Origin of the sequence: Shimia sp. R9_3 (assembly GCF_017743755.1) — a bacterium.
Classification (GTDB): domain Bacteria; phylum Pseudomonadota; class Alphaproteobacteria; order Rhodobacterales; family Rhodobacteraceae; genus Shimia.
Genome location: NZ_JAGHRP010000006.1, coordinates 57,672 through 168,222, shown reverse-complemented (window position 1 = coordinate 168,222; position 110,551 = coordinate 57,672). Strand labels below are relative to the sequence as shown.

Genomic DNA, 110,551 nt, shown 5'->3' with positions numbered 1-110,551 from the left:
CACGGGCACGACATTGGCCACGGCACCGCCCGAGCCGGGTCGGATCACCGGGCGCAAAGACCGGTCCGGCGCAAAGCTTGGCAGCGCCACCGGAAACACCATCAACCGCGTCACAGGGCGCAAACTGCGCTCGGGCGCATTGGCCTGCGCAATGGGTGTGGCCGCTGTCAAAACTGCGCCCAAGCTCAGGACACCCAGCAGATATCCTGAAACGCGCCTCATGCGCTTGGCGCACCCCGGCCAAAGTTCGGCTCTGCCGTGTCCTGCCCGGCTTCAATAATGCCGCGCCGAATGGCGCGTGTACGGGTGAAGTAATCGTGCAGATGATCGCCGTCGCCGGTGCGGATCGCCCGTTGCAGCGCAAACAGCTCTTCGGTGAAGCGCCCCAGAATCTCCAGCGTCGCGTCTTTGTTGGTCAGGAAGACATCGCGCCACATGGTTGGATCAGAGGCCGCAATCCGCGTGAAGTCCCGGAAACCGGCGGCGGAGTATTTGATCACTTCGCTGTCTGTGACGCGGCGCAGATCATCGGCAACACCCACCATGGTGTAGGCAATCAGGTGCGGCGCGTGACTGGTGACAGCCAGCACCAGATCATGGTGATCTGCATCCATCTCATCCACATTGGCGCCCATGCCTTCCCACAACGCGCGCAGCTTGGCGACCGCCTCAGGCGCGCTGCCCTCCACCGGCACCAGCAGAGACCAGCGGTTGTCAAATAGCTCGGCAAAGCCGCTTTCTGGGCCGGAATGCTCGGTGCCGGCGAGCGGGTGCGCCGGAACAAAATGCACGCCCTCGGGCAAATGCGGGGCCACGGCGTCAATCACATGGCGCTTCACGGAGCCCACATCCGTCACGGTGGCGCCCTGTGCCAATGCCGGCGCAATCTCGGCGGCCACAGCCCCCATCGCGCCCACCGGCACACAGAGCACCACAAGGTCTGCGCCCTCTACCGCCTCTTTGGCGCTGTCACACACCCGGTCACACAGGCCGATCCGCCGCGCGGTCTCGCGGGTTTCCTCGGAACGGGCAAAGCCTGTGACCTCGCCCGCAAGTCCCGCGCGTTTGATCGCCCAGAACATCGACGAGGCGATCAGCCCCAGGCCAATCAGAGCCACACGGTTATAAACCGGCGCGGACACCACGTCGCTCATCGTGCACCGGCCTTGAACTGACCGATGGCATGGGCCACACGGCGGCAGCTTGGCTCATCCCCCACGGTGATCCGCAGGCAGTTGGGCAAGCCATAGCCCGCCACCTGCCGCACAATCAGCCCCTGGGAGGCGAGGTAAGCGTTGCAGCCTTCCGCCTCTTCCTGATCGGCAAACCGCGCCAGAATGAAGTTGGTGCAGGAGGTGTCAGACGGCACGCCGATCTCCATCAGAGCCTCTGCCAGCCACGCCCGCAGGCGCGTGTTCTCCGCCCGGCATTTGGCCACCCATTCCTGATCACGCACGGCAGCTTCCGCCAGCTTCATCTGGATGTTTGACAGGTTGAACGGCTGACGCACACGGTTGAGCACATCAATGATCTCTTTGGAGGCATAGCCCCAGCCCACACGCAATCCGCCCAGACCGTAAATCTTGGAGAAGGTGCGGGTCATCACCACGTTGCTGCGCGCTTCCACAAGCCCGGCCGCACCGTCAAACCCCTGTACATATTCGGTGTAGGCACCGTCATGCACCAGAATACAGCCCTTGGGCAGACCATCGGCCAGACGTGCCATATCATTGCCGCCAATCATCGTGCCGGTCGGGTTGGCCGGATTGGCGATAAAGACGATCTTGGTGCGCTTGGTGCAGGCCGCCAGAATAGCATCCACATCCACAACCCGCTCACGTTCTGCCACCGGCACAGGCTTTGCGCCCACCATCTTGGCAAGGATCGGATACATGGAGAAGCCGTGCTCCGGATACACCACCTCGTCCCCAACACCGGCATAGGCCTGCGCGATGAACTGCAGCACCTCGTCGCTGCCCACACCACAGATGATGCGGTTCACATCCAGCCCGTGCACCTCGGCAATGGCCTGGCGCAGCTCCGCATGATCGGTCGAAGGATAGCGATGCAGGTTGAACCCGGTCTTGGCATGAAACTCGGTGACCGCGTCACTGCATCCCAATGGGTTCTCATTGGAGGACAGTTTCACAACGTCTTTCACGCCCTCAACTGTGGCCTTCCCGCCAACATACAACTCGATGTCCAACACACCCGGCTGCGGCTGAATTTCTGACATGCGTTTCACTCCTTCGCTGGCTTGCTGTTTAGCCCCGCCCTGCCCGCTTGGAAAGGCATCACAACCGCAAGGGGCGCTTTTGCCTCAACGGAACGCCCGCCTGTTGCCCAGCCACCCCACGTGCCTTGCCAGAACATGCATAAGAACCCGAGACCAAATACCCACAAAAGAAAAGCGGCACCCAAAGATGCCGCCTCATCACACGCGCCCTCAAACGTAGCGCCTGCCTATTCTGTCAGTGTCAGTTGCCGCGCGCGGCCAACCCGCAATCAGGTGTAATAATCCACCACCGATTTGCTGGTATCAATCCCCGCCGCATCCAGCTTGTCTTTCAGGATGGTGGCAAAGTTGCCGTTCTGCGCGTTCTGATAGCTCGACACCGCCGAACGGATCGCACTCATCACGGCACCGTCAACGGCCCGGTTGCGCTGTGTCTCATGCGCCGGCCGTTGTGTTTGCGCCGCCTGCTGCACAGGTTGAACCACTTCTGTCTTAGGACTTTCCACCGGCACCTGCGGTGCCTGCCCACTGTATTTGGCCAGTGCCGCGTGCAGCATTGCATTCTGCGTCGCGCTCAATCCATGCCAACCTGTGGTCTCGCCCAATATTCCGACCGCTTCGACCATGCCTTTACTCCTTTGCACCAATGTCGATCCGGCGCAGCCCCCGATGCTGCCTCGTTAATACTGTTGATACGCTTGCACTTTTTTAAGATTCTGGCAACCGAACCGCTAAAATTGTAAATAGAAATCAGGGCGTTAAGCAGGTTTATCGCTGGACAAATCACCGATTTTACGACCCATCGCCCACGCGCAACCCAAGCCTGCACTGCGAACATAGAAAAACCCGCCACAAGGGCGGGTTCTCCAGAATTTCCAAATGTCGCGGCGAAGATTAGTTCTTCGCGTAGAATTCCACGACCAGGTTTGGTTCCATGATGACCGGGTAAGGCACGTCGGACAGGCCAGGCGCGCGCACAAAAGTTGCGGTCATTTTGGAGTGATCTGCTTCGATGTAGTCAGGCACATCACGCTCTGCCAGCTGAACAGCTTCCAGCAGCACTGCGAGTTGCTTGGACTTCTCGCGCACTTCGATCACGTCGCCTTCTTTCACGCGGTAAGACGCGATGTTCACGCGCTTGCCGTTCACCAGCACGTGGCCGTGGTTCACGAACTGACGTGCAGCAAAGACGGTTGGAACGAATTTCGCGCGGTATACAACGGCGTCCAGACGGCGCTCCAGCAGACCGATCAGGTTTTCACCGGTGTCGCCTTTTACACGTTCCGCTTCTGCGTAGATGCGACGGAACTGCTTCTCGGTCAGGTCGCCGTAGTAGCCTTTCAGCTTCTGCTTTGCGCGCAGCTGGGTGCCGAAGTCGGACAGTTTGCCTTTGCGGCGCTGACCGTGCTGGCCCGGGCCATAGTCACGACGGTTGACTGGGGATTTAGGACGACCCCAGATGTTTTCGCCCATCCGGCGGTCAATTTTGTACTTGGCAGCAGTTCTTTTTGTCATCTGCTGATCTCCTTCGTTCAGGTTTTCGAAGGGCGTTGTCCTCTCGCCGGATTTTGCCGACGTGACAGGGTTCCTCTTGCGAGGGCCACCAACACCAATGAATGCGCGCTTATACGGGGGATTCTTGGGGAGTCAAGCGGGGAGTGCCCTATCAGTGGCAGCGCCGCTTAAGCTGCCATAAAGTCGATAAGCCTGCGCATGCGATCTGGCAAGAGCCGACGGCTGGGATAGACCGCATACATGTCACGTGACACCGGCGGCACATCCGAAACCTCCAACGGAACCAAACCGTCCCTCACCAGATCTTCAGGCAGCAGCGCCACGCCAAAGTCCATCCGCGCCGCGTCAGCCACCAGATTGAGATCATCGAGCACATGCGTAACGTTGGAAGGCTGCAACCGCTCCCCATTGCTCAAAATCCACGCCTGCTGCGTGCACACCGCTGGCAGGCCCAGCAGCACCTCGCGTGACACCACACCCGACACTCCATGCCCCTCGCAAAATCCAGCGGCCGCGCAGAACCGATAAGGCACAGACCAGAGCCGCCGGGCAATCAGATTGGAATCCTCCAACGGCCCCAGCCGAAAGGCGAGATCAATATTGTCGCGGAAGAAATCGAGATTGGCATTTGCCGCTATCAGGTCAAACCGGACCGTGGGATTATCTGCGGCAAAGGCCAGGAGCCGCGGCCCTATGGAGACTCGCGCCGCCAAAGGCGATGCCGTCACGCGAATGGTCTGCTGTGCCGGTAGCTCCAGAATTCCAGCCACATTCTGAAGTGCCTCAACCGCGCCTTGGCTCTGATCAAACAGCCGGCGCCCCTCCTCCGTGAGCCGCACTTGTCTTGTGGTCCGCTCAAAAAGCCGCACCCCCAGCTGGGTCTCCAGCCCTGCGATCCGGCGGCTCACCCGACTGAGGGGTATGCCAAGACTTTCTGCCGCCTCAGAAAAACTGAGATGGCGCGCGACAGCGACAAATAAGGCAAGGTCGTTGTAGATCATTATCTCATTTTTGAGATTATAACTCTTATTTTCAACCATTATCTTCTCAGATGCGGTCACCTAACTGCTCCTCCAGACACAGGAGAAAACACATGCCTTATGCTATTGAGATCCCCCACACCGGAGCCGCTGACGTTCTCACAAAGGTGGCCCGCGCGCCTCAGTCCCCAAAACCAAGCGAAGTGCTGATCCGCAACCACGCCGCCGCTGTGAATTTCATCGACACCATTATCCGGCGCGGTGAGATGCCTGAGGGTATGATGCCCGACCTACCCCATGTCCCGGGCGTGGAAAGCGCGGGTGTGGTAGAAGCCGTTGGCGCGGATGTCACCCAATTCGCTGTGGGCGACCGCGTTGCCTGGATGGGCCCGATTGGCGCGGGCGGCTATGGCACCCACTCTATTGTGTCAGCGCCCTACGTCACCAAAATTGCAGACAGCATCCCGTTCGCCAAGGCCGCTGCGCTGCCGGTGAACGCCATGACCGCATATCACATGCTGGTCAACTTGGGCGGTGCGGCGGCAGGAAAATCGGTTCTCGTACATGCGGCCGCAGGTGGTGTTGGCACCATGATCCAGCACATCGCCAAGCACCTCGGCATGACAGTCATCGCTTCGGTCAGCACGGACAAGATGGACTATGCCCGCGCTCAGGGGGCCGACCATGTGATCGACTACCGCACGGAAAACGTCTCTGAACGGGTCAAAGAAATCACCAACGGTCGCGGTGTCGACCTCAGCCTGAACCCGATCTCTGGCGCCACACTGGCCACGGATTTGGACGCCCTCGCCCCCTTGGGCACTGTGGTTCTGTTTGGCTTCCTCGCAGGCCTGCCCACAGGGACATTTGCCGAAGATCTCTCCAAACACTTCCAAAAGTCCGTCGCCGTGCGTGTCAGCGACATCTATACCTATTTCCTCAACGCGCCCGAAGCATTCCAGGCCGACCTAACCCGCGTCTTTGCGCTTCTGGAGAATGACATCCTGCGCCCGCAAATCTCCACTTTGCCAATCTCCGAAGCATCAGAGGCGCACCGACAATTGGAAAGGGGCGCCACCACTGGGAAACTGGTGCTCACAATCGACTGACATCAAGCCGCCCCGCCGAAATGGCGGGGCCAATTCAGCAAGAGCCCAATGGAAATACATGTTAGGCTTCGAAACCAAGCGTAGTTTGCAATCCCGTCACGGCGCACTTCGCCAAAACCAATCAGTCCACTCAGCACCTTTACCGGCTGGTCACCCGCTATTTTGGATCAAAACTGCGTCCAGCAAGCCTAAATTTCTGCTTTCCACGGTTGCCATCAACAGTGCCGTCTCCTCTCCATCCCCAAGCATCAAGCGCAATGCGCCCGCCAAACAAAAACGCCCCGCTCTCGTCATATTCCTTGAAGGCGAGGCCATTTTTCGTGGCTTCGGTCACACGTGTACGCTTCTTGCGCCTCCCGTCGGAGTGAACTTCTTTATAGGTGCATTGTCCCAACGTGCGCGTGCAATCATGCGGCCGATATTTGATCTCGAACCCATCCGCGCGCACCCATTTCCGGTAGTTTCCGTCTTTGTCCAGATAAGTGACAAAGACAGGCTCTCCTGCGGGTTGCGCGCCACGATAACTCTTAAGGACAAAATCCTTACCCTTGCGACCAGCATAAACATGGTGGATCAGTCCACCCTTCGACTGCTCGACTGAAACATAGTCCCCCGGCGTCGCTTTCTCAGATTTCCAGCGGATGTCTTGAGCACTCGCGGATGTTGCCATCAGGGAAAACGCGACCAAAAGAAGCTTTGATTTGAACAAGGATCTAACTCTTCGACTTAGGGAAAACACCCTCAGATTGCATTGAGACACTCACAAACTCAACCAAAACATCACGCTCCGAAAACTCGCACACTTAAGGATGATGAGGAACAAACTGAGCCCCCAAAATCGCCGCAATTGCTCCCTATTCCCGCCGCAGTACACCTCCAGAACAAGACCGCATAGGTTGAATGGTACACGTTATGAAGCGTCTTATTGCTGCAGCCCTCATTGGCTACGTCACCTTCCTGATGGCGCTTGCGGTATTTCGTCCTGCCAACCCAAGCTACGCGGAGCTTGCGCAGGAATTTTGCCCGGTTGAGTGGGCCGCGCTGGAGGCCTTTGTTCCGCCGCTCTATCTCCAACACTATCACGATCAGGAAGCCGCACGCGAACGAGGCACGTCGCTTGCGGTCAACGCCGTGCTGCACCGCCCCTTCGTTCTTGCGCTGGCCAATGCTGATTTCGTGTCCCATTTCGTGAGCTTTGACAGGGCCGAGAACCACAGCCCCTACACCATCGCGCACACGCAGGCGCGTCTCAACTTTGTGAAATGCCTCAACCTCTCAGAAGAGGGCCGCGCCGTGACGCATCAGATGTACGAGGAGGTTTATCCGGAGGAAGAACACGGCCGCCATGATGGCATCCAGCACATCTTTGACATGACCGACAATCTGTTCTGCATGGGTTTTGATCAGGCCTTTGAGGCGTTCAAAAAACTCGACCCCGACAGCCCCTACTATTACCACGCCCACTTCAACGTCACGACGCAAAAGATGAAGATCTGCCCCGCGCCCGAAGTCACGCCGCCATCGCCACAATCCGGCTGATCTCACCACCGGCGTTCACCGCCTGATAGACCGGAAACGGCACCCGCTGCGAGAGATCAATCTCCCGCGTCACCCAGTTCTGTGCCTCCAGCCGCTGCAACGACGCGGAAAGCGCCCGATCTGTGATCGTACCCAGCCCGGCCCGCAGCCCTGAAAACCGCTGAGGCTGCTGCGCCAAGGCCAGCACCGGCACCGTCCAGCTCTTGCGCAGCACCCCCAGTTGCCCACCATCAGGCACCGCCTGCAACACACGATGCGCCAGCGCCGCCGCCGCCGCGCCTTCCTGCGTGAGCCGAAATTCAGGCCGGATCGGATGCCCATGCCCCGGATTGCGCTCCACCAGCCCCAGCCCCATCAGATGCTGCAGACTTGCGGCAAATGCCGTGCGCCCCGCTCCGGTGGCGGCCAGCAAAGCCGCCTGTCGCCCCGGCACCCCCGCATGCATATGCGCCAGAATGTCCAACGCCCAGGCCCGGGAGGTCAGCTTGACAAGAGAATGAATGTCCATAAAGTATAGTTACTTTATTTTTTATTTCACACAAGACATAAGGACCCGCCCATGGCTCTCGCCCCCGTCGACAACCGCATCACCCTTGCCCTTTCGGTCAAAGATCGTCACGCCAGCGCCGCGTGGTATCAGGAAAAGCTTGGATTTGAGCTGCGCTATCACATTGATGAGGCAGGCTGGAGTGAAATGGCCACCAACACCGAAGGAGTCACACTGGGGTTTGGCGAGCAGGCAGAGCCCAATCCCGGCAACTGTGTGCCGGTCTTTGGCGTTGCAGACATCGACGCGGCCCGCAGTGCTCTGGAAGGGGCCAATGTGCGGTTTGACGGACCCACGCAGGAAGTCCCGGGCATGGTCAAACTCGCCACATTCTATGATCCGGACGAAAACGCCCTGATGCTCGCACAAGATCTCAGCCAGACCGGCTGAGACAGAGGTCAGGCGGCGTCATGCAGCAGAATGGCCGCCTCGCTGGTGGTCAGATTGCGTCGCGCATAGGCGCCATAGCTGTGCGGATCATCCGCCACATCCGGCAGATGCGCGGCCAGACGCGCGCGGTCTTGCGGCGCAAGGCTGTCCATCTCCGCACTGGCAGGGTGAAAGCTCTCGGTTTCCACGCCATTGGCCCAGATCACCTCATGGCTTGGCAACAGCAGATGCACATAGGCGACTTCCTTCAGCGCGCTGTCCACCGCAACCGTGCGTCCGTTCACCAGATCGCGCGCGGTCACCAAAACCTCAGGCACATTGAAAAGCGCCCGTGCCGCCGCGCCGCGCACCAGCATCCGGTGCTCCGGGCTGACAATCAGCTCCTGATCGGGCCGCTCAATGCCCAGCGCACCAGGCCGAATACGGATCGGGCGCAGCTTGGGCATCGCAAAAAGGCGCGCGCCGGTCATGCGGCGGCTGCCAATCCACTGAACTTCCTGCGCGCCATTGTCCCGGGTCTGCACCCGGTCGCCTTCGCGCAGCTCCTCAATCAGGCGCGGGCCTTCCGGCGTGGCAATGCGCGTGCCCGGCGTGAAACAGATCACACCGCTGCTGGCCTCCGCTTTGGGGCGCTGCAGCGCGCTCATCGCGTGATGCACCACCCAGAGCTGCCGGTTCTTCGGCGGCAGCTCATCCAAAAACATCAACAGCGGGACACTGCCCGCAACCTCGATCACCGTCGCCGTATAGCTGTCGGTGCCGTCGGTCACCACGAACCCGCCCTCCATGAGCGGATCCTCAACCTCGATTTCATCCAAAGATGTCACATGGGTCTGCGTATTCACCGCAGCCCCAACCAGCCGACGCACCATATGCGCCGCCCGCTTGCGGATGTTTGCCCCTTCTTCGCCTCGGTCCAGACGCAATAGCCCCGTGGGGCCGTCCACACGGACGGCTTCCTGTGACCAGGACCACACCACGCCCGTGTCCAGCGCTTGTAGCGGTGCGGCCTTCTGACCGTCTATTTCTGTCTGTGACCAGGAGATGACAAACGTGCCACGAAAGCCCGTCTTCATTGCCCGATAACCTGCCATGTCTTTTTTTATTAACGGCAGGTTAACAAAATCGGACAGAATTGCCTACCCGATTCTCCGCAAAATCCGGCGGAGGGCGCCGCGCGGCCGTGCGGCGCCAGCTCATTTTAGAATTTGAAATCGAGCTTGATGGCCCCGACAACCTGCGCCTCATCCTGCGCTTCGAACTCTTCAGAAAGCCACGTCAGGCCATAAAAAACATGGTGTTTCTGGCCGCGCCAATGCACACCGGCACGCACCCGGCTGCGCATCTCCTCAAGCGCGATGCCGCGGTCTTCCGGCAGGAACACGCTGTCAAAAACATGTGCCACATCTGCACCAGCCACAAAGCTCCAACCCGGCTGATGGTTGCGAATCGTGCGGTAGCGATGACCGGTCACCCAGTCCCGCACCAAGAGCTCACCTTCGCCAAATTTGCCGATGGTCAGGTCAAATCCGGCGCGCACAAGGCTTTCGTCACCGGCACGCGCCTCAACGAAGGGACGCAAGCGGGACTGCCCGCCCATCTGCACTTCACGGCCAACCTCGGCCACACCACGCAGACGCCATGTATTGGGGATTTGAGCAGCTCGCACTTCAGGTGAAGATTGGGACACATTGATCAGGTCGTGAATGGCGTTTTGCAGCTCATCCAGATGGGTCATAGGGCCAATGGCCACCAAGTCACCGCCCAATGCGAATTCCGTACCGCTGCGCTGAAAATGCGTGTGCACACCAGCGCTCAACATCCCTGCAAACGGACGATCAGAGGGGCTTGGGTTCACAAGCGATCTGGGCGCAATCACCTCGCCCCCCAAACGCAGCTCCAAAATGTCGCCCGCCGCTTCCGGCAACGCGCCGTCCCAGTCATATCCCCAGACGCGGCTGGTCCCATAGGAGCCGGTGCGCCAGCGGTCAAACCCGTCGCCAATCACATCATTCACAAGAAGGTTGCCAAACCCAAGATAGCTGCGCCCCTCTGCCATCGCAGAATGCGCAGTGATTCCGGCAGTGACTCCAATTGCAACAACAGTCGCAAAAATGCGCGCCAACATGATCTATCTCCAGCGGTAGTTTCCTTGGCGCTGCATAAAGCACACGAGCGCTTAAAGAACCTTTGAGCGCCGCAGTCAGGTGAAGATAAGGAAACTTTGCGGCAAAATAGCATCAAAGCCGCGGGGTATCCGCAATGCGGCTCAGAACAGCTCCGCCTCGCGCGCAATCAGCGCCGCTTGCGTCCGGTTCGCGGCCCCAATCTTGCGGTAGAGATTTTTCACATGCAGCTTGATGGTCGGCTCTGACAGATCAAGATCACGTGCGATCTCTTTGTTGGCTTTGCCTTCGGCAAGCCCTTGCAGAACTTCCATCTCCCGTTTGGTGAGCTTTTGCGCAATCGGATGACGCTCTGTGCTTATCGCCTCTTCGGTCAGCAGGTCCGCAGGCACAAATTGCTCCCCTGCAGCCATAAACCGAATGGCATTGACCAGAGATTTGGCTGGCAGGGTTTTGGGGACAAATCCGGCAGCGCCCGCCGCCATGGCCCGATGCACCACGTCACGTGAGGCCTCTCCGGAAATCAGCGCCACCCGCGGGGCCACCTTATGCGCTAGCACCTGCTTCAACCCGTCCAGACCGCGCATGCCCGGCATATTGTAATCCAGAAGCACAAGATCAAAATCAGCCGTCTGATCCAATGCGGCAAGCGCACCATCCAGATCGGAAACCCCGACGGTCGACATCGCACCGGCCGCTTCCACAAACGCCACCACAGTATCTCTCAAGAGATCATGATCATCAGCGATTAGTATCTTCAACAACTCACTCCGCGCTTCGTACTGGACATATCTCGCCCAGCCCCGGAAACTGCAAGGGTTTGATATCCCCATTTAAGCCGAGAAAAGTGAAGCATTTACTTCCGCGAAACACCACCACTGTTCTTCAACCTTAGCGAATATGTGACCATCCCTCGCCACCTTACGCGAGGTTAAATCGAAAACCTACCCCTTTGTATAGGAGGTTTATCCTCATGCTCACGTGCACCATCGAATCCAAGCAGTTAACACTAACGTCAAGCAAACGAGGCGGCAGAAAAATGCGACCAAAAACATCCGCGACTTTCGCGCTTGCACTCAGCTTGTTGCTACCACTCACGACAGCCCTTCGGGCTGCCGACGCCATGGACACGCCATCCGGAAGCGTCATCCTGACTGTGTCGGGCACGATCGACAAAACCAATGTCGACGACACAGCTCAGTTCGATTTGGAGATGCTGCGCGAATTACCGGCAGCCTCCATTTCAACTTCGACCATATGGACCGAAGGGGTTCTTATGTTCACGGGTGTACCGATAGCGTTGTTGCTTGAAGAATTGGGGAATTCTGGCAACACGCTTCGGGCCTCCGCGATTAACGACTACACCATCGAGATCCCAGTTGCTTCGCTTGAAGGCGACGCGCCCATACTGGCCTATGAAATGAACGGTGACACCATGCACCGCCGTGAAAAAGGCCCGCTCTGGGTGATCTACCCGTTTGATTCCGATGAGAAATACCGCACATCGCAAATCTACTCGCGCAGCATTTGGCAACTCGACAGAATTGAAGTCATCGACTAGCTTTTGCGCATGTCGCAAAGCTTGTCACACGTCTTTCCACGAGCCCAAGGGCTCCTCAGCGCGCCGCAAGCGTATGTCTAGGTATGTGGGTTGGTTTTGGTATATTCGCGCGAACGCAGCATGACGGGTCTCTGTCCGGCACCGGAGGCAAAGCCGTGAGCGCGCGCTCCGGACAAACCGCGCAGGATCACGCCACGCAACGCCGCCACGCGACGCGGGCGTCCCTTTCCCCAGATCGCTCTCCCTGGCGCCGCCGCCTCAGCATCGGCCTCATCGTGCTTGTCTGCGTGCTGACGGTCTTCTCCGCATATGCCGCCTATGAGGTCACCTCTAACTTCCGAGAGGTGCGCGCCAAAGCCTCTGATGACGTGGACTGGTCCCTAAATCAGGTCGAGCTGGAGAGCCGCGATTTCACCACCGCTCTGGAAACCGCCATTCTGGATCCGGAAGGCGGCCTCGCCCGCCTGCGGCTGCGCTATGACATTCTCTACAGCCGCGTCACCACGCTGGCGACCTCTCCCGTCTATCTGCGCCTGACCTCCGTGCCGGAGTTCGATGCGGCGCTGGAGCGCGTGCACAGCTTTGTCATCGACACGGTGCCGATCATTGACGCGCCCGACGCCGAACTGCGCGCCGCCCTGCCGCAGCTCACCGAAGACTCAGCGCATTTGCGCAACGACACCCGCACCCTATCCCTGAAAGGGCTGACCTTCTTTGCCGAACAGGCAGACCGCCAGCGCGCGCAAGTGGCAGACACGCTGCTGCGCCTGACCGGCCTGATCGCCCTGCTCCTCGTCGCCCTGCTGGCGCTGGTCATCCACGCCTTCAACAACTACCGGCTCGCGCGCCAGCACGGCCAGGCCCTGACCGAAGCCAACAACCGCATGAGCACCATCCTCACCACCTCGCTGGACGGCGTGCTGGTGACCGACGGCGAAGGCCGCCTGCTCGAGTTCAACAAGGCCTGCGAAGACATGTTCCAATACAAGTTTGAGGACATTCGCGGCCAGAATGTGATCGACCTGATCGCCCCGCCGGGGACCGACGCCATCCATAAGGCCGCGATGGAGCGCATCCGCAACGGTCAATCCGACCACTTCGCGGGCCGTGGCCGCATCCGCTCTGATTTGCGGCGCGCCGACGGCACCCTCTTCCCCGGCGAAATCTCCGTGGAAGTTGCCGAAGAAGACGGCCGCCCGATCCTTTTGGGCTTCATGCATGACATCTCGGATCGCGTCGCCGCCGAGCAGGAGCTGGTCAAAACCCGCGATCAGGCGCTGGCTGGCGAGCGCGCCAAGGCAGAGTTCCTCACCGTGATGAGCCACGAAATCCGCACGCCACTCAACGGCATGCTCGGCAATCTCAGCCTGCTCAACGACACCGCCCTGACCACCGCGCAAACCCGCTACATCCGCAATATGGAAATCTCAGGCCGCGTGCTCATGCGCCATGTGGACACGGTGCTTGACATCGCCCGCCATGAGGCCGGTGTGCTCAATATCTCTTTGGCCTGCACCGATCTCTCGGTTCTGCTTCAGGAGCTAGTCGACAGCCAACTGAGTGCGGCCTCCGCCCGTGGCAACGCCCTCAGCTGGCGCTGGGAAGGGACGCCGCGCGCCTGGGTGCGCACCGACCGCGCCGCGCTGGAGCAGGTGCTGCTCAATCTGATCGGCAATGCCATCAAATTCACCAACAAAGGTGCCATCACGGTTGAAGTCGAGGCGCTGCCCGAAACCATCGACGACACGCCGGTAATCGAGCTGCGCGTCTGCGACACCGGCATCGGCATCGCCGAGGACCGCCTGGACAAGGTGTTTGAGGATTTTGTCACCAATGACACCGGCCTTGGGCAAGTGCCCGGCGGCACCGGTCTCGGCCTTGGCATCGCCCGCCGCATCGTCACCGCCATGGGCGGCACCCTTGGCGTTGAAAGCACCGAAGGCCAAGGCAGCGTGTTCTGGGTACGCCTGCCCATGGCACCGGGCCGCCGCCCGCCCCAGCACGCCGAGGAAAGCGTACCCGCCACCGCCATCAAACGCCGCGTTCTGGTGGTCGAGGACAACGCCATCAACCGCGAATTGGCCGAGGAAGTGCTGCGCAATGCCGGCCATGAGGTGATCGTTGCCGCTGATGGCGAGCAAGGTCTGGAACAGGCCAGCGTGGCCGCCTTTGATGTGATCCTGATGGACATCGCCATGCCGGTGATGGACGGGTTGATGGCCACCCTTGCTATTCGCGGCGGCAACGGTCCCAACAAACACACGCCGATCATTGCGGTCTCCGCCAACATCCTGCCAACCGAACGCCTGCGCCTGAAAGAAGCTGGCATGAACGGCTTCCTCGCCAAACCTCTGGATCGGGCGGCCCTGCAGGACACATTGCACACCCTGAGCACCGCCAAAACCTCGGGCGAAGAAGATGGCGCAAAAACAGCCTCCGTGGTTGTCGACATCAAAACCCTGACCAACAACCGGTCCGGCCTGCCAACCGACACGTTCGCCCGGCTGCTCACCCGCTTCCTCAACGAAGGGGACACACTGCGCGACGCGATCGCCGCGCCCGACAGTGACCCCGCCACCGTCGCCAAAATGTGCCACAATCTGGCAGGGGCCGCAGCGGTCTTTGGCGCGCGCAGCCTGCATGCACAGCTGGTCGAAGCCGACACCGCCGCCAAAATGCAGGACAGCAGCGGGTTTGACCGCGCCTTGGCCGCCTTCCCTGCGATCTGGAGCGAAACCCGCGCCGCGCTGATGGATCACCTGCCCTCTGACGCCGCTGAGTGAGACCGCGCTAAGGCATCGTCCTGAAAATATAAAACGCTTGATCTCCACCAACGCGTAGGAGGCGCAGCCGACCAGCCCCACCCCATCTTTACGAGCCCTCCCCCAAGGGAGGGGGCTTCACCCCAACCCAGGGTCGGGGGCCGGTCTATGAGACCCGCTACTGTCGTTACAGATGTGTTGGACCGCGCTAAGGCATCTCCGCACCCGTTGTGGGTGGAAAGCTCTGCAGCGCTTCCAGAAACCAGCCCAGCGCCTGTCCGCGTCGCGGACCGCTGCGAAACACCACAGCCATCGAGACAGGGCCTTGGTCTGGAAAATCCAACACGTCAAAACGGGCGCGGAAATGGCGGCTCTCCGCATAACTGGCCGCCACCATTCCCACCGCATCGCTGCGCTTCACAACGCCTGCGGCCATCGCGAAGTTCTGCATGATGTGCAGCCGCCTTAGCAGGTCGCCCTCCATCTGCGGCATCACATTTTGCATCTGTTCCGCATAAGGCCCGCTGGTCTCAGGCACGATCAGCGGCAAGCCCACCAAATCCTGCGCCGTGACTTGCCGACCAAGCAGGGGATGCCCGTGGCGCACAAACAGCCGCACTTGCAGCGGCGCCAAAGCCTCAGCACGCGCCCCCGGCTCCGCCATCAGCGGGCGCGAAGGCCCGATAAACGCATCCAGATCCCCCTGACGAAAGAGCTGCAGCCCCGCTTCAAACGAGGTGCCCCGCACATGCACGCGCACATCCGGATGCGCATTCACCAGAGACCACACGGCGCGGCTCATCAACCCTTCCATGGAGCTTGGCGCAATACCGATCCGCAGCACCTGCTCGCGCGTCTGCCGCGCCGCATCCACATCTGAGGTGAGCTGATCCACATCCGCCAGAATGCGGGCCGCTCGATCCACAAACTGTCGACCCTGCGCGGTGGCCGCAACCCCGCGCGCATGGCGGTAAAACAGAGCGGTTCCAACCTCTTGCTCGACATCGGCCACCGCCTTTGTCACCGCCGACTGGGTCACATTCAGCGCCCGCGCCGCAGCCGAGATTGCCCCCTGCCGATCCACCGCCACCACATAGCGCAATTTGGTCAGGTTCATGGCCTCTCCCTGCCATTCCAAAAACGAATAGCTTGCGACAACATTGAATTTGCCAGATATCTACGTCAACCCGATACTGGCGCAGGATCCGGCGCCGCTGAGGCTGGCTAGAGACCGGATTGGAGGAGACTACCATGAGCGCAGCCGCCATCGTGGCGGGTGTTGGCATGATCAAATTTGCCAAACCCGGTGCATCAGAAAGCTATGATCAAATGGGCGCCGCCGCCGTGCGGGCTGCGCTGAAAGATGCGGGTCTCAGCTACGCGGATATTCGGCAGGCCTTTGCGGGCTACGTCTACGGCGACAGCACATGCGGGCAGAAGGCGCTTTATCAGGTTGGCATGTCCGGCATCCCGATCATCAACGTCAACAACAACTGCTCCACAGGCTCCACCGCGCTCTATATGGCGCGGCAGGCCGTGGAGAGCGGCATGGCAGACTGCGTGCTCGCTGTGGGCTTTGAGCAGATGCGTCCTGGCGCTCTGGGCAGCCATTGGACCGACCGGCCCACGCCCTTTGATGACTTTGACGCAGCCTGCGACACGCTGGTCGGCCACGCCGAAGTGCCGCTGGCGCTGCGCTATTTTGGCGGCGCGGGGCAATCGCACATGCAGAAATATGGCACCGAGCTGGCTGACTTTGCCAAGATCCGCGCCAAGGCCTCCCGCCACGCGGCGCGCAACCCGCTTGCCTTGTTCTCACAGGAACTTTCTGAGGAAGAGGTGCTCGCCGCGCCCGTGATGTGGGATGGGGTCATGACCCGTCTTATGGCCTGCCCGCCAACCTGCGGCGGTGCTGCCGCCATTCTCTGTTCGGAGCGCTTCGCCGCCAAACGCGGTCTGGACACCACCGTCCGGATAAAGGCGCAGGCCTTGACAACCGATTACGCCTCCACCTTTGAGGCACAGGACATGATGCAGGTGGTGGGCTACGACATGACCGCCGCGGCGACGCAGCAGGTGCAGGAAGCCTCCGGCATCGCGATCGAGGATGTGGATGTGGTCGAGCTGCATGACTGCTTCGCCCACAACGAACTCATCACCTACGAAGGGCTCGGCCTCACGCCGGAAGGCTCCGCGCAGAAATTCATCGCAGATGGCGACAACACCTATGGCGGCAAATATGTCACCAACCCCTCCGGCGGCCTGCTGTCCAAGGGCCACCCGCTGGGGGCCACCGGTCTGGCGCAATGTTATGAGCTGACCCACCAGCTGCGCGGCACCGCAGAGGCGCGGCAGGTCGAAGGCGCCCGCACCGCGCTTCAGCACAACCTTGGCCTTGGCGGCGCCTGCGTGGTCACGCTCTATCAGGCGGCGTGAGGCAGGGCGGATGGGCATCTTTGATCGCAGCGCCAAGGGTCACATCACCCCCGTCATCGAGATCACCATCGAACGCGGGGCGCTGATCTTCTTTGCCGAAACCATCGGCGAGACCAATCCCGTGCACCTCGACACCCGTGCCGCCCGCGCCGCCGATCACCCCGACATTCTCGCCCCTGCCACCTACGCCGTGGTGGTGGGCACATTGGCCGGACAAAAGGCCAAACGCCGCGGGCAGCCAGACATTCTGGAGTTGATCAACGGCGATCTGCGCGTGCTCCTGCATGGCGCAGAAGACTACACCTACCACGGGCCGCTCTACGCCGGAGATACGGTGCAGGTCGAAAACGAGATCACCGGCTTCAGCGACCCCAAAGGCGGCAAACTTGAGATCGCCCATATCACCACCCGCATCAGCCACCCCGAACGTGGCCTGCTGGTTGAGGCCAATCGCGCTCTGATCCACCGCCTGAGCTAAGGGAGAGACATCATGACCACGACAATCACAATCGCCCGCACCCCCGCCACCGCTCAGGTCGGCGATCACCTGCCCCCACTCACATTCGGCCCGATCAGCCGCAAAACCCTCGCGCTCTATGCCGGAGCCTCAGCGGATCACAACCCGATCCACATCGATCTGGATTTTGCCCGCGAGGCTGGCATGGACGATGTCTTTGCCCATGGCATGCTCTCCATGGCCCAGCTCGGCCGCCTCGTGACCGGCTGGGCAGGCCAAAGCCGCCTGCGCGGACTCTCCAGCCGCTTCACCGCGATCACCCCGGTGGGCGCCACCGTCACCTGCACAGGCACCGTCAGCGACCGGCTTGAGCAACACGGCCGCGTTCTGCTGACCCTCGCGCTCGCCGCGCATATTGATGACGGCACCAGAACCCTGCGCGGCGAAGCCAAGGTCTGCGGCACCCCCTGATCCCCGCGCGCACAGCATACCAAGCGCCCCCTCCTGACAGACAGCAAGGACCTCAAATGCCCAACCACATGTGGATGACGGCGGACCACACCGCCTTTGCAGATAGCGTCAGCCGTTTCATGGCCGAAGAGGTCATCCCCAACAACGCCGCATGGTCCGAGGCCGGCGTGGTGCCCAAAGAGCTCTGGCGCAAAGCCGGTGACCTTGGCATCCTCGGGGCCACCTTCCCCGAAGCCCACGGCGGCCTTGGCCTGTCACGCCACTTTGACGCCATCACCTTTCTGGAACAGACCAAAGCCGGAGACAGCGGCTGGGGCGTCTCGGTCCACAACATCGCCGCGCATTACATCACCGCCTTTGGCTCTGAAGAGCAGCAGGCCCGCTGGCTGCCCGACCTTGCCGCGGGGCGCAAAGTCGCCGCCATCGCCATGACCGAACCGGGCACCGGCTCCGACCTGCAGGCGGTGAAAACCACTGCCATCCGGGACGGCAATGAATATCTGATCAATGGCTCCAAGACCTTCATCACCAATGGCGCCACCGCCGATCTGATCGTGCTGGTCGCCAAGACCGACCCATCCGCCAAAGGCCGGGGCGTGTCGCTGATCATTGTCGAAACCGAAGGGCTTGAGGGCTTCACCGTCGGCCGCCGCCTCAAGAAGATGGGCATGAAGCGCAACGACACCGCCGAGCTTTCCTTTCAGGATGTGCGCGTCCCGCTGACCAACCTGCTTGGCTCCGAGGAAGGCCAGGGGTTCATCCAGCTTATGAAACAGCTCCCATGGGAGCGCCTGATCCTTGGCTATATGGCGCTGGGGGCCTCCCAATGCGCGCTCGACCACACGCTGGCTTATGTGAAAGAGCGCAAAGCCTTTGGCCAGCGCGTCATGGATTTCCAGAACACCCGCTTCAAGCTTGCTGAATGCGCCACCAAGATCGAACTGCTCGCCGCCTTCTGCGATCAATGCCTGACCGAGCTCGACGCAGGCCAGCTCACTGCTGAAAAAGCCGCCATGGCCAAATGGTGGGGCACACAGACCCAATGTGAAATCGTCGATGAATGCCTGCAGCTCTACGGTGGCTACGGCTATATGTCAGAGTATCCGATCAGCGAACTCTACACCGATGCACGCGTGCAAAAGATTTATGGTGGCACCAATGAAATCATGAAAGAGGTGATCGCCCGATCTCTGGATCTCGACTAAGGACCACCCAAATGAGCAAACTCACAGGAAAGCTGACAGGCAAAACCGCCTATATCACTGGCGCAGGCAATGGCATCGGCCGCGCCGTCGCCCTGAAACTCGCCCGCGAAGGCGCCAATATCGTGGTCAATGATCTCGAAGAGGCCCCCGCCCAAGCCGTGGTCGATGAAATCACCGCAGCCGGTGGCAAGGCCATTGCCGTGCCCGGCTCCGTCACTGAGGACGGCTTTGCAGAACGCTTCATCGGCACAGGTGTCTCTGAGTGGAACGCAATCGACATCATCGTCAACAACGCGGGCTACACATGGGACAGCCTCATTGGCCATATGACCGACGATCAGTTTGACGCCATGATGGATGTGCACGTCAAAGCGCCCTTCCGCATCCTGCGCGCCGCTTCCGGCTTCATCAAAGGCGCGGCCACCCAAGAGGCTGAGGCCGGACAGGAAGTGTTCCGCAAGGTGGTGAACATCTCCTCCATCGCGGGCACCGGCGGCAATGTCGGTCAGGCCAACTATTCTTCAGCCAAATCCGCCGTGCTGGGCCTCACCAAAACGCTGGCCAAAGAATGGGGCCGCTTTAAGGTGAATGTGAACTGCGTCGCCTTTGGCTACATCGAAACCCGCCTCACCGAGGCCACCAACGAGAAGAAATCCATCACCGTGGATGGCAACACCGTCGGCATCGGCATCCCCGAGAAAGTCGCCACAGGTTTTGCCGCCATGGTGCCGCTAGGCCGCCCCGGCACACCTGAAGAAGCAGCCGATGGCGTCTATCTCTTCTGCTGCCCCGAAAGCAACTACGTCAGCGGCCAGACCCTGACGGTTGGCGGTGGTCTGAACGGCACCTAACCCTCCTTCCGCCCGGCAACGCCGGGCCGCGCCCGACCCTCCCCACGGGAGGGCGCATTCGCTTCCTCCCAGGGTCAGGCGCGTCCCTACTCACCAGTCTCAGTCCGCACCTCAGAAGGTGAAATCATGCTCCAAGGCACCCGCATCATCGAAATCGAAGGCCTCGGCCCCGGCCCCTTCGCCGCCATGCTGCTCGCTGACCTCGGCGCAGATGTCATCACCATCCACCGCAAAACCGCCGCCGCGATCACCGCGGATCAATCCGTGCTCGATAGGGGCAAACGCTCCATCGCGCTTGATCTGAAAGATCCCGAGGATCTCGCCACCGCCAAGCGCCTCATCGCCTCAGCGGACGCGCTCATCGAAGGCTTCCGCCCCGGCGTGATGGAGCGCTTGGGCCTTGGCCCCTCCGAATGCCACGCCGACAATCCCGCGCTGGTCTATGGCCGCATGACCGGCTGGGGCCAGACCGGCCCACGCGCCCAGAGTGCCGGGCATGATCTCAACTACATCGCCCAATCCGGCGCGCTCTGGTATGCCTCTGAGCCGGGCGCCCCGCCCATCACCCCCGCCACGCTGGTGGGGGATATTGGCGGCGGCGCGCTTTATCTGGTGATCGGCATCCTTTCCAGCATTCTGAACGCACGCACCACCGGACAGGGCACCGTGGTGGACGCCGCCATTGTGGACGGCTCCGCCCACATGATGACCCTGCTCATGGCGCTGCGTCAGGGTGGCGGCCTGTCAATGGAGCGTGGCCACAGCCTGCTGGACGGCCCGCATTGGTCGCGCAGCTATCTCTGCGCCGATGGCGGCCACATCTCCGTGCAATGTCTGGAGCCCCAGTTCTACGCCGACTTTCTAGAAAAGATGGGTCTGAGTGACGATCCGGAATTTGCCCGCCAGCACGACGCCACCCTCTGGCCCACACTCACCGCGCGCCTCTCGAACCTCTTCCTGTCAGAGCCGCGCCTGCATTGGGACAGCCTGTTCTCCGGCTCCGACGCCTGCGTCGCCGTGGTGCTCTCGCCAGAGGAAAGCGCGCAGTCTCCGCATATGTCCGCGCGTCAGGTCTGGCATCATCCGGACGGCAATCTGCAAGCCGCCCCTGCCCCGCGGTTTGACGGGAAGGTGGCACAGATCAACCCCGCCCCCAAACGTGGGGAACACACGGCGGAAATTCTTGCCGAATTGGCACAATCCCCGCGTCTAGAGCGCTGATCGGCCTGCCACAACGCGCGGTCCGGTCAAAAAAAAAGAGGCGCGCAAAAACGCACCTCCGCAATACAGTCGCGATACAGACGCAATACCGACGGTTAACGCGGGCTCAGCGCCCACGCAACGTGTCGATCATCAACTGTACATTCTCAGGGTCTGCATCCGGTGTGATGCCATGGCCCAGATTGAAGATATGTGGCCCTTTGCTGAAGGCATCGACAATCTTGCGGGTCTCATCCACCAGCGACTGTCCGCCTGTAACCATATGGGAAGACTTGAGATTCCCCTGCACACAGCCGTCAACCTGCACGTGCTCTGCAGCCCACTCCGGCGTCACACCATCATCCAGCGCCACACAATCCGCGCCCGTCGCCTTGGCAAAGCCCACATAGCGCTCACCCGCCCCACGTGGGAAGGCAATGATCGGCACATCCGGATGCTTCGCCTTCAGCTCGGCAATGATTTTCTTAGCAGGTTCAAGGGCATAGCGGTCAAAATCCGCCCCCTTAAGAGAGCCCGCCCAGCTGTCAAACAGCTTCACAACCTCCGCCCCAGCCTCAATCTGCTTTGACAGATAATCGATGGTCCCTTCGGTCAAACGATCGATAATCGCTTGAAACAACTCAGGATTTTCATCCTTCAGCTTATGCGCAGGCCCCTGATCCGGCGTCCCCCGCCCGGCAACCATATAGGTCGCCACCGTCCAAGGCGCCCCGGCAAAGCCAATCAGCGTGGTTTCCTTGGGCAGTTCACGACGCAGGATTCGAACAGTTTCATAAACAGGATCAAGGGTTTCGTGGATTTCACTGGCCGGTTTCAGCCGGTCAAAATCCGCCTGATTTTCAATGGTCGACAGCCGTGGACCTTCCCCTGTCACAAACCACAAATCCGCCCCCAACGCCTGCGGCAGAAGCAGGATATCCGCAAACAGGATAGAGGCATCAAAGCCATAGCGCCGGATCGGCTGCAGCGTCACTTCAGCGGCCAATTTGCTGTTATAACAAAGGGATAGAAAGTCACCCGCCTGCGCCCGCGTGGCGCGATACTCCGGCAGATAGCGCCCCGCCTGCCGCATCATCCAGATCGGCGGCGTGTCCAGCGTCTCACCCGCCAATGCGCGCAGGATCGTCTTCTCGGCCATGGTTTCCCCTTTCCTATGTGTCGCCTTCGTCGTCTGGCACCAGCGTCAAGATGTCAAGGCCAGAGCGCTTGTCAGGACACCCTGTCGCGGCTATCCCTGCGCCATGACCGTGACATTGCCCTCCCCCGACTCGACGCTGAAAATCGGCACCCGTGGCTCCCCCCTCGCCTTGGCGCAAGCCTATGAAACTAGGCGCAGATTGATGGCTGCCTTTGATCTGCCAGAGACCGCGTTTGAGATTGTCGTGATCACCACATCCGGTGACAACGCACAGCTGATTGCCAAAGACAAACCGCTCAAAGAGCTGGGTGGCAAAGGGCTTTTCACCAAAGAAATCGAAGAGGCCATGCTTGCGGGCAGCATCGACATCGCGGTCCACTCGATGAAAGACATGCCAGTTCTGCAGCCGGAGGGCCTGCTGCTTGACACCTACCTGCCCCGCGAAGACACCCGCGACGCATTTGTCTCACCCAATCACGCCTCTCTGGCAGATCTGCCCGAGGGCGCAACGGTCGGCACCTCCAGCCTGCGCCGCCGCGCACAGCTCTTGAATTACCGCAATGATCTCAAGGTGGTAGAGTTTCGCGGCAACGTTCAGACCCGCCTGAAAAAGCTCTCAGACAACGTCGCTGATTGCACTTTCTTGGCCATGGCAGGCCTCAACCGCTTGGAGATGTCCCACGTCGCCACCAGCGCCATTGAGCCCGAAGACATGCTGCCCGCCGTCGCCCAAGGCGCCATCGGCATCGAGCGCCGCGCCGAAGATATGAACACCGCCGCGATGCTGGAGGCGATCCACGACACGCCAACCGGCCAACGCCTCGCCGCGGAGCGCTCTTTCCTCGCAGCGCTCGATGGCTCTTGTGAAACCCCAATCGCGGCGCTTGCCGAGCTTGATGGCAACACGCTCCGCCTGCGCGGTGAAGTCTTGCGGCCTGATGGCTCTGAAAGCCTCAGCGACGATCAGACCGCCTCCATTGAAGATGGTACAGAGCTCGGAAAAACCATGGCAGCTCAATTACTTGAACGCGGCGGGCCCGGTTTCTTTGACTGGCGCTGATCGTCAATATCCACCTGAGCAAACAAAAAAGCGCCGGTACTCACCGGCGCTTTTCTTATGTCAGACCCACTTTGCCAGCGGCGGCAAGCTCATCAAAACCGCGTTGGCATCATGGCCGGTCTCAAGCCCGAACTTGGTCCCGCGATCATAGACGAGATTATACTCAGCATAGAGCCCCCGGTGCACAAGCTGCGCGTCTTTCTCAGCATCACCAAATGCCTGCACGCGGCGCTTTTCGATCAACGGCAGGAAGGCTGGCAGAAACGCACGACCAATGTCCTGAATAAACGCAAAATCCTTGGCCCAATCACCGGTGTTGTGGTCATCCAGAAAAATGCCGCCAACCCCGCGCGCGCGATTGCGGTGCGGAATGTAAAAATACTCGTCGGCCCAAGCCTTTAGCCGTGGATACTCTGCCTCGCCGTGCTTATCACAATGCGCCTTTTGAACAGCATGGAAATGCGCCGTGTCCTCATCATATTCAAGACATGGATTAAGATCGGATCCGCCGCCAAACCACCAGCCATGCGGGGTCCAGAACATCCGCGTGTTCATATGCACTGCCGGGCAATGCGGGTTCTGCATATGCGCCACAAGACTGATGCCAGAGGCCCAGAAACGCGGGTCGGTCTTCATTTCGGGGAAGCCTTTGCGCGCCGCCATTGCTGCCTGCGCACGCTCTCCCAATTCGCCATAAACAGTGGAAATGTTGACGCCGACTTTCTCAAACACGCGCCCGCCGCGCATCACCGACATCAGGCCGCCACCCGCATCAGATCCATCCGCACTTGCGCGTTGGGTCTCAGTCACCTCAAAGCGCCCCGCCGTTTGATCGGCAAAGGGACCTTCGGCATGGGTATCTTCAAGCCCTTCAAAAGCCGCGACAATTTCATCACGCAACGAGCGGAACCACGCGCTCGCGGTTTGCTTTTCAGTCTCCATCGATGCGCTCATGCTCGCCTCTTTGCCTGTTCAAATACCGCCTCGGACCAATGCCGACCGGCGTCAATTTTGTTTAATGTGCCGGTGTACTGACCGTATCAAGAAGCGAGCGGCCACCATCAACTGTCACGATTTGGCCGGTCATGAAACCCGAAGCCTCTGAGGACAGGAACTGCACCGCATCCGCCAGCTCCCCCGGTGCCGCGATCCGGCCAAGGGGGGTGTGCTGCTCAATCTCATTGCGGCAATCGCGATTGTCTTTCAATGCGGTCTGCAGGCTTGCCGACATCACCGAACCAATCGCAACCGCATTCACGCGAATCCGTTCCGGTGCCAGCGCCACAGCCATTGCCCGCGTCATCTGATCCAGCGCCGCTGTCGCAATGGAATAACCGAGCAGATCAGGCTGTGACCGTTGCGCCGCAATCGAGGAGAGGTTCACGATCGCCCCGGCAGAGCCCTCTTCCTTGCCTTCTGCCTGTTTGATCATCCGCTTGGCCACGATCTGGCTGAGCTTCAGCGAGGTCATCAGGTTTTGCTGAAGCATCAGCTCAACAGACGCATCATCCGGATTGAGCGGGTCACTGGTTGTCACCTGCCGACAGCCATTGATCAAAATATCAATCTGATCAAAGGCATCAATGGTGGCAGAGATCAGATTGTTGATCGTCAGCTTCTCGCGCAGATCGCCTGCGAAGGTGCGCACATTGCCCTCCTCAGGGCGCGTGCCAAACTCTGTGCAGAGCCGCTCTTCGTCCATATCGGCAAACATGACATTGGCGCCGTGCTCCACAAAATGCCGCCCCACCGCCAGCCCGATCCCGTTGGCCGAGCCGGTGATAATCGCGGTCTTACCTGCAATTGAAAATGACATCTACGATCCCCATCACGCTGCCATGTTGTCGGCTCAAAAGCCTGCCTCAGCCGCGTGTGCGGCTGGGACGCTGCGCCTTTAGTACCTTGAAACGCGTATCTCCGGCAACGTCTTCGACCTCTTTGAAGGCCTCTCGCAGCGTTGCTTCGTACGGCAGATGCCGATTTGCCACCATCCAAAGCTGGCCGGACGGCGCAAGCATCTTGGCAGCCGCATGTATGAAAGACTTGCCGAGATCCGGTTCCGCTTTCCGCCCGGTGTGAAACGGCGGGTTCATCACCACCGTATCCACGCGATGTCCGGGTTTGAAATTTGTGGCATCGGCCCAATGAAACTGCGCCCGCGCGTCGGCCACATTGGCTTTCGCACAGTCCAGCGCCGTGTGATCCGCTTCGACAAGATGCAAAACCTCAACACCATCACGGCGCAGAATATGTGACGACAGGAAGCCCCAGCCCGCCCCAAGATCGGCGACAACACGGCCAAGTTTGGCTGGCAGCGCCTCAACCAGCATGGCCGAGGCCGGATCCACGGCATCTGCGCTGAAAACCCCGGGGCGCGTGGTGAACCCACCTGCGATCTCGGTGGCATCACCGGCCCTCCAGTCCACAAATTCTCCGCCTTCAAACCAGAACAGCCGACCATGGGCTTTGGTGAAGGCTCCTTGCATATCCGCCCGTTTGCGACACTCTTTATATAGGCTGTCGACACCATCGGTTTTCTGCCCGTCCACAATAACAAGCGGCGCAACCGCACAGGCGCGGGCAATCAGATCGCGGGCCAACGCTTTGGCGCGCGGCAGCACAACCAGAGCTGCGGCATAGGAACCTTGCTCCACCACCTCGGCGCTATAGCCGACCTGCGCAAAGGCATCATGATCCGGCTTCAGCGGCTGAATGATGATGCTGCGATCGCGCGGCAGCGCGCTGAGATCATAGCCAACGCGCGGCGCAAAAACGGCAATATGCCCTTCCGACGGAAGGGCGAGGCCGTGTTCATCAACGGCCAGGGGCAATCTGCTGTGAGACATTGCTCTTTGGTGACACGGCGCGGGCCGGTCACTCCTTCTCCATGGTGCATTGCAACGGATGCTGGTGGCGTTGCGCCAGATCCATCACTTGGGTGACTTTGGTCTCGGCAATTTCGTGGCTGAACACACCAACCACCGCCACACCCTTCTTATGCACGGTCAACATGATTTCAAACGCCTGCGCATGGGTCATCGCAAAAAAGCGCTCCAGCACATGCACCACAAATTCCATCGGCGTGTAGTCGTCATTCAGCAGCAACACTTTGTAAAGCGGCGGCTTTTTTGTGCGCACGCGCGTGTCCAGCGCGACCCCGAGGTCACCGCCGTCATCGTCGCCCATGCTCATGAGTACGTTCGGAAAGGTCATTTTCACAAGAATCCGGTCTGTGGTTAGCTGTTTATATAGCCTGTCGATGGTGTAAGAAAAGAGGTCTCACTCAATCGGACTGAATTCATGCCCCGGACGCTCACCACCATCGGCTTTGACGCTGACGACACCCTTTGGCACACAGAGCGGCTCTTTCGTTTGACGCAGGAGCGGTTTGCCGAATTGCTGGCTGATTTCACCGAGCCTGCGCACCTGCATGAGCGCCTGCTTGAGGCCGAGCGGCGCAATGTGGGTCACTATGGGTTTGGGGTGAAAGGCTTTGTGCTGTCGATGATAGAGACAGCCATTGAAGTCACCGATGAAACAGTGCCCGCCTCCGTGATCGCAGAGCTGATGGCTTGCGGGCGCGACATGCTGTCCCATCCAATTGATCTTCTGCCCGATGTGGCAGCCGTGGTTGGCGGCCTGTCAGACACGCACCGGCTCATCCTGATCACAAAGGGCGATCTGCTCGATCAGGAGCGCAAACTGGCGCAATCCGGTCTGGGCGAGCTGTTCTCCTGGGTCGAGATCGTCAGCCACAAGACCGAGCAGGTCTATGCAGAGACATTTGCGCGCCATGCGGACGGTCCTGCGCAGGCGATGATGGTGGGCGACTCGATGAAATCCGATATCCTGCCCGCACTGGCGGCCGGAAGCTGGGCTGTGCACGTGCCAAACGGCCCCGCCTGGGCGCTGGAGCAGGCTGAAATGCCCAAAAACAACGCACGCTTTGTGGCGCTTTCACAACTCTCCGACCTTCCGGAAGTTATAAATAACATCAAATGATACCGAATCTGTGCAGGTGTTGGGGTGGATGCTGATGCGGCCACAACATCTTCGAGAGATCGCCTCTATAGCTGAAAACCTCAATAAACATTCACTTTCCTCAATCCGATGCCTGTGTTAGCCTCTTCTCAACAATAAAGGTCAGACCGGAAAACCGGCGATCAGAGGCAGTAAAGGGCAGTTCTCGTGAAGGCGCGGCGTTTTGAGTCGGCCCGTTTTGGGCTATTTTCGGCAGCACTTGTGGTGTGTGTTGCTCTGACCACTTTGGCGGCCTCTGCGGCGCCATATGCAGCCATGGTGATTGATGCACGCGACGGCAAAGTCCTGCACAGCCGCAACGCAGACACCCGTCTGCACCCAGCCTCTCTGACCAAGATGATGACGCTCTACATCGCCTTTGAGGCGGTGGAGAATGGCGAAATCAGCCTCGATACAAAGGTCAAGATTTCCCGGAATGCAGCGGCAGAGCCGCCCTCCAAGCTGGGCCTGCTATCCGGTCAGAGAATCGCGCTCCGCTATCTGATCCGTGCGGCGGCTGTGAAATCCGCCAATGACGCGGCCACCGCGATTGGCGAGGCCATCGAAGGCTCAGAGGCGGCGTTTGCCCGCCGCATGAACCGCACCGCCAAGGCGCTTGGCATGTCCAACACCACATTCAAAAATGCACATGGTCTGACAGAGAGCGGCCACATGTCCACTGCGCGGGATATGACCACGCTGGGTCGCCACGTGCTCTATGACTATCCGGAGTACTACAACCTCTTCTCCCGCCGCTCCACAAGCGCGGGCATCAAGACCGTGAACAACACCAACCGTCGCCTGCTGAACGCCTATCGCGGCGCGGATGGGATCAAGACCGGCTATACCCGCGCGGCGGGCTTTAACCTCGTGGCATCCGCAGAGCGCGGCAGCAAGCGCATAATTGCCACCGTGTTTGGCGGCCGTTCCACAGCCACCCGCAACGCGAAGGTGGCTGAACTGCTCGACCTTGGCTTCACCCGCTCCGCCAGCCGCGTTGCCCTGAGAAAGCCGGGACGCCCGGATTACATCGGCTCCTCCAAAGGCGCGGGCAAAACCATCCGCGTGGCAACCGCTGTGAAAAAATCGCTGCGCCCCAAGCTGCGCCCGACGGCCGCGACACCGGAAGAGGCGCCAGCCGTGGTTGCAAAGGCCGCAACGCCGGATCCGACCATCGTGGCTGCGGCCAATGTGATCGAGCATGACATTCAATCTGCGCTTTTACAGGCGCAGGAAACAACCGGCGCAACCTTAGCAAGCGTTGAACCAGAGCCGACACCACCGCCTCAGCCCAAGGTCGTCACCCGTATCTCAACCGCAGGCGGCAGACATTGGGGCATCAACGTGGGCCGTTACGGCAGCCGCTATGCCGCAGAGAAAATGCTGCTCAAAACCGCGCTGGCAGAAATGGCCACACTGGATGGCAGCCTCCGCAAAGTTGTCAAAAACACCCGTGGGTTTGAGGCCAACTTTATGGGGCTGTCCAAAGAAACCGCAGACCTCGCCTGCCGCCGTCTTCAGGCCCGCCAGATCACCTGCTACACGCTTGGCCCCAGCTAACGCGCGGAACCATCCCACACAAGAAAACGCCTTCCATTGAGCATGATGGAAGGCGTTTTCTTTTGTGGAAAGCTTTCGGGCAGCGCTCAGCCCTTGGGCTTGTCGTCATATTGCCCGGACAGGATGCGCTGAGCATTGCCTTCCGGATCGTCATATTGATCAGAGCGCACGGTATAGAGAAAGGCGACAAGGCCAACGCCGCCCAACAACAGCGAGATTGGGATCAGGTAAGACAGAACTTGCATTTTATTACCTCAGGCGCAGCGCATTGAGCGACACTGTAATGGAAGAGGAAGACATCGCCAATGCGGCAATCAATGGGGTCGCCAACCCGGCAACCGCCAAGGGCACTGCGATGATATTGTAAACCGTCGCAATACGGAAATTCTCCCGAATGCGCCGTGTCGCGGATTGTGCTGTTTCAATGGCCAGTGGGATCGGCGCCAGATCACCGCCCAGCAGCACGATGTCAGAGGCCACACGCGCCGCATCCAGCGCCGTGGCCGGAGAGATCGACACATGCGCCGCCGCCAAAGCTGCGGTGTCGTTCAGGCCATCGCCAACCATCAGGACATTCTTGCCGCCCGAGGCCAAGGCCTGCACACGCTTTGCCTTATCCTCCGGCAAAGCTTCTGCCACCCAGTCGGAAATACCCAATCGCTGCGCAAGGCTCTCCACCGCGCCGGAGGAGTCACCCGACAGCAGAATGATCTCTTTGCCAGCGTTCTTCAGCGCGGCGACGGCCTCCTCGGCCCCCTCTCGCAAGGTATCCGCAAAGACAAACGCGCGGGCATCGCATGTGCCAAGGCTCAGATAGGCCGCTGTTTGCGCCCCCGCTTCTGCGCCAACCCAGCTTGCACGGCCAAGGCGCACCAACTGGCCATCGTGGGTCCCTTGCGTGCCATAGCCAGGCACCTCTTCGATATCGCGCACGTCCGCCGGGCCAACACCAGCTGCCTGCGCCGCTTTGGTCAGCGCGACACTCAGCGGATGGGCAGACCCCCGCGCCAGTGCCAAAGCAACCGACAGCTCATCTGCTTGGAATGCGTTCAGATTTGTCAGCTCGGGTGTTCCGGCGGTCAGTGTGCCGGTCTTGTCAAAAACCACCGTGTCCACCTGCGCCAGACGTTCCAAGGCAGTGCTGTGTTTGATCAGCATACCTTTGCGGAACAAGCGGCCGGAGGCGGCGGTTGTCACGGCAGGCACCGCGAGCCCCAAAGCGCAGGGACAGGTGATGATCAGCACCGCCGCCGCGATATTGAGCGCTGTGCGCATATCAAAGGTGTAAAGATACCAGCCCAGAAAGCTCAGAGCCGAAAGGATATGAACGCCGGGCGCATAAAGCTTCGCCGCTTTATCCGCCAGTGAGGTGTAGTTGGACCGTCCTGCCTCAGCGACAGCCACCAGATCCGCCATGCGATGCAGGCTGGTCTGATCCCCCACCGCGCTGGCGCGGATCATCAGCGGCCCTGTCAGGTTCACTTCCCCAGCGCTGACACCCAGCCCAGGTTCCGCAAAGACCGGCACGGTTTCGCCCGTCAGCAAAGAACGGTCCAACTCTGAACGCCCTTCAACAATCTCGCCGTCCACAGGCATGCGCCCGCCGGGCCGCACCAATATCAGATCGCCAACGCGCAACTCCTGCACCGCGACGGTCTCTTCCTGCCCATCCTGCACACGAATGGCACGCGGCACTTCGAGTGCTGCCAGTTCCTCAGCGGCCGAGCGTGCCACGGCCCGTGTGCGGTGATCCAGATAGCGCCCCGCCAGCAGGAAAAACACCAGCGTCAGCGCCGCATCAAAATAGGCGTGCTCGCCAGACAAAGACGTCTCCCAAAGCGAGGTCACAACCGCCAGAAGGATCGCCAGAACAATCGGCACATCCATATTGAGGCGGCGGTGCTTCAAAGCGCTCCATGCATGGACAAAAAACGGCTTGCCGGAAAACACGATGGTCGGCAGCGCAATGGCTGCTGAAATCCAGTGGAACAGATCGCGCGTTGCCGCCTCGGCCCCTGACCATACGGACACAGACAGCAGCATCACATTCATGGAGGCAAAGCCCGCCACAGCAAGCCGCATCAGCAGGTCACGCCCTGCCTTGTCGGTCTGGGTCGCACTTAAGGTGCCTGCATCGAGCTCGTGCGCTTCATAGCCCACGCGCTCCAAAACGTCTGTCAGCATTTCCGGCGTGACGTCAGCCTCAGCCTCGATAGAGGCGCGCTTGAGCGTGAGGTTCACCCGCGCAGAGGTGACACCGGCCACCTTGGAAAGAGCCCCTTCGACCGTTGCGATGCAGGCCGCGCAGTGCACCCCGGGAACAGACAAGGCAATGCGCGCGCCTTCCTCCGCCATGGCCCCTTCGGCCAGGGCTTCCGCCGCCGGGGCTGCATCGCAGGCCGGACAGGCAGAGAGATGGGGGCGCGCAACTGCGGTCATCAGATCAGCTCTTCTCGACGATCAGCACCACGCGTTGCTCAAACGCGGTGCCATCCAGGGCGTTGGCTTTCATACGGATGTTCCAGTTGCCGGGAGCCAGCTCTTCGCGCGCCACATAAGCGGTGCCATCAAACTGAAACTCCGGCTCGCGGTCATCCTTCACATGGGTCGCCCGCCCAAGCACCGCCTGCAGGTTGCTGACCTGCACAGGGCGCCCGCTTTCGTCAGTGACGGTCAGGATCAGCAGACCACCTGTTGCCCGCGCGGTGACGTCCCAGCCAAGCGCTTCCTGCGCTGTGCGGCGTTCGTCAAACTCCTGACTGGCCACATAGGAGTTCTTCACCTCCAGACCGGGAAAGGTCTTAACCGCGCTGAAAGCCAGCACAAGATTGACCGCAATGATCACACCGAATGCGCCGACAAAAACCAATGCCGCATGGCGTCCGGTGAATTTCTTCTCAGCCATCACTGGCCCTTTCCATTAAAGATCGTGTCTTTGTAAACCCGATCGCCATTGCCCGTATCCTCAAACCAGAAGCGGAATGGTGTGCTTTCGCCATCCGCTGGCACGGACCCTTTTGGAGCCACAACATACACACGTTGGATGCGCATTTCATCCGCTTCGACCTGAACCGCCTCATAAGGCGTGCCTTCGAGCTGCACGCGCAGCGCCGGATCGCCCTTCAGAGAAATACGGAACATGCGCGGCTCATGGTGTTTGTTGCGCAGCCGCACCTCATAGGTGTTGCGGATAGACCCGTCAGAGAGGGTCACATAGGTCGGATTGCGCACAGGCGCCACCGTGGCTTCAATATCGGAGCGCAGGAACAGCGCCACAATCAGGGCGATGCCAACTGCCGCCCACATGGTGGTATACATAATCGTCCGTGGACGCAGCGCATGCTGCCACACAGGCTTCGGTGCCTCACCTGCGCGTTCACGGCCTTCATCTGACAGCGCCAGATAGTCGATCAGCCCGCGAGGCTTGCCAATCTTGTCCATGATGTCGTCACAAGCATCAATGCACAGCGCGCAGGTGATGCACTCCATCTGCTGGCCGTCACGAATATCGATCCCCACAGGGCATACGTTTACGCAGGCCATGCAATCGATGCAGTCCCCCTGCTCGCTTCCGGCATCCCGCTTGCCCTTGCCACGCGGCTCTCCGCGCCATTCACGATAACCCACGGTGAGGGTATCCTCATCCATCATCGCCGCCTGAATACGCGGCCATGGGCAGGCGTAGATACAGATCTGCTCACGCGCGAAGCCACCAAAGGCAAAGGTTGTCGCCGTCAGGATCGCCACCGTTGTGTAGGCCACTGGGTGCGCTGCGCCGGTCACCAGATCCACTGCCAGCGTGGGCGCATCTGCGAAGTAGAAAACCCAGGCCCCGCCTGTTGCCAACGCAATCAACAGCCACGCCAGCCATTTGGTCAAACGCAAACGGATCTTGCGCGCATCCAGTTTCTCTTGCCGATGCAGACGCAGACGGGCGTTGCGATCCCCTTCGATCCAGCGCTCTACAAGTATGAACAGATCCGTCCAAACCGTTTGCGGACAGGCATAGCCACACCACACACGACCAAGCGCGGAGGTGAACAGAAACAGGCCAAGCCCGGCCATAATCAACAGCCCCGCCACGAAGTAAAACTCGTGCGGCCAGATCTCGATCATGAAGAAAAAGAAGCGGCGGTTCGCGATGTCCACCAGCACCGCCTGATCCGGCAGGCTCGGCCCACGGTCCCAACGCAGGAACGGCGTGAGGTAGTAGATGCCAAGCGTCACCGCCATGATCCACCACTTAAGATTACGGAACATACCATGGACGCGCTTGGGGAAAATCGGTTCGCGTTTGGCGTAAAGTGACGGTGCAGGACTGTTGCTCACGGAATCACTCTCTGGCTATTGGAGGCAAAATCAGTCTTCACCTATCATAGCACTTCAGGACATTGACCTGTGTCAAATGGCGCATTTGATAGACATATTTTTCAGGGACTTAAGCCATTTCATGCCGCATCTGCGCAGGTGTCGCACCGGTCCAGGTGTGAAAGGCACGATAGAAGGAATTGGGGTCCTGATAGGCCAGCAAATAGGAGATTTCTTCAACGCTCATAGCCTGATCGCGCAGATAGTGCAGCGACAAATCAGAGCGTGTTTTGTCCAGAACCTGCTGGAACGTCATGCCTTCTGCCTTCAGGTGCCGCTGCAGGCTGCGACGGCTTGTCACAAGCTTCTCACTCACCGCATCCACAGATGCCCGACCGGCTGGCAACAGCTCCAAAAGTGCGCTGCGCACCCGCGCAGACATCGCCGTATTGCGGCGTTGCTCGGCAAGCTGGCGCGTCAGTTCACGCTCAAATCCGGCCCAGAGCTGCGGGCTTTCCGAAATCAAAGGGCGGTAGGCATCCGTTTTTGTCATCACCAAACGCGGACGGCGGCTCAGCACAGCTTTGCGCCCGAAAAAGCGGTCAAACTCCTCCTGATCGCTCACAAACGCGGGCATGCCAACTTCGACCGGCAGGAAATCCACCCCCGTAAAGGTCCGCCCCAGCTCCAGAAAATAGACCATCTCAAAGGCGGCCATCCCATCCGGCATGCGCAATTTGGGATCAGCCACTTCGATCTCCAGCGTCACCGTGCGCTCGGTCTCGCTGGTAATCAGTCGCACAGGCGCAACAAGGGGCTTGAAGACCGCAAGCCGCTCAAGCCCCGTGGCGATGTTGGGGCTGCAGGAAAACGCAAAAACGGCCGGCACAATGGGCCCCTGCGCCATGGCGCGTGCCATCTCAAGGATCATACGCGGCTCATTGGCCTGCGCCAGCATGGCCTCCCACAAGTCAAACACCTGCTTGGCCGACAGCGCACGCCCATCAAGGGCGAACAGATCCTCGGGCAGCCCGCAAGCGTGAAGCATCTCAGAGGTCGAAATGCCAGCCGCCTCTAAAAAGGCAGGTACAGATTTCTGGACGGGATAGCGGGTGTGCTTGTTCATCGTGACCTCCTGCAGTCTCTCCAAATTTAGGAGACGCCATCGCTTGAACCAAGCATGTGGCGCGATCTGCAAGAATTTTCTTGGAAGATTTGGGGTGCCAGTCTCTTCAGGAAACGCGCGAACAGGACGAAAAGACTGGCACCCGATGCCCGGACCTCAGCCGTACCGGGCGAATGAGGCGGCGCTGGATGCAGCGCGCTGCCTACAACCCTAAGGTAGCACCGCTTTGCCCGGTAAAATTTGATCTTAGTCAAATAGCGAAAAAATTCGTCAAAGAATAAGCCGCCCCGATTGCTCGGGGCGGCTCACTAAAGTTCTATCGGAAGCGGGTGATTACTCACCACCACCCAGCTGGTGCACATAAGCAGACACCGCGCGGATCTCCGCTTCGCTCAGACGGTCCCGGAAGGACCAGGATGGCATCACACCATAGCGGCTGTAGGTGACCGTCTCCTTGATGGAGGCATAATCCCCACCATAGAGCCAGATCGCATCCGCAAGGTTAGGAGCACCCTGATCGCGGTCACCGGTGCCATCTTCCATGTGACAGGCAGAGCAGTTGTCTTCAAAGACCACCGCACCCGCATCCACCATGGATGCATCAACCGGATCACCGGACAGCGACATCACGTAGTTCACAACCTGTTCGACTTCTTCTTTTTCAAGAATTTCGCCGAAGGCAGGCATTTCAGAATAGCGCGCATCGTCGTCGTCTTCGTTGCGAATGCCGTGTTTGATGGTGAGATAGATGTTCTCGATGTCACCGCCCCACAGCCAGTCGTTGTCCAGCAGGTTCGGATAGCCAACGCCGCCCGCCGCACCAGAGCCGTGGCACTGGGCACAGAAGGTTTTGAACACGGCAGAACCCGCAGAGGTCGCATAGCTGTTCAGCTCGTCATCCGCCGCAATCTGGGTCAGCTCAGCCGCCTCCAGCTTTGCGTTGATCGGCGCCAGCTTGTCCTGAGCCACCTGGATCTCTTCAACCACGTCCCCACGGGAGGACCAACCCATCACACCTGCGGTCGCGCCGCTGATGCCCGGCCAGGCCGGATAAGCGATGGTATAGCCCACACCCCAGATGATGGTGGCGTAGAAAACCCACAGCCACCAGCGCGGCATCGGATTGTCGAATTCTTCGATCCCATCCCAGGAGTGGCCTGTGGTGTTCGGATCGCCCTCAAACTTTTTGGATTGCTTGGTCATGGCCGCGCCTCCTTGTGCGTGGCGGGTTTATCTGCGTGGCGAAATGGGATGTTGGCGTTGTCGCGATACTCTTTGCTTGCGCCGGGACGGAACACCCAAAAGATGATCCCGACGAAGAAGAGGAACAGGCCCAGCAACATCCAGCTGTCAGCGAACTCGCGAAGGAATGAATATGTTTCCATGTTTTCCTCCTTAGCGGGACGCGTCAGGCGTGAAGGCTGAGAAATCAACCAACGTGCCCAGCATCTGCAGATAAGCGATCAGCGCATCGGCCTCAGACACACCCGGCTGCCCGTCGAAGTTGCGCACATTCACGCTGTCTTCGCCGTAGCGTTCGAGAAGACCGTCATAGTCACTGTCCGGATCCGCTTGCGCGAGGAAGTCGGACTGCGCGTTTTCGATCATCTCTTCGGTGTAAGGCACGCCCACAACAGCATTGGCTGCCATGATATCGCCCATGTACTCGCCTTCGATCATACGGTTCTCAAGGAAGCCGTATTTCGGCATCACCGACTCTGGCACCACGGCCTGCGGGTCACGCAGGTGATCCACGTGCCAATCGTCGGAGTAACGGCCGCCCACACGTGCCAGATCAGGACCGGTACGCTTGGAGCCCCACTGGAACGGGTGGTCGTATTTGGACTCCGCCGCCAGTGAGTAGTGACCATAACGCTCAACCTCGTCGCGCATCGGACGGATCATCTGGCTGTGGCAGACGTAGCACCCTTCGCGGATGTAGATTTCACGTCCAGCCATTTCCAGCGGGGTGTAGGGGCGTACGCCCTCTACATCCTCAATGGTGTTTTCCAGCCAGAACAGCGGTGCAATCTGCACGATGCCGCCAATGGTTACGACCAGGAAGCTGCAAATAAGCAGGAGGGTCGCGTTGGTCTCGAGGATCTTATGTTTGTCGAGAATAGCCATAGCTGCCGGCCCTCCTTATTCAGCCGGGACTGCGACGGACAGGCTGGCCTCTTTGGCCGGTGCCTTACGCACAGTCATCCACAGGTTGTAGCACATGATGAGGGCACCAGCGAGGAACATGACCCCACCCAGACCGCGCACCACATACATCGGGAACTTCGCAGCCACAGTGTCGGCAAAGGAGTTCACGAGGAAGCCGTTTGCGTCCACTTCACGCCACATCAGGCCTTCCATGATACCGGTCACCCACATGGACGCCGCGTAGAGCACGATGCCGATGGTGGCGAGCCAGAAGTGCCAGCTCACGAGGCTGAGGGAGTACAGACGATCACGTTTCCACAGTGCAGGCACCAGATAGTAGAGCGCGCCGAAGGTGATCATGCCGTTCCAACCCAGAGCACCGGAGTGCACGTGACCAATGGTCCAGTCAGTGTAGTGGCTCAGCGAGTTCACCGCACGGATCGACATCATCGGACCTTCAAAGGTGGACATGCCGTAAAAACCAACCGAGATCACCATCATACGGATCACAGGGTCTGTGCGCAGCTTGTCCCAGGCACCAGACAGGGTCATCAGACCGTTGATCATACCACCCCAGCTCGGCATCCACAGGATGACGGAGAACACCATGCCAAGGGTCGACGCCCAGTCAGGCAGCGCGGTGTAGTGCAGGTGGTGTGGACCCGCCCAGATATACAGGAAGATCAGCGCCCAAAAGTGGATGATAGACAGTTTGTAGGAGAACACCGGACGTTCGGCCTGCTTCGGAATGAAGTAGTACATCATGCCCAGGAAGCCTGCAGTCAGGAAGAAGCCCACAGCGTTGTGACCATACCACCACTGCACCATTGCGTCTTGAACACCGGCCCAGACGATCACGGATTTGGAGCCAAAGATCGACACAGGGATGGTCAGGTTGTTGATCACGTGCAGCATCGCGATGGTCACGATAAACGCGAGATAGAACCAGTTCGCCACATAGATGTGGGGTTCCTTGCGCTTGATGATCGTGCCCAGATAGATCGCCAGATAGCAAACCCAGACAATGGTCAGCCACAGGTCAACATACCATTCCGGCTCGGCATATTCCTTGGACTGTGTGCCGCCCAGAACATAGCCGGTGGCCGCCAGTACGATGAACAGCTGATAGCCCCAGAACACAAACCATGCCAGGTTGCCGCCCCAGAGGCGCGCGGCGCTGGTGCGCTGCACAACATAGAAGGAGGTCGCAAGCAGGGCGTTGCCGCCAAATGCGAAGATCACAGCAGATGTGTGCAGCGGACGCAGGCGGCCAAAGTTGGCGTAGCCCTGTGCCCAATCAAAGTTCAGGACCGGGAAGGCCAGCTGAAAGGCGATAAATACGCCTGCCAGGAAACCAACAACGCCCCAGAATGCGGTTGCAATGACCCCGTAGCGGATCACGTCGTCCATATATTCGTCCTGCGCGATCACCGTTTTTGTGCCGGTACCGCGCAAAACCCAAATAAACAGCCCAAAGGACACGCCCGCGATGATGAGGGCGTGTACCATATAAGCCAGATCACGCGCATAGTTGGCCGCAATCATCGCAAAAAATGTGATGAGGCCAAGCGCGATCAGCTTGAAGTAATTTACCATTTCGCGTCCCTTCGTCTTGCTTGGCCCGAGTCTCCAGAGCCTTAGCGGATTTAGACAGTCCATGTTTTGCGGGTGCAGCGTTAATGCCGCCTTGATCTGCATCAAGGAAAGTCGCGCGGCGTGTAGGACTTAATCATATCCAAGGCCAGCATCTTTCTCGCCGACACATTGGAAAGCCCTCACGGTCCAGACTTCATTTTCAAACAACGGTAGGTTCGAATGGACTACAAAACACTTCTCTGCGTCATGACCGACGCTGACATTGCCCGCGCGGCACTTGAGCAATCCATCGCCCTGACCGAGGCGCAAGACGCCCATCTGGACGTGCTTGCCCTTGGTGTAGACCGCTCTCAGACCGGTTATTTTTATGCCGGAGCAGACGCGATCCTGATGCAGGAAATGCTCGCCCGCGCCCACGGCGAAGCCAAAGAAATTCAGGACAAAGCAGAGGCGAAACTCAACAACAGCACCGTGCGTTGGGCCAGTGATATGGGCGTTGCTCAGATCGCGGACCTGGGACGCCATGTCGCATCACGTGCCCGGTTTGCGGATCTTGTTGTACTCCCGAAACCTTACGGCAAAAACCACGGCAACGAGCTGGAACCTACGCTGGAGGCCGCGCTCTTTGAGGGGCAGGCTCCGGTTTTGATGGTGCCAGAATCAGCGACACCCATCAAAACCCCCAAAACCGTCTGCATCGGCTGGAACGAAAGCGCCGAAGCGCTGGTGGCCACACGCGCGGCGCTGCCGTTCCTCAAATCCGCAGATGTGGTGCATGTGGTGGTGATCGATCCTCCCACCCATGGTCCAAACCGCTCTGATCCGGGTGGTCTGCTGTCACAGTTCCTGGCCCGTCACGGCGTGAATGCGCAGGTGGATGTGCTCTCCAGAACGCAGCCCCGCGTCTCCGATGTGCTGCTGCGCCACGCCACGGACAACAACGCCGATCTGATGGTCATGGGTGCCTATGGGCACTCCCGTTTCCGCGAAGCCATCTTGGGCGGCGCGACACGCAACATGCTGGAACACGCCCATCTGCCTGTCTTCCTTGCCCACTAACGTGCTCAGGCTAGTCCCAAAAAACACAAAAGGCGCCCAAACTGGCGCCTTTTTCTTTGCTGATAGGATTGGCTCTTAGGCCATCATCCCGCCGTCGCTGTCATCTCCGGCCTCATCCAGAAGTCGCTGAAAGTCCGGCACAGTGACATGGCGTTTGCCGTCCAGCACAATCACGCCGTCCTTTTTGAGCGCGGAAATCTGTCGGCTCACCGTTTCAAGCGTCAGGCCCAGATAATCCGCCATCGCCTCGCGGGTCAGCGGCAGGTCAAACACCATTTCTTCGTGGCCGTTCACCAGCTTCAGCGCCGCATCGCGACGCCCGATGATCGACAGAAGGCTGGCGATTTTTTCACGCGCGGTCTTACGACCCAGCACAAGCATCCATTCGCGCGCGGCATCCAATTCGTCGAGCGTCATTTCCAAAAGCCGCTGCGCAACATGCGGCGTCTCCACCATCATGGTCTCAAAGGGCTTGCGGCGGAAACAGCACATGACAACATCTGTGGTTGCCACAACATCATAGGTCGCAGCTTCGCGACCCGGACGCCCCACAAAATCGCTGGGTAGCAAAAGCCCAACCATCTGCGTGCGCCCATCTTCCATGGTCTGCGTGAGGGACGCAATCCCGGACACCACAGAGCCCACAAACTCCATCCGGTCACCGGACCAGATGATGGTCTGCCCCGCTTCAAAACTCCGGTAGTATTTCATCTCCTCGAGCCGATCGAGCTCGTCTGCGTCACAGCGCGCGCAAACAGCGCGGTGCTGGATCGGGCAGTTCTCGCAACCGCCAACAAACTTCGTAAGATCAGTCATTTTATAAGCCATACCTGGAATTGATCTGGGTCAAGGATAGTGAGTCGTGTTTTGAGGTACCCCCTACGCCCATGGAAACGGGAAAACAATTGGCGAAACTGGGGCTGTTTGACGCAAAAGTACCGCGTTATACCAGCTACCCCACCGCCCCGCATTTTGAAAATAACGTAAACCCAGACACTTACAAGGAGTGGATTCAGTCTATTCCGTCAGGTTCTGAGGTCTCTCTATACGTGCATGTGCCTTTTTGCCGCCGCCTCTGCTGGTTTTGCGCCTGTCGGACACAGGGCACCTCCACGCTTTCGCCGGTGGCGTCTTACGTCGAGACCCTAAAGCAAGAATTGTTGATTCTCAAATCTATCTTACCGGAGGGCGTGCGCCTGTCGCGCCTGCACTGGGGTGGCGGCACGCCAACTCTGCTTGACCCCGGCATGATGGAAGATCTCGCGGGTGCCATTTTCGACGTGGCCCCGATGGCACAGGACGGCGAGTTCTCTGTCGAGATTGACCCCAATGAGATTGATGAAGCCCGTCTGGCCGTTCTGGCAAAGGCCGGGATGAACCGCGCCTCCATTGGCGTGCAAGACTTTGACGACGATATCCAGAAAACCATCGGCCGCATTCAAGGCTATGACATCACCCGCGAAGCGGTCGACATGATCCGCGCGCACGGCGTCAAAAGCGTGAATGCCGACATTCTCTTTGGACTGCCCCATCAGACACAAGCGCGTATCACCGAAAGCGTGCAGAAGCTGCTGTCGCTGTCTCCTGATCGCGTCGCGCTTTATGGCTATGCCCATGTGCCATGGATGGCGAAACGCCAGCAGATGATCCCATCTGACGCGCTACCCACGCCACAGGAACGCCTTGCGCTGTTTGAAACAGCCCGTCAGCTCTTCCTCTGGGACAACTACGACGAAATTGGCATCGACCACTTCGCGACCAAGACCGACGGTCTTTCCGTGGCACAGCGCAACGGCACCCTGCGCCGTAACTTCCAAGGCTACACCGACGACATGGCCGATGTTCTGCTGGCGGTCGGCGCCTCTTCGATCGCACGTTTCCCGCAAGGCTACGCGCAGAACGCTCCGGCCACCTCGGCTTACACCGCAGGCATCCGCGAAGGGCGTTTCACAACCTCGCGCGGCCACAAGTTCACCGGGGATGATCTCCTACGCGGCCGGATGATCGAAGCGTTGATGTGTGATTTCCGCATTGAGTCAGATGAAATCGTTGAGCGGTTTGACATCTCCCGCGCCGCGCTGAACGAGATGTTCTCCAAGGTGATGGCGCAATTCCCGAACATGCTTGCCTTGGAAAGCAACGCCTTGGTGATCCCGCCTCAGGCACGGCCGCTCACCCGGATGATTGCCCGCGCCTTTGACGCTTATGATATGAGCAAAGCACAACACAGCGCCGCGATCTGATCGCGGCGTTGCCGTTTTCGGCCTACCCGTGCGCTGCGGCCAGCAGCTCGCGGGTATAGTCGGTCTGTGGGTTTTCAAACAGGGCCTCGGCAGTGCCCTGCTCCACCACATCACCCGCGCGCATCACCATGATCTTGTGACTCATGGCGCGCACCACATGCAGGTCGTGGCTGATAAACAGATAGGCCAGCCCGTATTTTTCCTGAAGGTTGCGCAGCAGCTCCACGATCTGAACCTGCACCGTCATATCCAGCGCTGATGTCGGCTCGTCCAACACCACCAGCTTGGGGCGCAGGATCATGGCGCGGGCGATGGCGATCCGCTGGCGCTGCCCACCAGAGAATTCATGCGGATAGCGATCCATGGTTGCGGGGTTCAGACCCACCTCTTCCATGACTTCGGCAACAAGCGTGCGCGTGTCCCGTCCATCCGGATTGCCATGCACGCCAAGCCCTTCTGAAATGATCTGCTCACAGGTCATCCGCGGGCTCAGGCTGCCAAACGGATCCTGAAACACAATCTGCATGTCTTTGCGCAGCGCACGCAGCTGCCGCGTGTTCCATTTACGCACATCATTGCCGACAAAGCCGATTTTGCCGTCGCTGGAAATCAGCCGCATCATCGCCAGTGCCAGCGTCGTTTTTCCCGATCCACTTTCGCCCACGATGCCAAGCGTCTCTCCGGCGCGCACCGTCAGGCTCGCGTCATTCACCGCTTTCACATGGCCCACCGTGCGCTTCAGCAATCCCTTTTGGATGGGGAACCAAACCCGCAGGTTTTGCGCTTCGCTCACCACATCCGCCCCGTCCGGAACCGGCGCAGGATGGCCGCTCGCTTGCGCACTCAGCAAAAGCTGCGTGTAGGGATGCTGCGGATTTTCAAAGATCTCCGCGACCGGACCGGCCTCGACGATCTCGCCATCCTTCATGACACAGACCTTATCCGCGATGCGACGCACCACGCCCAAATCATGGGTGATGAACAACAGCCCCATGCCTTCGGATTTCTTCAGCTCGGCAAGCAACTCCAGAATCTGCGCCTGAATGGTCACGTCAAGCGCGGTTGTCGGCTCATCAGCAATCAGAATGTCAGGCTTGTTGGCCAGCGCCATGGCAATCATCACACGCTGCCGCTGTCCGCCAGACAGCTCGTGCGGATAGGCCGTCAGGCGCTGTTCCGCATCGCGCAATCCCACTTTGTTGAGCAGATCCAAAATCCGGCCACGCGCCGCATCCCCCGTCACGCCCTGGTGCAGGGCAAGGCTCTCGCCAAGCTGCTTTTCAAGCGTATGCAAGGGATTGAGGCTGGTCATCGGCTCCTGAAAGATAAAGCTGATGTCATTGCCGCGCACCTGCCGCAGCAGATTTTCAGGCGCACCAACCATCTCTTGCCCATCATACTGCACCGAACCCTGCACCTCGGCACTACCGGGCAGCAGCGACACCGTGGACAGAGCCGTCACCGACTTGCCCGACCCGGACTCCCCGACCAGCGCCACGGTTTCCCCGCGATCCACGCTGAACGACACACCTTTCACGGCCTCATGAAGCTGCCCGTCTTGGCGAAACCCCACCCGCAGGTCTTTGACGTCCAGAATGCTCATGAAAAGGTCTTTCTCGGATCAAACGCATCGCGCACGCCTTCAAAAATGAAGACCAGGAGCGAGAGCATGATGGCAAATGTGAAGAAGGCGGTGAAGCCAAGCCACGGCGCCTGCAGGTTCTGCTTGGCCTGAAGGGTCAGCTCGCCAAGGCTCGGTGCCGAAGATGGCAGACCAAAGCCGAGGAAATCCAACCCCGCCAGCGTGCTGATCGTGCCGGTCACAATGAAGGGCAGCATGGTCACGGTCGCGACCATCGCATTGGGCAGCATATGGCGGAACATGATCACACGGTTGCTCACGCCCAGCGCCTTGGCCGCGCGCACATACTCAAGGTTCCGCGCCCGCAGGAATTCTGCGCGCACCACGCCCACCAGCGCCGTCCAGCTGAACAACACCGTCAAGAGCACAAGCAGCCAGAAACTGCGCCCCACAATCGCAAACATGATGATGATGATATAGAGGCTTGGCGTGGCGCCCCAGATCTCGATCACCCGTTGGAAAATCAAATCCAACCAACCGCCAAAATAGCCCTGTACCGCCCCGGCCACGATGCCAATCAGGCTTGCCGCCGCTGTCACGAGAAGGGTGAAGAAAATCGACAGGCGGAAGCCATAAAGCACACGCGCAACCACATCCCGTTTGCGGTCATCTGTTCCCAGCCAGTTCTGCCCATCCGGCGGCAATGGTGCCGCACCGGAACGATCCACCGGCGTGTCATAGCTGTATGGGATGAGCGGCCAGAGCGCCCAGCCTTTGTCAAACCCGTCCGCGCTGTAGGTGCCCGCATCCAGCTCTTCGAGGATGTCTTCGGGCACATCAAAACAATCCTCAACACCCCCGGTGGAGATCAGGCATTGCACGACCGGGTCTTTATAGTCGGCTTCGGTTTTGAAATCCCCACCAAAGGTCGTTTCAGGGTAGAAACTAAAAACAGGCGTAAAGAACTCACCGCGATAGTTCACAAGGATCGGCTTGTCGTTGGCAATCAGCTCCGCAAACAGGGAAATGCCAAAGGCCACGCAAAAGATAATCAGCGACCAGAAGGCGCGGCGATTGCGTTTGAAGTTGCTCCAGCGGCGCTGGTTCAGTGGAGACAGCGCCATCAGCCTTCCCTCTTCTCAAAGTCGATGCGCGGATCGACCAGCACATACATCAGGTCCGACAGGATACCGACCACAAGACCGATCAAGCCAAACACAAAGAGCGTGCCAAAGATCACGGGGTAATCTCGCGCCACCGCTGCCTCAAAGCCAAGCCTCCCCAGCCCATCAAGTGAGAAGATCGTCTCGATCAGAACAGAGCCGCCAAAGAACACACCGATAAACACCGCTGGGAAACCCGCGATCACAATCAGCATCGCATTGCGAAACACATGCCCATAAAGCACACGCCGCTCTGTCAGCCCTTTGGCCCGCGCCGTCATCACATAGTGTTTCTTGATTTCATCCAGAAAGCTGTTCTTGGTCAAAAGCGTCAGCGTCGCAAAGGCCGAGATGGTGGAGGCGATCACCGGCAACGCGATGTGCCAGGCATAATCCAGGATCTTGCCCAAGGTTGTCAGGTCTTGGAAGTTGTCAGAGGTCAGCCCCCTGAGCGGGAATATCTTGAAGTAAGACCCGCCAGCAAACAGCACCAGCAACATGATCGCAAACAGAAAGCCCGGAATGGCATAGGCAATAATGATCGCCCCGGATGTCCAGGTATCAAAGGCCGTGCCGTCCTTCACCGCCTTCCGGATGCCTAAAGGAATGGACACCAGATAGGCAATCAGCGTTGACCAAAGCCCAAGCGTGATCGAGACCGGCATCTTCTCCAGCACCAGATCAATCACCGTGATCTTGCGGAAATAACTCTCCCCGAAATCCAGCGTCAGATAGTTCCCCATCATATTGAGAAACCGCTCCAGCGGCGGCTTATCAAAACCGAACTCCCGCTCAAGCTCCTCGATGAATTCCTTGGGGAGCCCGCGCGCCCCAAGATACTCGCTGTCAGAGCCAAAGGTCTCTTCCCCGCCGACATCTTCATTGCCACCAGCAAAGCCTGAGAACACATCGCCCTCGCCCTGCATTCGGGCAATAACTTGTTCCACCGGGCCACCGGGGACAAATTGAACCAGAGAGAAATTGATAATCATAATCCCAAGCAACGTCGGGATTATGAGCAACAGTCTGCGGAGAATATAGGCGCCCAAAGCTTACTTCCTTAGCGCACCCGAGGCGATCAGCACCTCGTGTTTCTCTTTGTTGTACCACCAAAAATCAAGCACACCGACCGCATAGGGCGGCAGCTCTTCGGGCCGCTCATACATGTCAAAGTAAGACACCCAGGTCTCCGGAACATATCCGGCGTGGGCAATCACACGCTCATAGCGCAACGCGCGATCCAGCGCCGTCAGCGCGACAACCTCATCCTCCCGCGATGTGGTCGCAAGCGCCGCATCGATGATGGCATCCACCATCGGGCTGCGCAGGGCAGAGGGATTGTAGGAGGAAACTTCCGCGGTTTGCGACCCAAACAGCTGTTTCAGGCCGGTGCCAGCGGAGGAGAAGGTCAAAATCCGCGTATGGATCAGGTCATAGTCCTTATCGAGGAAACGCTGCTGTCCCTGCGCGCTGTCGACTTTGTCAGCTTTGACCTTGATGCCCCAATTCGCCAGCGTCTTCACGTAGGCCTCAATGGTGGCAAGCCGGGTTTCATCCCAGCTGGAGATCACGAGGAAATCAAGCGACATCTGCGTGCCGCTGGCATCCACCATCTCGCCGTTGTCATTCACTGTCCAACCGGCTTTTTCAAACAGCTTGAGCGCCGCGCGCTTGTTGCGACGGTCAATCGGGTTGGACGCTTTGGAGGTGTGCGGCACCACCGCAGTCTCTGTCAGCATCTCAGGCGGCACAACATCGCCCAGTGATTTCAGAAACGCCAGCTCTGCCCCTTCGGGCACGCCTTTGGCCTCCCATTCCTGCCCTTCCACAAAGGACGAGCGCTGGGTGGTGAGGTCAAACTGCAGCGATTCCCGCGTCCACTCGAAATTGAACGCCAGCGAAAGCGCGTGGCGCACATCGCGGTTGTCAAGCGGCGCGCGCAATGTGTTGAAAATCACGCCGCTGTTGTTTGGCGCGGTGCCATCAGGCAGCGCCACTTTCTTCACCGAGCCGTCATTCACACCGGGGAAATCATATCCCGTGGCCCAACGCTTGGTCGATCCTTCGGTGCGGAAGGTATATTCGCCCGCCTTAAAGGCCTCAAACTCCGCAGTCGCATCGGAGAAATACTCGATCCGTACGCGATCAAAATTGAACCGGCCAACATTGGCGGGGTGGTCCCAGCCCCAGTAGTTGGGGTTTTTCTCATAAACCACATAGCGGTTAAACTCATAGTCACCGACCTGATAGGGACCGGACGCCATTGGCGACAGCACCGAAGGCTCATCCAGCCGCTCACCCGTCTCCTGGTACCAGGCTTCAGAAAAAATCGGCGTGCCACCAACCTGACTGATCAGAGAGCGGCGCGAAATGCCGTCGGCAAAAGTATATTTGATCGTGTGGTCATCAATGACCTCCACACCTGTGATGCGTTCACTCACCGAGCGCGCGTAAGAACGGATGCCCTGCTCAAGGAACAGATTGTGCGTAAACGCGGCGTCCTGAGCGCGCAGCGGCGTCCCATCGCGGAAGACCACATCGTCGCGCATGTGGAACACGCACCACGTCTTGCTTTTGGGGTATTCGACCTCTTTTGCGATCAGACAGTAGCTGTCGGTAATCGAATCCGCAGGCGCACCACCGCCCCACGGCATCTCCGCAAACATCGCTTCGGCCACAACACCTGAGGCCGTCTCGGGATTTCCGCGCCACGCAAACCGGTTGAAACCATCAAAAGTGCCGCGCGCACTCAGCGTGATCTGACCACCTTTGGGGGCGTTCGGGTTCACATAATCAAAATGCGGATAATCCGCCGGGTACTTCAGGTCGCCAAAGAACGAATAGCCATGCGAGCGGATGATCTCGTCCTCGTTGGCAAAGGCCATCCCGCTGCCAAGCCCTGCGCCAATCGACAACGCGCCCCCGCCCATCAGGCGCAGCGCACCGCGTCGGTCAAACATAGGTCCAGCAATTCTTATGGTTTTTTCGGTCATTTGGCCTCTCCTGCACCCACATGTTCACTGTGTTTACGTGTTAGATAAGCTAAAGGTTTCAACCAACAAACTTCAAGTTCTCAATGACTCAATATGGCGTGAATGTTTGCGCATCAAATGCCGGCAAAGCTGCACCACGGCGCATTCATGCGGCCAAGGCGCTTTTTAACGCCAAAACAAAGGCATAACCTCTGTTAGACGCCCTCTGCAAAAAGGCGATTTTCCACAGCAAACGGTCTGAAACATTTGTGGGGAGAAGTAAGGTGAGAGGCTGGACAACGACCCAAGCGGGGCTCGTTACGGCTGCTTCCTTCCGGATCTGACCGGGTTGGCGAGGCGCTTACCCGCGCCAACCTCTCAAGATCCGATATAGGGCGCACGCGCGGCAGATGCAAGCGCCTCTGGCCAACTCTGCCGCCGGAGCAGGCACCCCTGCCCGCCTCCCGCATAGGCACCACCAGACAAAGCTGTGATCTCAAACGCCTTTCCATTGCAGCGACGGCACGATCATGCCACTCATCTGCGACAAGAGGAGCCAGGCATGAGACACGCAGAAACCGTCACCTTTGGAGGCTCAGGCCTCAACCGCGCCGCCGAACTGCGCGGAGAGAAAGCCAACGCGCTGGCCAAGCTGCCGAGCAGCCGCACCATTGTTGTCTGGCGCGGCAAATCCCTGCTGTCTGGCTCAGACACTGACAGTTTGGTGCAGCTCCCTATGGATCACCTGCTGCTTAACGAAGCGGCAAACCCGCCGGTCCCGCCGATATTCCTCGGCCTGTCAGAGGACGGCAGCGCGCTCTTTGCCCATGACATTTCCGCCTGGGAGCCTGAGGCGCAGGATCTCACAACCATCAATCAGTTCTTTGATCCCTCCGAACAGCACCACCCCGCCCTGCCGGAAGACCATCGTTTTGTAGAGCTGCGCGCGGCAATGGCGCGTCTGTCAGCGCGCGATGCCGAGCTTGCGGCCACCACGCGGGCGATTTTTGGCTGGCACCGGTCACATCGCTTCTGCGCGGCCTGCGGCGTGGAAAGCCGCATGGCCATGTCCGGCTGGCAACGGGATTGCCCGTCCTGCGGCACCTCGCATTTCCCTCGCACGGACCCGGTGGTGATCATGCTCATCACCCATGGCAACAAAGTGCTGATGGGCCGCTCCCCCGGCTGGCCCGACGGGATGTACTCGCTTTTGGCGGGCTTCGTGGAACCCGGCGAAACGCTTGAAGCGGCTGTACGGCGCGAGGTTGTCGAAGAATCAGGCATCAAAGTGGGCGCGGTCTCTTACCTCGCCAGCCAGCCCTGGCCCTTCCCTTCCTCGTTAATGTTTGGCTGCCGGGGCGAGGCCCTGACCCAAGACATCACCGTGGACCCAAATGAACTTGAGGACGCCCTCTGGGTCAGCCGCGAAGACATGCTGGATGTCTTTGCTGGCAACCACCCAAAACTCAAGCCCGCTCGGATAGGTGCAATTGCACATTTTCTTCTTCGGAACTGGCTTGCAGACAGATTGGATTGACGCGAAACTTGCGCCGAACAGCGCGACAACCATCCTGACCCAAAGCAGAGGCCCAATGGAACTTACCGGAAGAGAAGACATCGACGTTCCCATCGAACAAGCATTCATCATGCTCACGGACGTTGAAGTCTACGAACGGTCAGCCCTGCGTCGCGGCGCCGATGTCACGCGCCTTGACACCCTGCATCACGCAGGCGTTGGGGCGGAATGGCAGATCTCCTTTATCTTTCGCGGCAAAGCACGCGAGGTACATCTGGAGATGACGGGCTATGACCGGCCCAATGAAATCGCCATGAAGGCCAAGATCGGCGGGCTGGAAACCGACGTGAAAATCGAACTGGTGGCCCTGTCGCGCACCAAGACACGCATCCAATTCTGGTGCGGCATGCGTGCCAAAACCCTGTCTTCCCGCCTGCTGCTGCAGTCTTTGAAGCTGGCGCGGGGTAATCTGACCAACCGGGTCAGCAAACGTCTGGCGCATATGCGTGAGGATTTTGAGGACCGCTACGCCCAGAGCGCTTGACCCGTTTAGGCTTTAGCGCGCGAGCGGCTGCCCCAATTTCATAAGACAAAAGGCGCCCCATGAGGCGCCTTTTTCTGTTTTCAGATCCCGATTGGCCGCGCCTACGTCAAACGGTCCTGATCCGCAGGGTAGACCCCGATGATCGACACATTTGTGGTGAAATAGCGCAGCTCATCCATCGCCAGTTGCACCGCCGGATCCTCAGGATGCCCTTCAATGTCCGCATAAAACTGCGTCGCCGTGAAGCTCCCGCCCACCATGTAGCTTTCCAGCTTGGTCATATTGATGCCATTGGTGGCGAATCCCCCCATCGCTTTGTAAAGCGCGGCCGGAATGTTGCGCACTTCAAAAACAAAGGTGGTCATCATCTTGCGGTCTTCGCGACGCGCATAGTTCGGCTCACGTGACATGATCAGGAAGCGGGTGGTGTTGTGACCGTGGTCTTCCACATCCGTTGCCAACACATTCAACCCGTAGATCTCCGCCGCCAGCTCAGAGGCCAGCACCCCTTCATTGGTGCGCCGATGCTCTGCCAACTCACGGGCCGCGCCCGCACTGTCCGCAGCGGAATAGGCCTTGATCTTGTGGGAGCGCAAAAACGCGGCGGATTGCGGGATCAACACCATATGCGCCCGCACCGTATCGATGTCCTCAAGCGGCACACCCGGCAGGCCCATCAGGCTAATTCTGACGCGCACAAAGGCTTCATCAACGATGTGCAGGCCGCTTTCGGGCAAAAGACGGTGAATGTCTGCCACACGCCCATAGGTCGTGTTCTCAATCGGCAGCATGGCCAGATCCGCCTCGCCGCTTTTCACCGCAGCGATCACATCCTCAAAGGACCGGCAGGGCATGGCCTCCATCTCCGGGCGTGCGTTCTGGCACGCCTCATGTGAATAGGCCCCCGGCTCGCCCTGAAATGCGATGCGATTGGTCAACTTGGTCATTCCTGCCCCCTCTGCGCCTTCCGACCAACGCAAGAATTGCGCAAGTAGGGGCGTTTGGTCGCGGTAACTACACCTTGCGTTTTGACAGGGGAAGCGCGTAGATAGCCAGCAAACGCCACGAAACGGAAACGTAGCATGTTCGACACGATGACAATCACCAAAGTAGTCGGCGCACTTTGCGGCGCGCTGCTTATTTTCTTGCTGGGCGGCTGGGCTGCCGAAGCGCTTTACCACACCGGTCCAAAAGGACACGGTGACGGCCATGCCAAGCAGGCTTATGTGATTGAAGTTGAAGGCGCAGACAGCGGCGCGGCCGAAGTCGACGAAGGTCCGTCTTTCGCAGAGCTTCTGGCCAGCGCAGATGTGGACAAAGGCGCCAAAGTCTTCAGCAAATGTAAAGCCTGCCACAAACTTGATGATGGTGCCAACGGCACCGGCCCACACCTCTTTGGCGTTGTAAACCGCGCCGTGGATTCGGTTGACGGCTTCAACTACTCCGGCGCGCTGGAGCAAGTGGCCGACGTTTGGTCCCCAGAAAACCTCGACGGTTTCCTGACCAACCCAAAAAGCTATGCACCAGGCACCAAGATGGCCTTCTCCGGTTTGAAAAAGCCAACAGACCGCGCCAACCTGATTGCCTATCTGGAAACGATCGGCAACTGATCTGATCGCCAGATATCTGTTTTGAAAGGCCGCAGTTCTTCTGCGGCCTTTTGTTTTGGCAGCCCCGCTACGCCTGTTGCAGCGCGCCCTCTGTGGCCCACCGCATCTGCGCATCAGTTTCCACAGTGCAGGGCCGCACCGCCCGCAACCGCTTCAGCGCATCCTCCGGCGCCTCCCCGCAGGCCAGCATCAGCCTCAGCACAATCATCCCCGAACGCCCGCAACCACCCCGGCAATGGACAAGCACGTGCGCTCCACCGCGAAGCGCTTTCAGAATCTCCTGCTGCAACGCGCCCCAGGCTTCCGCCTCATACGCCTCGGGCACATCAAAATCCCGTATCGGAAAATGCATCCAGGCGATTCCCTGCGCCTCAAGCTGTTGCGGCAGCGCCGCGGCGCCCAAAGCTTGCTGCTCCTGCGTTTCGGTGAGGCTCAGCACCCGCTCTGCGCCCCAGTCCGCCAAGGCGCGCACATCCTCAACGAGCGCACCTGTGCTGCCGGGCAGCCGCGCGAGCGCCAGCTGTCCCCCGCCAACATCCAAAGCGCTTATCTCAAATCGTTCCATCACCCATCGCTCCACTGCCCAAACACAGCGCATGCCCGATTGCAGAGCCCTGCCCCTGCCTATATCCGGTGGACGCGCCGCCCCCTGCCGCTTAACCTGCGTCAGACCATTGCCACTGACCACCCGAATCTTACGGGCGGAAATCTCACAGGACGACCATGACCGACACTCCCGACACCGGCTATCAGGTTCTCGCGCGCAAATATCGCCCCGAAACCTTCGCGGATCTTGTCGGGCAGGACGCCATGGTGCGCACGCTCAAAAACGCGTTTGAGGCCGACCGCATCGCGCAAGCCTTTGTCATGACGGGGATTCGCGGCACCGGCAAAACCACGACGGCGCGGATCATCGCCAAAGGCATGAACTGTATCGGTCCGGATGGCACCTCGGGCCCCACCACCGAGCCTTGTGGAGAGTGCGAACATTGCGTCGCGATCATGGAAGGCCGCCACGTTGACGTGATGGAGATGGACGCCGCCTCCCGCACCGGTGTGAACGACATCCGTGAAATCATCGATTCCGTGCACTACCGCGCGGCTTCGGCACGCTACAAGATCTACATCATCGATGAGGTGCACATGCTCTCCACCAGCGCGTTCAACGCGCTGCTCAAAACGCTGGAAGAGCCCCCCGCCCACGTCAAATTCATCTTCGCCACCACCGAAATTCGCAAAGTTCCGGTGACCGTGCTGTCCCGCTGTCAGCGGTTTGACCTGCGCCGGATCGAACCTGAAGACATGATCGGCATGCTCACGCGCATCGCCACAGCCGAGGGCGCGGAAATCGCCGAAGATGCACTCGCGCTGATCACCCGCGCCGCAGAAGGCTCTGCGCGGGACGCCACGTCCCTGCTGGATCAGGCGATTTCCCATGGCGCTGGCGAAACCACAGCCGATCAGGTCCGCGCCATGCTGGGCCTCGCAGACCGGGGTCGTGTGCTTGATCTCTTTGACATGATCCTGCGCGGTGATGCGGGCAATGCACTCAATGAGCTGTCTGCCCAATATGCCGACGGGGCCGACCCGATGGCGGTGCTGCGCGATCTGGGCGAGATCACGCATTGGGTCTCCGTTGTTAAGATCACACCGGAGGCGGCCGAAGATCCCACCGTCAGCCCCGATGAGCGGTCGCGTGGTCAGACCATGGCCAATGAGCTGCCCATGCGCGTTCTGACCCGGATGTGGCAGATGCTGCTCAAGGCACTCGAAGAGGTGGCCGCCGCACCAAACGCCATGATGGCCGCGGAAATGGCCATCATTCGTCTGACCCATGTGGCCGACCTGCCCAGCCCCGAAGAGCTGGTGCGCAAGCTGCAGGACACCCCGCCGCCGCCACCCTCGCCCGGAGGCGGCAATGGCATGGGCGTGCCAGCGGGCGGCGGCACGGTTGCGCAAGGCGCACCGATGGGCCACGCCCCCCAAGGCGGCGGCGTGACCGCACGCGCAGGCGGCCACGGCCAAGTCACCGCTCTGGCCCCTCAGAACGTCGCGGAGCTGGCCAAATACCCGACCTTCGAGCACGTGATTGAACTGATCCGCCAGCAGCGCGACGTGAAACTGCTGGTGGAGGTGGAAGGCGGCGTGCGGCTGGCCAACTACTCCCCGGGCCGCATCGAGTTTGAGCCCGCGCCTAAGGCCCCCAACGATCTTGCTCAACGTCTCGGCAGCCGCCTGCAGCGCTGGACCGGCAGCCGCTGGGCTGTCACGCTGGTGAACACCGGCGGCGCACCCAGCGTAGCGGAAATCCGCGACGCCGCCAAAAACCAGATGCGCGCCGAGGCCGAAGCCCATCCGCTGGTCATGGCCGTGATGGACGCCTTCCCCAAAGCCAAGATCACCGAAATCAAATCGCGCCGCGATCTGGCCAATGAAGCCCTCGCCGAAGCCCTCCCCGAAGTCGAAGACGAATGGGATCCATTTGAAGAGTGAGCCACGTCTAGGAAATGGTGCAGTGGACCATTTCAGGTGCGAACGGGCGGAGCCCAGCCGTCTCAGAAACCGTTTTCCGCAGCCAACCTACGCCTCTCACCACAACAAGCGCCATTTCGCGCCGGTCACGCATCTTGCGCCCCCCGCCCCCTTGTTCCTAAGCCCCATCGCCCGTATCTACTCTGCAAAGAAATCCTCTAGGAGACGACCAATGCTCAAAGGTCTAGGCAATCTCGGCGACATGGCCGGCATGATGAAAAAAGCCCAGCAAATGCAAACCAAGATGACCGAGATGCAGGACGAGCTGCACAACATCATGGTTGTTGGCGAAAGCGGCGCGGGCCTTGTCAAAGCCACAGCTTCTGCCAAAGGCGAGCTGAAGGCGCTGGACATTGATCCCTCTATCTTCAACGGCGATGACAAGGAAGTGGTCGAAGACCTGATCCTCGCCGCCATCAAAGACGCACAGTCCAAAGCCGCCGAGCGCGCGCAGGACGAACTGGGCAAAATCACATCCGAGCTCGGCCTGCCCGCCGACATGAAACTGCCCTTCTGATCTTCAGAAACCCTTCTGTGCACCGGGCTTTTTCTTGCTATAACTGGCGAAAACAGTCGCCAGAAAAGGCCCGGACATGAGCAGTTCCGAAATTGATACGCTGATCGAGATGATGGCCAAGCTGCCCGGGCTTGGCCCCCGCTCCGCCCGCCGCGCGGTACTGCATCTGATCCGCAAACGGGCGCTCCAGCTCACCCCCCTTGCCGATGCCATGCAAGCCGTCGCCGTCAGCGCGCGGGAATGCCTGAATTGCGGCAATGTCGGCACCTCTGACATCTGTGACATCTGCACCTCCGAGAAACGCGCCACAGGGGTGCTCTGCGTCGTAGAGGACGTGTCAGACCTCTGGGCCATGGAACGCGCCAACGTCTTTGACGGGCGCTATCACGTGCTTGGCGGCACGCTCTCCGCACTTGAGGGCGTCGGCCCCGAGGAGCTCTCCATCCCTCGCCTGATGGACCGTGTGGTCAGCGAAGGCGTCACCGAGGTGATTCTGGCGCTCAACGCCACCGTCGATGGGCAGACCACGGCGCACTACATCGCCGATCAATTGGAAGGACAGGTCACCCTGACCTCGCTGGCACAGGGTGTGCCGGTTGGCGGGGAACTTGATTACCTTGACGAAGGCACCATCAGCGCCGCGCTGAACGCCCGTAAATCGCTCTGACTATATTTGACGTGCGACAGCGCTTTTGGGGGCCTGTCAAAAGCAAAAAGGCCGCGCAAGATATGCACGGCCTTTTGTAATTTCACATGAGCGCTGCGCTTAGCGAGGCTGCTCTTCTTCGTCGCCACCTGGCAGGTTGAAGAAGCTGTCCGCATCCGCGAATTCATCATCGCTGCGGGTGTCGGTGTCATCCTCGTCATCATCCGCAAGGGAGAAGGTTTCCAGACCTTCGATGGCGGATGGGATTTTCGGCTCCGCTTCCATCTCCAGCGACTGTTCGGTGGACACCAGCTTACGACGCTCATCATCAGACATGATGCCGCCTTCTGCCGCTTTCTTCGCCGCCGCTTTGTTCACTGCGAGGTCCAGCTCAGACTGCTTACACAGGCCCAATGCCACAGGGTCGATGGGCTGAATGTTGGCAATGTTCCAGTGGGTCCGCTCGCGGATCGCCTGAATGGTTGGCTTGGTTGTACCAACCAGCTTGCCGATCTGACCGTCAGACAGCTCCGGGTGGAACTTCACCAGCCACAGGATAGACGCAGGGCGGTCCTGACGCTTGGACAGCGGGGTATAGCGTGGCCCACGGCGTTTCTCTTCACCAGAGGCGGCCGCGTTGAACTTGAGCTTCAGCTTGTGCAGCGGGTTGTTCTCCGCCGCATTGATCTCTTCCTGCACCAGCTGGTTGTTGGCTACCGGGTCAAAGCCCTTCACGCCAGCAGCCACATCGCCATCCGCGATGCCCTGAATTTCCAGCTCATGCATGCCCACAAAATCTGCGATCTGTTTGAAGCTGATCGTGGTGTTGTCCACCAGCCAAACGGCGGTGGCCTTTGGGTGCAGCAGCTTGGCCATGTCTTAACTCCTTACGCTCTCTCCCCCCGACGAAGATACAGTTTTCCCGTCGTCTGACTTTTGTCAGACGGCACCGATGGTCTGGTGCGGGTTTCCGTTGTCGGGGAACTTAAGGCCGATATAGTGCGCCTGAGCAAAAAAGGAAAGAGTGAATGCGTTCATTGCTTGCAGCCGCCCTTCTCGCACTGACTGCCCTGCCTGTCTGGGCAGAAGGCGAGACCGCCGGAGAGTTTGACTATTACGTTCTGGCGCTCAGCTGGTCGCCCAATTGGTGCGCCATGGAAGGCGACGCCAAAGGCAGCCCCCAATGTGACGCCTCTGAAGATCACGGCTGGATCATGCATGGCCTCTGGCCGCAGTTCCATCAGGGCTGGCCGTCTTATTGCAGCTCCGCAGAACGCAACCCGCCGCGCCATCTCACCAACGCCATGGCTGACATCATGGGCACCTCAGGGCTGGCTTGGTATCAGTGGAAGAAACACGGCACCTGCTCCGGCCTGTCTGGCGAAGACTACTACGCCACGGCGCGCAAGGCCTATGAGAGCGTTGTACGCCCACCTGTCTTCCGAAAAGTGAAAGAAACCATCACCCTGCCCGCAGCTGTGGTTGAAGCGGCTTTCCTGAAGGCCAACCCCGCGCTTGAGCCAGACATGGTGACCATCACCTGCCGAGGAGACTTCATTCAGGAAGCGCGCATCTGTATGAACAAATCGCTGGAGCCTGTGCCCTGCGGCCGCGACGTAGTGCGCGACTGCACGCAGACAAGCGCGCGCTTTGATCCGGTGCGTTAGACCTCGTTGATGCGCAGGGCGCCCTTACGGGCCTCTGCGCATTTGCCACGCACGAAATCCGCGCTCTCCAGATCAGCCTCAATGGCTTTCACTGCCCCACCTCTGCTGCGCATATAAAACGGCACAGAGCCAGCAAAGCTTGGCGCGCTCAGGTCGCCGCAATAGACACGATCCCCATTGCTCAGCGCATAGCTCTCAAAGCGGGAGAAACGCACCGCCCCCGGCGTGGCCGTCTGCTCCGCAATCTGGTTCTTGGCCCAGAACACCTCATCAGGCGCGGCTGAGGTTGGGCTTGTGGCCACACGAGTGGTGCTGGCGCAGCCCATGGCAAACAGCAAGAGGGCGGCTGAAAGGGTGAGACGCGATGCAGGCATAAGGGATCCGGTGCTCAAAAGATCAGTTTCTGCAGATCTTCCATCACAGCATTGCGGCATCAGCAAGGCGAAACAAAAAAACCCGGCCACAGGGGCCGGGTTTTTCAACTCTATGCACATAGGATCAGTGCAGCTTGGCATCCACTTCTGCGATACCGGCATCGATCAGCTTGTTGGCAGCTGCCGCGCTCATCTGGCCTGCGATCACTTCGCGGGCCGCGCCAACAGCAACAACCACAGCCTGGTCGCGCACTTCTTTCACAGCCGCAGCTTCAGCAGAGGCAATCTGATCTTCCGCAGCGGCCAGACGGCGCGCGATGGAGTTTTCCAGATCGACCTTGGCCTGATCAGCCGCCGCCTGAGCTTCGGCTTTCGCCTGCTCTACGATGCGGGCCGCTTGCTCCTGCACTTCTTTCTGCTTGCGCTCATAAGACGCCAGAACGGTCTGGGCTTCCTCACGCAGGGCGCGGGCTTCGTCCAGTTCCGATTTGATGTCATCTGCGCGCTTGTCCAGCATGCCGCCCAGCAGGGAAGGCACTTTGAAGTAGAACAGAACCGCGATGAACAGGATAAAGCCGAGCGTCACGATGAAGTCGGTGTTCTTCAGGGAGAAGAACGGGCCGCTTGCTGCGAGCGCAGGTGTTGCGCTCAACGCCATAAGGGCAGCAAATGTGGTCAGTTTCCGCATTGTCTTACCCTTTCATCTGCGCATCAACGGCCTTGGCCACTTCTGCGTCATCTGCCGCACCGCCCAGGGCTGTTACCAGCTCAGAGGTGGTCGCGTTGGCCACGTCCTTGATGCTCTCAAGCGCACCGGCACGGATCTCGGCAATCGCCTTCTCCGACTCAGCGGCTTTCGCTGCAATCTCTGCGTCCGCCTTTTCGGTGGCGGCGTTCAGGTCGGCCTGGATTTCCGCTTTGGCCTCGGCAACGATGCGCTGCGCTTCGGCTTTCGCGTCCGCAAGGGCTTTGTTGTAAGCCTCTTCCGCTTCCACGGCCTTCGCCTTCAGCTCTTCAGCTGCGGCGATGTCATTTGTAATGGTCCCCTGGCGCTCAGCCAGAACCGCAGCAATGCGCGGCAGCGCGATGCGCGACAGGACGAGATAGATCACAACAAGTGTGACCAGAAGCCAGAAAATCTGGTTGCCCCAGTTCGAGAAATCGAGCTGTGGCATGCCCGGTGCAGAGGCGGCCTCTGCTGCGTGGCCTGCGGCGTCAGTCGTTTTGGTCGCCATGTCGTCCTCCTGGGAACTTCCGTTGGGTTACGGGCGGGGCGCAAGCAAGTGCGCCCGCACCCGCACGTAAGGATGGTTCCGTAGGCTTAGACGGCGAACATCAGCAGCAGAGCAACCAGGAACGAGAAGATGCCCAGTGCTTCTGCGAATGCGATGCCGATGAAGAGAGTTGCAGTCTGGGAAGCAGCTGCGGATGGGTTGCGCAGAGCGCCGGCCAGGAAGTTGCCTGCGACGTTACCAACACCGATTGCGGCTGCGCCGGAACCGATTGCTGCGAGACCTGCGCCGATGTGTGCGAGTTGACCTTCCATGGGGGTATCTCCTTACGATTGGAAGTTTGAATTCAGGGTTGTTTGGTTTGAGCCTGTGTCGGGTGCGCCGTCAGGGCGCACCACAATCCTTAGTGTGACGGATGCAGCGCATCTTTCAGATACACACAGGTCAGAATGGTGAAGACGTAGGCCTGGATGAAGGCCACCAGGACCTCAAGACCGTACATCGCGGTGATCGCAACCACGGAGACCGGGCTGACAACTGCGATCGCGGCAAAGCCTGCGAACACTTTGATCACGGCGTGGCCTGCCATCACGTTACCAGCGAGACGAATGCTGTGGCTGACGGGGCGCACGAAATAGGAAATCACTTCGATGATGGCGAGGATCGGGCGCAGCGGCAGCGGCGCGCTGGAGACCCAGAACAGGCCAAGGAAGCCTGCGCCGTTCTTCACAAAGCCCACCACAGTCACCGTGACAAACACCAGCAGCGCCAGAACAACGGTCACAGCAAAGTGGGAGGTGGTGGTGAAGGACATCGGGATCAGGCCGAGGAAGTTGGCCATCACGATGAACAGGAACAGCGTCATGATATATGGGAAGAATTTCACGGCATCTTTGCCCGCAACATCCTCAACCATCTTGTAGATGAAGCCGTAAGCCAGCTCACCGATGGACTGACCACGGCTTGGCACGATTGCGCGGCGGCGTGTGCCAACCACCATCAGAGCCACAACAGCGACAACCGCCAGCGCCATCCAGAGGGTTGCGTTGGTGATGGTGAACAGGCCGATGTGATCGCCACCAAACAAAGGTTTGATGATGAACTGGTCCATCGGGTGGAATACCAGACCGCCTTCTTCTGCGCCGTGTGCTTCGCTTGCCACGTTCAATCCCTCTCGTCTCTCTCGGCAGCCTTGGCTGCCTTATCTAGCTTTGCGGCCTCGGCCGCTTGTTTCTCTTCGATCTCTTTGGCGCTGCGCAGCATCACATTGATGCCAGCGGCCAGACCGAACATTGTAAACAGCACCATGAAGATCGGGAGTGTCCCGAACAGGCTGTCCAGCCCGTATCCGATGCCAAAGCCGATCCCAAGACCGGCCACCATTTCTATCACCATGCGCCAGGCCTGATTGGCTGCCGAATAGTGCTCATCAGCGCGGGGCTTTGGGTCCTGGGCCTGTTTGGCCGCTGCGAGCCGCTCCTCAAGACGCTGCATTTGGTCTTTGTGGTCGGTCTCGCGCACGCGCAATTTACCCCTTGCTAACGATGGCGCATTGCTACGGTGGCCAGCGCTGTGAGTCAACAGACTTGGCACGACCCTTTGGCCCCGCACAAATTATTGTTTTTAAACACTATTACCAAAATCACCAGAAGACCTCACCGCCAACACACGGCGCATCCCGCGCGCATTTGAGCCAAATCCTATATTCAACCTTTTGGTTGATTTTGCCCGCCACCCCGCCTCAGCTGGACTAAGAAGATCGAAACGGCGCCGTGACGTCCAGCAACCAGTCCTGAAACAGACGCACCGAAGAGCGCCGCACACCACGACTTTCATGCACGAGGAAAAAAGCCCCGTCGCGCAACCCGACATCAAAACAGCGCACAAGCCGGCCGGTCGCAACATCATCCGCCACCACTTCCGCTGAACACAAAAGCACCCCAAGCCCCTTTAGGGCCGATTCATAAGCAAGGGCCGAGCGCAGCCGCCAGCTTGTCTCCGGCACCCCCTCCGGCGACACTCCAGCAGCTTCAAACCAGCGCCGCCACAGATCCGTATTGCGATCCCGGTAGCGCACCATGTGCAACAAGTCCTCCGGCGACTTCCCGGCAATCAGGTCCGGCGCGGCATAAGCATGGAGCGGCGCATCAGACAACAGCTCGCAAGGTTCAGCCAAAGCCCCGCTGTGGGCAAACCGCACCGCCAGATCAGCCTCATGCCGCTCCACATCCGCAAGATGGTGTGAAGTCTCAAGCCGCAGATCAATTTCCGGATGGCGCGCATAGAACTCTACCAGCCGTGGAATGATGAACCGTTCAGCGAACAACGGCTCGCTGTTCACCCGCACTTGGCCCGCAGGCACTTCCGCCAGCTCTTCCGTGGCCTCCGCAATCATATCCAGCGCAGGCACGATCCGCTCCAGATAACTGCGCCCCTCCAGCGTCAGCGTCACCCCGCGCGGCAAATCCCGGAACAGCTTCACGCCCAGCCGCGCCTCCAGCCCGCGCACATGACGGCTCACCGCCGAATGTGCCACATTCAGCTCCTCCGCCGCCTTGCTGAAGCTCTCATGCCGTCCCGCCGCCTCAAAGGCGCGCAGTGCGTTTAACGGTGGTAGGTTTCTGGACATGGCTCAATTTGTGCCTTTTTGGCACATAACCTGTCAAGAAACCCTGTTTGAGCAGGCGTCACGTCTCTGAAATAGTCAGAAACACAGTCAGTATCCGGGAAATCCCCCATGCCCAGAGCCAAAACTGCGCCACGCCGCGCAACGATACCTCATGCCCAAACGAGGTGGCAGTCCCCGCGCCATATGCTGCGCTGGCTCTTACGCCATCTGGCGGATGCGCGCCAATTTTACCCGCCGCTCTCAGATCATCTGGCGCGGGACATCGGCCTGACCGCCACAGACCTTGAACCGCGCAGAACACAGCTGCCCTCGCGGCACACCCACCATCCTTATGGCTGAGCGCGCGGCAAGTCCCTTTCACAATGCGCGTTGCATCGTTACATAAGCCTCATGGCGTCATCTTTAGATACAGTCTTCTCCGCGCTTGCCGATCCAACCCGCCGCGCGATCCTCACCATGCTTCTGGAAGATGACATGGCGGTCTCCGATGTGGCTGACCCATTTGAGATGTCCCTCGCCGCAATTTCCAAACACCTGATGATCCTGACCAAGGCAGGCCTGATCTCACAGGAAAAGCGCGGCCGTGTGAAATGGTGCAAGCTCGAGCCAGACGCCCTGCGCGCCGCCTCTGTCTGGATGCAGGGGTTCGGACAGTTTGAGCCCATCCATCTGGATGCGTTTGAGCGCTTCCTTGAGGTCGAGCTCACCGACACGCCACCGGCAGGCGATACAGCCTAGGTATCTCCCTCAAGCAGCATCAACAGCGCAATGCAGGTCAGACCGATCCCAACCAGCACCAGACGGGTAGGCGCACCGTTCCCAAGCGCTATCTCCCAACAGATCACCCAGCTTGGCACCAGATAGGTATAGGCCATCACCTTAGCACTTGGCAGGTTGAGCGAGGCAAACTGCACCAGGACAAAGGTCACCGCGCTGGCAAAAACGGCCAAATAGACAATGGTGCCCCAGACCAAACCGCTCAAAGACAGCCAATCGGTCGCCAGAATGTCACGCGCGCCATAGGCCGACAGGATCAGAAGCCCCGCCACAAGCGTGCCGAACGTAAACACCACCGGCGCCTCGCCCCGGTTCAGCTTGCGCACCATCGGCGTATAGAGCGCGTGCAACATGCAGCCCCAGAAGTAATAGATTTCGCCCTGCCCGACCTCAAACCGCCGGAACGCGGCCCAATCGGCCCGAAAAATCACCCAAAGCGCGCCCACCGCACCAATAGCCAGCGCCAGCAACATTCGCCGTGTGGTGATCTGCCCAAGCAGCCCCCAGCCGAACACCGCCGACATCACCGGCGTCAGCGTGAAAACCGCCGCCGTGCTCACAGGATGCGCTGTTTTCAGCCCCTCAAACATCAGCACAAAATACCCGGCAAACAGACCGCCTAGGATCAGATAGCGCCACGGTGCGCGCCATGCCGTGCGCGGCAGCCCCTTGGTGGCCAGCGCCGCCACTCCGATCACCGCCGCCGCGATCAGAAACCGCACCGCATTCAACGCCGCAGGCTCCACCGCATTGGCGCTCAAAGAGCCCAGCGAGAAGGATCCTGCCACCAGTGCTGAGAACAGCAGCATCGCCAAATGCCCCCGCAGCGGCAGGCTCAGCTTTGGTTTCGCGGCCATCTTCATTGTATCGCTCATATGCCGGCGACCCAGGCGCCAGCGCGTTCCTTCAGAAACGTCAGGAAGGTCTGCACCTTGATGGTACGATGCAAATCCACGTGGGTGATGATGCGCACAGGCGCGTCCCATTCCGGCCGCGTCGGCAGCACCTCAACGACCTCCTTGCAATATGTGGCCGCCCACACGGGCATAAAGCCCAGCCCGGCACCGGCCTGCACCGCTTCTTCCATGGCACGATCAGAGGTCGAGCGGAACACCACATTTTCACGAGGCACATGGGTCTTGAGCCAGCGGTCAAACGGCGCGCGGCTGTCTGGATTGTCGTGCCCGACAAAGCGGTGGTTCACAAGATCGGCCTCATCCTTGGGCAAGCCGTACCGGTCGATATAGCTCTGGGACGCAAACAGCGCGTTTGGCATTTGTGCCAAAGGCTGCACCACATTGTCCGGCTGCACGTCACCAGCCCCGGCCCGGATCGCCACATGGGCCTCGCCATACTCCAGCCGAAACACCCGATCGCCGGTCAGAAACCGCACCAGAACATCCGGGTGCTCGGCCTGAAAATCCGCAAGGATCGGGGAGAGCAGCGGCGCAAACCCCGCGAGCGACGTGACCACCAGTTCCCCGGCGACATCTGCGCCGCGCCCCTTGATGCGGCCTTCCAGCTGGCCAAACTGATCATCCGTGGCCTGCGCCACCCGCATCAGATCTTCGCCCGCTTCCGTCGCCGTATAGCCGCGCGCATGGCGCTGAAACAGCTTCACGCCCAACTGCCCTTCCAGCGCGTCAATATGCCGAATGACCGTGGCATGATGGACCCCAAGCGCTTCCGCTGCGCCGCTCACCGTGCCCAATCGCGCCACCTGAAAGGCTGTGCGCACCTCGTCCCAATTCTTCATGACATCCCCTCCGCAACCGCGCTGACTGTGCATATTCAAACACAATATGCGCAATATCTGCAATTGCGCGCAAAGACGCAATGCTCAATTGTAGGACACAACGCAGCCACCTCTCAAAGGAACACCCCATGTCCAACACCGTCTTGCACATCGACAGCTCCGCCCGTTTCGCCGACTCCGCCTCCCGTCAGGCCTCCGCCAAACTGGTCGCTGATCAGAATGCCGATAAAGTCATCCGCCGCGATCTGGCCCAAACAGATCTGCCCTTCTTGGATGAAGCCTTCACTCAGGCCACCTTCACCCCGCCAGAGGCGCGCACCGAGGCACAAAACGCCGCGCTCGCCACATCTGACGGGCTGGTAGCCGAGCTTCAGGAAGCCGACACGCTGGTGATCGGCGTTGCGATCTACAACTTCTCGATCCCCGCCAAACTCAAAGCCTGGATTGACCAGATCGCCCGCGCCGGTGTCACCTTTGCCTATACCGAAGAAGGCCCCAAAGGGCTGCTTGAAGGCAAAAAAGCCATCATCACCTTCGCTTCCGGCGGCACCGAAATCGGCTCCGACATCGACTTTGCCTCACATTACCTGCGCTTTGTGCTGGGGTTTGTGGGCATCACCGAGGTCACCATCCTCAACAAAGACGGCGAAGAAGTGGCGCCCAAAGCGGCCTAACCCTCTTCCTTCTGCCAAAAATACTCTGGGGTGATCGCAGCTTGCTGCGAGAGGGGCAACGCCCCTACCCCAGCTCCAGCATCTCGGGCGTCACATCAATGCGCTCAAGAAACACCCAGAGATCCGCAACAGACATCGCAACCGTCCGGTCATTGACCAACGGGTGCATATAGATCCGATCCGCGCCCTGCACATCCGCGTCCATAAAGAAGCGCACGCCTTTCTCTGCGCCATTGATCATCGCCAGCGGGGTCACCGCACCGGGCCGCACACCGAGGTTTTCCAGCAGCCGGTCAGCGGAGCCAAACGACAGATTACCCACGCCCAGCTGCGCCCCCAGCGCCTTAAGGTCAATCTCGCGGTCCTGCTCCAGCGTCACCAGATAGTTGCGCTTCTTCTTGTCCCGCAGATAGAGGTTCTTCACCCGAAACGCGCGTTCCCCCGCAACCTCCATCGCCGCCTCAACCGATTTGGCATCCTCAACGGTGCGCAGCGGCACATGTTCATGCAGCGCATAGTCCAGCCCCCAGGCTTCAAGCTGCGCCAACAGCGCGTCCGAACTGACAGGCAGACTGCCCTGAAACTCTGATGATGCGTCCATGACCGTCTCCTTGATCCCTGCCACCTTCTTTCCAGCAGACATGCCGCAGCTGAAAGGCAAGCGAAAGCCCAAATCCGGCAACCCCTGTTGACTCAACGCCCCCACAGGCGTAAACGCGCAGCAATTCCGGGAGTCCGTCAAACTTCCGGTCCCTTGGCCTATGTGCCGGGATCGCCCCCCGTCAGCGAGTTTCGCCCACGGGGGACATTGGCGTTTGGGCGGTTCGCACATATGTTCGGGCCAGATATGAAACGGTGAAAAGGAACCGGTAGCGATGTTTGAAAATCTAAGCGAACGCCTCTCTGGTGTCTTTGATCGTCTCACCAAACAGGGTGCGCTCTCTGAAGACGACGTCAAAACCGCGCTGCGCGAAGTGCGTGTGGCCCTGCTTGAGGCCGACGTCTCGCTGCCTGTGGCCCGCGACTTTGTCAAAGCGGTGCAGGAAAAAGCCACCGGTCAGGCCGTCACCAAATCCGTGACGCCGGGCCAGCAGGTTGTGAAAATCGTTCATGACGAGCTGAAAAACGTGCTCGCAGGTGGCGAAGGCGAAGACCTCGGTGCGCTCAAAGTAGACAACCCACCTGCCCCGATCCTGATGGTCGGTCTGCAGGGCTCTGGTAAGACCACCACCACCGGCAAGCTTGCCAAACGTCTGACCGAGAAAGACGGCAAGCGCGTGCTGATGGCCTCGCTCGACATCTACCGCCCCGCCGCGATGCAACAGCTCGCCGTGCTTGGCACCCAGATCGGTGTAGACACGCTGCCGATTGTGCAGGGCGAAAGCGCCGTGCAGATCGCCAAACGCGCCAAACAGCAGGCGACGCTGGGCGGCTATGACGTTTATATGCTCGACACCGCAGGCCGCTTGCAGATCGACGAGACCCTGATGAAAGAGGTCGAGGATGTGCGCGACGTGGTGAACCCGCGCGAAACCCTTCTCGTTGTCGACGGCCTCACCGGTCAGGTGGCTGTTGAGGTGGCCGAAGAATTTGACGGCAAAATCGGCATCTCCGGCGTGGTCCTGACCCGTATGGACGGTGACGGCCGTGGCGGTGCCGCCCTGTCGATGCGCGCCGTGACCGGCAAGCCGATCAAATACGTCGGCCTTGGCGAGAAAATGGATGCGCTCGAAACCTTCGAGCCAGACCGGATCGCAGGCCGCATTCTGGGCATGGGCGACATTGTTGCCCTTGTTGAGAAAGCCCAGGAAACCATTGAGGCAGAACAGGCCGAACGCATGATGAAGCGCTTCCAGAAGGGCCGCTTCAACATGAACGACCTGAAGATGCAGCTGGAACAGATGCAGAAGATGGGCGGCATGGAAGGCATGATGGGCATGCTTCCCGGCATGGGCAAAATGGCCAAACAGGTGCAGGACGCGGGCTTTGATGACCGCATGATCAAGCGCCAGATCGCCATGATCCAATCCATGACCAAAATGGAACGCGCCAACCCGCAGATCCTTCAGGCATCCCGCAAAAAGCGCATCGCCGCAGGCTCCGGCATGGAGGTTTCTGACCTCAACAAGCTGCTCAAGATGCAGCGCCAGATGTCTGACATGATGAAAAAGATGGGCAAAATGGGCAAAGGCGGCATGCTCAAGCAAGCCATGAAAGGCATGATGGGCGACAAAGGCGCGCCTGATATGGCCGGCATGGACCCGTCTCAAATGGACCCCAAAGCGCTGGAAGCTGCGGCCAAAGCCATGGGCGCCAAAGGCGGCCTGCCCGGTGCCCTGCCGGGCCTCGGCGGCGGCATGGGCCTACCCTCCGGCCTCTCCGGTTTTGGCAAGAAAAAATAAAGTACACACCGAAGGACGCCGATCGTGAAAAAACTCCTCTCCATCCCCCTCTTCGCTGCGCTCGCAGCATGTGGTGACCTGATCACCGTCGATCTTGACACATTGCCAGAAGGCCCGATCCGGGGTGACTACCGCACCGTTCTGGATGGCATCCCCGCCACCGTGACCGCCCGCGCCTATGAGGCAGAGGTAAACTTTACCGAAACCGGCAGCTCCATCGGCTATGGCAAGCTCTTTGCCCTTGCAGACTCAGAACTGCGCCGCCAGACCGCCTGCCGCGAAGTGCGCCCGGTCAGCCATGACACACAGAGGCTCCAGTCCGGTGTCTCCAGCAGCTTCATTTTCGAACTCGACGAGTGCCCACGGGTCTAAGCCACATGACCATTGCGCCCACCATATCCACTCCGCGCCTAACGCTGCGCCATCACGTGCTCGATGATTTCGAGCCGATGGCCGCGCATTTCGCAACGGATTGGGCGCAATATATGGGAGGGCCAATCACCGCAGACGAACTCTGGCGCTGGCTCGGGGCTGAGATCACCAGTTGGCAATGGCTTGGCTATGGCAGCTGGGCAGTGGAGTTGACGGAAACCGGCGCTCTCATCGGTCAGGTCGGCATCAACAAACCGCCACGCTTTCCCGAAGTTGAAATCGGCTGGTGTTTCTTCCCAGAAGCCCAAGGCAAAGGATATGCGTTTGAAGCGGCAACAGCCGCACGCGACTGGGCCTTTGACACCAAGGGGCTTTCCACCTTGGTGAGCTACATCAGCGCCGAAAACGCAGCCTCCATCCGCCTTGCCGAACGTCTGGGCGCGATGCGCGACGACAACGCAGCCCGACCAGAAGGCGATCCGGATGATTTGGTCTATCGTCACGTCCCACAAGACAATGACGGAAGTCCGGAGGCCTACGCATGAGCCTCGCACTGAATATCCCTGTGATCGAAACCGAGCGCCTGCGCCTGCGCGCGCCGCAGCTTTCCGATCTGGAGCCCATGGTCGCCTTCTATGCCTCTGACCGCAGCGCCTTTGTCGGTGGCCCCCGCGACGAAGCGGCCACCTTCACATCCCTGACAAGCCGTCTGGGACATTGGGTTGTACGCGGCTACGGCCTCTGGCACTTTGAAGACAAGACCTCCGGCACTTTCCTTGGATGGACCGGCATCATCAACGCACCGGGCTGGCATGAACCAGAACTGGGCTGGAGTGTTCTGGCAGAAGGCGAAGGCAAGGGGTATGCGTCTGAGGCGGCAATTGCCGCGCGCTCCTACGCAGCCGAGCACTTTGGCCTTTCGCACCTTATGAGCTACCTGGCCCCGGCCAACAGCCGTTCTGTTGCCATGGCCAAACGCCTTGGTGCGACTTTCGAACACGAGCATGAACTCCTTGGCAAATTCTGCCACGTCTACCGCCACCCCAAAGTGGAGGCGCTCTGATGTCCGTGCCAACCATCCCAGTTCTGGAAACCAAACGCCTCGTACTGCGCGGTCCGGAGCCTGAGGACTATCCGAACTTCAAGGCCACCTTTGCCTCCTACCGCTCCCGCTTCATGGGCGGGCCGCTCAATGCCTATGAGACATGGATGCTCTATGCGGCGGAAATCGGTCACTGGAACATCCGCGGCTACGGCATGTGGATGATCCACGACAAAGCCACCGACGAGACCCTTGGCATGGCGGGCGGTTGGTTCCCTGCCAAATGGCCGGAGCGCGAGATCGCCTGGATCATCTGGCCGGACAAGGCTGGCAAAGGCTACGCGCTTGAGGCCACCCATGCGGTGCGCCGCCACTTCTATGAACAGCTGGGCTGGGACGGCGCGGTCAGCTACATCGACCCCAAGAATCTCGACAGCATCCGGCTGGCGGAGCGCCTGGGAGCGGTGAAGGACAAAACCGCCGCCTCCGTGGATGGCCACGATGTGGTCTACCGCCACCCCAGCCCTGATGCACTGCGCTCCTCTCAGATTGCCGATGCGATCGAGATGGAAATCAGCCACTACGCCGATCCGATGTTCAAACCGAAAGGCCACGCCCTTGACTGACCAAGCGACCGACGCGGCCCTGCGCGCCGCCGAGGTGCTCAAAGAGCACCGTGAAAGCATCGACCGCCTCGATGCGATCCTCGTCTACACGCTGGGCGAGCGGTTCAAACACACGCAGGCGGTGGGCAAACTGAAAGCCACCCACGACCTTCCCCCGTCCGATCCCGCGCGCGAAGCCACGCAGATCGCACGTCTCGAAGATCTTGCGAAACGGGCCAATCTGGATCCCGAATTCGCCAAGAATTTCCTGAATTTCATCATCGCTGAGGTCATTCAGCACCACAAGAAACATCAGGAATAACAAACCGTTGGGCAGAGACTGACCTGTCCTTCGACCCAACCCGCACCAAAACGGTGCACCCAAATATGCACGCAAGTGCAAACGCCATTATAGGAGATACACCCATGGCTATGAAAATTCGTCTCGCCCGCGGCGGTTCCAAAAAGCGCCCTTTCTACCGCGTTGTTGCAGCGGACAGCCGCATGCCACGTGACGGCCGCTTCATCGAGAAGCTCGGCACCTACAACCCGCTGCTGCCAAAAGACAGCGAAGAGCGCGTAAAGCTGGACATGGAGCGCGTTCAGTACTGGCTGGACCAGGGCGCACAGCCTTCTGACCGTGTGGCACGCTTCCTCGAAGCAGCAGGCACTCTGGCGAAGAAAGAGCGCAACAACCCTAAGAAAGCGGAACCAGGCCAGAAAGCCAAAGACCGCGCAGAAGAGAAAGCTGCAAAAGCAGCTGAAGCTGCTGAAGCAGCCGCAGAAGAGTAAGACGGACCGGCCCCGGAATGACCGAATTTACCTCAGATTTCCGGGACGATCTGACACGGCTCATGCAGTGGCGGCGCGATGTGCGCCGCTTCCGCACCGATCCGGTGGACGAGGCGCTGCTTCAGGCGTGCCTCGACACCTTTCTCCTCGCGCCCTCCGTGGGCCTGTCGGAGCCCTGGCGTGTGCTGCGCATTGAAAGCGATGAAGCTCGCACCGCTGCCCTCAAGAATTTCGAAGCGGCCAATGCCACCGCTCTGGCGGGTTATGACGGCGACCGTGCCGCGCTCTATGCCGGGCTGAAGCTGTCGGGCATGAAAGACGCCCCCGTGCAGCTTGCCATCTACTGTGACGATGCCACCGCCAAAGGCGCGGGTCTTGGCGCCGCCACAATGCCTGAAATGCGCCGCTACTCCGTGGTGGGCGCCATCACCCAATTCTGGCTCGCCGCCCGCACCTACGGGCTTGGCGTCGGCTGGGTCTCTATCCTTGATCCGGAGCAGCTCAACCGCGACCTAAAAGCCCCCGAAGACTGGTCGCTCGTGGCCTATCTCTGCATCGGCTGGCCCGAAGAGCTGTCTGACACCCCCGAGCTTGCCAAAGCCGGCTGGGAAGACCGTGACGCATCGCTCTCAATCCAATCGCGCTGATTTCGAGACGCCTTGTAGTCCTTAGCCAATCAAACGCTCTTATCAGTAGCTCTTGGCTGATTGAGAGTTCGCTGACACTCTACGGCGATATCATTCACTCATGCCGAGCGAATATTCACAGAACTGAGTATATTGTAGCGTGACGCTCCCGCCGCTTATCTCAAGCACGCCGTATTGCGGCGCTTCTTTCGGCGGCTTGAAACTATCCCAGCTCCAACTGGGGCGCGGTGCAGGTGCTTGAAATGACAACGCACCAAGGGTCGCAAATGGAATCCCTCGGATTGTGCCGCAAACCGGCCGATGTACATGGCCCATAAAAACGTAATTCACATTTGAATGGCGACCGATGAGATCCCAAAACGCTTCATCATCCTCCAGCATGATTTCATCCTGACTGGGCAACCCAAGAGCCATCGGCGGATGATGCATAAATAGATACACCGGCCTGCCAGCCTTGGCCTTAAGAACAGCCTCCAACCAGTTTTGGCGCGCGAGACAGAACTCACCCGCGTGCGACCCGATTTTATGCGTATCCAGACACACGATTGTCCCGTCTTCAGTTTCGAGGGTGAACTGGATAAAATCCGTCGCTGTGCTTTCGGGCAAAAAAAGATGCGCACGAAATCCTTCTCTCTCGTCGTTGTTCCCCATCATCGGATAGATTTGCAGTTCCGATCTGGAGAGATACTCAGCCAAAGCTGCATAGTCCCCCTCAACATCATCCCCGACCAAGTCTCCAGACAGTATTGCAAAGCTGGCATCGGCATGATGGGTGTTTGCATGGGAAATCGCTGCCTCCAATCGTTTGCGTGGGTCCAAACCGTCAATCGTTCCACTATTTTGGAAATGCGGATCAGTCATCCAAATGATCTTAGTCACCCCTGCCCCTCCATGGTCGGTTAGAAGAAAGTTCCTTGTTCAAGACAAACTAACCAGAACAAACCCGCGCTGCACCAAATTGGTTAGGATGCGTTAAGCAGGGCATCTTGCACAACACCGCCGCTCGGTTGCCCGCTCCCCCTCCCTTGCGTCCCATGCCACAATCATGGAAAACAAGCGCCAAGCAAAACAAAGGCCCCGCCATGAGCGACACCCCTTCTGATCTCATCTGCGTTGGCGCCATTGGCGGCGCTTACGGCGTGCGCGGCGAAGTCCGCCTCAAAAGCTTCACCGCCGAAGCAGACGCCATCGCCGACTACGCCCCACTTCTGACCGAAGACGGTGCCTTCGAATTCACCGTCACCATCACCCGCGCGATCAAAAACGGCCTTGCGGCGCGGCTCTCAGGCATTGCCACCAAGGAACAGGCCGATGCGCTCAAAGGCGTGAAGCTCTTTGTTCCGCGGGATCGGCTGCCGGAAACCGATGATGATGAATATTACTACACCGATCTGGTCGGGCTTGAGGTGCGCGACACTGGCGGCGCAGCGCTTGGTACGGTGAAAACCGTGGTCAACCACGGCTCAACGGACCTTCTGGAAGTGCTCCGTCCGGGCAGCGCGGAAACCGTGCTCCTGCCCTTCACCTTGGCGGCGGTTCCCACCGTCGACATCGCCTCTGGCCGCATCATTGCCGACCCGCCCGAGGGGCTGTTTGACTGATGAGCGACACCACCAAGAAGCCGAAATCCCACGGCCGCCTTTCGATCTCCGCTTCGCTCAAGCCGCGCGAGCTGATCACCCACAATCCCCGCCTCGCCGGGGTCTGGACCGCGCGCATCATCACACTCTTTCCCGATGCCTTCCCCGGCGTTCTGGGCGAAAGCCTGACCGGCAAGGCGCTCAAGGATGGCAAATGGCAGCTGGAAACCACCAATCTGCGCGATTTTGGCCTGACCAAACACCGCAACGTGGATGACACCCCCGCAGGCGGCGGTGCGGGCATGGTGCTGCGCCCCGATGTGCTGGGCAACGCCATTGAGCACACCATGCGCGGCGCGCGCGGCAACTGGCCATTGGTCTATCTCTCTCCGCGTGGCCGCCGCTTTGATCAGCGTATGGCGCGCGCGTGGTCTGAGGCCGATGGCGTCACCATGCTCTGCGGCCGGTTTGAAGGCGTGGATCAGCGGGTGCTGGATCATTACAACATCATGGAAGTCAGCCTTGGCGATTTTGTTCTGACCGGCGGTGAGATCGCCGCACAGGCGATGATCGACGCCACCGTGCGCCTTCTGCCCTCCGTCCTGGGCAACGCCGACAGCATTGAGGAAGAAAGCCACTCCAACGGCCTTCTGGAGCACCCGCAATACACCCGCCCGGCGGAGTGGTTGGGCCGCCCGATCCCGGATGTGCTGATGTCCGGCCACCACGGCAACATCGAAAAGTGGCGCCGCGAAATGGCAGAACAGATCACTCAGGAGCGCCGCCCGGACATGTGGTCCGCCTATGAGGCGCAAAAGAAAAGCGGTAAGTAAACTTGCACATCGCCCGCGTAAGGGCACCAAGTCCTTGCGCCGCGACGCGCGCCATGTTTTCCTCCCGGCATAGAAATTTCATATAGGGATCATGCACATGGCCGCCAAATTTGAGCTTTACACCGACAAGGCCGGAGAATTTCGCTTCCGCCTGAAAGCTGGCAACGGCGAAAACATCCTCGCTTCTGAGGGCTACAAACAGAAAGCCAGCGCCGAAAACGGCATCGAAAGCGTGAAGAAAAATGCCTCCGACGATGACCGCTACGAGCGCAAAGAAACCAGCGCCGGCAAACATATGTTCAACCTCAAGGCCAGCAACGGTCAGGTCATCGGCACCTCGCAAAGCTATACCAGCGCCTCAGGCCGCGACAACGGCATCGAAAGCGTCAAGAAAAACGCCCCCGACGCCGCGGTTGTTGAAGTCGAATAAAAAAACGCCGATATAAATCGTCACACAGCGCGCAAGGGTTCATCCACCGCCAGCCAGATCCAGACCTCCGCCTTAAACCAAATGATCTTTGTTTAAGGCCCTTTGATTGGCCGAACACCTTGCGCAACTTTCTTCTCAGCCTCACGGCTATCCTCATTTTCGCGACGCCCATCTGGGGCGAAACGATCACGATCCCGGGTCCTGAAGGCCCATTGGAAGGCGAGCTGATTTCCGCGTCAGATGCCTCCGACATCGTTGTGATCATCCCCGGCTCCGGTCCGATCGATCGAGACGGCAATATGCCGAGCTTCCAATCCAAGACCGGCCTCTACAAACAAATCGCCGAAGCGCTATCCGCAGAGGGCGTCGCTTCCCTGCGCGTGGACAAACGCGGCTTTTTTGGCAGCGAACAGGCGATTGCTGATCCAAACGGCGTGACCATTGGCGGCTATGCTGAAGACATGGTCAATTGGGTTGGCCGCGCGCGTCAAGAAGCCCCTGCGTTTGGCTCGCGGGCCATTCCGAAGGTGGTCTGGTGGCGCTCTACACAGCGCAAACCTCGCCTGAAGGGCTTTGCGGAGTGATCCTGATGGCCGCGCCCGGTCGTCCCGTTGGGCAGATTTTGATCGAACAAATGGAGCGCAACCCGGCAAACGCGCCCCTTCTCGACGATGTCAAATCTCTTGTGACCGATCTGGAGCAGGGAAGAACCCGCCCGCTTTCCGAAGTGCCATCCGCCCTGCATGCGCTGTTTCGCCCCGGCCTGCAGCGCTATATGACCGATCTGTTCTCGCATGATCCGATCACGCTTGCCCGCGTCTGGGCAGGCCCCACTTTGGTGCTGCAAGGGGATCGCGACGCTCAGGTCCAGATGCGCGATGCCGACCTTCTGATCAACGCTTTGACAGACGGTGACCGCGTGGATTTGGCTGGTGGCACGCACATTCTGAAAGACGATGTGCCGGGCAACCCTTTCGCCACCTACTCAGATCCCAGCCTGCCACTGCATCCTGATCTGATACCGGCCATTGTCGATTTTCTGAACGCTCAAAAAGAGTAAGCCCCCCACTTGGAGCACCGGTAGGATCACTCATCAAGGCCGCCTCATTTGCAGGGCTAACCGCAAAGCAAAAACATAAAATGCGGTCTGCGCATCCCACAACACAGACCGCACCCTCCCTGGGAGAGTTCAGGGAGCTACGCGCTTGGGGTCATCTTGGCCAGCTCCCCAGCAATGGCCTTGATGACTTTCGCGCGCAGTGGACCAAGACGACACTCCGCCTGAATGCCGGTGTCTTGGCAAAACGACACAACCGCCCACATGGTGCGTGTGTTAAAAATCCCGGTGGTCGGCCCCACCCGATAGCCCCGCGCCCGCAGCTCTTCCTGCAAAACATGCACAAAGGCGTTTTTGTCGAGCCGCGACACCACATAGAGCGCCCGCTCAAAATCCGCATCAGATGCCTCTGAAACGATCTGCTGCGCCAAGGGCCGGAAGGCGCGCGCATCATGGGTGTCATAAGCCAGCAACAAGCCTTCCTCAGCCCGCGCACGTCCGCGCAGGGCCGCATGCGCCACCAGCTCCGTCCGCAACGCCAAAGTCGCTGCATCATCCTGTCCGCGCCACAGGCGCAACAACGCTTCGGCAGCCTTTCCTCCGGCCTTGCCGCTGTCCTGTCGCGCAACATCCAGCATCTTCGCCGTCAACACATCTGGATCGACATCAAACGCCGCCCCCTGCTGTATCGCGCTCAACACAACTTTCATCGAGGCCACGTCCCCGGCTTGGGCAAAACGGGTCAACTCCGCGCGCCCAAAGGGTTTGTCAGAGGCTTCGGCAAACCTTCCCAGATAGTGATATCGCGCCCGCAACGCCTGCGCCTTCTCAATGCCGGCTACTGAGGCCACATTCAGCTGCGTCAGGGCCTCCGCAGTCTGGCCTTGGGACATCAAGAGCTTTGCATAGCTCGTGCGCACATTATCGCGGCCCGCCGCTATCGCGGCCTGATACCACAGCGCCGCCGCATCCGGATCAACCGATGTGCCAATCCCTTTCAGGTGATAATACGCCAGCCGCGCCTGTGCCCGCGCATTGCCATCCTGGGCAAGCGCCTGCATTTCCAGAAACGCCGCAGCGGTGTCTTGTGGCATCTCGATGCCAAACCGCAGCGCCTCCGCTTTGGCGTAGCGCTCCTTCTCGGTGAGGGCCTGCATCGCAAACGCCGATGTGTCGGCCAAAGGGGTCGCGGTCAGTGCTGCAAAAGAGAGTGCAAACAGTAGTCGTCGGGTCATCGTTGCCTCCTGAGAGTTGGGATACCCACAGGAAACAGCAGAACCGCCATTGCCGGACACGCGCAAAAGGATAGTGCTCCCCGCTTTGGAACAGCCTTCCATCCGGATGCCGTGTTCAGAGGCCCCGCCAGCGCACCCAGGCGTCTGGACTGCCCCGAAACACATTCAAATCCACTTCGCCCGCAATTCCCGGCACCACCCCCGTGCCACTATATTGCCAGAACACCCAGCGCGCACCGGGGTAGGTCTTTTGCGGATGATCCGCGACCGAGCGCAACCAGAACTCCGTTCCATCCAGCCCGCCAATCCCGGTATCGCGGTAAAAATCCACCGTGGTGTAGACAATCGGCCGCCGCCCATAGTGCGCCTCAAGCATTGCCAGAAACTTGCGCGCCTCACGCCTCACGGTCCGCCCGTCGGGGCGCAACCGGCAGGTCTTGGAATGCGGCGTCCATTCCATATCCAGCACATGCGGCAACGGCGCGCCGCGCGGCACATTGCGGATGAACCAGTGCGCCTGACTTTCCGCTGAGCGACAGAAATAATAGTAGTGATAGGCCCCCCAGGGCACCCCTGCGGCCTGCGCGCCTCTGCGATGGGCCTCAAACATGGGGTCTGCCAAATCGCCGCCCTCAGTGGCTTTGATAAAGGCAAAGCTGACCCCTGCCCGACGCGCCGCGCGCCAATCCACGGTTTGCTGCCAGCGTGACACATCAATCCCATGCACAGGATGACGCTCCGGCGGGCGACGGTCCCACTCCACCGGATCGGCATCTCCAAACGTGGGATAGGTTCTCAGCCGCGCCACCTCTGCGGCGACCCGCGCGGCTTCGGCGGCAGCGGCGTCATTGGCAGGTGCCGGGGTCTCATAGACTTCACGTGCGCAGCCCAGCAAAGCCCCTGCCAAAATCAGCACACCCACCCAACGCATCATCTAAAACCGCCCACGCCTCAACGCCCTTTGTGCAAGCAGTTAAGCGTTGCGCACAGGCCCCGCACAAGGCACAAGCGGCGCGCGGCATGCAACCGGCAGCTCTTCGCCAGATACGCCGCGCAGCTGCGCCATTGCGCGTGGTGTGGATACGCAATCCACCCTTGCGCCAAAGCCCGATTTCCCCTAAGAACCGCCCGTCCACGGCTCTTACCGAGTCGTTTGGGCGTGCTGTGCAGTGTGCAAACCTCTGCTTTCTTCGGCTTAGGCTACAGGCGCAGCGCAAAAGACAAGAAAAGACGACCTGACCCTCTGGCGGGCGCTGTGCAAGTGGCGGACCCGGAAGAAGACCAAGAGTTCTGAGGTGCATCAAACCTTTGTGGATATAACCACAAGCATTATAGGAGATGATCCAATGGATCTGATCGCACAGCTCGAAGCGGAGCAGATTGCTGCGCTGGGGAAAGAGATCCCCGATTTCAAAGCCGGTGACACCATCCGTGTTGGCTTTAAAGTGACCGAAGGTTCCCGCACCCGTGTGCAGAACTACGAAGGCGTCTGCATCAGCCGCAAAAACGGCTCCGGCATCGCTGGCTCGTTCACCGTTCGCAAGATTTCCTTTGGCGAAGGCGTGGAACGCGTGTTCCCACTGTACTCCACCAACATCGACAGCATCACCGTTGTGCGTCGTGGTCGTGTACGTCGCGCCAAACTGTACTATCTGCGCGCACGTCGCGGTAAATCCGCACGTATCGCAGAAGACACCAACTACAAGCCCAAAAAAGCGTAAGGAGTGGTCTCATGAAAAAAGATACCCATCCCGATTACCACTTCATCGACGTGAAAATGACCGACGGCACCATCGTCAAGATGCGTTCCACATGGGGCAAAGAAGGCGACACCATGGCGCTGGACGTAGACCCATCCGTGCACCCGGCATGGAACGGTGGTTCCACCCGTCTTATGGATGCCGGTGGCCGCGTGTCCAAATTCAAAAAGAAATACGAAGGTCTGGGCTTCTAAGCTTAGCAACCAACGTTTCAGAAAACGCCGCCTCCCTCGGGGCGGCGTTTTTTGTTGGGCAGATCTCCGCTCCCACAGAGCTGTGAAGATCGCACTCTTGCCTTTGCCTCCACGCCGCTCTAAAAGCCGCGCGCACCGGTCGCAGCCTACCCGGTACATCAAAACAAGGGTTACACAAATGAAAACAACTGTTGTCTGCTCCGGCGGACTGGACTCCGTGTCTTTGGCGCACATCGTGGCTGCCGAAGGCAATCTCTCCCGACTGGTCTCTTTTGATTACGGCCAACGCCACCGCAAAGAGCTCGACTCCGCTGCGGCCTGCGCAGACCGCCTTGGGGTGCCCCATCACATCATCGACCTGCGCGCGGTTGGCGCTGCCCTCACCGGCTCTGCCCTGACCGAAGCGGATGTGGATGTGCCCGATGGGCATTATGCCGAAGAGACCATGCGCATCACCGTGGTGCCCAACCGCAACGCGATCATGCTGACCATCGCCTATGGCATTGCTGCGGCCAATGGCGACAGCCGTGTGGCCACCGCCGTGCATGGCGGGGATCACTTCATCTATCCCGATTGCCGCCCCGGCTTCACCGAAGCCTTTGACGTCATGCAGCAGGCCGCGCTGGAAGGCTATGCCGACGTGCGCCTGCACACCCCGTTTGTGCACCGCAGCAAATCCGACATCGTCACCGATGGGGCCGCCGCCAACACGCCTTTTTCGCTGACATGGTCCTGCTACAAAGGCGGCGCGCAGCACTGTGGCCGCTGCGGCACCTGCGTGGAACGGCGCGAGGCCTTTGACCTTGCCGGCATCCCCGATCCCACCCCCTATGAGGATCCGGATTTCTGGCGCACCGCCGTGGCCGAGCGGGAGGCAAGCTGATGTTTCGCATCTCCAAAGAGTTTCACTTCTCCGCCTCCCACCAGTTGGCCCATCTGCCCGACGATCACCAATGCGCGCGCCTGCATGGCCACAACTACATCGTTGTGGTCGAACTCGCCGCCGCCGAGTTGAACTCTGACGGCTTTGTGCGGGACTATCACGAGCTCAAACCGCTCAAATCCTACATCGACGACCACTTCGATCACCGCCATCTCAACGATCTGCTCAACGTGCCCTCCACGGCGGAAAACCTCGCCAAGCATTTCTATGACTGGTGCAAGGCCCGCTGGGACGAAGTCTCCATGGTGAAAGTCTCAGAAACCCCAAAAACTTGGGCCGAGTACCGCCCATGACCCTGCGCGTTGTTGAGATTTTTGGCCCCACCATTCAGGGCGAAGGCGCGCTGATTGGCGAGCCCACGGTCTTTGTGCGCACCGGCGGCTGCGATTATCGCTGCTCATGGTGTGACAGCCTGCATGCGGTCGACAGCGCCTATCGCCATGACTGGAAACCCATGAGCGCCGAGGCGGTCATGGAGGAAATCAAACGCCTTTCCGGCAACCGCCCCCTCACAGTGTCCCTGTCTGGCGGCAACCCTGCCATCCATGACTTCGCCCCGCTGATCGCACTTGGCAAATCCCAAGGCTACCGCTTTGCCTGCGAAACGCAGGGCTCCATCGCCAAGCCTTGGTTTGCGGATCTGAACACGCTGGTGCTCAGCCCCAAGCCGCCCTCAAGCGGCGAAACCGTGGATTGGGCCACCTTTGACAGCTGCCTCTATGCGGCGGGCGCCACAGCGGATGTGGCGATCAAGATCGTGATCTTTGATGACGAGGATTTCCTCTGGGCACAAAAGACCCATGCCCGCTTCCCCGATCTGCCGCTCTATCTGCAGCCCGGCAATCCCATGGTCGATCCGGAGAAACCTGTGGATCTGGCGCAAACCACCTCCCGGCTGGAATGGTTGATCGACAAGGTTGTCGCCGCCAGCTGGTTCGCCCCCCGCGTGCTGCCACAGCTGCATGTGCTGGTCTGGGGCAACAAACGCGGCGTTTAATAAGCCCCTTCGGGCCATGGCCCATAGTTGGAGAACAAAGATGAGCGAAGACATCTACAGCAATCTGAAACAACTCGGCGGCGCCACCGTCATGCCCATCAGCCCGGAAGAGGCCGAACTGGAGCGGGTGGAAAATCCGCAGCCCGATGTGGCCTATAACGTGCGCTTCACCGCGCCGGAATTCACCTCCCTCTGCCCCATGACCGGCCAGCCCGATTTTGCCCATCTGGTGATCGACTATGTGCCCGGCAAATGGCTGGTGGAAAGCAAATCCCTGAAGCTCTTCTTGGGATCGTTCCGCAACCACGGCGCGTTTCACGAGGATTGCACCGTCTCCATCGCCCGCCGTCTGGCCGATTTTCTGGAGCCCCAATGGCTGCGCATCGGCGGCTACTGGTATCCACGCGGCGGCATCCCGATTGATGTGTTCTGGCAGACCGGCGCCATGCCCGAAGGTGTCTGGATCCCCGATCAAGGCGTGCCCCCTTACCGCGGCCGCGGCTAAGCAAGATACAGCGCATCGGCCATCTGCATCCAATGCAGGCCGATGCGCCCCTCACCTATTCGCTCTTCACCTTCTGTGAAAACGAAAACCCCTGATCCATGCGCTCAATCTCGCTCAGGATCCGCGCCACCACCTCATCCGCCTCTTTGGGTGCCGCCGTGACCAACAGGCGCATCAGGTTTTCCGCGGCCACCTGCCGCTTCTTGTAATGGGCATAAAGCGCGAAACTCAAAGCCGCCAGCGCGGTCACACTGGTCTGGACAATCGCTGATTTCAGAAATGCCAGATCACTGGCAAATGTCGACAGCGCGGGCCAGACCACAACCAAAAGCGCCAATATCAACGCCACCCAGAAACCGAACTTGTTCAACAGCGCATAGCTGCGCGCCTTGATATAAAGATCCGAACTCAGCACCAGCAACACCGCTGCCTGATCGCCAAACTCCCCCGGCCCCTCCCCGCCAAACCGCTGATTGGCAAAGGTCAGCAACAGCTTTGCAGAAGTCTGGTTTGGATTCAAATCAGGCACGACATCAATTGGCTTTGCGTAAAATGGCCCTATTTCAAAGGGCCTATATGCACAGGCTTGCACGACAGGACACGCCAATCAAGCACGGCATGGCCAAGGCATAAACGCCCAAACCCGTAAACCGCCGACCAAAACCGCCCTATGCCTTAGCTCAGATAGGTCTCAAACCACGCCACCGTGCGCTCCCAGGCCAGCTTGGCCTGCGCCTCATCATACCGAGGCGTGCTGTCATTGTGGAAACCGTGGTTTGCACCTTCATAGATATAGGCCTCATAGACTTTGTCATTGGCCTTTAGCGCCTCTTCAAAGGCTGGCCAGCCCGCATTGATGCGCTCATCAAGCTCACCCATCTGAACAAGCAGCGGGGCCTGAATTTTCGCCACAGCCTCCGCCGCAGGCTGACGCCCGTAAAACGGCACGCCCGCCGCCAGCTCCGGATAGGCCACCGCAATCGCGCTCACCACGCCGCCGCCATAACAAAAGCCCACCGCGCCAACTTTGCCGGTGCTATCCTCACGTCCCAGAAGATGCTCAAAGCCGGCAAAAAAGTCATTCATCAACTCGGCCCGGTCCACCGTACGCTGTAATTCACGCCCATTCGCATCATTGCCCGGATAGCCCCCCACCGAGGTCAGCCCATCCGGCGCAAGCGCCATAAAGCCCGCCTTGGCCAGACGCCGCGCCACATCTTCGATATAGGGGTTCAGCCCCCGGTTCTCATGGATCACCAGCACCGCAGGCAGCGGCCCCTCCACGCCGGAGGGGCGGACCAGATAGCCGCGCACATCGCCTGTCCCGTTTGGGGAGGGATACATGATGTAGTCCGCATGAATGTCCGGATCATTGAAAGACACCTGCTGCGCCATGGCATAATCCGGACTGAGCATATTCAGCAGCGCCGCCGCGGTCACAGTGCCAACCGCAAATTTCCCCGCACGGTCGAGAAACTCCCGTTTGGTGATTTTGCCGTGGGCATAGAAATCATAGAGATCCAGCAGTTCCTGATCAAAATCCTTTGCGGTCATGCGTGTCATCGCAACATTCCTCCCAAATACACGTCAAAACACTACCCAAGTCACGTTGGGCGCAAGCTTACCACACGCGGAGATTTTTGCGCAGCGGCGGCAAAGGAAACGCCCCCGCCGCCCTTCACTTCAGCCGTTCCACAGCTCTGTGTCAGGATGGAACTGCGACCAAGCAAACCAGAAGGCCTGGTGGCTGCCGAGATCAGCACCGCTTGCGTCCACGGCTTTGATCCCGCCTGCATCAAGCGCCAGCCGCACGTTCTCCACCGCAACTTCCTTGCCCGCATTGAGCGCCACAAACGCTGCGCTGCGCTGGAAGGCCACCGGTTTGCCGGAGGCGGTGACAATCCCGATCACATCTTCATGCACCGGCAAACGCGGGTCGACATCGCCCACCGGAAAGATCGGCCCATTGGCATCGCGTCCATTGCGGAAATCAAAGTCCCGGCCCAGCGCCAGATCTTCCACCAGCACGGTGGTCTCCGGATGCGCCGCCTTCCACGCGCCCCAGCTGGTGGTCACCACACTGGCCTGCTTCAACTGGATGCCCCGTTTGGCCAGCGGGCCGGTCACGGCCTTGCCCAGAAACGTGTCAAAGACCGAGTTGCTGGTGATGTCATACATCACCTTGTTGGAGCGGATCAGCAGGCCCGAGGTCCGCAGCACCGGGCGCTCCACGCCCAGAGGCATCTGATCGGTGAAATAGGCCTGTGCCGCCCCGCAAAGGGTGCAATAAGGAATGCCCAGATCACGCCCACCTAGCGTGTCATTCACCATTTCGCGTACTTCCATAATGCGGCGCGGATAGGCGCGGTACTCGCCATTCACCTCCACGCCAAAGACCACAGCGTCATCTGACAACCATGTGGCCTCCTCCGCGCTGCTGACCTCCGGATTGTCCGCAGCCGGGATGCAGTTGCAGGGATCATCCGTGGTGTCAAAGGGGCGATCATCAATCAGCACCCCGCCCCAGGACACATGCCGCCAGTCGATATCGCCTTTGACAAAAATCCGGTCCCAGCCGGGCACGATATTGGTGAAAATCGCACGCTTGGCCTCCAGATAATCCGGCGGCGCCGGGATATCCCAGGCAATCAGGTGATCCGTCACAATGCCCCAATGGTTGTGGTTTGGCAGGTCTTTGCCCAGCAGCGTGCCCGCCGCACCGCTCAGCACAGAGGTGAACTCCGGCCCCGTGGCAAAGCGCATCAGATCGCTGATGATCCACACCAGCCGCGGGTCTTTGGACTCGGCAATCACATCCAGCGCGATGGTCTGATCGCGCCCCCAGCCGCCTTGTGCCATACTGTCGATAAAGGCCACCTCTACGGCGTCCTCCACCTCTTTGGAGAGCGGCCCTTGCGGGATCGCAGGCGGTGCGCCGAACTCGGCAATCACATAATCCGGCAGCTGATCCGCCGCCTGAACCTCTGCTGCTACCAGCATGCTCGCCGCCACTGCCACGCCCATCGCAGCCCCCAGCACCGTCTCGCGCATGTTGCCCAAGACCTGAAACCCCACCTTCGCCATGAATGATCCTTCCCGCGCCGGACCTGTCCGCCCACGCTCTGTGAAACCCCGATAGCCACGCCGAAGCCCTCCTCCGGACGCGCGCCATTTGGCTCCACAGTCGTCGCAAACGCCTGCGACGGCCAATCACGTTTGCATCAAGCTCTGGTGATCGAGGCCTAGCCAGCCTTACGCAGCGGCCAGAGCCCCCGGCCCCCGCCGCGCCCGGATCAGGATCAATCCCATGATCGCGATATTGAGCGCATTCCACGCGATGCCATTCACAAAGGCCAGCTCATAGCTGCCGCTCACGTCATAGATCCAGCCTGACATCCAGCCGCCCAGCGCCATGCCCATGATGGTCGCCATCATGACAAAGCCAACCCGCGTGCCCGCTTCCCGCGCCGGCATATATTCCCGCACCACCAGCGCATAAGCGGGCACAATTCCGCCCTGCGCCAGCCCAAAGGCCGCACTGACCAGATAGAGCGAGACCAATCCGTCAAACGGCAGAAACAGGAACAGCGCGCCACATTGCAGGATCGACCCGATCAGCAAGGTCCAGACCCCGCCCAGCTTGTCGGCCACCAACCCGCTTACAAGACGGGAAACAACGCCGCCCAACAGCATGAGTGAGAGCATCTCCGCGCCCACCGCAGGCCCAAAGCCCAGATCCACGCAGAAGCTCACGATATGCACCTGCGGCATGCTCATCGCCACGCAACAACCGATCCCGGCCAACCCCAGAACCCACATCAGCGGCGCAGGCTTCATCGGCGCACCGGCCTGCCGTGCAACGGCTGCATTCTCCTGCGCCGTCAGCGCGTCCTGCGGAACCTTGGGGCGCAGCAGCAAAGCCAGCGGCACAACCGCCACCAAGGTCAGCGCTGCCAGCACCAGAAACACCGCGCGCCAGCCATGATCGCTCAGCACGCCTGACAGCAGCACCGGCCAGATCGCACCGGAAAGGTAGTTCCCACTGGCCGCAATCGCCACAGCGATCCCACGCCGCCGCTGAAACCACAGCGACACATCCGCAATCAGCGGTCCAAAACCCACCGCCGTGCCAAACCCAAGAAAGAAATGCACCAGCGACAGCATGAAAACAGAGCCGCTCGCCGCTGCCAGCCCGTAGCTCACCGCGCTCAGCACCGCCGCCCCGATCAACGCGCGGGTCACGCCCCAGCGGTCCACCGCCTGTCCGATGGCAAAATTGCCAATCGCAAAGCCGATCATGGTCAGCACATAGGGCAGCGACGCCTCCGCCCGGTCGATGCCAAACTCCGCCTGCACCGCAGGCATCACCACAATCACGGCCCACATGCCGACATTGGCAAACACGCCAATCAGCAAGGTGATGGCGAGGCGCGTCCAGCTGTAGCGGCTGTCAAGAATGGGATGGTCAGTCATGGGGGCACGCTAGGCTTTGCCGCCGCGCCTGTATAGGGCCAGAGTGCCCGCGCAGGCTACGCCACCCCGCAGCGCATTTTGTGAATTGGCGGCTTCATGGCATTCTTGGATCATTTGAAAAGGAATTTGATCCATGGCTTTGTTTTTCTCTCGCCGTGCCTATCACGCGAAAACCCAGAAATTCACCAACAACCCCGCCAGCGTCACCCGCTATGTGGCGATCAGTCAGACCAATCCGGACGGCACCATTCACAAAGGCGCCGCCATTCCGCAGGCCGACTGGCTCGAGCGCGTCAAACAGGCGGGCGGCGACAGTGAGGTGCTGATCTATGTACACGGATTCAACACTTCTCAAACCGATATGCTGCGGCGGCTCAAAAAGATCGAAGACGGCGTGCGCGCCCAAGGCTTCACCGGGGCCGTCATCGCCTATGACTGGCCTAGCGACGGCACGGTCTTGGCCTATAACACGGACCGCACCGACGCCAAAAAGACCGCACCTTATCTTGTCTGTGACGGCATCGTCCCGCTCCTGAACATGACGCCGCGCCCCAAAGTGCATCTGATCGCCCACTCCATGGGCGCCTTGGTTGTGCTGCGCGGCTTTGCTGGTGTTGGCGATTCCGCAAGCGCTGGCGCGCGCAATTGGAAAGTTGATGAGGTCACCTTCTGCGCGGCGGATGTGAATGCCGACTGGCTGGAAAGAGGCGCTTGGGGGGCTCTGGTGCTCGACCGCCGCGCCGCCCGTTTCACCAATTACTACAGCGGCCAAGACAAAGTTCTGGCCTTTGCTGGCGGCCTGATCAACGGCGGCCGAGAGCGCGCCGGGCATATGGGCATCTCAGAGCCGATCACCAAAGGCCAGTGGGACATCTACTGCAACGAGCAATACAAACGCGACGTGCCCGACAATGAGAAAACCCAAGTCTATTCCCACCGCTGGTGGTTTGATAACGACGGCTTTTACAAAGACCTCGCGCTGACCATAGACGGGGCTGACGCACAAACCATGGTCACGCGCCGCCCCACAAATGAGGCGGATCTTGCCTTGCTGACCTGAGCCGGTGGGGCCAAGACTGCCTAGCCGACCTGCTGGTGCACCTCGATGACATTGCCTTCGGGGTCAAGGAAAAACACCTGATGCCACTCTTTGGCAAAGGCCGTGCCATAGTCTGAATAAGGCACGTCGTTTTCTTCCAGCACCTTCAGGAAGGCGGCAATGTCATCGGTGCGAAAGGCGATATGGCCGCGATCGACAGGGTTGATCACCTGCCCGTTCACAAAGGCCACATCCAGCCGCCGCTCCGCCAAATGCATCTGCATATCGCCATCGGTGGCAAAGCGGATCTTGCCGTCATAACCGGTGTTTTCATCCGCCTCCGTGCGCGGAAACTCCTCTTGCGGAATATCCGCCAACCCCAAAACCCGGGTGTAAAAATCATGCAGCCGGTCCACATCATGAGAGACAAAATTGATGTGGTGAAATTCGAGTTTCATGGAAAGGCTCCCGCAAGGCTTGGATATTTGCCCCATAGAGCCGCCATCGCTGCCCGGAATCAAGAGTTGGTTCAAGCAACCCTTCCGTAGCGAGAGCTATTTTCTCAAACCAAAGCAGACACTTGCATATTCATGTGTCTTTTATATACGTGTCTAAGTTTCTCACAAATAACTTAGACATATGTTCATTAGACACTTCGGAATTTCGATTATTTTGGCAAGCACCCTAGCTGGATGCAGCGGCACTATGCAGGGCATAATACGCGGTGAAGGAACCCCCGTTGAATTCAACTATGAACAAGGTGTTGATACAGACCACTACACTGCAGTTGTAGATGGTGAGAAATTCAGCGGAAAAGCTGTAAACGCAAGTTCAAGCTCAGGCTACGCATGGGATTTTGACGCCAATTCACCAACTTATTTTGAAACCTCCAGCGGCAGTTTTGTAGCGACGCTGTTCGGTGACCAAGGATCCACAATGCGGTGCCAAATGAACTATGCCGACAATTCTGGTTTCACCGCCTTGGGTGGCGTTGGCGTGTGCCAGCATAGCGACGGCAAAGTCATAGATGTAATGTGGTAAGAGACAAAAAATGGCTCAGCGCTATAAAGCTCTGAGCTCCTCGACCCACACTCTACATTTGCCTCTTTGCTCAGCGTTTCTGCACGGGATCACAAGTGCTCGCTAAACTCAGTCCCGTTCTTTGGTTTTCTCCAGAAACTCCTGAAACCGCTGCTGCACATAGGGCGGCTCGCCAAAACTGCGAAACTCCCCGTCAAAGGAGTTATAGGCCCAGCGCGCAACCAACAGCTGATGCTCCACGATATAGAGGTTCTGCTCGTCGTCGATCACCCGCGTGCGCCAGGAGCCCTGCACCCGCGTTGGCACCCGCACCCGCTTTCGGGCTGGCGGTTTCATCCCCTTGATGACAATCTGGTTGGCTTCGTCCCACTTGCGCCGCAACAGGGTGACCAGCTCTTCCGCATGGCGCTTGCGCCGCCCGGCAAAGATCACATCGACCTCAACATCATTCTGCATCAGCCCTTTGATGATGATGTCATGGCGGGTGTTCTTGCCAAACTTCGGAATCAAATCAATCGCCAGCTCGGTGCTGGGCTTTTTGAACAACCCTCTGTCTTCATATGCCGGCGTGATGTCCGCCGGGTTGCTGATGCGCTTTTTCACTTTGGTCTTCCGCCGCTGTCTTCAGGGTATACCCCACCTGTTCGCCGACATTAGCCCTGAGGATTGGTTAATAAATCATTAGCCAGCAAGCGAAGGCCCGGGCTCCTCTCCCCCAAAAGCGCACAAGGCAGGCTTATTGCCCCAAAGCCTGCCCCAGATCACCGATCAGATCCTCAGCACTCTCCACACCAACCGAAATCCGCAGAAGGGTCTCTGGAATACCGGTGTGGGACTCAATTGTATGGCGATGCTCCACAAGGCTCTCCACCCCGCCAAGCGAGGTCGCGCGATGAAACAGCTTCAGCTTTCCGGCCACCGCCAGCGCGGTCTCTTTGTCTCCCTTCACAAGGAAAGACATCAGAAATCCTGCCCCGCCCGGCATCTGCTTTTGCGCCAGCTCATATTGCGGGTGGCTTTCCAACCCCGGAAACAGCACAGCCTCCACCTTGGGGTGATCCTCCAGAAACCGCGCCACTTTCATCGCGTTCTCCACCATGCGTTCCACCCGCACCGAAAGCGTCCGCATCCCGCGCAGCAAGAGCCAGGCCTCAAACGGCCCCATCACCGCCCCGGCACTGGCGCGGTCATTGGCGATCTCTTCCCAAACCGGCGTCACTGCCTTTGAGACCAGAACTCCGCCCAGCACATCAGAGTGGCCGTTGATCACCTTCGTGGTCGAATGCATCACAATATCCGCACCCAGCGTCAGAGGTTTGGACAAAAGCGGTGAGGCCGCCGTGCTGTCCACCGCCAAAAGCGCGCCGCAGCTGTCCGCCGCCTGCTTTGCGGCGGCAATATCCACAACCTTGAGCCAGGGGTTTGAGGGCGTCTCGATCCAGACCAGATGCGCAGGCGCTGCTGCGCAGGCCGCCTGTAAGGCCGCGCTATCGCTTGCGTCCACCTCCGTGATGGCCACTTGACGGCGCGCGCAGAATTCGCGGATCCACTTGGTGGTGCCCCAATAGATGCCCGATTGCACAACAACCCGCCCGCCGGTCGGCACCGTGCGAAACAGCGCCGCAATCGCCGCCATGCCGGAGGGGAACAACAAAGCCTCTGCCCCGCCCTCAAGCTGCGCCAGCACCGCCTCGGCCTGACGCACCACATCATTGTGAGGGCGGCTGTAAAGGTTGTTCTCGTTCAGCAGGTTATAATTCTCATCCCGCGCATAGGTCGTGGCAGGCTGAATGGGCGGCACAACGCCTCCGCTCTGCATGTCAAGCGCGCCACCGGCCTGTGCGAGCACCGTCTCCGGCTGCATATCTTTGAAATCCATGATCTTTCTCCCAGCACTTTGGTCAGCTGTCTTGCGCCGCAAAAAAGCGCAGGCAAAGCGAACTTGCAACCCCAACACAGCCCCGTGTAGGAGAGGCCATGGCCCGCGTGATCCTGTTTAACAAACCGTATGATGTGCTCTCTCAGTTCACCGACAAGGGAACCGAGGGCAGCCCCCGCCGCACTCTGTCTGATTTTATTGACGTGCCCAAGGTCTACCCTGCCGGACGGCTGGATCGTGACAGCGAAGGCCTCATGGTGCTCACCGATGACGGCAAGCTTCAGGCCAAGATCAGCAATCCGCGCCACAAGATGGCCAAGACCTATTGGGTGCAGGTCGAGGGCGAACCCGATGAGGCCGCATTGGCCGCGTTGCGCAAAGGGGTGGAGCTCAAGGACGGCCTCACCCGTCCCGCACAGGCGCAACGCATTGAGGAACCAACGGATCTCTGGCCCCGCACCCCGCCAGTGCGCTTTCGCAAATCGGTGCCAGACTGCTGGATCGCGCTCACCATCCGCGAGGGCCGCAACCGTCAGGTGCGCCGCATGACCGCCGCCGTGGGCCACCCCACCCTGCGCCTGATCCGGGCGCAGATCGGGGATTGGTCGCTCAATGGGCTGGAAACCGGAAAATGGCGGGAAATCTAGCAATTCAACGCACTTTTCCTGTGGAAAATCACAACATATAGTAGACACTAACAAGGCCGCACCGTAAGAGCCGCGGCACTGAAACTTCGAGCAGGGACAAGCGGAATGGCACATATCATCGTTGTCGGAAACGAAAAGGGCGGCGCGGGCAAATCCACCCTGTCGATGCACATCGCAACCGCTCTGTCGCGCATGGGCCATAAGGTCGGCGCGCTGGATCTGGACCTGCGCCAAAAGAGCTTTGGCAGCTATGTCGCCAACCGCCAGCGCTTCTCGGAGAAAGCCGGTCTCGAGCTGCCCGGTCCCACCTATCGCGACCTGCCGGAAATTGATCCGGACACCCTGCAACCTGGCGAAAACATCTACGATCAGCGCCTCTCTGCGGCCGTGGCCATGCTGGAGCCTGACAACGATTTTATCCTGATCGACTGTCCTGGCTCGCACACCCGCCTCAGCCAGGTGGCCCACTCGCTCGCCGACACACTGGTTACCCCGCTCAACGACAGCTTTGTGGATTTTGACCTGCTGGCCAAAGTGAATGAGGATGGCGAGAAAATCCTCGGCCCTTCGGTCTATTCCGAAATGGTCTGGAACGCCCGCCAGCTGCGCGCGCAGGCTGGCCTGAAACCCATCGACTGGATTGTCATGCGCAACCGCATGGGCGCCCAGCAGATGGTCAACAAAGAAAAGATGGGCAAGGCGCTGGACCGTCTGGCCAAGCGCATCGGCTTCCGCGTCGCACCTGGCTTCAACGAGCGTGTGGTGTTCCGGGAGCTGTTCCCGCGTGGCCTGACCCTGCTCGATTTGCGCGACATCGGGGTGAAGCAACTCAACATCTCAAACGTCGCCGCCCGTCAGGAACTGCGGGACCTGATCAAGGCGCTGAACTTGCCCGGCGTCACCATCGACTTCTAAATCTACATGACCGGCCCGGATATCGCAGACAACACCGGGCCGTCGCGCCCATCCCGGCTGATGACCATCGCCGCCCTCGCGGTGGCGGAACTTTTCCTGGTCATTCTCGCCTATCAGGTCTTCGCCTCCATCGAGTGCCGCCTGACCGAGATCGAAAGCGCCTGCCGCGCTCTGCGCTCCATGACCGCCCGCGGCCTGTCGATCATCACGGTCATGGCGCTCTATTTCTGGCTCAGGCCAACCGCCTATCGCGCCTTGGCTGGTGCGGCGCGCACAACACCCGGCCGGTCCTCCTGGCTTTGGGCGCATCTTGCAGGCCTTATCTTGATATTTGCGCCGCTGCCGTTGTTTGGCGCCGCCGAAATCAGCCGCGCCTTTACCCCCACATTGCTGTTTTTGAGCCTCGGCAGCCTGCTCACCATCCTTGGTGCAGTCTTCTGGGTCACGCCCCTTCACAGCTGGCGCAGCTGGATCCGGGGTGACAGCTACCTTCTGCCCCTCGCGCTGCTGCTCGGCTTTCTGGTCCCTGACCTCGCCAATCTGATCCGCCCCGCGTGGGAATGGTCCTCCCTCAGCAGCCTCACCTTCTTTCTGGTCTTTCTCAGCCTGATTGCCTTCGGCTTTGAAGTCAGCGTCGACCCGCCCACCTATGTGATCGGCATCGAGGATTTCTTTGTGCAGATCGCCAGCCAGTGCTCGGGCGTCGAAGGCATTGCGCTGATCACAATCTTCATGGGGTTCTATGCGCTCCTGATGCGCCCGGACCTACGCCAGCGCCGCTTCTGGCTGATCCTCTATCCGCTCGCCGTACTGACCAGCTGGCTGTTTAACATCCTGCGGATTGCGGTTCTCATCATCATCGGCGCACGGGTGTCCCCGGAGCACGCGCTCAACGGGTTTCATTCCTACGCCGGCTGGCTGATGTTCACCGCTCTGGCTCTCTGCGTGGTGATCGTCGCGCACCGCGCCCGTTGGTTGCACCGCACACCGCGCCAGCAGATCTCACGCAGCGCCATGCGCAGCGATACATTGGCCGCGCGCATTGTGCCCTTCATCGTGATGATGCTCTCAGGCGTGATAGCCTCCGCCTTCTGGCCAAACCCCTCTGACGGCTACCCTCTGCGCGCGCTGCTCATGGGCGCGGTGCTGCTTTACTTTTGGCCCGCCCTGCGAAACTGGCGTGCCCTGCCCTCAGGCGCTTCCATCACCACCGGTCTGGCGATTGGCCTCCTCTGGGTGCTCACCGCCGCCCCTGCGCCCGCATCAGAAGGATCAGCCCCCGGTGTCTTCTGGATCGGCCTGCGCCTTCTGGGCACCATCCTTCTGGTGCCGGTGATCGAAGAGCTGTTCTTTCGCGGCTATGTGTTGCGCCGCCTCAGGCAAGACGGGTTGCTCTGGGAGATCCTCGCCATCGCGGTCTCCAGCCTGTTCTTTGGCCTGCTGCATGATCGCTTTATTGCGGGTGTTCTTGCGGGTATTGCCTTCGGCGCGCTTTATCTGCACCGCAACCGGCTGACCGATCCCATCGCCGCGCATATCATTGCCAATGCGGTGATAGCAGCAGCGGCCCTTTTAACCGGAAAATGGGCGCTCATTTGAGCGCCCATCATCCCCAGTCTGCACCACAATCTGGAAGGCTTAGCCTTCTTTATGACGATTGCGACGGCGCAGCTCCCATGCCAGTGCCAAGGTTGCCATAACGGCGGCAACCGCCAATAGTCCGGCTCCAGCATCAATTTCCGGCACTGCGTTGGTGGTCCCACCGGTGTGGCCTGTGCCACCACCGTGGCCACCCCAGTTCCAATTCCAGTTCCACCACCACCAGCCACGCCAGCCAGAGTGGCTTTGCGCAATAGCTGCCGGAGCGCTCGCGGCCATCACACCTGCAGCCAAAGCCGCAGTTTTTAGTCCGTGAAAAAGTCCCATTCCAACCTCGAGCGTCATCCATCGTGCCTGAAAAATCTGCCATAGCGCCCCAAGTCGTTTCAAGAAATTTACGTCAAATTAACCATAAATAACTGCCACTTGCGGAGCGACTGTTTGCATTGTGAAAACAATGCGCGAAGCGCGAACCAACTGTCGCGGCTTTCGCCGCAATGCGCGCGACAATCCGAATCAAATCAGATCCGAATCGTGCCTCTGCGCCCTATTTGGCGAGCTTGCTCAGCAGCTCTTTGAGCTGGGTCACCTCCCTTGCACTCAGCTTGCTTTGCAGCGCCGCCTCATATTTTGCGGCCACATCGCGCAGATCCTCATAGGCTTTGCGCCCCGCCGGTGTCAGCTCCAGCCATTCCACGCGGCGGTCCTCTTCGCTGCGCGCCCGCCGCACAAAGCGCCGCTCCGAAAGCCGCTGGACCGCGCGGCTCACTTTGGTTTTGTGGATCTTGGCACGCCCGCCAATCTCTGTGGCCGTCATCTGCCCGAAGATCCCAAGGTGAAACAGCACCCGCCATTCGCTGCGCAACATGCCATAGCGGTCTTTGTAGACCTTCTGAAAACCAAGGCTGCTTTCCTCCGCCGCCTGATTGAGCAGATAGGGCAAAAAACTCTGCAAATCGAAGGGGTCTTTTTCTGACATATTGCGCGCTCCTTTGGCTTGTTAGTTACAAAACCAACTTTTACTTTTGCAACAAATATTGTCACAGGAGCGTTGAGATGACCAAACACACGGTCCCGACCCGCATGCAAAAAGCCCCTTCGCTGACCGGCCCGCACGAAGGCTACATGCCCGGCTTTGGCAACGACTTTGAAACCGAGGCTCTGCCGGGCGCGCTGCCTCAAGGCATGAACAGCCCGCAGAAATGCAACTATGGCCTTTATGGCGAACAGCTCTCCGGCACAGCCTTCACCGCTGAAACGGTTGAGCGCACATGGTGCTACCGCATCCGCCCCTCTGTGAAACACAGTCATCGCTACACAAAGATTGATGTGCCTTACTGGCAATCTGCCCCCAATGTGGATCCCGATGTCCTCTCATTGGGCCAATACCGTTGGGATCCAGTGCCCCACACCGACGCATCGCTGACATGGATCACCGGCATGCGCACCATGACCACTGCCGGGGATGTGAACACCCAGGTCGGCATGGCCAGCCACATCTATCTGGTGAACACCTCAATGGAGGATGACTATTTCTTCTCGGCCGATTCAGAGCTGCTGGTGGTGCCTCAGGAAGGCGTGCTGCGGTTCTCAACCGAACTCGGCATCATTGATCTGGAGCCCAAAGAAATCGCCATCCTTCCCCGCGGCCTGCTTTATCGCGTCGAAGTGCTCGAAGGCCCCGCGCGCGGTTTTGTCTGCGAAAACTACGGCCAGAAATTCGAACTGCCCGGGCGCGGCCCCATTGGCGCCAACTGCATGGCCAACCCGCGCGACTTCAAGGCCCCTGTGGCGGCGTTTGAAGACCGCGACGCGCCCTCCACCGTGACCGTCAAATGGTGCGGCCAGTTTCACCGCACAGAGATCGGCCACAGCCCGCTGGATGTCGTCGCATGGCACGGCAACTACGCGCCGGTGAAATACGACCTGCGCACATACTGTCCGGTTGGCGCGATTCTGTTTGACCACCCCGATCCCTCGATTTTCACCGTGCTCACCGCCCCCTCCGGCGTGCCCGGCACCGCCAATATCGACTTTGTGCTCTTCCGCGAACGCTGGATGGTGGCCGAAGACACCTTCCGCCCGCCCTGGTATCACAAGAACATCATGTCTGAGCTGATGGGCAATATTTACGGCCAATATGACGCCAAGCCTCAAGGCTTCATCCCCGGCGGCATGAGCCTGCACAATATGATGATCCCCCACGGCCCGGACAAAAACGCCTTTGAAGGCGCCTCCAACGCCGACCTGAAAGCCGAAAAACTCGACAACACCATGTCCTTCATGTTTGAGACCCGCTTCCCGCAGCACCTCACCGCCTTTGCCGGACAGGAGGCCCCGCTGCAGGACGACTACATCGATTGCTGGTCCGACATTGAAAAGAAGTTTGACGGCACCCCCGGCAAGAAATGAGGCCCCAATAATAAACCAGGGTAAGGGGGCCAGCCCCCTCACTTGCCAAAGGCAAGCCCACCCCCGGGATATTTTGTGAATGAGAAACCCCAGCCGGCGTGCTGAAACAAAAGGAACCGCAATGCCTTTGCTGAGATCATGGGTGGAGAGCGCCAACACTCCAGACGGCCCATTTCCGCTGAACAATCTGCCTTACGGGGTGTTTTCCGTTGATGACGGCGATCTGCGCTGCGGCACCGCCATTGGCGATCGGATCATTGACCTCACCGGGCTTGAGGCCGCAGGCACCTTGCGCGCCGACCCGGATGCCGATGTGCTGGACGCGCCCTACTGGAACGACTTTATGGAGCTTGGGGCCGAGGCCTGGGCCCGCTACCGCGCGGCCCTTCAGGCGCTGCTGGCAGAAAGCGCGGATGAGGCCACGCAGGATGCTCTGACCTTCTATTCCGTACCGCTCTCTGCCGCAACGCTGCACATGCCGTTCAAAGTGTCGGAATACACCGATTTCTACGCCGGCAGGCACCACGCGCAGAACGTGGGCACTATGTTCCGGGGCCCTGAGAACGCCCTGCCACCCAACTGGCTGCACATCCCGATCGGCTACAACGGGCGCGCCTCCTCGGTTGTGGTCTCCGGCACCGACATCCGCCGCCCCTGGGGCCAGCTCAAGTCGCCAGAGCATGACACCCCCGCCTTCCTGCCCTCCCGTCGCTTTGACATCGAGCTTGAGATGGGCGCCATTGTCGGTCAGCCCTCCAAACGGCCCGTGACCGTGCAGGAAGCGGACGACATGATCTTTGGCTATGTGCTGCTCAACGACTGGTCCGCGCGCGACATTCAGGCCTGGGAATATCAGCCGCTTGGCCCGTTTCAGGCCAAGGCCACCGCCACCTCGATCTCCCCCTGGATCGTCACCAAAGCCGCGCTTGATCCTTTCCGCACCGACACGCCCGCGCGTGACTTTGAGCTGCTTGACCACCTCAAAGACGCGGGCCCCATGCTTTATGACATTGATCTCAGCATCAGCATGGCACCGGAAGGCCAGGCACCCAGCACCATTGCGCGCACCAACTATGACCAGATGTATTACTCCGCCGCCCAGCAGCTTGCCCATCACACCACCTCCGGCTGCCCTATGAATGTGGGCGATCTGCTTGGCTCCGGCACGATTTCAGGCCCCACAAAGCCTGAGCGCGGCAGCCTTCTGGAACTCAGCTGGGGCGGCAAAGAGCCCCTGACGCTTGAGAGCGGTGAGACCCGCACCTTCATCGAGGATGGCGACACGCTGACCCTGCAGGGCGCGGCGCGGGGCGACGGCTACACCATCGGCTTTGGCGAGTGCACCGGCACTATTTTGGCTGCGTTGGACAATCCTTTTGAAGGGCCGAAGTTTTAGCACCGCGCCAAAACAACAACCATAAAGTGCATACTTGCTGAAAAAGATGCAGAAATATAGGCACATACGACTTCGTGCACAGCAATATCTAAAAGGACTTCTTCTTGAAAAAATTCATTGCGACAATCGCTTTTTGCCTTCCTATCAACTTTGCACAGGCACAATTCGCAGAGGAACTCGCACAAACCTATATGAACATGCCAGAGGTTCAACAAATGATCTCCAACATGTACTCCACAGAAAACTATTTGGGGCAGATGCTGCGTGCCATGCCGCAAGAATCTAGGATTTCCGAAGATCAATTTCGAGAAATTAGCGCGATGATGGCCGAGGAGATGGCGGCGCTGCGTCCAAAGATCGAAACCCTTATGACGGCAACTTTAGCTAAGTATTTCTCGACAGAGGAACTTGAGGCTTTGATCTCGATCTATGACACTGAACACGGTGCAGTTATCATGGGCAGAATGCCTCTAATTATGCAGACAGTCATGGTCGACATGAGCAATGACTTCTCTGCCATGCAGCAGCGTGTTGTGCCCCAAATGGCCAAGATACTCTTAGATCAAGGCAATTGAAACCGACCGTTGTTGAAAGTGGAGCAGACCCAATGAGCAAAGCCTTCGCCTCTCAAGGCGACACGCAGGAAAAAACCATCTCCTTCACCGAGGTCGGCGACGGGCTTTATGCCTTCACGGCCGAAGGGGATCCCAACTCCGGTGTGATCATTGGCGATGACAGCGTGATGATTGTCGAGGCACAGGCCACGCCCCGTCTGGCGCAAAAGGTGATCGACTGTGTGCGTTCTGTGACTGACAAGCCGATCTCCCATCTGGTGCTGACCCATTACCACGCCGTGCGCGTGCTGGGCGCCTCAGCCTATGGCGCCGATCAGATCATCATGAGCGATGCCGCCCGCGCCATGGTGGTGGAGCGCGGACAGGAAGATTGGGACAGCGAATTTCAGCGTTTCCCGCGTCTGTTTGAAGGTCATGAGAGCATCCGCGGCCTGACCTACCCCACCACCACTTTCCGCGAAAAGATGACGGTCTACCTCGGCAACCGGCGTGTTGATCTCATGCATCTGGGCCGCGCCCATACCGCAGGCGACATCGTCGTGCATGTGCCTGACCAAAACGTCATGTTCACCGGCGACATCGTGGAATACCACTCAGCGTGCTACTGCGGCGACGGGCATTTTGGCGACTGGGGCACCACTCTGGATGCGATCAAAGCCTTTGATCTGGATGCGATTGCCCCGGGCCGCGGCGATGCGCTCATTGGCAAAGACATGGTCAACGCCGCCATCGCAAGCACCCGCGACTTTGTGCAAAGCACCTACCGCCCGGCAGCACAGGTGGCCGCACGCGGCGGCTCATTGAAAGAGGCTTGGGACGCGGTGCGCGCCGCTTGTGATCCGAAATTTGCCGACTACGCGATCTATGAGCACTGCCTGCCGTTCAACGTCGCCCGCGCCTATGACGAGGCCCGCGGCATTGACACCCCGCGCATCTGGACCGCCCAGCGCGATCTGGAGATGTGGGAGGCATTGCAAGCCTGACACCCAAGGGCCGTCCCCCCGCCGGTTTGACCGAAATCATGGCGGGGAGCGGCAGGATTTGGCAGCCTTTTGCGCGGAGCGCGCGCAAACACGGAGGAGCACTATGACCAAGATTTTTGACGTCCCGCTCTACGCCTATCAGCGCAGTCCGGATCAGGACGCCTCGGTGCCGGTGCGCCATCCGGTTCTGATCATCGGCGCAGGCCCTGTGGGTCTCACCACCGCAATTGATCTCGCCCAGCTGGGCGTGCCGGTGGTGGTGCTTGATGACAACGACCGCGTGGTGACCGGTTCCCGCGCGATCTGCTTTGCCAAGCGCCCGCTGGAAATTCTCGACCGTCTGGGCTGCGGGCAACAGATGGTCGACCACGGTGTTGGCTGGTCCAAGGGCAAAGTCTTCTTTGATGACCGCCCGGTCTATGACTTCAACCTTACCGATGAGCCGGGGCACAAGCGCCCTGCTTTCATCAATCTGCAGCAATACACCTTTGAGCGCCTGCTGGTGGAGCAGATCCGAGAGATGCAGAGCGCGGGTGCCCCCATCGAAATTCGCGGCTGTAACAAGGTTGAGGCCGTTGGTCAGCACTATGATCACGTGGCCATTGAACTGGACACCCCCGAAGGCAGCTACACGTTGGAGGCCGATTGGCTGATCGCCTGTGACGGGGCCAATTCCCCCACCCGCCGTATGCTGGGGCTGGATTTTGACGGTCAGGTCTTTGAGGACAACTTCCTCATCGCCGATGTGGTCATGCAGGCCAATTTCCCGACCGAGCGCTGGTTCTGGTTTGATCCGCCGTTCAATCGAGGCCAATCCGCCCTGCTGCACAAACAACCTGAAAACGTCTGGCGGATCGACCTCCAACTGGGCCGGGACATCGACAAGGAGCGTGAGAAACGCCCCGAAAATGTGATCCCGCGCCTCAAGGCCATGCTGGGGGAACATGTGGAATTCACCCTGGATTGGGTCTCGATCTACACCTTCCAATGCTGCCGCATGGAGCAGTTTGTGCATGGCCGGACGATCTTTGCCGGAGATTCTGCACATCAGGTCTCCCCCTTTGGTGCGCGCGGCGCCAACTCGGGCCTGCAGGATGCCGACAACCTGGCTTGGAAACTGCACCTTGTGCTGTCCGGCAAAGCCCCCAACAGCCTGATTGACAGCTACAACACCGAGCGCGCGCAGGCCGCAGATGAGAACATTCTCAACTCCACCCGCTCCACGGAGTTCATCACGCCCAAGTCGGACATGAGCCGCCTGTTGCGGGACGCGGTGCTGGACCTCTCGGCCCACCATGCCTTTGCGCGGCCGCTGGTGAATTCCGGGCGGCTCTCCACGCCCTGCACCTATGACGGCAGCCCCCTGATCAGCGCGGATGCGCTGGCGGCACCGGCGCTCACCCGCCCCGGCAGCCCCTGCCCAGACGCCCCCATCGGCACAGGCCATCTGCTGGACCATCTCGGCAATCAGTTCATCTTGCTGACCATTGATGCAGATGCCCCGGATCATCTGGAGGAATGCGGCGTCACCGCGCTGCGTCTGGCTCTGTCTGTGCGCGATGATCCCTCGCTCACGCTGAAACGCCAGTATCTTGGGGACTGCCCCTCCGGCGTCTACCTGATCCGGCCTGACCAACATGTCGCCGCCCGCCGCGACACCTTTGATGAGCGCCACTTCCGCGCCGCCCTGCGCCGCGCCACCGGTAAGGAGTGATCTGATGTCTGACGCTTTGACACTTGCTGCAAACTTTGAGGACGCCGACGCCTTCTTCGCCGCCCTCACCGAGGCCCACGACGGGCTCACCCGCGCCGAAAGCGACGCGTTAAACGCCCGTCTGATCTTCGTGCTCGCCAATCACATAGGCGATGCGCGTGCATTGACCGACGCCATCGCCGCGGCCAAATCTGCGGGCACGCCTGCGTGAGCACAGTGCTCTATGACTATTGGCGCTCATCCGCCAGCTACCGCGTGCGGATAGCGCTGCATCTCGCGGAGGTCCCGTTTGAGCGCGTCACCGTGGATCTGCTTGCCGGCGCGCACAAAGCGCCGGACCATCTGGCGCGTCACCCTCAGGGCCTTGTGCCAGTGCTGGACATCGACGGGCATCGCCTTACACAATCCCTCGCCATTCTGGACTATCTGAATGACACGCGTGGCATGGGGCTGTTGCCTCAAGATCCGGCCCAAGCCACGCGGGTCCGCGCGCTGGCCCATACGGTGGCGGTGGATGTGCATCCGGTCTGCAACCTTTCGGTGGTGCGCCACGCCGCACGCGCGGCCCCCGACCAGGCGCAGGCCACCAAGGCCTGGATGCAACGCTTTATCCGCCCCGGCCTCGCGGCCTTTGAGGCACAGCTTGCGGCTTTCAGCCAAACGCCCTTTGCCTGCGGAGAGACACTCTCTTTGGCGGACATCTGTCTCATCCCGCAGCTCTACAATGCCGCCCGCTGGGAGGTGGACACGCATGACCTGCCCCGCATCCATACGGTGGCAACAGCCTGCGCCGCGCACCCCGCCTTTGCGGCCGCACATCCCGATCAGCTCAGACCCGCAGGTTAAGCAATCAGAGGTCGATCTCGTTTAGCTGGTTGAGCAGATCCAACAGCTGATCATAGCGCTCACCGCCCATATGATCCTTCAGCTGCTGGGCATATTGATGCGCCGCAGGGATATTGTCGTCGATCAGCTTACAGCCCACAATCGTCGCCCGGATCACCTGCCGCCGCCCATCTTTCTCATCGCGCTCCCGCGTGATGTAGCCCTTCTCCTCCAGCTTGTGCAAAATCCGCGTCAAACTGGGCAGCAACAGCACCGCACGCTCGGCGATAGAGGTCGGATCCATCGGCCCCTCTTCCACCAAAACGCGCACCACACGCCACTGTTGTTCGGTCACACCAACGTTAGCCAGCATGGTCCGCGCAGGTTTCATCACCTTCTCGCGGGCACGGAGCAACACGATGGGGAGAGACTGAGTAGTACTGAGAATATTTGTATTGCCTGTCATGAAACATTGATGCACCGGAACCGCTTAAAAGGCAATTTCTTTAGCTTGAAATTGCACTTTTCCGACCTACCTTCACCAAGGAATTTCACCAGCATCAGAACACGCGTCAGAACAGGCCCCGCACGGCTGCAAAACCGCTACGCCGCCCGCGCCCGCAGGTTCCGCGCCGCCAGCGCATAGCCGCCCGCCGCACCATCCACAAAATGCATGTGAGAGCGCTCCACCGGTGCGGGCACAATACAGGTCATCATCGCCGCATCCTGCGTGTGCAAACCGTATCGGATCACCCCGCGCGCCTGTGCCGCTTCCAACACCGCTGTGATCCGCGCCTGCATTGCCGGATCACAATCCAGCGTCATTTTCAGACCGTCATCAAACTTCTGGTAATCCGCATTGCGCGACACATCCGCCGTATAGAGCACCGGATCAAACCGGCCCAGTCGCATCCCGCTGCGAAACAGACACCAGATCAAAGCGCTGCTGCAGGTCAGCTTCGCCCGCCGCCACCACACTGGGCCACCGCCACGGATATGCGCCTCAATATCAAGCCCCGGCGGCGGGAACACCGCCTTTGGCCCCTTCTGCGGCAGCGGATGCCCACCGCGCGCTGTGTCCTGCGTGGCGGCAATCACCTCTTGGGCCACCTGCGCAAACGCCGCTTCCGAGGTGCCCTCGCGCGGCACCACCACCAGCGACAGGATCACCCCGCGCGCGGCCTCCACATTGGCCCACTGACAGCTCAACCCGCTGAGATCCGGCGCGGCTGAGGCTTGACCTTCTGCAATCCCGAACCGCCCCGCCTTCATCTCTGCTTCCAGCCAGGTCAGCCCGCCGCCGGAGAAGCTGGCGTAATCGACCTCTTCGGCAGGCGCATAACGTGCCACGCGCACCTCCTGCCCCGCCGCCCGTATCTCGCCCACCGTGGCCATCGCCACCCGCAGGTTCAGCCCGTATTCCTCGCGCGCCCAGCGCCGCACCGCATCCAACGCCGCCTCCGCCTGCGCCCGCTGCTCCGGCCAAACCGCAAACTGCGCCCCGTCACCGCCAAAAACATAAGGCAGCCGCGCCATCTGCGCCGCATTAAGCTGCGCAGAAATCACCGCCGCCCCCACGAGATTCACCGTTTTGTAGCGCCCCTGCGCAATCTCCTGTGTCGAGCCGACAATATCAGCCGCCCCCACAACCCAGTCCTCTGGCAAAGGGGCATAGCCCTCAGGCTCCGCCATACGGTCAAATTCACTGAAGCGCGGCAAGGTTTCATAAAACCCGCCCTGCTGAGGCTGTTCTGATAACGTGGTCATGCGCCGGCCCTATACGGTTCCACTGCCAACAGTACGCAACAAGGCGCAGCGAAGTTCAGGGTGTTTCAGCCCCATCACACCTTTGTGCGCAGCGCCCGCTCACAGGGCAAACCACACCGCAATTGGCGCGCCCCCTCTTGCCATTTGGACAGACATGCTGTCCTGTCCCGCGCGAGGGAGGAATTTTCATGCGCGCAGATTTGATCTTGCTGTGCTTGGCCTATGTGCTGAGCCAGTTTTTCCGGGCCTTTTTGGCAGTGCTGACACAGGTGCTTGAGGTTGACCTCGGTGCCACCGCAGCTGATCTCGCCTTTGCCTCCGGCCTCTGGTTCCTGATCTTTGCGGGCATGCAAATCCCGGTGGGCGCCGCACTGGACCGCTTCGGGCCGCGCCGCACCACGGCCATCCTGCTGCTTCTGGGCGGCGGTGGCGGTGCCGCACTCTTTGCCATGGCCACTGCGCCGATCCATATCTCCATTGCCATGGCGCTCATCGGGATCGGTTGCTCGCCCGTCCTTATGGCCAGCTATTTCATCTTTGCCCGCAGCTACCCTCCGGCGCGCTTTGCCACCCTGGCCGCGCTCACGCTCGGCATTGGGTCTGTGGGCAACCTGATTGCGGCCTATCCCACCGCATGGGCGGCAGAAACCATTGGCTGGCGCGCAACCCTCTGGGTGCTCGCGGCTGTCAGCAGCGTGATCGCAATAGCCTCTTGGCGCATGGTGCAAGACCCGCCACCCGCCCAAAGCGACAGCCGTGGCTCCGTGCTGGATCTGCTCAAACTCCCCGCCGTCTGGCTGCTGATCCCGCTGATGTTTGTGAACTACATGCCCTCGGCAGGCATTCGCGGCCTCTGGATCGGGCCATATCTGTCTGATGTCTTCTCTCTCACCACCGGTGAAGTGGGGCAGGCCACGCTCGCCATGGGGCTGTCGATGATCCTTGGCACCTTTGTCTATGGCCCGTCAGATCGCCTCCTTGGCACCCGCAAATGGGTGATCATCGGCGGTGCGTCGGTGGCCGCTGCCGCGCTGATCGGCCTTACGCTGTTTGCCAACCATGGCGCGCTCAGCGCGGTGGTGCTGATGTCCATCGTCGGTTTTGCCGGAGCCGCGTTCCCGGTGATGATCGCGCATTCGCGCAGCTTCTTCCCCGAACATCTCACCGGTCGCGGCGTCACCCTGATGAACCTCTTTGGCATCGGCGGCGTCGGCGTGATGCAATTTGGCTCCGGCAAGCTGCACAGCGCCATTGCCCCGTCAAATCCGCTTCTCGCCTATCAGGTGATTTTCGGCTGCCTTGCCGCCCTCCTGGTGATCGGCGCGCTGATCTATTGCTTCTCCGAAGACCGGCTCGACTGAGCGGTTTCAATGCTGCGAATTCACTCACTTGTGAGCCATGATCGCAAAGCGGAATGGCCCTCATAAGCAATTTCCGTCACCCGCCCCCTTTTTTCTTGAGGAAAACAGGGCTAAGAGGGCGCGTCGTTTAAAATGGAGACCTAAGATGGGCTATCGCATCGTCGTCGCAGGCGCCACGGGCAACGTGGGTCGCGAAATGCTGAACATTCTGGAGGAACGCCAGTTCCCAGTGGATGAGCTTGCCGTTCTGGCCAGCCGCCGCAGCCAGGGCACCGAGGTCACCTTCGCCGACAAAACCCTGAAGATTCAGGACATTGAACAGTTCGACTTCTCGGGCTGGGACATGGCGCTCTTTGCCATCGGCTCTGATGCGACCAAGAAATTCGCCCCCATCGCAGCGGCTGCAGGCTGTGTCGTCATCGACAACAGCTCGCTCTACCGCTACGACCCGGATGTGCCGCTGATCGTGCCTGAGTGCAACGCCGACGCAATCCACGGCTATTCCAAGAAAAACATCATCGCCAACCCGAACTGCTCCACCGCGCAGATGGTTGTGGCGCTGAAGCCACTGCACGACCGCGCCAAAATCAAGCGCGTGGTGGTCTCCACCTATCAGTCCGTGTCCGGCTCCGGCAAAGACGCAATGGACGAACTCTGGGATCAGACCAAAGCGGTCTACAACCCGACCTCCGACGTGCCGCCAAAGGTCTACACCAAAGAGATCGCCTTCAACGTGATCCCGCACATCGACGTCTTCATGGAAGACGGCTCCACCAAAGAAGAGTGGAAGATGGTCGCGGAAACCAAGAAGATCGTCGACAAAGACATCAAAGTCACCGCCACCTGCGTGCGCGTGCCTGTGTTTGTGGGCCACTCCGAGTCGATCAACATCGAATTCGAAGAGTTCCTGGACGAAGACGAAGCCCGTGACATCCTGCGCGAAAGCCCCGGTATCATGGTCATCGACAAGCGCGAAGACGGCGGCTACGTCACCCCGAAAGAGTGTGTGGGCGACTTTGCAACCTTCATCTCCCGCATCCGTCAGGACAGCACCGTGGAGAACGGCATCAACCTGTGGTGCGTCTCCGACAACCTGCGCAAAGGCGCGGCCCTGAACGCCGTTCAGATCGCCGAAACCCTGGGCCGCGAAGTGCTCAAAAAGGGCTAAGCCCCGCGCTGATAGATTTCAAAAGGCGTCCCTCGGGGCGCCTTTTTTTTGTTGTTGAGAAGAGCAGCGCACGACCGCGGGCGTGCGCCGCCCCCCGCACCTTCGACGTCCCGCCTCCGGCGCTTCTGGCAATCCCCCGCCCATGGGAGCACTCGGTCATAGCTCCCCTTGCCTCCGTTCTCTCACCATGTTCGTCTCTCCCCAAACACAACACATAGGTGATTGATGAAAAACGCCATTTTAGCCGCCGCCCTGCTGCCACTCGCAAGCCCTCTCGCGGCAGATGTCATTGCGCTGAACGCCCCTGTCACAGCCGCCACGCTCTACTCCCAAGGGGCAACGCTCACCCGCTCTGTGCCCTTCACTGCGCCTGCTGGCGCGCATGAGCTGCTCATCACCAACCTTCCCGCCTCACTCGACCCAAGCTCGGTGCGCGTTGCTCTTGATGGCGCAACCCTTGGCGCCGTCACCCTGCGCAATGACCGCACGCAGCCCTTCGATCTCACCGACAGCGCGGAGCTGACCGCAGCCAAAGCCGCACGCGACGCGGCCCGCGATGCCCTGCGCGCCTCTGAGGATGCCAAGGCCGATGTTCTCATGCATGCGCAGGCCGCAGAGGCCCGCCTCGCCTATCTCGCCACGCTGACCGCCCCCACAGACACCGCCGCCACACCGGAAACCCTGACTGCAACCCTCGCCCTGATTGGCGAACAGACCCTCGCCACACGGCAGGAAATCGCCGCGATCGAGCGTGACGCCCGCCGCTTTGAACAAGAACTGAAGGACCGCCAGCAAGACCTGCAGGACGCCCAGAAACTGGTGGATGCCCTCACCCCGTCGCTGAGTGAGAACGCCATGCTCGCGATCTCCATCACCGCGCAGGAGGCCACCTCCGGCACGCTCACCCTCACCCATCTTGTCGATCAGGCGCGCTGGCGACCAGTCTATGATCTGCAACTGACGACGGGCGACGCCCCCGCGCTCTCCCTGCAGCGCGGCGCCTTCATTGGCCAATACACCGGCGAAGACTGGCGCAACGTCGCCGTGACCCTCTCCACCAGCCGACCCGACGCGCAGACCCAGCCGCAACAGCTCTGGCCCGATCTGCGCCGCATCCTGCCCAAGCAGGAGCAGCAGCTCTTTGCCACCGACAGCCGCGCTCTCAAAAGCGCCGCCGCTCCGATGGCAGAGCCTGCAATCATAGCGGAGATCGCCGCCGTGGACTTCGGCGACGGCATCAACGCCACCTACAGCTACAACACGCCGGTTGACCTCACCTCGGACGCCGATGCCCTGCGCATCGCGCTCGACACGCTGGACCTCACGCCCACGATCTACGCCCACGCCAACCCGCTGTATGACGAAACCGCTTTCCTCATGGCAGAGATCAGCAATGATTTTGAAGAGCTCATCCTGCCAAGCGAGGACAGCAGCTTCTATCTCAACGGCACCTTTATCGGCGCAGGCCAGATGCCCCTTCTGGCCCAGGGCGACCAAACCGAGCTCTCCTTTGGCCCGATCAACGGCCTGCGCCTGACCGAAACCCTGGTTGCCCGCAACACCGGCGACAGCGGCGTGATCACCACCCGCAACGACCAAACCGAAGAGCGCATCCTCACAGCGGAAAACCTCACCGGTCAGACGTGGGATCTGCGCCTCTTTGGCCGCGTGCCCTATTCCGAGCAGGAAGACCTGCAAATCACATGGCAGGCCGCCCCCGCCCCGACGTCTGAGGATGTGGACGGGGACCGCGGCATCCTGATGTGGGAGCGCCCGCTGGCTGCAGGAGACACCTTCACGGTCACGCTCTCCCACGCGCTCAAATGGCCCACAGACATGATCCTGCGCTAAGCCCGCGCCACCAAATCATCACGTAAATTTCCAAGATGGCGCCACAATCGGCGCCATTTTTGCCTCAAATTGAATTCAAACTGGATGCATTGGGGGCAGGCAAGCAGAGGAACAGCATATGTTCACGCGCATCGCTCAGCGCCTGTCTGGCGCCAGATCCAAGGAAGGCCCGCTGACAGCCAAGGCCCGCCGCCGCCGTCTCAAGGCGCTCAAAATGCACGGCATCGCCCAGAAATCGCTGTTTGCCTAAAGCATCATCCTTAAAAATCTGAAAAGCTTAGTCTCCACAAACGCGCAGGAGGCGAAGCCGACCAGCCCCCGACCCTCCCCAAGGGAGGGGGCTTCACCCCCACCCAGGGTCGGGGGCCGGTCTAGGTGACGCGCCACTGTCGTTTTGGAATTGTTGGGCGATGATCTAAGAGCTGCCCGCCCGCATCCCACTGGCATTTTACGCATAGGGTGATAGCGTCCTCTCAGACAGGGAGAGACGCCAATGAGTTTTGAGATCTGGACAGTTTACGTCGTCACCGTGCTTGCCCTGATGAGCACGCCCGGCCCCAGCCAATTGCTGATGTTGTCAAACAGCGGCGCACATGGTTTCAGCCGCGCACTCTCCACTGCCGCCGGCGACCTCAGCGCAAACGCCCTGCAAATGCTGGCGGCGGGATTAGGACTTGCGGCGATCATTGCCGCCTCCGCCACAGCCCTCACGGTGATCAAATGGGCCGGTGTGGCCTATCTCATCTGGCTCGGACTGCGCATGATCCGTCGCGCAAAACCCGAAGATCCCGATCTGACCCAAAACCGCAGCAGAGCCTCTCTTGGCTCCCTCTGGATGCAGGGCTTCATCACCTCTGCCGCCAACCCCAAAGCCGTGGTGTTCTTCGCCGCGCTCTTTCCACAGTTCCTGTCACCGGAAAGCGCCTTCTGGCCGCAATTCCTGATCCTCTCGGCCACCTATATCGTGATGGATGGTCTCTTCCTCTCCGCCTACGGCCTCAGCGCCAGCTGGATCGCCAAGCGTTTCAAAGGCACGGCCCGCGTCTGGATTGAACGCATCGGCGGCAGCTTCATGATCGGCGCTGCCCTCCTGCTCGGAGCCAAATCCATCGGAGATCGGTAACACCCAACCTCCCGGTTTTTCGCCCCGCTTCCTCTCGCCCCAAATATCCCGGGGTGCGCCGCTAAAACAAAAAGCCCGCAAGACTTGCGGGCTTTCAGCTTAGATCAAAGTAAGTGGCCGCTTAGACCTGCACAAAGCCCTTGCTTGCGCCCTCATAGGCCTCAAGCCCCCCTTCCGCGATATTGTGCCAAAGCCCGTGCAGGGTCAGGGTGCCCGCATCCACGCGCTCTTTCACAAAGGGGAAGGTCATCAGGTTATCCAGCGACACCAGCACAGAGCGTTTCTCCAGCGCGCGCGCCTGCTCGGTGGCGTCTTTGATGTCCGCCACATCCTCATAACCGGGTCGCAGCACGTCCATCCAGCGGCCGACAAAGCTGTCTTTCGCTTCCAGACCCGGCGCCTGCCCTTTGCACATGTCGATGCAGCCCTGCACACCGCCGCACTGGCTGTGCCCCAGAACAACAACATGAGCCACCTTCAGCGCGGTCACCGCATATTCAATCGCTGCGCTGGTGCCGTGCTGATTGCCATCAGGCTGAAACGGCGGCACGAGGTTGGCAATATTTCTGTGGATAAAAAACTCGCCCTGATCCGCGCCAAAGATCGAAGTGACATGCACACGGCTGTCACAGCAGCTGATGATCATGGCCCGTGGGTGCTGTCCTTCGGTGCCAAGATGGCGGTACCAGCTCTGGTTTTCTTCATATGTGGTGGCTTTCCAGCCCTGGTAACGTTGCACCAGATAAGACGGGAGCGGCTTGATATGATCCATAAGTTTTCCTCACGCGTTTTCGGAGGAATAGGAGAAATTTAGCTGTAATTCGAGGGAAAAGAACGCTCTAGGAAACTTTTTGAGAAGGATTGCGTGATCATTATGGTCTAACCGTTTGGGTAACGGAAGAACTTGGGGTGAACTATGAACCAAATCGCAACGCTCAAAATGTCTGAGCCAGCCGTTGTTGATCAAGATGAACTTGCACGCGTCCTTGTCCGCATGGATCCAAAGGAAGCGGAAGAGACGTTTATGGGTCTGATCAAATCGCTGACGGACCACTTGGCCATGGCAGAGCAGCAGTATCAGGCCGAAAATTTCGCCGAATTGGCAGAGACGATGACGTTGGTGGAACTCATCGCCGGTCGCCTGTGCATGACCGCACTGACCCATATTGCCGAAGATGTGATCGCCTGTTGCGAGCGGCGGGACACTGTAGCACTTTCAGCGACTTACGCGCGTTTGATCCGCGTTGGCGAATGTGCTTTGCGGGAAATTTGGGATCTGAAGCGCAGCTACATCTGATCGCGCTTGCAGGCAGCGCACCAACCGCTAGGCTGGCAGGTAAATGGCCAGCGATCGGCGAGAAAGGTGCGCGATGTCTCTCAAATTTGCTTCCCCTGACAGCTCCAATGTCATTCCTCTGCACGTCATAGACGTCGATGGGTTTGATACGTGGGTGGCGGCGCAGCCTGCGCCGACCCGCGCTTTTGTGGCTGCCACGGGGTTCAAACCGGCCATCGGCAAATCCCTTCTGGTGCCTGATGCCGAAGGCCAGCCGCTGCTGGCAGTTGCGGGCTTTGGCACCGCCCAGACCCGTGCCCGCGGCCGATTTGCGCTGGCGGCGGCGGCCAGCACCCTGCCTGCAGGCACCTATGCTCTGGCCACGGCCCTGCCTGCGGGCGATCTGGAAACCGAGGCTCTGGGCTGGCTGCTGACTGGCTACGCCTTTGATCGCTACAAAGACGCCTCAGGGGCGCCAGCAGCGCTGATCTGCCCCGAAGGCATTGACGCGGCCAAGCTCGAAGCGATTGCCGCCGGCGAAGCGCTCACCCGCGATCTCATCAACACCCCGGCTGCCGACATGGGCCCGCAGGATCTGGAGGGCGCCGCAAGCGCACTCGCAGGCACCTTCGGGGCCAGCTGCACCGTGACCACAGCCGACGCACTTCTGGAAGACAACTTTCCGATGATTCACGCCGTTGGTCGCGCCGCCGCCCCCCACCGCGCCCCGCGCCTGATTGACATGTCCTGGGGCAAGAGCGGCCCCAAGCTCACACTGGTCGGCAAAGGCGTCTGCTTTGACACCGGTGGGCTCAATCTGAAGCCCGGCGGCTCCATGGGCCTGATGAAGAAAGACATGGGCGGTGCGGCGACCGTGCTGGGTCTGGCCCATATGATCATGGCGCTGGATCTGCCCCTGCAGCTGCGCGTGCTGATCCCTGCGGTAGAAAACGCAGTGTCCGGCGACAGCTTCCGCCCCGGCGACATCCTGACCTCGCGCAAAGGGCTGACGGTGGAGATCAACAACACCGACGCCGAAGGCCGCCTCGTGCTAGCCGATGCGCTTGCACTGGGGGCAGAGGACGCCCCGGATCTGATGATCTCCATGGCCACCCTCACCGGCGCGGCCCGTGTGGCCGTGGGTCCGGACCTGTCGCCTTACTACACCGATGACGCCAGTTTTGCCGCCGCACTGGAACAGGGCGCTGCGGCGGTGGCGGACCCGGTCTGGCGCATGCCCTTTTGGGAGCCTTATGAGAAAATGATCGAACCGGGCATCGCCGATCTCGACAACGCACCGTCAGGCGGCTTTGCCGGTTCCATCACCGCCGCCCTGTTCCTGCGCCGCTTCGCAGAAGGCCCGCGCTATGCGCATTTTGACATCTACGGTTGGAACCCGTCTGCTGCGCCTGCCCGCCCCAAAGGCGGCGTTGGCATGGGTGCGCGCGCCATTCTGGATGCCCTGCCAGAGATGCTGGATTTCTGATGGCGGATCCTCTGGACAGACGCCTGATCGCCAGCACCGGCAAAGTCGCTGCAGACCATCTGCGCGGCGTGGTGGAGGCAGAGACCTATGTCACCCCCGCCGCCTATCGTGTCGCCATGGTGGTGACCGATCTGCTTTCTGCGCCCACCGGCGCGCGCGACCGCCAGCTGGTGCGCGGCGAAATCTTCCATGTGGTGCACAAGGAAATGGGCATGGCCTTTGGCTATGCCGACCGCGACGGCTATGTGGGCTGGGTCGACATCGGCGATGTGCTGAGCCACCCGAAACAAACGCCCACCCACCGCGTCTCTGCCGCGCGCACCTACGCCAAATCGACGCCGGGCCTGAAAATCATGGGGCTGGTCACACCATTGCCTTACGGCACCCGCCTTGTGGTGCTGTCTGAAGAAGACGGCTGGTCCCGCATTGCATGGGACGGCGGACGGATCACCCGCGATCTCTATGTGCCCTCAGGCCACTTGAGCGCCGTGGATACCATCGAGCCTGACGCCGCTGCCGTGGCCGAACGGTTGATCGGCACGCCGTATCTTTGGGGCGGCAATTCAAGCTTCGGGCTGGATTGCTCAGGCCTCGTGCAGGCCGCGGTGCATGCGGCAGGGCTGGATTGCCCCGGCGACAGCGATCTGCAGGAAGCCGCCTTTGAGGAGGCCACAGGCCCCTATCAGCGCGGTGACCTGCTGTTCTGGAAAGGCCATGTCGCCATGGTCACAGACGCCAACACGCTGATCCACGCCAACGCACATCACATGGCTGTGGCCTATGAGCCGATTGCCGAGGCCATCGCCCGCATTGCCGCACAGGGCGACGGCCCGGTGACCTCCCACAAGCGCCCGACCTACGGAGATGCCGCATGAGCGATGATTTCTTCAAACCCGTCTCCGGCATGGACCTGCCGCGCTTTGCCGGGGTGCCCTCCTTCATGCGCCTGCCGATCATGGATCTGGAGCACACCCGCCTGCGCGACGTGGACGTGGGCCTGATCGGCGTGCCTTGGGACAGCGGCACCACCAACCGCCCCGGCCCGCGTCACGGCCCCCGCCAGCTGCGCGACGCCTCCACCATGATCCGCGCCCAAAACGGCGCCACCGGCGTGCGCCCCTTTGATCTGATCAACTGTGCGGACCTTGGCGACGTTGGCCCCAATCCAGCAGATATTCTCGACAGTATGGAGCGCATCACCGCGTTTTATCAGCAGGTGATGGCCGCAGGCATCACACCGCTCACGGCGGGCGGCGACCATCTGACCAGCCTGCCGGTGCTGCGCGCGCTGGCCGAGGACGCACCGCTCGGCATGGTGCATTTTGACAGCCACACCGACCTTTATCACAGCTATTTTGGCGGCACGATGTACACCCACGGCACGCCGTTTCGTCGCGCGGTGGAGGAAGGGCTGCTGGATCCCAAACGTGTGGTGCAGATCGGCATTCGCGGCAGCACCTATGATGATGAGGACATGGATTTCGCCAAATCCGTCGGCATCCGCGTGATCCGGATCGAAGAGTTCTTTGCCCGCAGCCTGGCGGATGTGATGGCAGAGGCGCGCGAGATTGTAGGCAGCGCGCCCACCTATGTGAGCTATGACATCGACTTTGTGGACCCAACCTTTGCGCCGGGTACAGGCACGCCGGAAGTGGGCGGCCCTAACAGCTTTCAGGCGCTTGAGGTGGTGCGTGCGCTGGAGGGGCTGAACATTGTGGGCGCTGATCTGGTGGAGGTCTCCCCGCCTTTTGACAGCTCAGGCGGCACAGCTT

124 protein-coding genes, 1 other RNA gene and 1 pseudogene (2 of these 126 only partly in view) are annotated in these 110,551 nt (G+C 59.9%); 66 read left to right on the top strand and 60 right to left on the bottom strand.

Annotation, left to right across the window (positions count from 1 at the left end; genetic code table 11):
- The 6 genes from J7412_RS16110 to J7412_RS16085 form a co-directional block, all read right to left on the bottom strand.
- Positions 1-222: the 5' end (the start) of an extensin family protein gene (locus J7412_RS16110; protein WP_209079557.1), read on the bottom strand. It extends 630 nt beyond the left edge of the window; only the first 222 of its 852 coding nucleotides appear in the window; it begins with the start codon at positions 220-222; its stop codon lies beyond the left edge, outside the window.
- Complete coding sequence (locus J7412_RS16105; protein ID WP_209064306.1) at positions 219-1,154, bottom strand: prephenate/arogenate dehydrogenase family protein; 936 nt, start codon at positions 1,152-1,154, stop codon at positions 219-221. Before J7412_RS16105 ends, J7412_RS16110 begins: the two co-directional genes overlap by 4 nt.
- On the bottom strand, positions 1,151-2,236 hold the full coding sequence (hisC, locus tag J7412_RS16100) for a histidinol-phosphate transaminase (RefSeq protein ID WP_209079556.1): 1,086 nt from the start codon (positions 2,234-2,236) through the stop codon (positions 1,151-1,153). The genes J7412_RS16105 and hisC overlap by 4 nt, the downstream gene beginning before the upstream one ends.
- A 269-nt stretch (positions 2,237-2,505) precedes the next feature.
- Positions 2,506-2,862, bottom strand: coding sequence for a hypothetical protein (locus J7412_RS16095; protein ID WP_209064302.1), 357 nt, complete (start codon positions 2,860-2,862; stop codon positions 2,506-2,508).
- Positions 2,863-3,130: 268 nt separating this feature from the next.
- Positions 3,131-3,751, bottom strand: coding sequence for a 30S ribosomal protein S4 (gene rpsD / locus J7412_RS16090; protein WP_209064300.1), 621 nt, complete (start codon positions 3,749-3,751; stop codon positions 3,131-3,133).
- Between the two features lie 167 nt (positions 3,752-3,918).
- Positions 3,919-4,752 carry a LysR family transcriptional regulator gene (locus tag J7412_RS16085; RefSeq protein WP_209079555.1) on the bottom strand — a complete coding sequence of 278 codons (834 nt, stop codon included), beginning with the start codon at positions 4,750-4,752 and terminating at the stop codon, positions 3,919-3,921.
- Positions 4,753-4,844: 92 nt separating this feature from the next.
- Between J7412_RS16085 and J7412_RS16080 the strand changes: the two genes are divergently transcribed.
- Positions 4,845-5,840, top strand: a complete 996-nt coding sequence (locus J7412_RS16080) for a zinc-binding dehydrogenase (protein WP_209079554.1) — start codon at positions 4,845-4,847, stop codon at positions 5,838-5,840.
- Between the two features lie 157 nt (positions 5,841-5,997).
- Here J7412_RS16080 and J7412_RS16075 read toward each other — a convergent pair whose 3' ends face one another.
- The gene (locus J7412_RS16075) at positions 5,998-6,549 is read right to left on the bottom strand and encodes a hypothetical protein (protein ID WP_209079553.1); all 552 of its coding nucleotides are present in this window, start codon (positions 6,547-6,549) and stop codon (positions 5,998-6,000) included.
- 203 nt (positions 6,550-6,752) lie between these two features.
- Here J7412_RS16075 and J7412_RS16070 point away from each other — a divergent pair, with 203 nt between their 5' ends.
- Positions 6,753-7,379, top strand: a complete 627-nt coding sequence (locus tag J7412_RS16070; protein WP_209079552.1) for a hypothetical protein — start codon at positions 6,753-6,755, stop codon at positions 7,377-7,379.
- Here the strand turns inward: J7412_RS16070 and J7412_RS16065 are convergent.
- Positions 7,351-7,887, bottom strand: coding sequence for a winged helix-turn-helix transcriptional regulator (locus J7412_RS16065; protein WP_209079551.1), 537 nt, complete (start codon positions 7,885-7,887; stop codon positions 7,351-7,353). The genes J7412_RS16070 and J7412_RS16065 overlap by 29 nt on opposite strands.
- A 51-nt stretch (positions 7,888-7,938) precedes the next feature.
- Between J7412_RS16065 and J7412_RS16060 the strand changes: the two genes are divergently transcribed.
- On the top strand, positions 7,939-8,316 hold the full coding sequence (locus tag J7412_RS16060; protein ID WP_209064279.1) for a VOC family protein: 378 nt from the start codon (positions 7,939-7,941) through the stop codon (positions 8,314-8,316).
- Between the two features lie 8 nt (positions 8,317-8,324).
- On the opposite strand, the gene J7412_RS16055 is transcribed toward J7412_RS16060, so the two are convergent.
- The 3 genes from J7412_RS16055 to J7412_RS16045 all read right to left on the bottom strand — a co-directional run bounded on the left by J7412_RS16055 (position 8,325) and on the right by J7412_RS16045 (position 11,203).
- Complete coding sequence (locus J7412_RS16055) at positions 8,325-9,392, bottom strand: Hint domain-containing protein (RefSeq protein WP_209079550.1); 1,068 nt, start codon at positions 9,390-9,392, stop codon at positions 8,325-8,327.
- A 125-nt stretch (positions 9,393-9,517) separates the two neighbouring features.
- The gene (locus J7412_RS16050) at positions 9,518-10,444 is read right to left on the bottom strand and encodes a lipid A-modifier LpxR family protein (RefSeq protein WP_209079549.1); all 927 of its coding nucleotides are present in this window, start codon (positions 10,442-10,444) and stop codon (positions 9,518-9,520) included.
- A gap of 141 nt (positions 10,445-10,585) precedes the next feature.
- Positions 10,586-11,203: a response regulator transcription factor gene (locus tag J7412_RS16045; RefSeq protein ID WP_209079548.1), complete on the bottom strand. Its 618-nt coding sequence runs from the start codon at positions 11,201-11,203 to the stop codon at positions 10,586-10,588.
- A gap of 212 nt (positions 11,204-11,415) precedes the next feature.
- On the opposite strand from J7412_RS16045, the gene J7412_RS16040 reads away from it, so the two are divergent.
- Positions 11,416-12,003 carry a molybdopterin-dependent oxidoreductase gene (locus J7412_RS16040; protein WP_247743965.1) on the top strand — a complete coding sequence of 196 codons (588 nt, stop codon included), beginning with the start codon at positions 11,416-11,418 and terminating at the stop codon, positions 12,001-12,003.
- 155 nt (positions 12,004-12,158) lie between these two features.
- Positions 12,159-14,786, top strand: coding sequence for an ATP-binding protein (locus J7412_RS16035; RefSeq protein ID WP_209079547.1), 2,628 nt, complete (start codon positions 12,159-12,161; stop codon positions 14,784-14,786).
- Positions 14,787-14,973: 187 nt separating this feature from the next.
- Here J7412_RS16035 and J7412_RS16030 read toward each other — a convergent pair whose 3' ends face one another.
- On the bottom strand, positions 14,974-15,882 hold the full coding sequence (locus J7412_RS16030; protein WP_209079546.1) for a LysR family transcriptional regulator: 909 nt from the start codon (positions 15,880-15,882) through the stop codon (positions 14,974-14,976).
- 134 nt (positions 15,883-16,016) lie between these two features.
- Here J7412_RS16030 and J7412_RS16025 point away from each other — a divergent pair, with 134 nt between their 5' ends.
- The 6 genes from J7412_RS16025 (at position 16,017) to J7412_RS16000 (ending at position 21,406) form a co-directional block, all read left to right on the top strand.
- Positions 16,017-17,201 (top strand): lipid-transfer protein, encoded by a 1,185-nt coding sequence (locus J7412_RS16025; protein WP_209079545.1) that lies wholly within the window; start codon positions 16,017-16,019, stop codon positions 17,199-17,201.
- A gap of 10 nt (positions 17,202-17,211) precedes the next feature.
- On the top strand, positions 17,212-17,679 hold the full coding sequence (locus tag J7412_RS16020) for a MaoC family dehydratase N-terminal domain-containing protein (protein WP_209079544.1): 468 nt from the start codon (positions 17,212-17,214) through the stop codon (positions 17,677-17,679).
- Between the two features lie 12 nt (positions 17,680-17,691).
- Positions 17,692-18,129, top strand: a complete 438-nt coding sequence (locus J7412_RS16015) for a MaoC family dehydratase (protein ID WP_209079543.1) — start codon at positions 17,692-17,694, stop codon at positions 18,127-18,129.
- Between the two features lie 56 nt (positions 18,130-18,185).
- A complete protein-coding gene (locus tag J7412_RS16010) occupies positions 18,186-19,334 on the top strand; it encodes an acyl-CoA dehydrogenase family protein (protein ID WP_209079542.1) in 1,149 nt (382 codons plus the stop codon).
- 11 nt (positions 19,335-19,345) lie between these two features.
- Positions 19,346-20,185: an SDR family oxidoreductase gene (locus J7412_RS16005; RefSeq protein WP_209079541.1), complete on the top strand. Its 840-nt coding sequence runs from the start codon at positions 19,346-19,348 to the stop codon at positions 20,183-20,185.
- A gap of 126 nt (positions 20,186-20,311) precedes the next feature.
- Complete coding sequence (locus J7412_RS16000; protein WP_209079540.1) at positions 20,312-21,406, top strand: CaiB/BaiF CoA-transferase family protein; 1,095 nt, start codon at positions 20,312-20,314, stop codon at positions 21,404-21,406.
- A 106-nt stretch (positions 21,407-21,512) separates the two neighbouring features.
- Here the strand turns inward: J7412_RS16000 and hemE are convergent, their stop codons facing one another.
- The gene (gene hemE / locus J7412_RS15995) at positions 21,513-22,544 is read right to left on the bottom strand and encodes a uroporphyrinogen decarboxylase (RefSeq protein WP_209079539.1); all 1,032 of its coding nucleotides are present in this window, start codon (positions 22,542-22,544) and stop codon (positions 21,513-21,515) included.
- 103 nt (positions 22,545-22,647) lie between these two features.
- Here hemE and hemC point away from each other — a divergent pair, with 103 nt between their 5' ends.
- Positions 22,648-23,604, top strand: coding sequence for a hydroxymethylbilane synthase (gene hemC / locus J7412_RS15990; RefSeq protein ID WP_209079538.1), 957 nt, complete (start codon positions 22,648-22,650; stop codon positions 23,602-23,604).
- Between the two features lie 60 nt (positions 23,605-23,664).
- On the opposite strand, the gene hemF is transcribed toward hemC, so the two are convergent.
- The 4 genes from hemF to clpS form a co-directional block, all read right to left on the bottom strand.
- Positions 23,665-24,558, bottom strand: coding sequence for an oxygen-dependent coproporphyrinogen oxidase (gene hemF / locus J7412_RS15985; protein WP_209079537.1), 894 nt, complete (start codon positions 24,556-24,558; stop codon positions 23,665-23,667).
- Between the two features lie 61 nt (positions 24,559-24,619).
- A complete protein-coding gene (locus tag J7412_RS15980) occupies positions 24,620-25,420 on the bottom strand; it encodes an SDR family oxidoreductase (protein WP_209064239.1) in 801 nt (266 codons plus the stop codon).
- Between the two features lie 46 nt (positions 25,421-25,466).
- A complete protein-coding gene (locus J7412_RS15975; protein WP_209079536.1) occupies positions 25,467-26,450 on the bottom strand; it encodes a class I SAM-dependent methyltransferase in 984 nt (327 codons plus the stop codon).
- 28 nt (positions 26,451-26,478) lie between these two features.
- Complete coding sequence (gene clpS / locus J7412_RS15970; protein ID WP_247738814.1) at positions 26,479-26,796, bottom strand: ATP-dependent Clp protease adapter ClpS; 318 nt, start codon at positions 26,794-26,796, stop codon at positions 26,479-26,481.
- 108 nt (positions 26,797-26,904) lie between these two features.
- Here clpS and J7412_RS15965 point away from each other — a divergent pair, with 108 nt between their 5' ends.
- Entirely contained in the window at positions 26,905-27,606 is a 702-nt protein-coding gene (locus J7412_RS15965; RefSeq protein WP_209079535.1) for an HAD family hydrolase, read from the top strand.
- 186 nt (positions 27,607-27,792) lie between these two features.
- Positions 27,793-29,184 carry a D-alanyl-D-alanine carboxypeptidase family protein gene (locus tag J7412_RS15960; RefSeq protein ID WP_348540505.1) on the top strand — a complete coding sequence of 464 codons (1,392 nt, stop codon included), beginning with the start codon at positions 27,793-27,795 and terminating at the stop codon, positions 29,182-29,184.
- Positions 29,185-29,270: 86 nt separating this feature from the next.
- Here J7412_RS15960 and ccoS read toward each other — a convergent pair whose 3' ends face one another.
- The 9 genes from ccoS to ccoN form a co-directional block, all read right to left on the bottom strand.
- Entirely contained in the window at positions 29,271-29,429 is a 159-nt protein-coding gene (ccoS, locus tag J7412_RS15955) for a cbb3-type cytochrome oxidase assembly protein CcoS (protein ID WP_209064227.1), read from the bottom strand.
- Positions 29,430-29,433: 4 nt separating this feature from the next.
- Positions 29,434-31,623 (bottom strand): heavy metal translocating P-type ATPase, encoded by a 2,190-nt coding sequence (locus J7412_RS15950; RefSeq protein WP_209079534.1) that lies wholly within the window; start codon positions 31,621-31,623, stop codon positions 29,434-29,436.
- Positions 31,624-31,627: 4 nt separating this feature from the next.
- Complete coding sequence (locus J7412_RS15945) at positions 31,628-32,089, bottom strand: FixH family protein (RefSeq protein ID WP_209064221.1); 462 nt, start codon at positions 32,087-32,089, stop codon at positions 31,628-31,630.
- The gene (ccoG, locus tag J7412_RS15940) at positions 32,089-33,513 is read right to left on the bottom strand and encodes a cytochrome c oxidase accessory protein CcoG (protein ID WP_209079533.1); all 1,425 of its coding nucleotides are present in this window, start codon (positions 33,511-33,513) and stop codon (positions 32,089-32,091) included. The genes J7412_RS15945 and ccoG overlap by 1 nt, the downstream gene beginning before the upstream one ends.
- A 109-nt stretch (positions 33,514-33,622) precedes the next feature.
- The gene (locus J7412_RS15935; RefSeq protein WP_209079532.1) at positions 33,623-34,618 is read right to left on the bottom strand and encodes an AraC family transcriptional regulator; all 996 of its coding nucleotides are present in this window, start codon (positions 34,616-34,618) and stop codon (positions 33,623-33,625) included.
- Between the two features lie 333 nt (positions 34,619-34,951).
- A complete protein-coding gene (gene ccoP, locus J7412_RS15930) occupies positions 34,952-35,821 on the bottom strand; it encodes a cytochrome-c oxidase, cbb3-type subunit III (protein WP_209079531.1) in 870 nt (289 codons plus the stop codon).
- Positions 35,818-36,003 (bottom strand): cbb3-type cytochrome c oxidase subunit 3, encoded by a 186-nt coding sequence (locus tag J7412_RS15925; RefSeq protein ID WP_209064212.1) that lies wholly within the window; start codon positions 36,001-36,003, stop codon positions 35,818-35,820. The genes ccoP and J7412_RS15925 overlap by 4 nt, the downstream gene beginning before the upstream one ends.
- 10 nt (positions 36,004-36,013) lie before the next feature.
- Positions 36,014-36,745 carry a cytochrome-c oxidase, cbb3-type subunit II gene (gene ccoO, locus J7412_RS15920; RefSeq protein WP_209064210.1) on the bottom strand — a complete coding sequence of 244 codons (732 nt, stop codon included), beginning with the start codon at positions 36,743-36,745 and terminating at the stop codon, positions 36,014-36,016.
- Positions 36,746-36,760: 15 nt separating this feature from the next.
- The gene (gene ccoN, locus J7412_RS15915) at positions 36,761-38,362 is read right to left on the bottom strand and encodes a cytochrome-c oxidase, cbb3-type subunit I (RefSeq protein ID WP_209064208.1); all 1,602 of its coding nucleotides are present in this window, start codon (positions 38,360-38,362) and stop codon (positions 36,761-36,763) included.
- Positions 38,363-38,581: 219 nt separating this feature from the next.
- Between ccoN and J7412_RS15910 the strand changes: the two genes are divergently transcribed.
- Positions 38,582-39,421 (top strand): universal stress protein, encoded by an 840-nt coding sequence (locus J7412_RS15910; RefSeq protein WP_209079530.1) that lies wholly within the window; start codon positions 38,582-38,584, stop codon positions 39,419-39,421.
- A gap of 75 nt (positions 39,422-39,496) precedes the next feature.
- On the opposite strand, the gene J7412_RS15905 is transcribed toward J7412_RS15910, so the two are convergent.
- Complete coding sequence (locus J7412_RS15905; protein ID WP_209079529.1) at positions 39,497-40,237, bottom strand: transcriptional regulator FnrL; 741 nt, start codon at positions 40,235-40,237, stop codon at positions 39,497-39,499.
- A gap of 71 nt (positions 40,238-40,308) precedes the next feature.
- Here J7412_RS15905 and hemN point away from each other — a divergent pair, with 71 nt between their 5' ends.
- Complete coding sequence (hemN, locus tag J7412_RS15900) at positions 40,309-41,664, top strand: oxygen-independent coproporphyrinogen III oxidase (RefSeq protein ID WP_209079528.1); 1,356 nt, start codon at positions 40,309-40,311, stop codon at positions 41,662-41,664.
- A 22-nt stretch (positions 41,665-41,686) separates the two neighbouring features.
- Here hemN and J7412_RS15895 read toward each other — a convergent pair whose 3' ends face one another.
- From J7412_RS15895 to ffs, 5 genes are all read right to left on the bottom strand, one after another.
- Positions 41,687-43,267, bottom strand: coding sequence for an ABC transporter ATP-binding protein (locus J7412_RS15895; protein WP_209079527.1), 1,581 nt, complete (start codon positions 43,265-43,267; stop codon positions 41,687-41,689).
- Entirely contained in the window at positions 43,264-44,370 is a 1,107-nt protein-coding gene (locus J7412_RS15890) for an ABC transporter permease (protein ID WP_209064196.1), read from the bottom strand. The genes J7412_RS15895 and J7412_RS15890 overlap by 4 nt, the downstream gene beginning before the upstream one ends.
- Positions 44,370-45,458 carry a microcin C ABC transporter permease YejB gene (locus J7412_RS15885; RefSeq protein WP_209079526.1) on the bottom strand — a complete coding sequence of 363 codons (1,089 nt, stop codon included), beginning with the start codon at positions 45,456-45,458 and terminating at the stop codon, positions 44,370-44,372. Before J7412_RS15885 ends, J7412_RS15890 begins: the two co-directional genes overlap by 1 nt.
- Before the next feature lie 3 nt (positions 45,459-45,461).
- Positions 45,462-47,402: an extracellular solute-binding protein gene (locus tag J7412_RS15880; RefSeq protein WP_209079525.1), complete on the bottom strand. Its 1,941-nt coding sequence runs from the start codon at positions 47,400-47,402 to the stop codon at positions 45,462-45,464.
- A gap of 261 nt (positions 47,403-47,663) precedes the next feature.
- Positions 47,664-47,762, bottom strand: an RNA gene (gene ffs / locus J7412_RS15875) — signal recognition particle sRNA small type.
- Between the two features lie 181 nt (positions 47,763-47,943).
- Here ffs and nudC point away from each other — a divergent pair.
- Positions 47,944-48,918, top strand: a complete 975-nt coding sequence (gene nudC / locus J7412_RS15870; protein ID WP_209079524.1) for an NAD(+) diphosphatase — start codon at positions 47,944-47,946, stop codon at positions 48,916-48,918.
- A 55-nt stretch (positions 48,919-48,973) separates the two neighbouring features.
- Entirely contained in the window at positions 48,974-49,441 is a 468-nt protein-coding gene (locus J7412_RS15865; RefSeq protein WP_209079523.1) for an SRPBCC family protein, read from the top strand.
- A gap of 101 nt (positions 49,442-49,542) precedes the next feature.
- Here the strand turns inward: J7412_RS15865 and J7412_RS15860 are convergent, their stop codons facing one another.
- Positions 49,543-50,379 (bottom strand): prephenate dehydratase, encoded by an 837-nt coding sequence (locus J7412_RS15860; protein ID WP_209079639.1) that lies wholly within the window; start codon positions 50,377-50,379, stop codon positions 49,543-49,545.
- 144 nt (positions 50,380-50,523) lie between these two features.
- Here J7412_RS15860 and J7412_RS15855 point away from each other — a divergent pair, with 144 nt between their 5' ends.
- A complete protein-coding gene (locus tag J7412_RS15855) occupies positions 50,524-51,051 on the top strand; it encodes a cytochrome c family protein (protein WP_209064184.1) in 528 nt (175 codons plus the stop codon).
- A 67-nt stretch (positions 51,052-51,118) separates the two neighbouring features.
- On the opposite strand, the gene J7412_RS15850 is transcribed toward J7412_RS15855, so the two are convergent.
- Positions 51,119-51,616: a protein-tyrosine phosphatase family protein gene (locus J7412_RS15850; protein WP_209079522.1), complete on the bottom strand. Its 498-nt coding sequence runs from the start codon at positions 51,614-51,616 to the stop codon at positions 51,119-51,121.
- Between the two features lie 152 nt (positions 51,617-51,768).
- Between J7412_RS15850 and J7412_RS15845 the strand changes: the two are divergent.
- The 3 genes and pseudogenes from J7412_RS15845 to recR form a co-directional block, all read left to right on the top strand.
- Positions 51,769-53,544: pseudogene (locus J7412_RS15845) on the top strand (DNA polymerase III subunit gamma/tau); the annotation flags it as partial.
- A gap of 211 nt (positions 53,545-53,755) precedes the next feature.
- Positions 53,756-54,100 (top strand): YbaB/EbfC family nucleoid-associated protein, encoded by a 345-nt coding sequence (locus tag J7412_RS15840; RefSeq protein ID WP_209064176.1) that lies wholly within the window; start codon positions 53,756-53,758, stop codon positions 54,098-54,100.
- A gap of 76 nt (positions 54,101-54,176) precedes the next feature.
- The gene (gene recR / locus J7412_RS15835) at positions 54,177-54,767 is read left to right on the top strand and encodes a recombination mediator RecR (RefSeq protein ID WP_209064174.1); all 591 of its coding nucleotides are present in this window, start codon (positions 54,177-54,179) and stop codon (positions 54,765-54,767) included.
- 99 nt (positions 54,768-54,866) lie between these two features.
- On the opposite strand, the gene J7412_RS15830 is transcribed toward recR, so the two are convergent.
- On the bottom strand, positions 54,867-55,622 hold the full coding sequence (locus tag J7412_RS15830) for a DUF1013 domain-containing protein (RefSeq protein WP_209064172.1): 756 nt from the start codon (positions 55,620-55,622) through the stop codon (positions 54,867-54,869).
- Positions 55,623-55,774: 152 nt separating this feature from the next.
- On the opposite strand from J7412_RS15830, the gene J7412_RS15825 reads away from it, so the two are divergent.
- A complete protein-coding gene (locus tag J7412_RS15825) occupies positions 55,775-56,413 on the top strand; it encodes a ribonuclease T2 (RefSeq protein ID WP_209079520.1) in 639 nt (212 codons plus the stop codon).
- On the opposite strand, the gene J7412_RS15820 is transcribed toward J7412_RS15825, so the two are convergent.
- The 7 genes from J7412_RS15820 to J7412_RS15790 all read right to left on the bottom strand — a co-directional run bounded on the left by J7412_RS15820 (position 56,410) and on the right by J7412_RS15790 (position 60,648).
- A complete protein-coding gene (locus tag J7412_RS15820) occupies positions 56,410-56,787 on the bottom strand; it encodes a hypothetical protein (RefSeq protein ID WP_209079519.1) in 378 nt (125 codons plus the stop codon). The genes J7412_RS15825 and J7412_RS15820 overlap by 4 nt on opposite strands.
- A gap of 124 nt (positions 56,788-56,911) precedes the next feature.
- Positions 56,912-57,475: a F0F1 ATP synthase subunit B gene (locus J7412_RS15815; protein ID WP_209064165.1), complete on the bottom strand. Its 564-nt coding sequence runs from the start codon at positions 57,473-57,475 to the stop codon at positions 56,912-56,914.
- A gap of 4 nt (positions 57,476-57,479) precedes the next feature.
- Positions 57,480-58,022, bottom strand: coding sequence for a F0F1 ATP synthase subunit B' (locus J7412_RS15810; RefSeq protein ID WP_209064162.1), 543 nt, complete (start codon positions 58,020-58,022; stop codon positions 57,480-57,482).
- An 86-nt stretch (positions 58,023-58,108) separates the two neighbouring features.
- Complete coding sequence (locus J7412_RS15805; RefSeq protein WP_090027589.1) at positions 58,109-58,333, bottom strand: F0F1 ATP synthase subunit C; 225 nt, start codon at positions 58,331-58,333, stop codon at positions 58,109-58,111.
- Between the two features lie 89 nt (positions 58,334-58,422).
- Positions 58,423-59,181: a F0F1 ATP synthase subunit A gene (locus tag J7412_RS15800; protein ID WP_209064159.1), complete on the bottom strand. Its 759-nt coding sequence runs from the start codon at positions 59,179-59,181 to the stop codon at positions 58,423-58,425.
- Between the two features lie 2 nt (positions 59,182-59,183).
- The gene (locus J7412_RS15795; protein ID WP_209079518.1) at positions 59,184-59,540 is read right to left on the bottom strand and encodes an AtpZ/AtpI family protein; all 357 of its coding nucleotides are present in this window, start codon (positions 59,538-59,540) and stop codon (positions 59,184-59,186) included.
- 229 nt (positions 59,541-59,769) lie between these two features.
- Positions 59,770-60,648: a LysR substrate-binding domain-containing protein gene (locus tag J7412_RS15790; RefSeq protein ID WP_209079517.1), complete on the bottom strand. Its 879-nt coding sequence runs from the start codon at positions 60,646-60,648 to the stop codon at positions 59,770-59,772.
- A gap of 108 nt (positions 60,649-60,756) precedes the next feature.
- Here J7412_RS15790 and J7412_RS15785 point away from each other — a divergent pair, with 108 nt between their 5' ends.
- Positions 60,757-60,987, top strand: coding sequence for a hypothetical protein (locus J7412_RS15785; protein WP_209079516.1), 231 nt, complete (start codon positions 60,757-60,759; stop codon positions 60,985-60,987).
- Positions 60,988-61,038: 51 nt separating this feature from the next.
- Positions 61,039-61,386, top strand: coding sequence for a metalloregulator ArsR/SmtB family transcription factor (locus J7412_RS15780; RefSeq protein WP_209079515.1), 348 nt, complete (start codon positions 61,039-61,041; stop codon positions 61,384-61,386).
- On the opposite strand, the gene J7412_RS15775 is transcribed toward J7412_RS15780, so the two are convergent.
- Both J7412_RS15775 and J7412_RS15770 read right to left on the bottom strand, forming a co-directional pair.
- Positions 61,383-62,282 (bottom strand): DMT family transporter, encoded by a 900-nt coding sequence (locus J7412_RS15775; protein ID WP_247743973.1) that lies wholly within the window; start codon positions 62,280-62,282, stop codon positions 61,383-61,385. The genes J7412_RS15780 and J7412_RS15775 overlap by 4 nt on opposite strands.
- A gap of 14 nt (positions 62,283-62,296) precedes the next feature.
- Entirely contained in the window at positions 62,297-63,181 is an 885-nt protein-coding gene (locus J7412_RS15770) for a LysR family transcriptional regulator (protein WP_209079514.1), read from the bottom strand.
- Positions 63,182-63,309: 128 nt separating this feature from the next.
- On the opposite strand from J7412_RS15770, the gene J7412_RS15765 reads away from it, so the two are divergent.
- On the top strand, positions 63,310-63,855 hold the full coding sequence (locus J7412_RS15765) for an NAD(P)H-dependent oxidoreductase (RefSeq protein WP_209079513.1): 546 nt from the start codon (positions 63,310-63,312) through the stop codon (positions 63,853-63,855).
- Positions 63,856-63,919: 64 nt separating this feature from the next.
- Here J7412_RS15765 and J7412_RS15760 read toward each other — a convergent pair whose 3' ends face one another.
- Entirely contained in the window at positions 63,920-64,456 is a 537-nt protein-coding gene (locus J7412_RS15760; protein ID WP_209079512.1) for a prolyl-tRNA synthetase associated domain-containing protein, read from the bottom strand.
- A 274-nt stretch (positions 64,457-64,730) separates the two neighbouring features.
- Between J7412_RS15760 and ffh the strand changes: the two genes are divergently transcribed.
- The 8 genes from ffh to bluB all read left to right on the top strand — a co-directional run bounded on the left by ffh (position 64,731) and on the right by bluB (position 69,715).
- The gene (gene ffh / locus J7412_RS15755; RefSeq protein ID WP_209079511.1) at positions 64,731-66,257 is read left to right on the top strand and encodes a signal recognition particle protein; all 1,527 of its coding nucleotides are present in this window, start codon (positions 64,731-64,733) and stop codon (positions 66,255-66,257) included.
- A 24-nt stretch (positions 66,258-66,281) separates the two neighbouring features.
- Positions 66,282-66,629 carry a hypothetical protein gene (locus J7412_RS15750; RefSeq protein WP_209064140.1) on the top strand — a complete coding sequence of 116 codons (348 nt, stop codon included), beginning with the start codon at positions 66,282-66,284 and terminating at the stop codon, positions 66,627-66,629.
- Between the two features lie 5 nt (positions 66,630-66,634).
- The gene (locus J7412_RS15745; protein ID WP_209079510.1) at positions 66,635-67,174 is read left to right on the top strand and encodes a GNAT family N-acetyltransferase; all 540 of its coding nucleotides are present in this window, start codon (positions 66,635-66,637) and stop codon (positions 67,172-67,174) included.
- Entirely contained in the window at positions 67,171-67,692 is a 522-nt protein-coding gene (locus J7412_RS15740) for a GNAT family N-acetyltransferase (protein WP_209079509.1), read from the top strand. Before J7412_RS15745 ends, J7412_RS15740 begins: the two co-directional genes overlap by 4 nt.
- Positions 67,692-68,297, top strand: a complete 606-nt coding sequence (locus tag J7412_RS15735) for a GNAT family N-acetyltransferase (protein ID WP_209064134.1) — start codon at positions 67,692-67,694, stop codon at positions 68,295-68,297. Before J7412_RS15740 ends, J7412_RS15735 begins: the two co-directional genes overlap by 1 nt.
- The gene (locus J7412_RS15730; RefSeq protein WP_209064132.1) at positions 68,290-68,598 is read left to right on the top strand and encodes a chorismate mutase; all 309 of its coding nucleotides are present in this window, start codon (positions 68,290-68,292) and stop codon (positions 68,596-68,598) included. The genes J7412_RS15735 and J7412_RS15730 overlap by 8 nt, the downstream gene beginning before the upstream one ends.
- Before the next feature lie 104 nt (positions 68,599-68,702).
- Entirely contained in the window at positions 68,703-69,068 is a 366-nt protein-coding gene (gene rpsP / locus J7412_RS15725; RefSeq protein WP_209079508.1) for a 30S ribosomal protein S16, read from the top strand.
- Positions 69,069-69,085: 17 nt separating this feature from the next.
- Positions 69,086-69,715: a 5,6-dimethylbenzimidazole synthase gene (bluB, locus tag J7412_RS15720; protein WP_209079507.1), complete on the top strand. Its 630-nt coding sequence runs from the start codon at positions 69,086-69,088 to the stop codon at positions 69,713-69,715.
- 90 nt (positions 69,716-69,805) lie between these two features.
- Here the strand turns inward: bluB and J7412_RS15715 are convergent, their stop codons facing one another.
- Positions 69,806-70,594: a metallophosphoesterase gene (locus tag J7412_RS15715; protein WP_209079506.1), complete on the bottom strand. Its 789-nt coding sequence runs from the start codon at positions 70,592-70,594 to the stop codon at positions 69,806-69,808.
- Positions 70,595-70,797: 203 nt separating this feature from the next.
- Here J7412_RS15715 and rimM point away from each other — a divergent pair, with 203 nt between their 5' ends.
- The 5 genes from rimM to J7412_RS21880 all read left to right on the top strand — a co-directional run bounded on the left by rimM (position 70,798) and on the right by J7412_RS21880 (position 73,618).
- The gene (gene rimM, locus J7412_RS15710) at positions 70,798-71,316 is read left to right on the top strand and encodes a ribosome maturation factor RimM (RefSeq protein ID WP_209064126.1); all 519 of its coding nucleotides are present in this window, start codon (positions 70,798-70,800) and stop codon (positions 71,314-71,316) included.
- Entirely contained in the window at positions 71,316-72,128 is an 813-nt protein-coding gene (gene trmD, locus J7412_RS15705; protein ID WP_209079505.1) for a tRNA (guanosine(37)-N1)-methyltransferase TrmD, read from the top strand. Before rimM ends, trmD begins: the two co-directional genes overlap by 1 nt.
- A 97-nt stretch (positions 72,129-72,225) precedes the next feature.
- Positions 72,226-72,558, top strand: coding sequence for a YegP family protein (locus J7412_RS15700; RefSeq protein ID WP_209064122.1), 333 nt, complete (start codon positions 72,226-72,228; stop codon positions 72,556-72,558).
- A gap of 119 nt (positions 72,559-72,677) precedes the next feature.
- Positions 72,678-73,142, top strand: a complete 465-nt coding sequence (locus J7412_RS21885; protein ID WP_247743964.1) for a hypothetical protein — start codon at positions 72,678-72,680, stop codon at positions 73,140-73,142.
- Complete coding sequence (locus J7412_RS21880; RefSeq protein ID WP_247743963.1) at positions 73,094-73,618, top strand: hypothetical protein; 525 nt, start codon at positions 73,094-73,096, stop codon at positions 73,616-73,618. The genes J7412_RS21885 and J7412_RS21880 overlap by 49 nt, the downstream gene beginning before the upstream one ends.
- 137 nt (positions 73,619-73,755) lie before the next feature.
- Here the strand turns inward: J7412_RS21880 and J7412_RS15690 are convergent, their stop codons facing one another.
- Together J7412_RS15690 and J7412_RS15685 are read right to left on the bottom strand one after the other, a co-directional pair.
- Positions 73,756-74,850 carry a peptidoglycan-binding protein gene (locus J7412_RS15690; protein ID WP_209079504.1) on the bottom strand — a complete coding sequence of 365 codons (1,095 nt, stop codon included), beginning with the start codon at positions 74,848-74,850 and terminating at the stop codon, positions 73,756-73,758.
- 115 nt (positions 74,851-74,965) lie between these two features.
- Positions 74,966-75,784 carry a GH25 family lysozyme gene (locus J7412_RS15685; protein WP_209079503.1) on the bottom strand — a complete coding sequence of 273 codons (819 nt, stop codon included), beginning with the start codon at positions 75,782-75,784 and terminating at the stop codon, positions 74,966-74,968.
- A 412-nt stretch (positions 75,785-76,196) separates the two neighbouring features.
- Here J7412_RS15685 and rplS point away from each other — a divergent pair, with 412 nt between their 5' ends.
- From rplS to queF, 6 genes are all read left to right on the top strand, one after another.
- Entirely contained in the window at positions 76,197-76,571 is a 375-nt protein-coding gene (gene rplS, locus J7412_RS15680; RefSeq protein WP_209064113.1) for a 50S ribosomal protein L19, read from the top strand.
- Between the two features lie 11 nt (positions 76,572-76,582).
- Positions 76,583-76,804 (top strand): 50S ribosomal protein L31, encoded by a 222-nt coding sequence (rpmE, locus tag J7412_RS15675; protein ID WP_209079502.1) that lies wholly within the window; start codon positions 76,583-76,585, stop codon positions 76,802-76,804.
- 178 nt (positions 76,805-76,982) lie between these two features.
- Entirely contained in the window at positions 76,983-77,687 is a 705-nt protein-coding gene (gene queC / locus J7412_RS15670; RefSeq protein WP_209079501.1) for a 7-cyano-7-deazaguanine synthase QueC, read from the top strand.
- Positions 77,687-78,040 carry a 6-carboxytetrahydropterin synthase QueD gene (queD, locus tag J7412_RS15665; RefSeq protein ID WP_209079500.1) on the top strand — a complete coding sequence of 118 codons (354 nt, stop codon included), beginning with the start codon at positions 77,687-77,689 and terminating at the stop codon, positions 78,038-78,040. The genes queC and queD overlap by 1 nt, the downstream gene beginning before the upstream one ends.
- On the top strand, positions 78,037-78,744 hold the full coding sequence (queE, locus tag J7412_RS15660) for a 7-carboxy-7-deazaguanine synthase QueE (protein WP_209079499.1): 708 nt from the start codon (positions 78,037-78,039) through the stop codon (positions 78,742-78,744). The genes queD and queE overlap by 4 nt, the downstream gene beginning before the upstream one ends.
- A gap of 40 nt (positions 78,745-78,784) precedes the next feature.
- Positions 78,785-79,249 carry a preQ(1) synthase gene (gene queF / locus J7412_RS15655; protein ID WP_209079498.1) on the top strand — a complete coding sequence of 155 codons (465 nt, stop codon included), beginning with the start codon at positions 78,785-78,787 and terminating at the stop codon, positions 79,247-79,249.
- Between the two features lie 55 nt (positions 79,250-79,304).
- Here queF and J7412_RS15650 read toward each other — a convergent pair whose 3' ends face one another.
- The 4 genes from J7412_RS15650 to J7412_RS15635 all read right to left on the bottom strand — a co-directional run bounded on the left by J7412_RS15650 (position 79,305) and on the right by J7412_RS15635 (position 83,722).
- Positions 79,305-79,778 (bottom strand): hypothetical protein, encoded by a 474-nt coding sequence (locus tag J7412_RS15650; protein WP_209079497.1) that lies wholly within the window; start codon positions 79,776-79,778, stop codon positions 79,305-79,307.
- Positions 79,779-79,924: 146 nt separating this feature from the next.
- Positions 79,925-80,812, bottom strand: a complete 888-nt coding sequence (yghX, locus tag J7412_RS15645; protein WP_209079496.1) for a YghX family hydrolase — start codon at positions 80,810-80,812, stop codon at positions 79,925-79,927.
- Positions 80,813-80,932: 120 nt separating this feature from the next.
- Complete coding sequence (locus J7412_RS15640; RefSeq protein ID WP_247743962.1) at positions 80,933-82,333, bottom strand: DUF3179 domain-containing (seleno)protein; 1,401 nt, start codon at positions 82,331-82,333, stop codon at positions 80,933-80,935.
- Between the two features lie 168 nt (positions 82,334-82,501).
- Positions 82,502-83,722 carry an MFS transporter gene (locus tag J7412_RS15635; protein ID WP_209079495.1) on the bottom strand — a complete coding sequence of 407 codons (1,221 nt, stop codon included), beginning with the start codon at positions 83,720-83,722 and terminating at the stop codon, positions 82,502-82,504.
- Between the two features lie 133 nt (positions 83,723-83,855).
- Here J7412_RS15635 and J7412_RS15630 point away from each other — a divergent pair, with 133 nt between their 5' ends.
- Entirely contained in the window at positions 83,856-84,782 is a 927-nt protein-coding gene (locus J7412_RS15630; protein ID WP_209079494.1) for an alpha/beta fold hydrolase, read from the top strand.
- A 20-nt stretch (positions 84,783-84,802) separates the two neighbouring features.
- Here the strand turns inward: J7412_RS15630 and J7412_RS15625 are convergent, their stop codons facing one another.
- Positions 84,803-85,219 (bottom strand): VOC family protein, encoded by a 417-nt coding sequence (locus tag J7412_RS15625; protein WP_209079493.1) that lies wholly within the window; start codon positions 85,217-85,219, stop codon positions 84,803-84,805.
- Positions 85,220-85,466: 247 nt separating this feature from the next.
- Here J7412_RS15625 and J7412_RS15620 point away from each other — a divergent pair, with 247 nt between their 5' ends.
- Positions 85,467-85,802, top strand: coding sequence for a hypothetical protein (locus J7412_RS15620; protein ID WP_209079492.1), 336 nt, complete (start codon positions 85,467-85,469; stop codon positions 85,800-85,802).
- A 108-nt stretch (positions 85,803-85,910) separates the two neighbouring features.
- Here J7412_RS15620 and J7412_RS15615 read toward each other — a convergent pair whose 3' ends face one another.
- The gene (locus J7412_RS15615) at positions 85,911-86,405 is read right to left on the bottom strand and encodes a hypothetical protein (RefSeq protein WP_209079491.1); all 495 of its coding nucleotides are present in this window, start codon (positions 86,403-86,405) and stop codon (positions 85,911-85,913) included.
- Positions 86,406-86,538: 133 nt separating this feature from the next.
- The gene (locus tag J7412_RS15610; RefSeq protein WP_209079490.1) at positions 86,539-87,681 is read right to left on the bottom strand and encodes an aminotransferase class I/II-fold pyridoxal phosphate-dependent enzyme; all 1,143 of its coding nucleotides are present in this window, start codon (positions 87,679-87,681) and stop codon (positions 86,539-86,541) included.
- Positions 87,682-87,779: 98 nt separating this feature from the next.
- On the opposite strand from J7412_RS15610, the gene J7412_RS15605 reads away from it, so the two are divergent.
- From J7412_RS15605 to xrtE, 3 genes are all read left to right on the top strand, one after another.
- Positions 87,780-88,328: a pseudouridine synthase gene (locus tag J7412_RS15605; RefSeq protein ID WP_209079489.1), complete on the top strand. Its 549-nt coding sequence runs from the start codon at positions 87,780-87,782 to the stop codon at positions 88,326-88,328.
- Positions 88,329-88,433: 105 nt separating this feature from the next.
- Positions 88,434-89,243, top strand: coding sequence for a division plane positioning ATPase MipZ (locus J7412_RS15600; RefSeq protein ID WP_209064087.1), 810 nt, complete (start codon positions 88,434-88,436; stop codon positions 89,241-89,243).
- A 6-nt stretch (positions 89,244-89,249) separates the two neighbouring features.
- Positions 89,250-90,842, top strand: a complete 1,593-nt coding sequence (xrtE, locus tag J7412_RS15595) for an exosortase E/protease, VPEID-CTERM system (RefSeq protein WP_209079488.1) — start codon at positions 89,250-89,252, stop codon at positions 90,840-90,842.
- 39 nt (positions 90,843-90,881) lie between these two features.
- Here the strand turns inward: xrtE and J7412_RS15590 are convergent, their stop codons facing one another.
- Both J7412_RS15590 and J7412_RS15585 read right to left on the bottom strand, forming a co-directional pair.
- Positions 90,882-91,169 (bottom strand): VPEID-CTERM sorting domain-containing protein, encoded by a 288-nt coding sequence (locus J7412_RS15590; RefSeq protein ID WP_247742937.1) that lies wholly within the window; start codon positions 91,167-91,169, stop codon positions 90,882-90,884.
- Positions 91,170-91,389: 220 nt separating this feature from the next.
- Positions 91,390-91,821 carry a MarR family transcriptional regulator gene (locus J7412_RS15585; RefSeq protein WP_209079487.1) on the bottom strand — a complete coding sequence of 144 codons (432 nt, stop codon included), beginning with the start codon at positions 91,819-91,821 and terminating at the stop codon, positions 91,390-91,392.
- A 77-nt stretch (positions 91,822-91,898) separates the two neighbouring features.
- Between J7412_RS15585 and hmgA the strand changes: the two genes are divergently transcribed.
- From hmgA to maiA, 7 genes are all read left to right on the top strand, one after another.
- A complete protein-coding gene (gene hmgA, locus J7412_RS15580) occupies positions 91,899-93,254 on the top strand; it encodes a homogentisate 1,2-dioxygenase (protein ID WP_209079486.1) in 1,356 nt (451 codons plus the stop codon).
- A gap of 121 nt (positions 93,255-93,375) precedes the next feature.
- Positions 93,376-94,650, top strand: a complete 1,275-nt coding sequence (gene fahA / locus J7412_RS15575) for a fumarylacetoacetase (RefSeq protein ID WP_209079485.1) — start codon at positions 93,376-93,378, stop codon at positions 94,648-94,650.
- Between the two features lie 104 nt (positions 94,651-94,754).
- Positions 94,755-95,225, top strand: coding sequence for a DUF2059 domain-containing protein (locus J7412_RS15570; protein WP_209079484.1), 471 nt, complete (start codon positions 94,755-94,757; stop codon positions 95,223-95,225).
- A 32-nt stretch (positions 95,226-95,257) separates the two neighbouring features.
- Complete coding sequence (locus tag J7412_RS15565) at positions 95,258-96,208, top strand: MBL fold metallo-hydrolase (RefSeq protein ID WP_209079483.1); 951 nt, start codon at positions 95,258-95,260, stop codon at positions 96,206-96,208.
- A gap of 103 nt (positions 96,209-96,311) precedes the next feature.
- Positions 96,312-97,922, top strand: a complete 1,611-nt coding sequence (locus J7412_RS15560; protein ID WP_209079482.1) for an FAD-dependent oxidoreductase — start codon at positions 96,312-96,314, stop codon at positions 97,920-97,922.
- Between the two features lie 4 nt (positions 97,923-97,926).
- Entirely contained in the window at positions 97,927-98,133 is a 207-nt protein-coding gene (locus tag J7412_RS15555) for a DUF2783 domain-containing protein (RefSeq protein ID WP_209079481.1), read from the top strand.
- Entirely contained in the window at positions 98,130-98,768 is a 639-nt protein-coding gene (gene maiA, locus J7412_RS15550; protein ID WP_209079480.1) for a maleylacetoacetate isomerase, read from the top strand. Before J7412_RS15555 ends, maiA begins: the two co-directional genes overlap by 4 nt.
- A 4-nt stretch (positions 98,769-98,772) precedes the next feature.
- Here maiA and hpaR read toward each other — a convergent pair whose 3' ends face one another.
- Positions 98,773-99,213, bottom strand: coding sequence for a homoprotocatechuate degradation operon regulator HpaR (hpaR, locus tag J7412_RS15545; RefSeq protein ID WP_209064067.1), 441 nt, complete (start codon positions 99,211-99,213; stop codon positions 98,773-98,775).
- Between the two features lie 137 nt (positions 99,214-99,350).
- On the bottom strand, positions 99,351-100,514 hold the full coding sequence (locus J7412_RS15540) for a DUF3095 domain-containing protein (RefSeq protein ID WP_209079479.1): 1,164 nt from the start codon (positions 100,512-100,514) through the stop codon (positions 99,351-99,353).
- Positions 100,515-100,702: 188 nt separating this feature from the next.
- Between J7412_RS15540 and J7412_RS15535 the strand changes: the two genes are divergently transcribed.
- The 5 genes from J7412_RS15535 (at position 100,703) to J7412_RS15520 (ending at position 106,017) form a co-directional block, all read left to right on the top strand.
- Entirely contained in the window at positions 100,703-101,875 is a 1,173-nt protein-coding gene (locus tag J7412_RS15535; protein WP_209079478.1) for an MFS transporter, read from the top strand.
- A gap of 145 nt (positions 101,876-102,020) precedes the next feature.
- Positions 102,021-103,043, top strand: coding sequence for an aspartate-semialdehyde dehydrogenase (locus tag J7412_RS15530; RefSeq protein WP_209079477.1), 1,023 nt, complete (start codon positions 102,021-102,023; stop codon positions 103,041-103,043).
- 225 nt (positions 103,044-103,268) lie between these two features.
- Entirely contained in the window at positions 103,269-104,894 is a 1,626-nt protein-coding gene (locus tag J7412_RS15525) for a DUF4139 domain-containing protein (protein WP_209079476.1), read from the top strand.
- 118 nt (positions 104,895-105,012) lie between these two features.
- Positions 105,013-105,144 (top strand): hypothetical protein, encoded by a 132-nt coding sequence (locus J7412_RS22040; protein WP_280637744.1) that lies wholly within the window; start codon positions 105,013-105,015, stop codon positions 105,142-105,144.
- A gap of 243 nt (positions 105,145-105,387) precedes the next feature.
- Positions 105,388-106,017, top strand: a complete 630-nt coding sequence (locus tag J7412_RS15520; RefSeq protein ID WP_209079475.1) for a LysE family translocator — start codon at positions 105,388-105,390, stop codon at positions 106,015-106,017.
- A gap of 121 nt (positions 106,018-106,138) precedes the next feature.
- Here the strand turns inward: J7412_RS15520 and J7412_RS15515 are convergent, their stop codons facing one another.
- Positions 106,139-106,789 carry a carbonic anhydrase gene (locus J7412_RS15515; protein ID WP_209064050.1) on the bottom strand — a complete coding sequence of 217 codons (651 nt, stop codon included), beginning with the start codon at positions 106,787-106,789 and terminating at the stop codon, positions 106,139-106,141.
- Between the two features lie 144 nt (positions 106,790-106,933).
- Between J7412_RS15515 and J7412_RS15510 the strand changes: the two genes are divergently transcribed.
- From J7412_RS15510 to speB, 4 genes are all read left to right on the top strand, one after another.
- Positions 106,934-107,314, top strand: coding sequence for a hypothetical protein (locus tag J7412_RS15510; RefSeq protein ID WP_209064048.1), 381 nt, complete (start codon positions 106,934-106,936; stop codon positions 107,312-107,314).
- A 73-nt stretch (positions 107,315-107,387) separates the two neighbouring features.
- Positions 107,388-108,779: a leucyl aminopeptidase family protein gene (locus J7412_RS15505; RefSeq protein ID WP_209079474.1), complete on the top strand. Its 1,392-nt coding sequence runs from the start codon at positions 107,388-107,390 to the stop codon at positions 108,777-108,779.
- A complete protein-coding gene (locus J7412_RS15500; RefSeq protein WP_209079473.1) occupies positions 108,779-109,654 on the top strand; it encodes an NlpC/P60 family protein in 876 nt (291 codons plus the stop codon). The genes J7412_RS15505 and J7412_RS15500 overlap by 1 nt, the downstream gene beginning before the upstream one ends.
- Positions 109,651-110,551, top strand: partial view of an agmatinase gene (speB, locus tag J7412_RS15495; RefSeq protein ID WP_209079472.1) — the 5' portion only. Its footprint extends 77 nt past the window's final position; only the first 901 of its 978 coding nucleotides appear in the window; the start codon lies at positions 109,651-109,653; its stop codon lies off the right edge, out of view. The genes J7412_RS15500 and speB overlap by 4 nt, the downstream gene beginning before the upstream one ends.

What these genes read in the sequence shown, in the direction of transcription:
- rpsD (WP_209064300.1), bottom strand. Translation starts at nt 3,751, where the DNA reads ATGACAAAAAGAACTGCTGCCAAGTACAAAATTGACCGCCGGATGGGC.
- J7412_RS15625 (WP_209079493.1), bottom strand. Translation starts at nt 85,219, where the DNA reads ATGAAACTCGAATTTCACCACATCAATTTTGTCTCTCATGATGTGGAC.
- fahA (WP_209079485.1), top strand. Translation starts at nt 93,376, where the DNA reads ATGCCTTTGCTGAGATCATGGGTGGAGAGCGCCAACACTCCAGACGGC.
- J7412_RS15785 (WP_209079516.1), top strand. Translation starts at nt 60,757, where the DNA reads ATGCCCAGAGCCAAAACTGCGCCACGCCGCGCAACGATACCTCATGCC.
- J7412_RS15965 (WP_209079535.1), top strand. Translation starts at nt 26,905, where the DNA reads ATGCCCCGGACGCTCACCACCATCGGCTTTGACGCTGACGACACCCTT.
- J7412_RS15605 (WP_209079489.1), top strand. Translation starts at nt 87,780, where the DNA reads ATGGCCCGCGTGATCCTGTTTAACAAACCGTATGATGTGCTCTCTCAG.
- J7412_RS16030 (WP_209079546.1), bottom strand. Translation starts at nt 15,882, where the DNA reads ATGAACCTGACCAAATTGCGCTATGTGGTGGCGGTGGATCGGCAGGGG.
- J7412_RS15740 (WP_209079509.1), top strand. Translation starts at nt 67,171, where the DNA reads ATGAGCCTCGCACTGAATATCCCTGTGATCGAAACCGAGCGCCTGCGC.
- J7412_RS15520 (WP_209079475.1), top strand. Translation starts at nt 105,388, where the DNA reads ATGAGTTTTGAGATCTGGACAGTTTACGTCGTCACCGTGCTTGCCCTG.
- J7412_RS16060 (WP_209064279.1), top strand. Translation starts at nt 7,939, where the DNA reads ATGGCTCTCGCCCCCGTCGACAACCGCATCACCCTTGCCCTTTCGGTC.
- J7412_RS16000 (WP_209079540.1), top strand. Translation starts at nt 20,312, where the DNA reads ATGCTCCAAGGCACCCGCATCATCGAAATCGAAGGCCTCGGCCCCGGC.
- J7412_RS16040 (WP_247743965.1), top strand. Translation starts at nt 11,416, where the DNA reads ATGCTCACGTGCACCATCGAATCCAAGCAGTTAACACTAACGTCAAGC.
- queD (WP_209079500.1), top strand. Translation starts at nt 77,687, where the DNA reads ATGTTTCGCATCTCCAAAGAGTTTCACTTCTCCGCCTCCCACCAGTTG.
- J7412_RS15905 (WP_209079529.1), bottom strand. Translation starts at nt 40,237, where the DNA reads ATGACTGATCTTACGAAGTTTGTTGGCGGTTGCGAGAACTGCCCGATC.
- J7412_RS15820 (WP_209079519.1), bottom strand. Translation starts at nt 56,787, where the DNA reads ATGCCTGCATCGCGTCTCACCCTTTCAGCCGCCCTCTTGCTGTTTGCC.
- J7412_RS15765 (WP_209079513.1), top strand. Translation starts at nt 63,310, where the DNA reads ATGTCCAACACCGTCTTGCACATCGACAGCTCCGCCCGTTTCGCCGAC.
- rimM (WP_209064126.1), top strand. Translation starts at nt 70,798, where the DNA reads ATGAGCGACACCCCTTCTGATCTCATCTGCGTTGGCGCCATTGGCGGC.
- yghX (WP_209079496.1), bottom strand. Translation starts at nt 80,812, where the DNA reads ATGACACGCATGACCGCAAAGGATTTTGATCAGGAACTGCTGGATCTC.
- J7412_RS15600 (WP_209064087.1), top strand. Translation starts at nt 88,434, where the DNA reads ATGGCACATATCATCGTTGTCGGAAACGAAAAGGGCGGCGCGGGCAAA.
- J7412_RS15745 (WP_209079510.1), top strand. Translation starts at nt 66,635, where the DNA reads ATGACCATTGCGCCCACCATATCCACTCCGCGCCTAACGCTGCGCCAT.
- J7412_RS15950 (WP_209079534.1), bottom strand. Translation starts at nt 31,623, where the DNA reads ATGACCGCAGTTGCGCGCCCCCATCTCTCTGCCTGTCCGGCCTGCGAT.
- J7412_RS16055 (WP_209079550.1), bottom strand. Translation starts at nt 9,392, where the DNA reads ATGAAGACGGGCTTTCGTGGCACGTTTGTCATCTCCTGGTCACAGACA.
- J7412_RS15735 (WP_209064134.1), top strand. Translation starts at nt 67,692, where the DNA reads ATGTCCGTGCCAACCATCCCAGTTCTGGAAACCAAACGCCTCGTACTG.
- J7412_RS22040 (WP_280637744.1), top strand. Translation starts at nt 105,013, where the DNA reads ATGTTCACGCGCATCGCTCAGCGCCTGTCTGGCGCCAGATCCAAGGAA.
- J7412_RS16005 (WP_209079541.1), top strand. Translation starts at nt 19,346, where the DNA reads ATGAGCAAACTCACAGGAAAGCTGACAGGCAAAACCGCCTATATCACT.
- J7412_RS15510 (WP_209064048.1), top strand. Translation starts at nt 106,934, where the DNA reads ATGAACCAAATCGCAACGCTCAAAATGTCTGAGCCAGCCGTTGTTGAT.
- J7412_RS15890 (WP_209064196.1), bottom strand. Translation starts at nt 44,370, where the DNA reads ATGGCGCTGTCTCCACTGAACCAGCGCCGCTGGAGCAACTTCAAACGC.
- J7412_RS16080 (WP_209079554.1), top strand. Translation starts at nt 4,845, where the DNA reads ATGCCTTATGCTATTGAGATCCCCCACACCGGAGCCGCTGACGTTCTC.
- queF (WP_209079498.1), top strand. Translation starts at nt 78,785, where the DNA reads ATGAGCGAAGACATCTACAGCAATCTGAAACAACTCGGCGGCGCCACC.
- J7412_RS16070 (WP_209079552.1), top strand. Translation starts at nt 6,753, where the DNA reads ATGAAGCGTCTTATTGCTGCAGCCCTCATTGGCTACGTCACCTTCCTG.
- J7412_RS15925 (WP_209064212.1), bottom strand. Translation starts at nt 36,003, where the DNA reads ATGGAAACATATTCATTCCTTCGCGAGTTCGCTGACAGCTGGATGTTG.
- J7412_RS15805 (WP_090027589.1), bottom strand. Translation starts at nt 58,333, where the DNA reads ATGGAAGGTCAACTCGCACACATCGGCGCAGGTCTCGCAGCAATCGGT.
- J7412_RS15560 (WP_209079482.1), top strand. Translation starts at nt 96,312, where the DNA reads ATGACCAAGATTTTTGACGTCCCGCTCTACGCCTATCAGCGCAGTCCG.
- J7412_RS15855 (WP_209064184.1), top strand. Translation starts at nt 50,524, where the DNA reads ATGTTCGACACGATGACAATCACCAAAGTAGTCGGCGCACTTTGCGGC.
- J7412_RS15630 (WP_209079494.1), top strand. Translation starts at nt 83,856, where the DNA reads ATGGCTTTGTTTTTCTCTCGCCGTGCCTATCACGCGAAAACCCAGAAA.
- J7412_RS15565 (WP_209079483.1), top strand. Translation starts at nt 95,258, where the DNA reads ATGAGCAAAGCCTTCGCCTCTCAAGGCGACACGCAGGAAAAAACCATC.
- J7412_RS15640 (WP_247743962.1), bottom strand. Translation starts at nt 82,333, where the DNA reads ATGGCGAAGGTGGGGTTTCAGGTCTTGGGCAACATGCGCGAGACGGTG.
- J7412_RS15620 (WP_209079492.1), top strand. Translation starts at nt 85,467, where the DNA reads ATGCAGGGCATAATACGCGGTGAAGGAACCCCCGTTGAATTCAACTAT.
- J7412_RS16025 (WP_209079545.1), top strand. Translation starts at nt 16,017, where the DNA reads ATGAGCGCAGCCGCCATCGTGGCGGGTGTTGGCATGATCAAATTTGCC.
- J7412_RS15515 (WP_209064050.1), bottom strand. Translation starts at nt 106,789, where the DNA reads ATGGATCATATCAAGCCGCTCCCGTCTTATCTGGTGCAACGTTACCAG.
- J7412_RS16105 (WP_209064306.1), bottom strand. Translation starts at nt 1,154, where the DNA reads ATGAGCGACGTGGTGTCCGCGCCGGTTTATAACCGTGTGGCTCTGATT.
- J7412_RS15635 (WP_209079495.1), bottom strand. Translation starts at nt 83,722, where the DNA reads ATGACTGACCATCCCATTCTTGACAGCCGCTACAGCTGGACGCGCCTC.
- J7412_RS15825 (WP_209079520.1), top strand. Translation starts at nt 55,775, where the DNA reads ATGCGTTCATTGCTTGCAGCCGCCCTTCTCGCACTGACTGCCCTGCCT.
- hemE (WP_209079539.1), bottom strand. Translation starts at nt 22,544, where the DNA reads ATGGCCGAGAAGACGATCCTGCGCGCATTGGCGGGTGAGACGCTGGAC.
- J7412_RS15770 (WP_209079514.1), bottom strand. Translation starts at nt 63,181, where the DNA reads ATGAAGAATTGGGACGAGGTGCGCACAGCCTTTCAGGTGGCGCGATTG.
- J7412_RS15610 (WP_209079490.1), bottom strand. Translation starts at nt 87,681, where the DNA reads ATGGATTTCAAAGATATGCAGCCGGAGACGGTGCTCGCACAGGCCGGT.
- nudC (WP_209079524.1), top strand. Translation starts at nt 47,944, where the DNA reads ATGAGACACGCAGAAACCGTCACCTTTGGAGGCTCAGGCCTCAACCGC.
- J7412_RS15555 (WP_209079481.1), top strand. Translation starts at nt 97,927, where the DNA reads ATGTCTGACGCTTTGACACTTGCTGCAAACTTTGAGGACGCCGACGCC.
- J7412_RS15500 (WP_209079473.1), top strand. Translation starts at nt 108,779, where the DNA reads ATGGCGGATCCTCTGGACAGACGCCTGATCGCCAGCACCGGCAAAGTC.
- J7412_RS16065 (WP_209079551.1), bottom strand. Translation starts at nt 7,887, where the DNA reads ATGGACATTCATTCTCTTGTCAAGCTGACCTCCCGGGCCTGGGCGTTG.
- ccoN (WP_209064208.1), bottom strand. Translation starts at nt 38,362, where the DNA reads ATGGTAAATTACTTCAAGCTGATCGCGCTTGGCCTCATCACATTTTTT.
- J7412_RS15540 (WP_209079479.1), bottom strand. Translation starts at nt 100,514, where the DNA reads ATGACCACGTTATCAGAACAGCCTCAGCAGGGCGGGTTTTATGAAACC.
- J7412_RS15775 (WP_247743973.1), bottom strand. Translation starts at nt 62,282, where the DNA reads ATGGCCGCGAAACCAAAGCTGAGCCTGCCGCTGCGGGGGCATTTGGCG.
- hemF (WP_209079537.1), bottom strand. Translation starts at nt 24,558, where the DNA reads ATGAGCGCATCGATGGAGACTGAAAAGCAAACCGCGAGCGCGTGGTTC.
- J7412_RS16085 (WP_209079555.1), bottom strand. Translation starts at nt 4,752, where the DNA reads ATGATCTACAACGACCTTGCCTTATTTGTCGCTGTCGCGCGCCATCTC.
- J7412_RS15850 (WP_209079522.1), bottom strand. Translation starts at nt 51,616, where the DNA reads ATGGAACGATTTGAGATAAGCGCTTTGGATGTTGGCGGGGGACAGCTG.
- xrtE (WP_209079488.1), top strand. Translation starts at nt 89,250, where the DNA reads ATGACCGGCCCGGATATCGCAGACAACACCGGGCCGTCGCGCCCATCC.
- rpmE (WP_209079502.1), top strand. Translation starts at nt 76,583, where the DNA reads ATGAAAAAAGATACCCATCCCGATTACCACTTCATCGACGTGAAAATG.
- J7412_RS15790 (WP_209079517.1), bottom strand. Translation starts at nt 60,648, where the DNA reads ATGTCCAGAAACCTACCACCGTTAAACGCACTGCGCGCCTTTGAGGCG.
- hemN (WP_209079528.1), top strand. Translation starts at nt 40,309, where the DNA reads ATGGAAACGGGAAAACAATTGGCGAAACTGGGGCTGTTTGACGCAAAA.
- J7412_RS16015 (WP_209079543.1), top strand. Translation starts at nt 17,692, where the DNA reads ATGACCACGACAATCACAATCGCCCGCACCCCCGCCACCGCTCAGGTC.
- J7412_RS15815 (WP_209064165.1), bottom strand. Translation starts at nt 57,475, where the DNA reads ATGCGGAAACTGACCACATTTGCTGCCCTTATGGCGTTGAGCGCAACA.
- hmgA (WP_209079486.1), top strand. Translation starts at nt 91,899, where the DNA reads ATGACCAAACACACGGTCCCGACCCGCATGCAAAAAGCCCCTTCGCTG.
- J7412_RS15700 (WP_209064122.1), top strand. Translation starts at nt 72,226, where the DNA reads ATGGCCGCCAAATTTGAGCTTTACACCGACAAGGCCGGAGAATTTCGC.
- queC (WP_209079501.1), top strand. Translation starts at nt 76,983, where the DNA reads ATGAAAACAACTGTTGTCTGCTCCGGCGGACTGGACTCCGTGTCTTTG.
- J7412_RS15690 (WP_209079504.1), bottom strand. Translation starts at nt 74,850, where the DNA reads ATGACCCGACGACTACTGTTTGCACTCTCTTTTGCAGCACTGACCGCG.
- hpaR (WP_209064067.1), bottom strand. Translation starts at nt 99,213, where the DNA reads ATGACAGGCAATACAAATATTCTCAGTACTACTCAGTCTCTCCCCATC.
- J7412_RS15975 (WP_209079536.1), bottom strand. Translation starts at nt 26,450, where the DNA reads ATGTCTCACAGCAGATTGCCCCTGGCCGTTGATGAACACGGCCTCGCC.
- rpsP (WP_209079508.1), top strand. Translation starts at nt 68,703, where the DNA reads ATGGCTATGAAAATTCGTCTCGCCCGCGGCGGTTCCAAAAAGCGCCCT.
- J7412_RS16020 (WP_209079544.1), top strand. Translation starts at nt 17,212, where the DNA reads ATGGGCATCTTTGATCGCAGCGCCAAGGGTCACATCACCCCCGTCATC.
- J7412_RS15585 (WP_209079487.1), bottom strand. Translation starts at nt 91,821, where the DNA reads ATGTCAGAAAAAGACCCCTTCGATTTGCAGAGTTTTTTGCCCTATCTG.
- ccoP (WP_209079531.1), bottom strand. Translation starts at nt 35,821, where the DNA reads ATGACCAAGCAATCCAAAAAGTTTGAGGGCGATCCGAACACCACAGGC.
- clpS (WP_247738814.1), bottom strand. Translation starts at nt 26,796, where the DNA reads ATGAGCATGGGCGACGATGACGGCGGTGACCTCGGGGTCGCGCTGGAC.
- J7412_RS16010 (WP_209079542.1), top strand. Translation starts at nt 18,186, where the DNA reads ATGCCCAACCACATGTGGATGACGGCGGACCACACCGCCTTTGCAGAT.
- recR (WP_209064174.1), top strand. Translation starts at nt 54,177, where the DNA reads ATGAGCAGTTCCGAAATTGATACGCTGATCGAGATGATGGCCAAGCTG.
- J7412_RS16050 (WP_209079549.1), bottom strand. Translation starts at nt 10,444, where the DNA reads ATGTTGGCGCGCATTTTTGCGACTGTTGTTGCAATTGGAGTCACTGCC.
- J7412_RS15590 (WP_247742937.1), bottom strand. Translation starts at nt 91,169, where the DNA reads ATGGGACTTTTTCACGGACTAAAAACTGCGGCTTTGGCTGCAGGTGTG.
- J7412_RS15780 (WP_209079515.1), top strand. Translation starts at nt 61,039, where the DNA reads ATGGCGTCATCTTTAGATACAGTCTTCTCCGCGCTTGCCGATCCAACC.
- ccoO (WP_209064210.1), bottom strand. Translation starts at nt 36,745, where the DNA reads ATGGCTATTCTCGACAAACATAAGATCCTCGAGACCAACGCGACCCTC.
- bluB (WP_209079507.1), top strand. Translation starts at nt 69,086, where the DNA reads ATGACCGAATTTACCTCAGATTTCCGGGACGATCTGACACGGCTCATG.
- J7412_RS15810 (WP_209064162.1), bottom strand. Translation starts at nt 58,022, where the DNA reads ATGGCGACCAAAACGACTGACGCCGCAGGCCACGCAGCAGAGGCCGCC.
- J7412_RS15910 (WP_209079530.1), top strand. Translation starts at nt 38,582, where the DNA reads ATGGACTACAAAACACTTCTCTGCGTCATGACCGACGCTGACATTGCC.
- J7412_RS15895 (WP_209079527.1), bottom strand. Translation starts at nt 43,267, where the DNA reads ATGAGCATTCTGGACGTCAAAGACCTGCGGGTGGGGTTTCGCCAAGAC.
- hemC (WP_209079538.1), top strand. Translation starts at nt 22,648, where the DNA reads ATGACCGTGACATTGCCCTCCCCCGACTCGACGCTGAAAATCGGCACC.
- J7412_RS15880 (WP_209079525.1), bottom strand. Translation starts at nt 47,402, where the DNA reads ATGACCGAAAAAACCATAAGAATTGCTGGACCTATGTTTGACCGACGC.
- J7412_RS15760 (WP_209079512.1), bottom strand. Translation starts at nt 64,456, where the DNA reads ATGGACGCATCATCAGAGTTTCAGGGCAGTCTGCCTGTCAGTTCGGAC.
- J7412_RS15945 (WP_209064221.1), bottom strand. Translation starts at nt 32,089, where the DNA reads ATGGCTGAGAAGAAATTCACCGGACGCCATGCGGCATTGGTTTTTGTC.
- J7412_RS15685 (WP_209079503.1), bottom strand. Translation starts at nt 75,784, where the DNA reads ATGATGCGTTGGGTGGGTGTGCTGATTTTGGCAGGGGCTTTGCTGGGC.
- J7412_RS15535 (WP_209079478.1), top strand. Translation starts at nt 100,703, where the DNA reads ATGCGCGCAGATTTGATCTTGCTGTGCTTGGCCTATGTGCTGAGCCAG.
- queE (WP_209079499.1), top strand. Translation starts at nt 78,037, where the DNA reads ATGACCCTGCGCGTTGTTGAGATTTTTGGCCCCACCATTCAGGGCGAA.
- J7412_RS15935 (WP_209079532.1), bottom strand. Translation starts at nt 34,618, where the DNA reads ATGAACAAGCACACCCGCTATCCCGTCCAGAAATCTGTACCTGCCTTT.
- J7412_RS15525 (WP_209079476.1), top strand. Translation starts at nt 103,269, where the DNA reads ATGAAAAACGCCATTTTAGCCGCCGCCCTGCTGCCACTCGCAAGCCCT.
- rplS (WP_209064113.1), top strand. Translation starts at nt 76,197, where the DNA reads ATGGATCTGATCGCACAGCTCGAAGCGGAGCAGATTGCTGCGCTGGGG.
- J7412_RS15830 (WP_209064172.1), bottom strand. Translation starts at nt 55,622, where the DNA reads ATGGCCAAGCTGCTGCACCCAAAGGCCACCGCCGTTTGGCTGGTGGAC.
- J7412_RS15865 (WP_209079523.1), top strand. Translation starts at nt 48,974, where the DNA reads ATGGAACTTACCGGAAGAGAAGACATCGACGTTCCCATCGAACAAGCA.
- J7412_RS15980 (WP_209064239.1), bottom strand. Translation starts at nt 25,420, where the DNA reads ATGTCATTTTCAATTGCAGGTAAGACCGCGATTATCACCGGCTCGGCC.
- ffh (WP_209079511.1), top strand. Translation starts at nt 64,731, where the DNA reads ATGTTTGAAAATCTAAGCGAACGCCTCTCTGGTGTCTTTGATCGTCTC.
- J7412_RS16095 (WP_209064302.1), bottom strand. Translation starts at nt 2,862, where the DNA reads ATGGTCGAAGCGGTCGGAATATTGGGCGAGACCACAGGTTGGCATGGA.
- J7412_RS15840 (WP_209064176.1), top strand. Translation starts at nt 53,756, where the DNA reads ATGCTCAAAGGTCTAGGCAATCTCGGCGACATGGCCGGCATGATGAAA.
- J7412_RS15505 (WP_209079474.1), top strand. Translation starts at nt 107,388, where the DNA reads ATGTCTCTCAAATTTGCTTCCCCTGACAGCTCCAATGTCATTCCTCTG.
- trmD (WP_209079505.1), top strand. Translation starts at nt 71,316, where the DNA reads ATGAGCGACACCACCAAGAAGCCGAAATCCCACGGCCGCCTTTCGATC.
- hisC (WP_209079556.1), bottom strand. Translation starts at nt 2,236, where the DNA reads ATGTCAGAAATTCAGCCGCAGCCGGGTGTGTTGGACATCGAGTTGTAT.
- J7412_RS15530 (WP_209079477.1), top strand. Translation starts at nt 102,021, where the DNA reads ATGGGCTATCGCATCGTCGTCGCAGGCGCCACGGGCAACGTGGGTCGC.
- ccoS (WP_209064227.1), bottom strand. Translation starts at nt 29,429, where the DNA reads ATGCAAGTTCTGTCTTACCTGATCCCAATCTCGCTGTTGTTGGGCGGC.